The following is a 115,343-nucleotide window of genomic DNA, read 5'->3' on the forward strand; positions in this document are numbered from 1 at the left end:
GACGATCCCGGCATAAGCATCGTCGGCAAAGGGAAGCGTGCCGCCGAGCGCGAGGCAATGCAGCGCGGAATAGACACCCTTGCGGGCGGCCTGATCCAGCATGCCTTGCGAGATGTCCAGCGCCTCGACTTCAGGATAGCCTGATATATCGAGCCATTCGCCGATGAGCCCGGTGCCCGCGCCTGCATCGAGCAACGGCGTCGCGCCGCGCGGCAGATGGCGGGTCAGCAGAGCCAGACAGATCGTCGGATGACGATAACCGGCGGCCGACATGTCGGTGTCATAGGTCTGCGACCAGCGGTCATAGAGTGCGGCCACCTCCTCCGGGCGTTTGGCTGCGTAGGCCGCGCTGAGCGCGTCCAAATGTTTACCGTCCGTCATCGCTGCTGTGTCGCCTGATCGAGTTGCCTTTGATCGGATGATAGCCAAACGACGAAAATTGTGGAACCGTTGCAGAGAGAAATAACGGCGTGGGGGCGCGGGCATGGTGACAGACGAAGCGCGGGCAAAGCTGGCCGCCATTCCCATGCTTGCCGACTATACCGGGCCGCTGGAGCGACTTGGCGGCCTCACCAATCTCGTCTTCAGGGCCGGCGATCTCTGCCTGCGCATTCCAGGCAAAGGTACTGAGGAATACATCAACCGCGCCAACGAAGCGGTGGCCGCGCGCGAGGCGGCTAAAGCCGGCGTCAGCCCGCAAGTGCTGCATGCCGATGCCGATACCGGCGTGATGGTGACGCGCTTCATCGCGGGCGCGCAGACCATGTCGCCGGAGAAATTCAGGGAGAGGGCGGGCAGCCCCGCCCGGGCCGGCGAAGCCTTCCGCAAGCTGCACGCGTCCGGTGCGGTGTTCCCCTTCCGCTTCGAACTGTTTTCGATGATCGACGACTATCTCAAGGTGCTGTCGACCAAGGACGTCACCCTGCCTGCCGGCTATCACGACGTGGTGCGCGAGGCCGGCAGCGTGCGCTCGGCGCTTGCCGCCCATCCGCTCCCCCTCGTCGCTTGCCACTGCGATCCGCTGTGCGAGAACTTCCTCGATACGGGCGAGCGGATGTGGATCGTCGACTGGGAATATTCGGGGATGAACGACCCGCTCTGGGATCTCGGCGACCTCAGCGTGGAAGGCAAGTTCGATGCGGACCAGGACGAAGAGCTGATGCGCGCCTATTTCGGCGGCGAGGCGCGGCCGGCGGAGCGCGGCCGCGTCGTCATCTACAAGGCCATGTGCGATCTGCTCTGGACGCTGTGGGGGCTGATCCAGCTTGCCAACGAAAATCCCGTCGACGATTTCCGTGCCTATGCCGACGGCCGCTTCGCCCGCTGCAAGGCGTTGATGGAGACGCCGGAGTTTTCACGGCACCTGGCGGCTGTGCGTACGGGTTAAAGCAATTCCATGCGGCAGGGGCTCCAGCCTACCTGAAAACCCTCTCTATTTCAGTCAAAGTCACCGTGTCGTCAGACTTTTTGCAATACCAAATGATCAGCGCGATGGGACCGATGGGGAACAATCCAGCAAGGAGTTGATGCCAACCGCTTCTGTTGATGTCATGCAGCCGGCGAGCGGTCATGGCAAGCGTCGGCAGAAGGATGGCAAGATTCCAGATCGATGAGATGATTTCATTCTTCACGATGGCATCGACTATGACAAGAACGATGCCGACAATGAAAATGAAGAGGTAGGAATACCAGAACTCCGAGCGGCTGGCCCTGCCGGAAAAATTCACATAGTTTCGGAAGAAGCTTGAAACTGCTTCACCGAAATTCATCGAAGGCGGCATTTCTCCGAATCGGTTCGCACCGGCTGGCGCTGCTCTTAGAACAAACACTAGCGGCAAGCCGATCAGGATCAAAACGATCAGCCAATGCCATATGGAAAAACTTCCCATCATCACCCCCTCTGTCGCAGTTTTCTTGAGATGTTGATCCAGCCTCTCCCAGGCAAGAATCAATCCCGTATTGCGCCCGAAAGGCAACGTACACGGCAATGTATCGATGTAAATATCGGATTTTCTGACCGGAAACTCCAACAATTCCGGATGATAGCCTTCGGCCGCTAGATGCGGAGCTTTGAAAAGGCTGCGTGTGACGTGCCGTATGCTTTGCTTGGCCGCAATCGCGGACGGAAAGCCTTCTCACACTTTCCTGGAACCGCTTTAATTCACGCCCTTCGGCACGTTTTCGGGCGGCACCGTGGTGTCGACCACCTTCTGGCGGTGGAAAATGAACAGGCCGGCCAGAACGATGATGCCCGAGCCGATCAGGATGCGCGGACCGGGGACGTCGCCGAAGAACACCAGCCCGAACACCACGGCCCACAGGAGCAGCGTGTAGTGCAGCGGCGCCAGCGTCGAGGCCGGGGCCAGCTTGAGCGCCCGCGTGATCATCAGATGGGCACTGCAGGAAACGATGCCGAGCAGCAGCATGGCGCCGAAATCGAGCGCCGACGGCGTTTGCCAGGCGCCGATGGTCAGCACGCCGCCGACCAGCAGCGTGCCGATCGTCTGCCATGTCACCAGATTGGTGTCGCTGGTGCCGCGCAGGCGCCGGTTGAGGATGATGGCGAAGGCAAAGGCGATGCTGCCGGCGAGCGCGAAGCTCGACGACAGCGAGAACGCCGCAGAGGACGGCTTCAGCATGATCACCACGCCGCAGAAGCCGAGCAGGATCGCCACCCAGCGGCGCCAGCCGACCTTTTCGCCGAGCAACAGGTGCGAGAGCGCCGCGACATAGATCGGTCCCGCCATGTAGAAACTCATGACGTCGGCAAGCGGCAGATAGACGACCGCGGCATAGAAAAGTGCGGTGTCGAGCGTGGTCATGACGACACGCAAGATCTGCAGTTCAGGGCGTTCCATGCGAAACAGCTTGGCCGCACCCTGATGCGCAATCATCGGCCCGAGAACGAAGAAGGCGCCTATGGAGCGGATCAGCACCACCTGGCCGACGGAAAAGCTGGCGACCAGCCACTTGCCCATCGCATCGTTCAGCGCAAACAGGAAGTCGCCGGCCAGCATCAGCAGAATGCCGGCCAGAAGCACGTTCCTGATCGTGGAATTCTGCGCAACGGGTTGCGTCATGCCGATCCCGATTCCTCCCTCGCCTAAGTCGCGTCGTAGACGGAAGCGGCGGCTTTGACGAGAAGAATCCGGGAAATCGCGAGACCAGGACCGGGAATCGGCTGGGCCTACGTGGCTTTGTGCCTGCGGTTGACCAGCGCCGGCCGGCCCGGGATGGAAAGCCTTGTATCCTGCCGCGTCCGTTCCGCCACCACCTTGCCCCTGGCGATGACGCAGATGCGCTCGGCGCGCAGGCGCAGGGCCTCGATCGGATTGCCGGCGTCGAGGATGACAAGGCTGGCGCGCTTGCCGACGGCGAGGCCGAGGTGGTCGAGACCCATGATGGCGGCGTTGACGTTGGTGACCATGTCGAAGCAGCGCGCCATGTCGGCCGGGCTCGACATCTGCGCGACGTGCAGGCCCATGAAGGCGACGTCGAGCATGTCGGCGGTGCCCAGCGAATACCAGGGATCGAGCACGCAATCCTGACCCCAGCCGACACGGATGCCGATCGCCTGCATCTCCTTGACCCGGGTCAGGCCGCGGCGCTTCGGGAATGTATCGTGGCGGCCCTGCAGCATGATGTTGATCAGCGGATTGGGGATAGCCGAAACGCCGGCCTCGGCGATCAGCGGCAGCAGCTTCGAGACATAGTAATTGTCCATCGAATGCATCGAGGTGAGGTGCGAGCCGGCCACCTTGCCCTGCAGGCCAAGGCGCTGCGTTTCATAGGCCAGTTGCTCGATGTGGCGCGACAGCGGGTCGTCGGTCTCGTCGCAATGCAGGTCGACCATCAGGCCACGTTTGGCCGCGATCTCGCACAGTTCTGTCACCGAGCGCGTGCCGTCGGCCATGGTACGCTCGAAATGCGGAATGCCGCCGACGATATCGACGCCCATGTCCAGCGCACGGATTGTGTTTTCACGCGCCTTCGGCGAGCGGTAGAAACCGTCCTGCGGAAAGGCCACGAGCTGGAGGTCGATATAGGGCGCGATCGTTTTCTTGACGTCGAGCAGGGCCTCGACCGCCAGCAGCCTGTCGTCGCAGACGTCGACATGAGTGCGGATGGCCAGCAGGCCCATCGACACCGCCCAGTCGCAATAGGCGAGCGCCCGGTCGCGCACCGCCTCATGCGTCAAAAGCGGCTTCAGCTCACCCCATAGCGCAATGCCTTCCAGCAGCGTGCCCGAGGCGTTGATGCGCGGAATACCATAGGACAGCGTGGCATCCATGTGGAAATGCGGATCGACAAAGGGGGGCGAGACCAGATTCCCGCTGGCATCGACCTCGGTCCGGGCGGAACCCTGCAATTCGGGCTCGATCGCCGCGATCGTCTCGTCGCTAATGCCGATATCGGCAATCCTGCCATCCGGCAGCGTGCCACCACGAACGATAAGGTCGAAATCCATCTGTCGTCATCTCGCCTGAAGAATCACTTTGCCATGGTGTCCCAAAAGACCGCATGACGCAGCGGTTTCTTTCCAGAAGCCTCCAATGGTTCCATCCGGGGACAACTCCCTCTATAAGCCGCCTTCGTCATTCCGCCACCAAGGATCGGCCTTTGTTTCGTTTCTTCCGCTCGACGGAAAACCAGCGCCTCGTCGCAAGGCTGGTCAGGGAATCGTTCCGGGAGCATATGTTCGGATATGGCGCGGCCATTCTTTCGATGCTGGTGGTGGCCGGCATGACCGCCGCCAGCGCCTGGATCCTGCGCGAAATCACCAATGAATTCGTGATCGACAAACGGGTCGACCGCGTCAACATGATTGCCGCGGCGGTCGCCGGGATCTTCATCCTCAAGGGCCTCGCCAATTTCGTCCAGGCCTATTTCATGAGCCGCGTCGGCAATGCCATCATCGCCGACCGGCAGCGCAAGATCTACGACCGCATCCTGGCGCAAGGCATCGAATTCTACCATTCGACCTCGTCATCCGATCTGATCACCCGCATGACCAACAATGCCCAGGCGGCACGCAACGTGCTCGACCTGATCGTCACCTCCTATGTGCGCGATCTGGTGACCCTGCTTGCCTTGATTGGTGTCATGGTCTGGCAGCAGCCGGTGCTGTCGCTGATCTGCTTCGTCGCCGGGCCTGTGGCCATCTATGGCGTCAACCGCATCCTGAAGCGTGTGCGCAAGTTCGCCGCCATGGAGTTCCGCTCGGTTGGCCAGATCATTCAGGTGATGCAGGAAACCGCTATCGGCGTGCGCGTAGTCAAATCCTTCAACCTCGAAAGCTTGATGCGCAAGCGCATGTACAAGGCGGTGGCAGACGTCGAGGATCGGGCCAACAACATTGCCGCGCTGGAAGCGGTGACCAGCCCGGTGATGGAGACGCTGGCCGGGCTGGCGATCGCCGGCGCCGTCATGGTCAGCGGCTTGCTGGTTCTGCAGGGCGGCCAGATGCCTGGCAACATCATGGCGTTCATCGCGGCGCTGCTGCTCGCCTATGAACCGGCAAAGCGCCTGGCGCGCGTGCGCATCTCACTGGAAAGCGGCATTGTCGGCGTGCGCATGATGTTCCAGCTCGCCGACGAGCCGCTGACACTGGCCGAGAAGCCCGATGCAAAGCCGCTTCGGACTGGACCGGGCGAGATCCGGTTCGATGCCGTCAGCTTCGCCTATCAGAACGGTCCGCCGGTGCTCGACCGGTTCGACCTGACCCTTGAAGCGGGCAAGATGACGGCGCTGGTCGGGCCTTCCGGCGGCGGCAAGTCGACGATCCTGAACCTGATCATGCGCATGTATGACCCGAACAGCGGCAAGGTCTTGCTCGACGGCCAGGACATTTCCCATGCCACGCTCGCTTCACTGCGGGAAAAGATCGCCTATGTCAGCCAGGACACGTTCCTGTTTGCCGGCACCATCATGCACAACATCCGGCTTGGGCGGCAGGACGCGACTGATGATGAGGTGATCGCCGCGGCCAAGGCCGCCAACGCGCATGACTTCATCATGGCGCAGGCGAAGGGCTACGAGACCGATGTCGGCGAGAATGGCGGCCTCTTGTCGGGCGGTCAGCGCCAACGCATCTCGATCGCGCGCGCCATGCTGCGCAATGCCGAAATACTGCTGCTGGACGAGGCGACCAGCGCGCTCGACGCCGAATCCGAAGCGCTGTTCCGCGACGCGCTGCAGCAGCTGACCCAAGGCCGCACGACGATCGTCATCGCCCACCGCCTGTCGACCGTGCACCAGGCCGACACGATCGTCGTGCTGGAGGGCGGCAAGGTGGTGGAGAGCGGGCCGCATCGTGCTCTGCTCACGCAGGGCGGGCTTTACCAGAAGCTTTATGAATATCAGCTGATGCCATAGTGCCGCCTCTTCCTTCCCCCCTTGTGGGGGAAGGTGGATCGGCGCGCAGCGCCGAGACGGATGAGGGGTGTTCCAGCGGAGTGAGGCGTTAGCGTTCCCTGGAACACCCCTCATCCGTCGCCTTCGGCGACACCTTCTCCCACAAGGGGAGAAGGAAGAACCGCGCTACTCCGGCACGTGCCGCACCGCGCCCTTGTCGGCGCTGGTGGCGAAGGCGGCGTAGGCGCGCAATGCGGTCGTCACCTTGCGCTTGCGCTTTTCCTCGGGCTTCCAGGCCAGGACGCCCTTGGCTTCCATCGCCGCCCGGCGGCTGTCGAGTTCGGCGTCGCTGACGGCGAGGCGGATGGTGCGGTTGGGGATGTCGATCTCGATCGTGTCACCCTCCTGCACCAGTCCGATCGTGCCGCCTTCGGCGGCTTCCGGCGACGCATGGCCGATCGACAGGCCCGACGTGCCGCCGGAGAAACGGCCGTCAGTGACCAGTGCGCAGGCCTTGCCGAGGCCCTTCGACTTCAGATAGCTGGTCGGGTAGAGCATCTCCTGCATGCCGGGGCCGCCACGCGGGCCCTCATAGCGGATGACGACGACGTCGCCTGCCTTGATCTCGTTGGAAAGGATTGCCTTGACCGAAGCGTCCTGGCTTTCGAACACCCGCGCCGGGCCGGTGAATTTCAGGATCGACTCATCGACGCCGGCCGTCTTCACGATGCAGCCGTCGAGCGCCAGATTGCCTTTCAGCACCGCAAGGCCGCCATCCCTAGAGAACGGCGTTTCCGCCGAACGGATGACACCCTTTTCACGATCGAGATCGAGATCGTCCCAGCGGCGGTCCTGGCTGAAAGCGACCTGTGTCGGCACGCCGCCGGGCGCGGCAAGGAAGAAGTCGCGGACATTCTGGCTGGAGGTGCGGGAAATATCCCAATGGTCGAGCGCCTCGCCGAGGCTTGATGTGTGCACGGTCGGCAGGTCGCGGTTGATCAGCCCGGCATTGTCGAGCTGGCCGAGGATGGCCATGATGCCGCCGGCGCGATGAACGTCTTCCATGTGGACGTCGGACTTGGCCGGCGCGACCTTGCAGAGCACCGGAACCCGCCGCGACAGCCGGTCGATGTCCTCCATCGTGAAATCGACCTCGCCCTCATGGGCGGCGGCCAAAATGTGCAGCACGGTGTTGGTCGAGCCGCCCATGGCGATGTCGAGCGTCATGGCGTTTTCGAAGGCGCCCTTCGACGCGATGGTGCGCGGCAGTGCCGTCTCGTCTTCCTGCTCGTAATAGCGCTGGGCGAGATCGACGACGAGATGGCCAGCCTCGACGAACAGCCGCTTGCGGTCGGCATGCGTGGCCAATGTCGAGCCGTTGCCCGGCAGCGACAGTCCGAGCGCCTCGGTCAGGCAGTTCATGGAATTGGCGGTGAACATGCCCGAGCAGGAGCCGCAAGTCGGACAGGCCGAGCGCTCGATGACCTTGACGTCCTCGTCGGAGATCTTGTCGTCGGCGGCCGCGACCATGGCGTCGACCAGGTCGAGCGCCTGCGTCTTGCCGCCCAGCACCACCTTGCCGGCTTCCATCGGCCCGCCGGAGACGAAGACGGTCGGAATGTTGAGGCGCAGCGACGCCATCAGCATGCCGGGGGTGATCTTGTCGCAATTGGAGATGCAGACCATGGCGTCGGCGCAGTGCGCATTGACCATGTATTCGACGGAATCGGCGATCAGCTCGCGCGACGGCAGCGAATAGAGCATGCCGTCATGGCCCATGGCGATGCCGTCATCGACCGCGATGGTGTTGAATTCCTTGGCAACGCCGCCGGCCTTCTCGATCTCGCGTGCCACCAGTTGGCCGAGGTCCTTCAAATGCACATGGCCCGGCACGAATTGGGTGAAGGAATTGACCACGGCGATAATCGGCTTGCCGAAATCGGAATCCTTCATGCCGGTGGCGCGCCAAAGGCCGCGTGCGCCGGCCATGTTGCGGCCATGGGTGGTGGTGCGGGAGCGATAGGCAGGCATGTTTTTTCCTTGGTGGCTGGCCTCGGCCCGGGAATGGCGCGGCGGAGCTGAATTCGGATCGCTGGCTTTATAGACGCGCAAGTATGGTCTGGCCACATTTTTGCAATGCGCCACGAAATCCGGATGGGCGGTTGACGAGCGGAGCTCGCGTGTATATAGCCAATCAGATATATACCCTTTTGGCTATGGACATCCGATGGACCAGCTGGACGCCACTTTTGCCGCACTCGCCGATCCGACGCGCCGCGCCATTCTTGCCCGGCTCATCCAGGGCGAAGCATCCGTGATGGAACTCGCCGAGCCCTTCGCGATGAGCCAGCCCTCGATTTCCAAGCATCTAAAGGTGCTAGAAAACGCCGGGCTGATTTCACGCGGCCGCGACGCGCAGCGCCGGCCGTGCCGGTTGGAAGCAAAACCGTTGGCAGAGGCCAATGACTGGCTGGAGCGGTATCGCAAGATCTGGGAAGGCAACTTCCAGCGCCTCGACGGGTTGCTCGGCGCGATGAAGGCCGAGAAAGCCCCCGACAGTACCGACCAATAGCCAGAAAGAATCGCGGCCTGTGTCGGGTCACCGGCCTGCCGCACGTCCTTTGGCAAATAGGAGGAGGACCATCATGAGCACCACAACCTTGCCGGGTTCGACCGTCGCCACGCTGACGGTGACAACGCCTAGCGACCGCGAGGTCCAGATCACCCGCATCTTCGACGCGTCGCGGCCGATGGTCTTCGACTGCTGGACGGTACCCGAGTTGCTGAAGGGCTGGCTGCACGGCCCCGATGGCTGGAGGCTGGCGATCTGTGAAATCGACCTCAGGGTTGGCGGCGCCACGCGCTACGTCTGGCAGCACCGCGATGGCCGCAGCATGGGCATGAGCGGCGCCTATCGCGAAATCGTGCGGCCAGCCAGGATCGTCGCCACCGAACTGTTCGACGAGGACTGGACTGGCGGCGAAACCATAGGGACCGTGGTCTTCACCGAACAGGCCGGAAAAACGCTGCTGACGCAGACGGTGCTTTACGCCTCGCAAGCGGCCCGCGACGGCGCGCTCGGCACCGGCATGACTCGCGGCATGGGCGAGAGCTATGCGCAGCTCGACGCCTACCTTGCTTCCCTGCAGGACGCGGCCAAGGGCGCCGCCTGACGCTTCCTTCACCCCAAGTACCCCGAAAAGAAAACGAGGAGAAACGCATGCAGAAGATCACCACCTTCCTGTGGTTCGACGGACAGGCCGAGGAGGCGATGAACCATTACATGTCCATCTTCAAGAATTCGAAGGAGCTGAGCGTGACGCGTTGGCCCAAGGGTCACGCTGATGAGGGCAAGGTGCTGGTGGCCTCGTTCGAACTCGACGGTGTCCCGTTCCTGGCGCTCAATGGCGGACCACAATACAAGTTCACCGAAGCGATCTCACTGTCGATCGACTGCAAGACGCAGGAAGAAGTCGATCATTTCTGGACCAGGCTCACGGAGGGTGGCGGCGAACCAGGACCCTGTGGCTGGCTGAAGGACAAATTCGGCGTTTCCTGGCAGGTCGTGCCGGAGCAGCTGCCGCGCCTGCTCGGGGATGCGGACCGCGCCAAGGCCGGCCGGGCGATGAATGCGATGATGCAGATGGGCAAGATCGACATCGCCAAACTCGAAGAGGCGGCGAAGGGGTGAGAAGCGCGCGATCTTTCCTTCTCCCCCTGAGGGAGAAGGTGGATCGGCGCGCAGCGCCGAGACGGATGAGGGGTGTTCCAGCGGAGTGAGACGTTGGCGTTCCCTGGAACACCCCTCATCCGTTCGCCTTCGGCGACACCTTCTCCCACAAGGGGAGAAGGAAAGAAACACAGCTCATGCCGCCTTGTCGCGGACCTGGTAGTCCTTGATGGTGGCGAAGCGGATCGCTTTCCAGCGCTCGGCTTCGTAGTTCAGCGAGAAAGCGTGCTGGGCCAGGAACACCGGGTCGTTATCGAGGTCCCTGGCGATGTCGCCGCGATGCGCCTCGATAAAGCGAAGCGTCTCGGCCTTGTCGTCGGCCGAGATCCAGCGGCAGACGGAAAAGCGCGACATTTCGAACTCGACCGGCAGCGTGTATTCGAAGTTCAGCCGCTCCTTCAACACGTCGAGCTGCAGGGCGCCGACGACGCCGACGATGGCCGGTGAGCCGTCCTCGGGCGAGAACAACTGCACGACGCCTTCCTCGGCCATCTGGTGCAGCGCTTCCTTGAGTTTCTTCGCCTTCATGGCGTCGCCGAGGCGCACGCGGCGCAGGATTTCCGGGGCGAAGTTCGGCACGCCCCTGAAAAGAATTTCCTCGCCCTCGGTCAGCGTGTCGCCGATGCGCAGCGTGCCGTGGTTGGGAATGCCGACGACGTCGCCGGCAAAGGCTTCATCCGCCGTGACGCGGGTGCGGGCGAAGAAGAATTGCGGCGCCGACAGGCTCATCGGCTTGCCGGTGCGCACCAGCTTGGCCTTCATGCCGCGCTCGAGCTTGCCCGAGCAGACGCGCACGAAAGCGATACGGTCGCGGTGGTTGGGGTCCATGTTGGCCTGGATCTTGAAGACGAAGGAGGTCATCTTGTCCTCGGTGGCCTCGACCTTGCGGGTGTCGGCCTCCTGCGCGCGCGGCGGCGGGCCGAAGGCGCCGAGCGCCTCGATCAGGTCGCGCACGCCGTAATTGCGCAGCGCCGAGCCAAAATAGACCGGCGTCAGATGGCCCTCGCGGAAGGCATCGATGTCGAGGGGGCGGCACGCTTCCCGCGCGAGTTCCAGTTCCTCGATGAAGGCCTCGCGCTCGTTTTCCGGCAGCAGCCCGGCGACGCGGTTGGAATCGGGGCCGTTGACCGGCGTACGTTCCTTCTCGTCGTCGCCCTTGCGCACTGCGTTCAACGCCAGGTGATAGGTTCCGGAAAACGTCCTGCCGCGGCCGATCGGCCAGGTGATGGGTGCGGTGTCCAGCGCCAGCTTCTGCTCGATCTCGTCCAGAATCTCGAACGGGTCGCGGCTTTCGCGGTCCATCTTGTTGACGAAGGTGATGATCGGAATATCGCGCAGCCGGCAGACTTCGAACAGTTTCAGCGTGCGCGGCTCGATGCCCTTGGCGGCGTCGATGACCATGACGGCCGAGTCGACCGCCGACAGCGTGCGGTAGGTGTCGTCGGCGAAATCCTCGTGGCCGGGCGTGTCGAGCAGGTTGAAGACATTGTCCTCATACTCGAAGGTCATCACCGAGGTGACGACCGAAATGCCGCGCTCGCGCTCGATCTTCATCCAGTCGGACCGGGTCTGGATCTTGTCCTTCTTGGCCTTGACCTCGCCGGCAAGCTGAATGGCACCGCCGAACAGCAGCAGCTTTTCGGTGAGCGTCGTCTTGCCGGCGTCGGGGTGCGCGATGATCGCGAAGGTGCGGCGGCGCGCCACTTCCTCTGGTATTGTTTCGGGCATTCTCTGGGATTTCCGTGTGACAGGCCGGGCTTCTAGCAGCGTAGTGCCGGGCTGTCGACCGGTCCGGCGGCGCGGACGCCCCCGGATGCCATGGCTTGCCTCAGGCCAGCTCGCCCATCCGGTTCGCCAAAACGACCTCCGGAAGCCAGCTGGCGATGGCGCCGCCTATCGCGTCGGCATGATCCTCCTGCAGATAGTGCGCACCAGGCCCGAGATTGATGAAACCGCAGTTCTTCAAACCGGCCGCGAATTCGCGCGCGGCCTGCGGCCCGATCAGCGCGCCCGGATCGCCCGCGAACAGCAGTTTCGGATAGGTGGACAGCCGCAGCGCGCGATGGTCGTGCTGGCTGATGGCGGCAACGTCGGCGGGCCGGCCTTCGATGGGCATTTCCCGGGGCAGGCGCAGCACCGGCTTGCGCGATTGCAGCGTCGGGAACGGTGCCCGGTAAGCGTCCATCTCGTCGTCACTCATCGTGCGCAGCACCGAGGCCGGCAGCACTTTCTCGACGAAGACATTGTCTTCCAGGACCAGCTTTTCGCCGACGCCGGGCGTGCGGAGCGCCTTGAACATTTCGCGGGCTTGCGGGCGCTGGTGAAAATCCTCCCAGCGCTCGAAGGGCCGGATGAATTCCATGAAGGCGAGGCCGAGGATGCGCTGCGGCCGCCTTGCCGCGAGATGGAAGGCAAGGGCCGTGCCCCAATCCTGCGCGACCAGCACAACATCCCTGATGTCGAGCGCGTCGAGGAAAGCATCGAGATAGCGGACATGGTCGAAGAAGCGATAGTCGATATCGGGCTTGCCGGACTGGCCATAGCCGATCAGGTCAGGCGCGATGCAGCGGCCGAACGGGGCGACATGCGGGATGATGTTGCGCCAGATATGGGACGAGGTCGGGTTGCCGTGCAGGAACAGCACGGTCGGGCCGGACGCTCCCGCCTCGACATAGGACATGGTCGAATCGAGTGCGGGAATCTGCAAGCGTCTCGGCGCGGTGGCGACCGGCTGAGGCGGGTTGGCTTTCGAACTCATGGGGTCGGCTCCTTTGCAAACACCGTGCTGAAGATGACTTTCTTGAACCGCTCGAGCGGTTCGGGGCTGCGCTCAACCTTCATGCGCAGCATGGCGCCCTGCCAGGACGACAGCAGGAAGTCGGCGAGGTCCTCGGCCTCGAAGGTCTTGGCGATGTCGCCGGCCGCCTGGCCTTCGGCGATGCAGACGGCGAATGGCTGGCGCCAGCGCTCGAAGATGGCGACGAGCTGCAAACGCAACGGCTCGCTGTGCACGGCTGTCTCAAGGCTGAGATTGCCGATCATGCAGCCGCGCGCCCAGTCATGCGCCTCGAGCTTCGAGGTGATGACGTCGAGGTAGCGGCGCAGCCTGCCTATGGGCGGCGTGCCGTCCTGCGCCAGCGCAGCCTCGACCAGCCCGCTGACATAGGTGAAGTAGCGGTCCAGCACTTCGCCGACGAACGCCTCCTTGGAGGCGAAATGGTTGGTGAAGGATCCCGGCCGGGCGTCGGCGGCGGCAACGATGTCGCGCACGCCAGCGGCGGCATAACCTGAATTCCAGATGGTCCGGAAACCGGCGTCGAGAAGTTTTTCGCGGAGTGATTGTCTAGCCATGTTCAAACAATACGTACGTACGTATTGATGTCAAGCGCATATTTTTACCGTGTCCGATGTTGGCAAGCGACGAATGGGGTGGCACTGCAAGAGCGTCCTCGGCGGACAACAGGTAAAGGAGTGAACATGGCTGCGGTGAAACAAGTGATCGTCATAGGCGCCGGCATTATCGGCGCCTCGATCGCCTGGCATCTGACCAGGGCAGGAGCGCAGGTCACGGTCATTTCCGAAAGCGGCGCGGGTGGTGTCGCGACGCCCAATTCGTTTGCCTGGATCAACGCCAGCTGGGGTAACCCCGAAATCTATTTCCGGCTGCGCACCCGCGCCATGGCCGAGTGGAGGCGACTGGCGAACGAGTTGCCTGGGCTGCCGCTCGCCTGGTGCGGCGGGCTATGCTGGGACCTGCCGGCCGACCGGCTCGAAGCCTACGCGGCCGAACATTCTTCATGGGGCTACGGCATCGAACGCGTTGGCCGCGAGCGGGCGGCGCAAATCGAACCCAACCTCGTCGAGCCTCCTGAATTCGCTGTTTATGTCGCGGAGGAAGGCGTGGCCGAGCCGGTTGCGACGGCCAGGGCCTTGCTGGCGGATGCCGAACGGCATGGCGCGGGGGTCATTGCCAGCACGGTCTCGGCGCTGGCCCAGGCCAACGGCAGGACGACCGGCGTGGACACATCTCACGGGCTGATTGCCGCCGACGAGGTGGTGATCGCCGCTGGCGTCGGCTCTCCGGACATCGCCGCGACGGCCGGCATCAAGCTGCCGATCGAAACGCCGCCCGGCCTGATCGTCCATTCGCGACCCCACAAGAAGCTGCTCAACGGCCTGGTGCACGCCGAGAGGCTGCATGTGCGCCAGACGGCCGAGGGCCGCATCATCGCCGGCTCGGATTTCGCCGGCGGCGATCCCGGCCAGAACCCCGAAGCGACGGCGCGCGACCTGTTCGCGGTGACGAAGGCGGCGTTGCGCGGCGCCGAGGGGCTGGAACTCGATTTCCACACCATCGGCTACCGCCCCCATCCGATCGACGGCTTTCCGATCATCGGCCGCGCCGAGGGCATGGACGGGCTCTATGTCGCGGTGATGCATTCGGGCATCACGCTGGCGCCGGCCGTCGGCCTGTTTGCGGCCCGGGAAATCCTCGACGGCGAGCGCGACCCGCTGCTGGCGCCCTATGGGCTGTCGCGCTTTGCTCAATAGGCCGGCGGGCGGCGCAAGCCCCCGGTAAGCGGCTCAATGGCCGCCGCGACACCAAGAAGCCGCGCCTCCGACCAGCGTTTGCCGACCAGTTGCAGGCCGATCGGCAGGCCGTCGCGGTCTTCTCCGCATGGCATCGAAAGTGCCGGATGGCCGCCGTAGTTGAAGACGGCGCCATAGGCCGGCAGCATCCAGTAGTCCTGATCCTCGCCGTCGACCTTGAGCGGCGTGCCCGGCTCGCAATGTGGAAAGGCCGTGGTCATCGCCACCGGGCAGAGCAGCGCGTCCCAGTCGTCGAAAAACCGATCCCAGGCGAGAATGGATGTGTCGCGGCGGGCGAGCGCTTTGAACCAGCGCGAGATCGGTGTCGGGCGCTCCGGCGGCTCCGGCTGTGCGGCCTCCATCATCATGCCGATCAGCGCGCCGCCCTGTGCGAGATCGTCGTGCAGGTCGAGCCTGGGCAGTTTCGCTTCCGCGACGAGGGCGCCGGCCGATTGCAACTGACTTGCGAGTTTTTCGACCGCGACGCCGATAGCGCCGGCCACCGGCAAGCCGGGGAAGGACGGCGCGAAGGCAATGCGCAATGTCTTCAGGTCGAGCTTCGGCGTGGTCTCGACCGGCACCGGCGCCAGATCGGCGTCACGCCCATCCGGCCCGGCGATGATTTGATAGATCAGCGACAGGTCATCCACGCCGCGCGCCAGCGGGCCGATGCAGGACATCAGCCGCACGCTGCGCGCGGCATTGCCAGGATTTGGGAAGGCGCCGGCCAGCGAGACGCGGTGTTCGGTCGGCTTCAGGCCGTAGACGCCGCAGAAGGCGGCCGGCAGCCGGATTGAATCCTGCATGTCGGTGCCGACATCGAACGGCGTCATGCCGGCCGCCACCGCCGCCGCGGCGCCGCCGCTGGAGCCGCCCGCCGTACGCTCAAGGTTCCATGGATTGCTGGTGCGCCCGAACAGCGGATTGTCCGACTGCCAGTCCGACAGCATGGTGGCGACATTGGTCTTGGCCATCAGCACACCGCCGGCCGCCTTCAGTCTCGCAACGACCGGGCTGTCGTGGCTCGCGACATAGTCGGCGAAGGGCGGGAAGCCGACCGTGGTTTTCATGCCGACGGTTTCGTGCATGTCCTTCAGCGTGAAGGGAACGCCATGCAGCGGCCCGGGCGTGGCGCCGCGCGCGAGTGCCGCGTCGGCCTTCTTTGCGCGTTCGCACGCGCCCTCCCTGTCGAGCGAGATGACTGCGTTGACGCCTTCATTGTGCCGGTCGATCTGCGCCAGATGGGCATCGAGTGCTTCGACGGCGGAGATTTTGCGCCGAGCGATGGCGGCGGCGAGTTCGACGGTTGAGGAGAAGACGGGATTCATGATCAAGGCTCCGGCTTGGCCGCTTGGTTGGAAAATGGCGGACAGCGGCACGACTTCAAGCGGAGTTGAGCATTCGGAGCTTGGCTGCGTTTGATCGGAATTGCGCCGGCCGTCTGTTGAGGTCGGTACTCTACGGCGCCCCCCTCTGTCCTGCCGGACATCTACCCCACAAGTGGGAGATTAGCAGCTTCGGCGCTTCGCTCAGTCTTGCAACGTTGGAGATTGGCGAAAGCCGTCGCGACATCCGATCTCCCCCCGTGGGGAAGATGTCCGGGAGGACAGAGGGGGGCGCTGGCCCCCGGCGTAGCTGCAAGTGCGACTAGACGGCCACGGCCAGCCTGGCCGATGCGGGCGCGAAAGGACGGATGGCCATGCCATCCCCAGTCATGGTGACGAAGCTCGACGGCGGGATCGCCTGCCAGTCTCCACCCTCGCGATCGAAAGGTTCGGAGACGATGCAGCGGCCGCCGCCTTTGCGCAAGGAGGAGGTGTAGAGCGTCGGTGCATGGGCGTCGGTGGCATAGCGCACCGCGTGCAGCGCCTGCCCGTCCGAGAAGGCGGCGGTGAGTTTCAGTGCCGGTTCGAGGCCGGCGCGGCGCGAGGCGTCGAGCACACGGGCAGTGGCGCGCGAGACCGCGCCTTGCGGGTCGCCAGCCAATCCCTCGTCGATCATCAGCAGGAAGAACAGTTCGGAATCGGTGGTGCCTTCGCGCTGGTCGAAGACGGCGTCGGACAGCGAATTCTCCAGCGCGCGGCGGATCTTTTCAAAGCCGCCGATCTGGCCGTTGTGCATGAACGACCAGGGACCGGAGATGAAGGGATGGCAGTTCATGCGGCTGGTGGCGCCGCCGGTCGAGGCCCGCACATGGGCGAGGAACAGGCCGGATTTGATCTGCCGGCACAGGCTCTTCAGATTGGGATCGGACCAGGCCGGCAGGATGTCGCGGTAGAGGCCGGGCTGCGGCCGGTCGCCATACCAGGCGAGGCCGAAACCGTCGCCATTGGTCGGCGACTTGGCTTCCTGGGCGCAATGGCTCTGGGCGATCAGCGAGTGGCAGGGCGCCGTGAGAATGTCTTCAAGAAAGACCGCTTCACCGAGATAGGCCGCCCACCGGCACATCGCTTCTGTCGTCCTCTAGGCGCGATCCATGAGAGCCGCCGGCTCCTTGGTCGCGTGTGTGCCTCTGTTGTGCGTCCGTTCGTAGAGCTCGCGGACGATTCGGCTGGCGGTAGTCTCGAAGAGAAATGGCAAGAAAGCGTGAACGAGCGCGGCGCCCGCCGCCAGCAGCAGGCGCGAGGAGAACCAGGCGGCAAAGGCCATATGGCCGAAATAGGTTTCGCCGACCTTGGCCGGATGGGAAGTGAAGATGCTTGCGACCGACATTTAGATCCCCTTCAGCGCTTGCGTTCCGATATGAGTATCCTGACACGCTTCGTCGGTTCATCGGTCCCAAAATGTCCTTGTGTTTTGTCATTCCGCAGGACAAACATCCCAATATGGCGCTGGATATCGATGAAATAGATCGAAAACTGCTCGCCGAATTGCAACGCGACGGCACGTTGTCGGTCGACCAGCTGTCGGAACGGGTGGCGTTGTCGCGCAATGCCTGTTGGCGGCGCGTCAAGCGGCTGGAGGAGGATGGCGTCATCACCGGCCGCGTGGCGCTGGTCGATGCCGACAAGCTCGGGCTTGGCCTTTCGGTGTTCATTCTGGTCCGTACGTCCAACCATGATCCCGACTGGTTGCAGAAGTTTCGGGCGGCGGTGACCGGCCTTCCCGAGATCACCGGCGTCTACCGTATGTCCGGCGACCTCGACTATGTCCTGCGTGCCCGTGTTGCCGACGTGAAAGCCTATGACCGGCTCTACCAGCGGCTGATCGCCAAGGTGGCGCTGTCCGATGTGTCCGCCTCCTTCGTCATGGAGGAGATCAAAGAGACGACAATTGTTCCAATGGAAGTGCGCTAAAGCGTGCTCAGGTCATAGTGATGCCTGAAAGAAAGCCGTTGATAGCGGCGCGGGCGAATTGACCGAATCGGCAATCGCGCCGATAGGATCGATTTTATGCGCGCAGCCCTCCAAAACTCCTCCGTCATCGGTCCGACCGTCGGCTTCGTCAGATTGCCGCATGCTGAAGGACTTCCCCTCCCCGCCTACGAAAGCACCGGCGCCGCCGGCATGGATCTTCGCGCGGCGGTACCCGACGACCGGCCGCTGCTGATCCTGCCGGGAAAACGGGCTTTGGTGCCGACCGGGCTGATCCTAGAGATTCCCGAAGGCATGGAAGGCCAGGTGCGGCCGCGCTCCGGCCTTGCCTTCAAGCATGGCCTCACCGTGCTCAACTCCCCCGGCACGGTCGACAGCGACTATCGCGGCGAGGTGAAGGTGCTTTTGATCAATCTCGGCGACGAGGATTTCGCGGTGACGCGCGGTATGCGCATCGCCCAGATCGTTTTCGCTGTTGTGACGCAGGCGGCCGTCGAGGAGCGTTCGCTGGCCGGCGGCACGGCACGCGGTTCGGGCGGGTTCGGATCGACCGGCACCGCCTGATGCAAATACCCAAGCTTGTGATCTTCGACTGCGACGGGATTCTCGTCGACACGGAGAATCTCGCCAATCGACGCCTCGCTGAATGGTTGACGGCTGCCGGCTATCCGACAAGCTTCGAATATTGCCGCAAGAATTTCTCCGGCCGCAGCATGGCCTCGGTCCAGAAAGAGATCGAGGAGACGACCGAAGTCCGGCTCGGCGCCGATTTCGTCGAGCGTTGGAATGCCGGCCTGCCGGACCTGTTTTCCCATGGCGTCGAGGCAATCCCTTACGTCCGCGAGTTCGTCGAGGCGGTGCGCGCGGCCGGCATTGCCTATTGCGTCGCCACATCGGCCAGGATTTCGAAGATGCACATCACGCTTGGCCAGACCGGACTGTTGCCGCTGTTCGAACATGCGATGTTTTCGTCGACCATGGTCGGGCGCGGCAAGCCGTTCCCTGACCTGTTCCTGCATGCGGCCAAGACCATGGGCTTCGCGCCGGCCGATTGCATCGTCATCGAGGACAGCGTCGCTGGCACGCAGGCCGGGATCACCGCCGGCATGCGGGTGTTCTCCTATCATGGCGATCCCCATTCCGACCGCGATGGCCTGATCGAGGCCGGCGGCATCCTGTTCGACGACATGCGCGAACTGGCCGGACTGGTGCCGATCCACTGATCCGGTTCCAGCACGGCTGCGCGATGCTGGAACCCGTGTTAGCGTGAGTGGCCTGATCTTGGGGGGCGTCCATGCCAACGAACCTTTTCCGCTTCATCCTCGCCGTGATGTTGCTGCCGTTCTTGTGGACCGCCGCTGGCGCGCAAGCCGTCAGCTTTCCGGACCTGGGCAGCCCGCTGCCCGGCCGCAACGATGTCACCTATCTCGACCTGGCCAAATTGGTCATCCCGAGCCTCGCCGCGAACGGGGACGGTTTCTACAAGGGCGGATTGCCGATCGAGATGCGCCACATCGAGGGACCGGATGGCGGCGGTTCGCCGCCGGAGACATCCAGCTTCCCCAATGCGGCCATGCTTCCTATCAAGGCCGGCGGCAAGGACCGGCTGGCGATGCTGTTCGACCTCGGCGATTCTCCCGACAGCGCCGAGGGTTATGCGGTGCTGGCGCTCTACGACGTCACGGCCAAGCCGAAACTGCTCGATGCGGTCAATGTCGCGTTCGACCGCAGCACCTATTTCCGCGAACCGAACAAGCTTTCGATCGACGCCGGCGACGACATGCTCATCACCATGAGCACGCATTTCAATTCGAGCCAGGGCTATGTGATCACGCCGCTGATCATGGTCCGCGACGACAAATTCGAGATGATCGACATGATCTACACGTTCGACGAAAGGCTCTGCGCCTATAGCCGCAAGCAGGATATGGCTTTCCAGACCATCGCCGACGGCCAGCCCTTTGCCGCCGTCAAGGTGACGGTGACCGACAGCACCGTGCCAAGCGATGAAAGCTGCGACGACGCGCCGCCCGAAGCGTCGTCGCACGATATTTCCGTCACCTATCATTGGGACAAGAAGACATCGCGCTACGTCAAGGATTCCGACGCATTCGAGAAATTGGCAGCAGAGAACGAGAAACGCTTCTGAACCAAGCGCATTCATTTGCCCGGCCGAAGGCGGCGCGATAGCATCCACACGACACTCGTGATGGGGAGCATTCATGGACAAGGGCAAGATCTTTCGCGACCTGCATGCCTCGACTTTCGTCATGCCCAATCCCTGGGATCCGGGCACGACCAAGCTGCTCGGATCCTTCGGCTTCAAGGCGCTGGCGACGACCAGCGCCGGCTTTGCCTTTTCGCGCGGCCTGCCGGACGGCGCGGTGACCTTCGAGCAGATGATCCATCACTGCCGCGAGGTGACGGCGGCGACCGACTTGCCGGTCTCGGCCGACTTAGAGAAGGGCAAGGGCGACAGCGCCGAGCGGGCCGCCGAAACCATCTTCGCGGCAGAAGCCGCCGGCCTTGCCGGCTGCTCGATCGAGGACCACACCGGCGATCCCGACAGGCCGATCTATGATTTCTCACACGCGGTCGAGCGCGTGGCGGCGGCGGTGGAGGCGGCGCAGGCCCTGAGACGCGATTTCGTCTTCACGGCGCGGGCCGAGAATTTCCTATGGGGCAAGTCCGATCTCGACGACACCATCAAGCGGCTGCAGGCCTTCGAGAAGGCCGGCGCCGACGTGCTCTATGCGCCTGGGATCGGCGACGTCGAGATGGTGCGCACGCTGTGTTCGGCGGTCAGCAAGCCGGTCAACGTCATGGCGAAACCGGGCTTCACCATCGCCGATCTCGCAAAGGCCGGAGTGAAGCGCATTTCGCTCGGACCGTGGCTGACCAATTTCGCCTATGGCATGCTGGAGACGGCGACGCGCGAAATCCAGCAGGACGGCACGTTCGGCTTCACCCGGGCCGCCATGCCATTCGGCAAATTGCAGGCGCTGTTCGGCAAGTCCCAGGATTAAACGGGGGCCGTCGCATGACGACTGCGGTCACCGGCTACTTTCGCGGGCCGAAATGGCCTTGTGCAGATGCACCATCATGGCGGCGGCGAAGAGCGGCGTCAGCAGATTAAGCAGCGGCACGGCAAGGAAGGCCGCGATGACCAGGCCGGCGAGTAACACTGTGCCGGCATACTGCCGACGCAGAGCCCTGGCTTGGTCCTCGGGGCGAAAGCGCATGGCGGCGAATTCGAAGAATTCGCGGCCGAGCAGATAGCCGTTGACGATGAAGAAGGCGGCGATGTTGATGCCCGGCACCAGCAGGAGCATGAGCGCCAGGATGTTGCCGAGGATGACGACGCCGAGGAATTTTATCGCCAGCAGCAGCGAGCGCAGCGCCGGCATGGCGCGCCCGACCGGGTCGCGGGGATAGTCGGTGCGCTCGACCACTTCGGCGACATCGTCGAGGAACAGGCCGGCGATCACTGCCGTCACCGGCGCGACGAGCAGCGCCATACCGAAGGCAAGCGCTATCGCCGCTATGATGCCGCCCAGCCAGCCGGCCCAGGACGGTATGCCCGGCAGCAAGGTCTGGAGCCATGGCAAAGCCAGCCACTCGACAAGGCTGGTCAGGCCGAACCACAAGGCGACCAGCGCCAGCACGGTCAGGCCCAGCGTCTTGATGAACACGGCGCGAAACGGCGGCGAGAGCAGCTCGAGGGCCGCAATGCGGGCAGCGTCGAAAATCACCGTGCTTCAACCCCAGGTCAGCGAACACCGCCGACAGGCGGGACGCTCCCCGAGATAGGCAGCGCGAGGCTAGAGCACAAGTAAATCGGGGCGCCTAACGGGCGAAGGCCGGCTTACGGACCGGAATGGTCATGGCCGCGACGCCGGCCACGACGAAGGCCATGCCCAGCCATGCCGTCGGCCCCAGGCTTTCGCCGAGGAAGATGGCGCCGATGCCGACGCCGATCGGCACGCGCAGATAGGCCTGCGACGTGGTGCCGACGGAACCCAGCGTGTGGATGAGGCGGAAATAGATGACGAAGGCAAGTGCGGTCGAAAACACCGACAGGCCGAGCAAGGCCAGGATCGACGCCGTCGATGGCGCGAGCGCCCAGGGCTGGTCGACCACCAGGCTGAGCGGCACCAGCATGACCGCGCCGCACAGCATCGAGCCTGCCGCCGGCAGCATCGGATCGAGACCCTTGAAGCTGCGGCCGAAAATGGCGGCCCCGGCATAGCAGATCGTCGCCACGACGATGGCGACCTGCGCCCACAGCTCGTGGCCGAGACCACCCAGCGCCTCGGTGCCGACAATAAGGCAGATGCCGGCTATGCCGGCACCGACACCGATCAGCTTGCGCACCGTGACCGGCTCGTGGCGGGTGATGAGCGCCGTCAGCAGGAAGGTGAAGATCGGCGAGGTCGCGTTGAGGATGGTGGCGAGGCCCGCATCGACCGAGCGCTCGGCCGCGGCGATCAGCGTGAACGGTATGACGCTGTTGAGGCAGGCCTGGAAGGCGAAGCGGCGCCAGATGGCCAGGTCGTGCGGCATCGCAAGTCCGCGCCAACGGATGACGGCGAACAGGATGCCGCCGGCGATCAAGGTGCGGGCGGCGATGAAAGTCACCGGAGGGATGGTTTCGACGCCGATCTTGATGAAAGTGTAGGAAGCACCCCACAGCACAGCCAGCACACCGAGCAATGCCAGGTCGGTTGTCGTGTCGTTCTTTGCGGACATGTGCCTGCCGTCTTCCGATGTGATCGATCGGGCTGACTTGTAGGCAACGCCGCGAAGAAATGCTTCGTCCACGGTCGAATTGTCGTAGCGCCTGGCGTGTCGCGCTCCAGGGTTCGTTGCAATTCAGGTCAGGCCGGCATCACCTGAATAGCAACATGCCCTAGGCAAAGCCGCCGCGAATCGCTAAACCCGCGCCCGGCCAGCGTGGCAAGAAGCCGGCTCGGGTTTTTGGCGGAGACATTGATGCCGGATTATGACGTGCTTTGCATCGGCAATGCCATTGTCGACATCATCGCCCAGTGCGAGGAGGCATTCCTCGAAACCAACGGCATCATCAAGGGCGCGATGAACCTCATCGACACCCACCGCGCCGAACTGCTCTACAGCCGCATGGGTCCGGCGATCGAAGCCTCGGGCGGCAGCGCCGGCAACACGGCGGCCGGCGTTGCCTCTTTCGGCGGCCGCGCCGCCTTCTTCGGCAAGGTCTCCAACGATGGGCTGGGCGAAATCTACGCCCACGACATCCGCGCGCAGGGCGTCGCCTTCGACACCAAGCCGCTCACGGGCGAGCCGCCGACGGCGCGCTCGATGATCTTCGTCACACCCGACGGCGAACGCTCGATGAACACCTATCTCGGCGCCTGCGTCGAGCTTGGGCCGGAGGATGTCGAGGCCGACAAGGCATCGGGCGCCAAGGTCACCTATTTCGAAGGCTATCTGTGGGACCCGCCGCGCGCCAAGGAGGCGATCCGGCAGACGGCCAGGCTGGCGCATGCGGCAGGCCGCGAAGTCTCCATGACGCTGTCGGATTCGTTCTGCGTCGACCGCTACCGCGACGAATTCCTCGAGCTGATGCGCTCGGGCACGGTCGACATCGTCTTTGCCAACAGCCACGAGATCAAGTCGCTCTACCAGACATCGTCCTTCGACGAGGCGCTGGCCAAGATCCGCAAGGACTGCAGAATAGCCGCCGTCACCCGCTCGGAAAAAGGCTCGGTCATCGTGCGCGGCGACGAGACCGTGGTGATCCAGGCGACGGCGATCCGGGAACTGGTCGACACGACGGGCGCCGGCGATCTCTACGCCGCCGGTTTCCTGCATGGCTATACGCAAGGCCGCGACCTCAAGACCTGCGGCGACCTTGGCTCACTGGCCGCCGGCCTGGTGATCCAGCAGATCGGCCCAAGGCCAAGGCAGAACCTGCGCCGCGAGGCGGAACAGGCTGGGTTGCTGTAGAGCTCCTTTCCCTTCTCCCCCTGTGGGAGAAGGTGTCGCCGCAGGCGACGGATGAGCGACTATCTGAGGTGTCAAGTTGCATTTGCGAATTCGTTACGCGCGTCGCGTGCTTTTGCATTGAGAATGACGAGCAGCTTGCGGGCGAGCGCAATGCGGATGACCATTTTCTCCTTTCCGGCAGTCTGCAACCGTTGCTTGAAAGCTGCCAGATGCGGATCATATTTGGCAACGATGCTGGCAACGAGAAAGAGGACGCCGCGCGGCCCTGCCCGACCGCCGCGCACTGGTCTTCGACCGCTGCGCTTGCCACTGTCATTGGCGATCGGCGCCAGGCCGGCCAACTTGGCGATGGCCTTGTTGGAGAGGATGCCGATCTCCGGCAACTGCGCCATCAGCCGCGCCACGGTGCGAGAGGCAACACCCTTGAGCGAGCGGAAGGCTCGGTCGAGGCATGCCCACAGCGGATCGTCATCGATGAGCGTGGCGATCTCACCTTCGAGCCTGCGGCTCTGGCGCGCAAGCAGCGCGATCACTTCATCGAGGCTGGCGATAGTTTCGGCGTCGGCGGTGCTCTTGCGCTGCTTTTGAATGGTGAGATCTCCTCCCACCTGGGAAAGCCGCGCAACCAGCGCCTTGAGCCGCTGCTGGGCCGCGCTCGGCGGCGGCGTCGGCTTGAGCCGCTTGACGGCACCATAACGGGCAATCACGGCGGCATCGATTCTGTCGGTCTTCTCCAGGAAACCCATTGCCTCGGCGAAGTAGCGAACGCTCCTCGCGTTGGCCATGCCGCAGGGTTGGCCCATCTCCCACAAGAGCAGGAAGGCCAGCCGTTCGTAGCCGCCACTGGCCTCCATGATGACGAGTTCGACATCATGGTTCTGACACCAGGCGGCCAGATCGGCGATGCCTGCCGCATCGTTGGCGAAGCGGTTTGCCGCTCCCATCGGCTCGATATGAGCGTCGAGCCAGTCTTTCGAAATATCTATTCCACAGAGGGTCGTGTTCACGGTAACCTGCCTTGTGCGTGCGATTGGAGCCAAGCGACTATTCGGTCGTGCGTGACGAAGACGAAGATCCCAGGCTCATCCACGGTTGTAGCCGCAGGGGTGTCGGGCGACTTCGCCAAGCCTCGAATCGGATGGCCGTCCGGTTCGAGGCTCAGTCGCTTCCATCGCACAAAGTCTCCTCCGTGCAGATACAAGGGGTGGGTGACGGAGCGCGGCGGCGCCAAGCTGGAACACCCCTCATCCGTCTTGGCGCTACGCGCCAATCCACCTTCTCCCACAAGGGGAGAAGGAAAAGCGGACCGCTTCTCACCGTCGCGCAGTTGTCACATATCGCTCCTACACGAAATCGAGAGCGTCCCGTGACTGACATTTCGGGGCGCCCGCAGTCAGATGGGATGTTGAAAAGATGCAAGACAGCAAGCTGTCGGGCGGCGCGATCCGTTGCCGCCATGATTTCCGTTTTCCGCAGTAGATATTCAGCAGTCGGCCGCGGCTGAGGGAGGAGCGCACGCGGCCGGAAGACATGTGCATGAGCAGATTTCAGACAACCGGTCTTGGACAGGACGACTTCGCGGAGATGGTCGCGGAGGACGTCGAACGTGCGCTTGCCCATTATGACGAAGCGATAAACCAGTCCACCGTGGTCTCGGTCGGCAAGATCGCCGGCAGCATAGCATCCGCCGTCACCTTGCTGTCGCCAAAGCACCAGCGCGCCATCGACGCCATCCATGCCGACCTTCCCGGCCTTGCCTCGAAATTCGTGCGCGCGCTGGCGGCCGAAGCCGCGCGCCGCAGCGAAGCCGGCGTCACCGATATGCTGAGGGCGTTGCCGGCCGATGAAACGCTCGCCCCGCCGCCACGGTCCGACGACCTCGAATCGATGCTGATCGAGGACTGGGCCGGCCGCGTCGCCGGCTCGACCTATCTGGAGGAAAACCTGCGCATCGCCCGCTCGACCCTGCACCGCTGGCAGAGGCGCGGCGACGTCATCGCCTTGCGCAAGGGCGGCCGCAAGCACGTTTTCCCGCTGGCGCAGTTCGTCGACGGCAGGCCGGTCGCCGGCATAAGCAACGTGCAGTCGCTGATAGGCAATCCGAGACTTGCCTGGCTGTGGCTGACGCGCCCAGCGGCACAGCTCGACGGCCGCGTTCCGATCGACCTGCTGCGGCAGGACCAGATCGAGGAGGTCGTCGAAGCGGCACGGGCGTTCGCGCCGGGCTGAAGCCGGCGATAGCTACGCCGTCTTGCGAAGACGAGGCCTGGGCGATGGCTGTTGTGGCGCCATTTCGCTCGCGGTGACGAGCCGGTTTCGGCCGCTCTTTTTGCCGATGTACATCAGCCGGTCGGCGAGCGCGATCAGCGCTTCGGAGTCGCCGGCTTCCGCCGGATACATCGCCACGCCAACGGTGCAACCGACCTGGATGGCGCCATTGGGCGCGGGGACCTTGATTCGCAACCTTTCCAGGATGCGTTCGGCGACGCGCACGGCCTTCTGCCGTGCCAGCTCGGTGTCGGCCGAGAACAGGAAGGCGAACTCGTCGCCGCCGAGCCGGGCGACGAAATCTGCGCTGCGCAGGATCGAGCGAAGCTGGCTCGACACACGCTGCAGCAGCGCATCGCCGGCCTCGTGGCCGAGCGTGTCATTGACTTCCTTGAACCGGTCGAGGTCGATGAACAGCAGCCCGGCCGCCTCGCCGGTGGCGCCGCAGCGGGCGACCACCGATTTGAGCTCGTTGTGGAACGCACGCCGGTTGGGCAGGTCGGTCAAGGCATCGTGGTTGGCCGAATGGTCGCTCTGCTGCTTCGCCACCTCGATCTCGCGCTTTTGCGCGGAGAGTTCCTCGTTGGCGGTCTTCAGATCCAGGACCAGCTGGGCGTTGAGGTCCTCGACGACCTTGCGGTCGCTGATGTCGACGACGAAGCCCTCCAGGAATTCGAGTTCGCCGGCTTTGTCCCAGACACCGCCGCCGATCTCGCGGACCCAGAGCGGTTCGCCGGCCCTGGGCACGATACGGTAGTCGACGTTCCAGTTGCAGCGCGCCTCGAGCGCGGCGTCGACGGCGGCATAGACCGATGGCAGGTCATCCGGATGGATGGCCGAGACATAGTCGCGCACCGCATTGTGGATGAAATCGCTCGGCCGATAACCGCTGACGGTGAAGATGCCGTCGCTGATATAGAGCATTGTGTAGGACGCGTCGTTGCGGCAGCGGTAGAGATAACCGTCCATGCGGCCGGTAATGCTGAGCAAGGCGTCCAGCCGCTCGTCGTGGTAGACCCCCGGGCCGGCCGTGGGTACGGAAACTCCGTCATGCTTCATGGCCGCACCCCCATTTAGCGGTCTGAGCGCGCCGTGGATGCCGTTACGGCATGCGGCAAGAGTTTCCGTATATCAGGTGAATCTTATCAATCTGTTATGGGGAGCCGACGGCGTTTCGAGCGCCGCCGGGTTCGAAGAGCCGGATCGTTGGCTTCCGCCTTCGACGCGGACCGGCCCTCAAGTCCCCGCCGTGTACGCCGCGATCGCCGCCATGTTGACGATGTCCGAGTCCTTGGCGTTCAGCGAGACGATCTGCACCGGCTTGTTCAGGCCGACCAGCAACGGGCCGATGACCGTCGAGCCGCCGAGTTCCTGCAGCATCTTGGTCGAGATCGAGGCCGAGTGGAAGGCCGGCATGATCAGCACATTGGCCGGGCCGGTGAGGCGGATGAATGGGTATTGCGCCATGGCGCGGGCATTCAGCGCGACGTCGGCGGCCATTTCGCCGTCATATTCGAAATCGACGCGGCGCTTGTCGAGGATGCGCACGGCTTCCTGGACGCGTTCGGAGCGCTCACCCTGGGGGTGGCCGAAGGTGGAATAGGCGAGCATGGCGAGCCTCGGCTCGTAGCCCATGCGGCGGGCAAAGCCAGCCGCTTCCTCGGCGATATCGGCGATCTGCTCGGCATTCGGCATGTCGTGCACGGCGGTGTCGGCGACCAGCACGGTCTTGCCCCGCGCAAGCACGATCGAGACGCCGATGACGCGGTGGCCGGGCTTGGCGTCGATGACGCGGCGGATGTCGTCGAGCGCGGTGGAATAGTTACGGGTCACGCCGGTGACGATGCCGTCGGCGTCGCCCAGCGCCACCATGCAGGCGGCGAAATGGTTGCGGTCGTTGTTGATCAGGCGCTGGCAGTCGCGGAACAGGAAGCCTTTGCGCTGCATGCGCTGGTAGAGATAGTCGGTGTAGATGCCGTTGCGGCGCGACAGCCTTGCATTGATGATCTCGATGCCTTGCTTGTTCAGGTCGATGCCGGCGTGCTTGGCGTTTTCCTTGATGACGTCGTCGCGGCCGAGCAGGATGGCGGTGCCGAGGCGCTGGTTCACATAGGAGACGGCAGCGCGCATCACCTGCTCCTCCTCGCCCTCGGCGAAGACGATGCGCTTGGGCTGGCGGCGGACGCGGTCGTAGATGCGCTGCAGGGTCGAGGCGATCGGGTCGCGGCGAGCCGACAGTTCCTGCGCATAGCGGTCGAGGTCGAGGATCGGCTTGCGGGCGACGCCCGACTCCATAGCTGCCTTGGCAACCGCCAGCGGAATGGCGGAGATCAGCCGCGGGTCGAACGGTACCGGAATGATGTAGTTGGGCCCGAATTTCGGCCGGTTGCCCTGATAGGCGGCGGCGACGTCGTCGGGCACGTCCTGGCGCGCCAGTTCGGCCAGCGCGCGGGCCGCGGCGATCTTCATGTCGTCATTGATGGTGGTCGCCCGTACATCCAGCGCGCCGCGGAAGATGTAGGGGAAGCCGAGCACGTTGTTGACCTGGTTCGGATAGTCCGAACGGCCCGTCGCCATGATGGCGTCGGTGCGGATCTCGGCCACTTCCTCCGGCGTGATTTCCGGATCGGGATTGGCCATGGCGAAGATGATCGGGTTCTTGGCCATCGATTGCACCATGGCGGTGGTCAGCGCGCCCTTGGCCGAGAGGCCGAGGAAGACGTCTGCGCCGTCGAGCGCCTCGGCAAGGCTGCGTGCCTCGGTTTTCACCGCATGCGCCGACTTCCACTGGTTCATGCCTTCGGTGCGGCCCTGGAAGACCACGCCCTTGGTGTCGCACAGGATGATGTTTTCGGGTGCGAAGCCCATCGCCTTCATCAGCTCGATGCAGGCGATGCCGGCGGCACCCGCGCCGTTGCAGACCAGCCTGGTGGTCTTCATGTCGCGGCCGGTGATCTCCAGCGCGTTGATCAGGCCGGCGGCCGAGATGATGGCGGTGCCGTGCTGGTCGTCGTGGAAGACCGGGATGTCCATCAGCTCGCGCAGGCGCTGCTCGATGATGAAACACTCCGGCGCCTTGATATCCTCGAGGTTGATGCCGCCGAAGGACGGCCCGAGGAAGCGCACGCAGTTGATAAACTCGTCGGCATCCTCGGTGTCGACCTCGAGGTCGATGGAATCGACATCGGCGAAGCGCTTGAACAGCACCGCCTTGCCCTCCATCACCGGCTTGGAGGCCAGCGCACCGAGATTGCCGAGGCCAAGGATGGCGGTGCCGTTGGAGATGACGGCCACCATGTTGCCGCGCGTCGTATAGTCGAAGGCGCGGCTGGGATCCTCGGCGATGGCGCGCACCGGCACGGCGACGCCTGGCGAATAGGCGAGGCTCAGATCGCGCTGCGTCGTCATCGGCTTGGTGGCGACGATCTCCAGCTTGCCAGGCCGGCCCATCGCATGGAATTCGAGCGCTTCCTGCGCGCTGACGGACGGACCGTTGTTCTCGGTTTTCCTGGCCATGATGCTTTTGATTTCCTCGCCGGTGCAGCACCTCCTTGAAGCGGGTGCTTTGTTTCGGTCCGAATTAAGACCACGCGCCGCCGCGTGTAAACCGCCAGCGCGCGGGAATCGCAGGCCGAAGGACAATTGCGTGCAAACGATCGCCTCGGTCTTCCCCTGCTTTTCGAAGCTCCGGCATTAAACCCGGCCAACACATCTGCTAGCGTGCCGCGCCATGAACATGCACCTAGCGAATGAGCCCGACGCCCCCGAGGTGATGACGCCGCCGCCCGGCACGGCCGCCGTCACGCCGATGATGGAGCAGTTCATCGAGATCAAGGCGGCGAACCCGGATTCGCTCTTGTTCTACCGCATGGGCGATTTCTACGAGCTGTTCTTCGACGACGCCGAAAAGGCGAGCCGGGCGCTGGGCATCGTCCTGACCAAGCGCGGCAAGCACCAGGGCCACGATATCCCGATGTGCGGCGTGCCGGTGCATGCGGCCGACGACTATCTGCAGAAGCTGATCGGCCAGGGATTCCGCGTCGCCGTCTGCGAGCAGATCGAGGATCCGGCTGAGGCCAAGAAACGCGGTTCCAAATCGGTGGTGCGCCGCGACGTGGTGCGGCTGGTGACGCCGGGCACCATCACCGAGGACAAATTGCTGGCGCCGTCGGAATCGAGCTTCCTGATGGCGCTGGGCCGGGTGAAGGGCGGCAGCGACCAATCCTTCGCAATTGCCTGGATCGACATCTCGACCGGCGCCTTCCGCGTTGCCGAGACCACCGCCGACCGGCTGCTGGCCGACATTTTCCGTGTCGATCCGCGCGAGCTGATCGTCGCCGAGCCGGTGTTCCATGATCCCGAACTGAGGCCGGTGTTCGACGTGCTCGGCCGCGTCGCAAATCCACAGCCGCCGTCGCTGTTCGATTCTGCCTCGGCCACCGGGCGCATCGCCCGCTTCTTCGACGTGGCGACGCCGGACAGTTTCGGCACGTTCTCGCGCGCCGAACTGTCGGCGATCTCGGGCGCCATCGCCTATGTCGAGAAGACGCAGAAGGCCGAGCGGCCGCCTTTGTCGCGGCCGGAGCGCGAGGAGCAGGGCTCGACCCTGTTCATCGATCCGGCGACGCGCGGCAATCTCGAACTCTTACGCACGCTGTCCGGCAGCCGCGAGGGCTCGCTGTTCAAGGCGATCGACCGCACGGTGACCGGCGGCGGCGCAAGGCTGCTCGCCGACCGGTTGATGGCGCCGCTGACCGACCCGGCGGCGATTGGCGCACGCCTGGACTCGGTGTCGTTCTTCCGCTCCGAAACCCGGCTTTGCCAGGCGGTGCGGACGAGCCTGAAAAGCGTCGCCGACATGCCGCGTGCGCTGTCCCGGCTGGCGCTCAACCGCGGTGGCCCGCGCGACCTCGGCGCACTACGCGCCGGTTTCGAGGCGGCCGGCGCCATCGTCGAAATCTTCGCCGCAACCGCCCTGCCCCAGGAACTGGCGGACGCGATGGCCGCCATCCAGGCACTGCCGCAGGCGCTTGCCCAGCATCTGACGCAGGCGCTCGGCGAGGAATTGCCGCTGCTCAAGCGCGACGGCGGCTTCCTGCGCGGCGGCTACCACCCGGAACTCGACGAGATGCGGGCGTTGCGCGACGAATCGCGAAAAGTGATCGCCGGGCTGGAGCGCTCGCTGATCGAGGAGACCGGCATCCGTTCCCTGAAGATCCGGCACAACAATGTGCTGGGTTACTACATCGAGGTGACCGCCAACCATCATGCGATCATGACCGGCAGCGATGGCGCCAAGGCGCGCTTCATCCACCGCCAGACCATGGCCAATGCCATGCGCTTCACCACGACGGAGCTTGCCGAACTCGAGACCAAGATCGCCAACGCGGCAGACCGGGCGCTCAGCATCGAACTGGCGGCGTTCGATGCGCTGACGGCGCAAGCCGTCGGCGAGGCGGAAAAGATCCGTGCCGGCGCCGATGCGCTGGCAGCGATCGATGTCTCGGCGGCACTGGCGCTGCTTTCGGAAAGCGAAGCCTGGTGCCGGCCGGTGGTGGATTCCAGCCTTGCCTTCGAAATCTCCGGCGGCCGGCATCCGGTTGTCGAGCAGGCCTTGCGCCGTTCCGGCGACGGGCCGTTCGTCGCCAATGATTGCGACCTGTCGCCGGAGGGGAACGCCAAGAACGGCGCGATCTGGCTGCTGACCGGCCCGAACATGGGCGGTAAATCGACGTTCCTGCGGCAGAACGCGCTGATCGCCATCCTGGCCCAGACCGGCTCCTTCGTGCCGGCAACATCGGCCCATATCGGCGTCGTCGACCGGCTGTTCTCGCGAGTCGGCGCCTCGGACGATCTGGCGCGCGGCCGTTCGACCTTCATGGTCGAGATGGTCGAGACGGCGGCGATCCTCAACCAGGCCGGCGAACGGGCGCTGGTGATCCTCGACGAGATCGGCCGCGGCACCGCCACCTTCGACGGCCTGTCGATCGCCTGGGCGGCGGTGGAGTACCTGCATGAGAAGAACCGCTGCCGGGCGATCTTCGCCACCCATTTCCACGAAATGACCTCGCTCGCCGGCAAGCTGGCGCGGCTCCACAACGTCACCATGCGGGTCAAGGAATGGGAAGGCGACGTCGTCTTCCTGCACGAGGTCGGCAAGGGTGCCGCCGACCGCTCCTATGGCGTGCAGGTGGCGCGGCTCGCCGGCCTGCCGGAAGCGGTGGTCGACCGGGCCAAGCAGGTGCTGCACCAGTTGGAGGAAGGCGAGGTTTCCGGCAAGACCAACCGGCTGGTCGACGACCTGCCGCTGTTTTCCGTGGCCATGAAGCGGGAGGCGCCGAAGCCGGTGAAGAGCGACGCGCTCGGCGCCGCGCTGGGCGAGATCAACCCCGACGAGATGACGCCGAGGGAAGCGCTGGAAGCGCTTTACCGGCTGAAGGGACTGGCGGGGAAGTAATTAGATCATCTCCAGCCCACGCTTGCGCGTCGGTGGCGGGAACGCACGGTCGAGATCGGCGAGATCCCCAGCTGTGAGCTTTATGTCGAGCGCCGCAAAATTCTGGCGGACGTGCTCCTGGCTGCTGGCTTTCGGAATGGCGATGACGCCTTCCTGCTGCATCACCCAGGCCAGGGCGATTTGTGCCGCGGTCGCATTGTGGCGGGCGGCGACGGCGTCAAGCCCAGTATTGCGTGCCAGCGCGCCCTGCTCGACCGGCGAATAGGCCATCAAAGGGATGCCGCGCTTGCGGCTCCAGGGCGCCAGATCGAATTCGGGGCCACGTCGGACCAGATTGTAAAGCACCTGGTTGGTCTGGACGTTGCCACCGTCGGGCAAACCGGCCAGGTCCTCCATGTCCTCGGTGTCGAAATTGCTGACGCCCCAATGGCGGATCTTGCCGGCCCTCCTCAAGGCCTCGAAGGCTTCGACCGTCTCCGCCAAAGGCACGCTGCCCGGCCAATGCAGGAGATAGAGATCGATGCGGTCGGTGCGCAGGCGCTTCAGGCTGTTCTCGCAGGCGCGCTGCACGCCGGCGCGCGACGCGTTCGATGGCAGAACTTTCGAGACCACGAAGACCTCGGCGCGGCGCCCGGCAATGGCTTGCGCCACCACTTCCTCGGCGCCGCCGCTGGCATACATTTCGGCGGTGTCGATCAGCGTGAGGCCAAGATCGAGGCCGAGTTTGAGAGCGTTGACCTCATCGGCACGGCGACGCGAATCCTCACCCATCTTCCACGTGCCCTGGCCGAGCACTTGAATGGCTTCGCCAGAAGGCAGCGTGGTGGTTCTGATGGTGGATGGCATGGCAGGCTCCGTTTGAGGCCGAATCGCATCACAGGGCGGGCGAGAGAATCCAGAGGCGTTCTCGCCCAAATCTCCCCGTCGCGAAAGGCTCACTTCACTGGATGCGCGGCGAGCCAATCCTGCATCTGCTTGATCTCGGCTTCCTGCGCGGCGATGACGCCTTCGGCGAGCTTGCGGATTTCCGGGTCCTTACCGTTGGCAAGCTCGACCTTGGCCATGTCGATGGCGCCCTGGTGGTGCGGGATCATGCCCCTGATAAAATCGACATCGGCATTGCCGGTGTATTTGACCATCATGTCCTTGTGCATCTTGTCCATCGCCTTCTTGTAGCCAACGGTGGCAGGGCTTTGCGCACCCATCGACATGCCAGCCATGTCGTGTTTCATCTCTTCGCTCTGCGCCGGAACGCTTTCGAGGAAGACGGCGAGCAGCATTCCCGCCGCCATCAGCAAAAGCACGAGTTTCTTGGCCAAGGTCATTCATGGTCTCCTGTTGGTTGAGTTTCGTATTTGGGGGTTTGGATCAGAGTTTCAACGTTCGCAGCCGCAATGCGTTGGCGATGACCGAGACGGAAGACAGGCTCATCGCCGCTGCCGCCAGCATCGGCGACAAAAGCATGCCGGTGAGCGGATAGAGCACGCCTGCGGCGACGGGCACGCCAAGGACATTGTAGAGGAAGGCGAAGAACAGGTTCTGGCGGATGTTGCCGATCGTCGCCTGGGCCAGCGTGCGGGCGCGCACGATGCCGTTGAGGTCGCCCTTGACCAAAGTGATGCCGGCGCTTTCGACCGCGACATCGGCGCCGGTGCCCATGGCGATGCCGACATCGGCGCTGGCCAAGGCCGGCGCATCGTTGACGCCGTCGCCGGCCATGGCGACGCCGGCGCCCCTGCCGCGCAGTTCCTCGACCAGGGCTGCCTTCTGTTCCGGCAACAGGCCGGCGCGAACCTCGTCGATGCCGAGGCTTTTGGCGATTGCGTTGGCCGTGCGCTCATTGTCGCCGGTCGCCATGATGATCCTGAGTCCGCTGTCATGCAGCGCCTTGATCGCCTCGGCGGTCGTCGCCTTGATGGGATCGGCGACGGCGACGATGCCGGCCAGTCTGCCGCCGACAGCGACGAACATCGCCGTCTTGCCATCGCCCTGCAGCGCTTCTGCGCCGGCCGAAACGGCGGAAACGTCAACGCCGAGATCGCCCATCATCGCGGCATTGCCGAGCGCGACGGCCTTACCCGACACCGTGCCGGAAACACCCTTGCCGGTAACCGCCTCGAAATCGCCGGCGTCGGTGACGGTCGCACCGCGCGCCGCGGCGCCCTCGACGATGGCGTCGGCCAGCGGATGTTCCGAGCCCTTCTCCAGGCTCGCGGCGAGCCCCAGCAATTCGTCTTCGGAAAAGCCGGTTGCCACGACGACATCCGTCAGTTTCGGTCTGCCCTCGGTCAGCGTGCCGGTCTTGTCGACGATCAGCGTGTCGACGGAGGCGAAGCGTTCGAGCGCGGCGGCTTCCTTGATCAGCACGCCAGCATGCGCCCCGCGTCCGGTGGCGGTCATGATCGACATCGGCGTGGCGAGGCCAAGCGCACAGGGACAGGCGATGATCAGCACCGAGACCGCCGAGACGATGGCGAAGATCAGGCTGGGCTCGGGGCCGAAGACGGCCCAGGCGATGAAGGCCACAACGGCGACAAGGACGACGGCCGGGACAAAGTAGAAGGAAACGCGGTCTGCCAGCCCCTGGATCGGCGCGCGCGAGCGCTGTGCCTTGGCGACGAGTTCGACGATGCGCGCCAGCGTGGTCTCTGCGCCGATCCGTTCGGCACGCATGATCAGCGAACCTTGTTTGTTGAGCGTGCCGCCGGTGAGAGCGTCGCCCTCGGCCTTTTCGACCGGCAGCGGCTCGCCCGTGATCATCGATTCGTCGATGGAGGAGCGGCCTTCGAGCACCGTGCCGTCGACCGGCACGGCATCACCGGGCCGGATACGCAGGCGATCGCCAGCCTTGACGCTGTTCAGCGGCACATCGGCCTCGGAACCGTCTTCGGCCATACGGCGCGCGGTCTTCGGCGCCAGATCGAGCAAGGCGCGGATTGCCGACCCGGTCTTTTCGCGGGCACGCAATTCCAGCACCTGGCCGAGGAAAACCAGCGCGACAATAACGGCGGCGGCCTCGAAATAGACCGGCACCGCGCCGCCATGGCCGCGGAACTGATGCGGGAAGATGTCCGGAAACAGGGTGGCGACGACGCTGTAGATGTAGGCCGCGCCGACGCCTAGCGAAATCAGCGTCCACATGTTGGGGCTGCGGTTGAGGACAGACTCCCAGCCACGGTGGAAGAAGGGAAAAGCGGCCCAGAGCACCACCGGGCTTGCCAGGAGCAATTCTATCCAGACCTTTGTGCGATCATCGACCCAGCTTTCGAACGACACTCCAATCATTGGCGCCATCGCGACGATCAGAAGCGGGATCGACAGGACTGCGCTGACCCAGAACCGCCTGGTGAAATCGACCAGTTCGGGATTTGGCCCTTCATCGCCCGATGGCACGCCCATCGGCTCAAGCGCCATGCCACAGATCGGGCAGGAGCCGGGCTTGTCGCGGACGATTTCGGGATGCATCGGGCAGGTGTACTGCGTGCCCTTGGGCGCGGGCGGCGGTGCCGGCCTGTCGCCGAGATAAGTCTGCGGTGCCGCCTCGAATTTCGCCTTGCAGCCGGCGGAACAGAAATAGAAGCCCTGGCCTTCATGGCGCACGAAGTGCCTGGCTGTGGCACGGTCGACGCTCATGCCACAGACGGGGTCGGTGGCCGTGAGGTATTGTTCCGGCTCGGCCTGGAATTTCGAACGGCAGCGCTCGCTGCAGAAATGGTAGAGGCGACCGCCATGCTCCGATGTCGGCTTGCCGACGGCTGGATCCACGGTCATGCCGCAGACCGGATCGCGCAGAACGGCTGCAGTATCGGCGCCTTTCGGCGCGCAACAACTGCCGTGCGCGCCTTGTGCGTGGTGATCGCCGCGATGGTCATGGTCTGGGTGCGTCATTCCAAAATGCCTCTATGCCTCTGCCTGATCGCGGAGGTAGTGCTTCCAGTAACTGGAAGGTCAAGGGCTGTTCCGATTTTTTCGTTTCTGGCCCGGCATTGGCCGCTCACCCTGTACCAGGTGGCTACATCGTGTCGAAGCAAATGGCACGCGACGTCCTCTGTTGGCTCTGCCATTGCGGCATGATATCCACCCGAGAAAGATCAACAAACCATAGCATCACCTGTGCTTGAAGGCTCCCGCGGTGCTTGGCGGTTCCCGCCGGTTCGCTGGAAGCAAGGGTTTTGAAAAAATAGCTCGTGAAAATGAAGCGTCTGGTCATCAACCTCGATCGATCTCCCGAGCGGCTTGCCCACATGTCGAGGGAATTCGCCCGCATCGGCGTTGGGTTCGAACGGGTCGCGGGGGTCGATGGCAAGGAACATCCCGACCTGATTCTGCAGCCGCAGCACGCAATACACGCCACCCGGCCGCTCTCCGGCAGCGAAATCGCCTGCCTGCACAGTCATCGAGCCTGCTGGACGATCATTGCCCAGGATGAGGCCCCATACGGCGCCGTGTTCGAGGACGACATGGTCTTCTCCAGTAGGGCCGGGGCGTTGCTGGGCGATACGAGTTGGGTGCCGGCGGACGCCGATGTCGTGAAGCTCGAGACATTCTTCTCCACAACCGTGATCCAGAGGAGAAGGACCTCTGCCGGACATGGTTTTTCCATGGCCCGGCTCCGCAAGGGCCATCCGGGGGCCGGTGGTTATCTGCTCTCGCGGCGGACGGCGCGCGACTTTCTGGAGGCAACGGCGCAGGTCAGCATTGCTACCGATGATCTCATCTTCAACCCCGTCATGTCGGCCGGCAAGACCATCTACCAACTTGTTCCGGCGCTCTGCGCACAGGATCAATTCGTCGACGGAAGGCTGCCAAGCCTGCTTGACCACGAACGCGATGCCGCGCGGACCGCTAGCGGGCTTATGACAAGGCAGAGGAAGCCGATGACCGTGAGAATCAGCAGAGAGGCCGGGCGAACCGCACGGTGGATCGCCGATTTCTGCAGATTCCGGCAACGGATCGTCGTTCCCATCGATCCGATCGAGGCAACGGACTAGCCCGCTTGCCGGGCCATCAGAAGGCCCCATACCCAGCGCCGCGAAAACACGCTATAGACGCCGCCCAAATGGCAAGGCCGACTGATACCTATGGCGAAAATCTCCCTGAAGCTCGATGAACTGATCGACGGCGAAGCCTTGCGCCGCGAGATGACCGCGCTGACGACGGCCACGGCGGGTGACGGTTCGGGAGCCGCCGCTCGCGCCGGTGTGCTGCAGCTTCTCAAGGCCCGGCTCGCCGAAGGCCGGAGGATTGCCGAGGCCATGCTGAAGGAGGATGGCGGCGGCAATGCCTGCGCCGAGCGATTGTCGCATCTGATGGATGAGCTGATCCGGGCGCTTTACGATTTCGCGGCGACGCATGTGTACCGCGTGAAGAACCGTTCGTCGGCCGAACGCATGGCCGTCGTGGCGGTCGGCGGCTATGGCCGCGGCACGCTGGCGCCGGGATCCGACATCGATCTTCTGTTCCTCTTGCCCTACAAGCAGACACCATGGGGCGAGCAGACCGTCGAATACATGCTCTACATGCTGTGGGATCTCGGCCTAAAGGTCGGCCACGCCACCCGCAACATCGACGAGTGCCTGCGGCTGTCGCGCACCGACATCACCATCCGCACCTCGATCCTGGAAGCGCGCTTCCTGTGGGGCGAACGCAAGCTCTATGACGAGTTGATGCTGCGCTTCGACCACGAGGTGGTGCGCACGACCGGCCCGGAATATGTCCAGGCCAAGCTCGCCGAGCGCGACGAGCGCCATGCCAAGGCCGGCGAAAGCCGCTACCTGGTCGAACCCAACGTCAAGGACGGCAAGGGCGGCCTGCGCGACCTGCAGACGCTGTTCTGGATCGGCAAATACTTCTACCGGGTGCGCACCGGCGAGGAACTGGTCGAAAAGGGCGTCTTCACCGAGGCCGAGTACCGCGAGTTCCAGAAGGCCGAGGACTTCCTGTGGGCGGTGCGCTGCCACATGCATTTCCTCACCGGCAAGGCCGAAGAGCGGCTGCATTTCGACATCCAGCGCGAGATCGCCGAGCGGCTCGGCTACACCACCCATCCCGGCCTGTCGGCGGTCGAGCGCTTCATGAAACACTATTTCCTTGTCGCCAAGGATGTCGGCGACCTGACCCGCATCTTTTGCGCGGCGCTCGAGGAGGAACAGGCCAAGCACGTTCCCGGCTTCAATCGCATCTTCCTCACCTTCCAGCGCCGCAAGCGCAAGCTTGCCGGCACGTCCGATTTCATTGTCGACAACCACCGCATCAACATCGCCGACGATCAGGTGTTCGAGCGCGATCCGGTCAATCTGCTCAGGCTGTTCTGGTTCGCAGACAAGCACGGGCTGGAATTCCACCCCGATGCGCTGAAGCTGCTCACCCGCTCGCTCGGCCTGGTCAACAAATCGCTGCGGCGCGACGAAGAGGCCAACCGGCTGTTCCTCGACATATTGACCTCCGACCGCAATGCCGAACTCAATCTGCGGCGCATGAACGAGGCGGGGCTGCTGGGCAGGCTGATCCCCGATTTCGGCAAGATCGTCGCCATGATGCAGTTCTCGATGTACCACCACTACACGGTCGACGAGCACCTGATCCGCTGCATCGGCGTGTTGGCCGAGATCGAGCGCGGCGATGGCGAAAAGGTGCATCCGCTGTCGCATTCGCTGATGCCCGGCCTGAAGAAGAGCCGCGAGGCGCTTTATGTCGCCGTCTTGCTGCACGACATCGCCAAGGGCAGGCCGGAGGACCATTCCGAGGCCGGCGCCCGCATCGCACGGCGCATCTGCCCGCATATGGGGATGTCGGCGGCGGACACGGAAACCGTCGCCTGGCTGGTCGAGAACCATCTCGTCATGTCGATGACGGCGCAGACCCGCGACCTCAACGACCGCAAGACCATCGAGGATTTCGCCTCGATCGTGCAGTCGGTCGAGCGGCTGAAGCTCTTGTTGATCCTCACTGTCTGCGACATCAGGGGCGTCGGGCCGGGTGTGTGGAACGGCTGGAAGGGCCAGTTGCTGCGCACGCTCTACTACGAGACCGAACTGCTGCTGACCGGGGGTTTCTCGGAAGTGTCGCGCGCCCAGCGCACGGCGGCGGCGCGCGAACGCCTGGCCGAGGCACTCGCGGACTGGTCCGACAAGGACCGCAAGCGCTATGTCGGGCTGCACTACGAGAATTATCTGCTCACGGTCGACCTGCCGGATCAGCTGCGCCACGCCGAATTCGTCCGCGAGGCCGACGCGGCCGGCAAGAAGCTCGCCACCATGGTCAAGACCCACCAGTTCGAGGCGGTGACCGAAATCACCGTGCTGGCGCAGGACCACCCCCGCCTTCTGTCGGTCATTGCCGGGGCATGCGTCGGCGCCGGCGGCAATATCGTCGACGCGCAGATCTTCACCACCGCCGACGGCCGCGCGCTCGACACCATCCTGATTTCGAGGGAATTCGACCGTGACGAGGACGAACGCCGTCGTGCCGAGCGTGTCGGCCGGCTGATCGAGGACGTGCTGTCGGGCAAGAGCTGGCTGCCGGAGATGATCGAGAAGCGCACCAAGCCAAAGCGCGGCGCCAAGGTGTTCAAGATCCCGCCACGCGCCGAAATCCGCAACGCGCTGTCGAACCGGTTTTCGGTCATCGAGGTCGAGGGGCTCGACCGCCCGGGCCTGCTGTCTGAGATCACCGGCACGCTGTCCGACCTGTCGCTCGACATTGCCTCGGCGCACATCACCACTTTCGGCGAAAAGGTCATCGACACCTTCTATGTGACAGACCTCACCGGCCAGAAGATCGACAACCCGACCCGCATCGCCACCATCCGCAACCGGCTGATGGCAGCGCTCGAAGGCATCGCGCCCGAACGCGGCGGCAAGGCCAAGGCGGCGGCCGAGTGACAACCTCCATCACTTTGTCCCAATTCCGCAGGCAGTTCCCAAAAGCATGAGCCTCGTCAAGAAATTCGCAACGGTCGCTTCCGGCACGCTGATGAGCCGCGCGCTTGGTTTCGGCCGCGAGATGCTGATGGCGGCAGCGCTCGGCACCGGACCGGTGGCCGACGCCTTTAACGCCGCCTTCCAGTTCCCCAACACCTTTCGCCGGCTGTTTGCCGAAGGCGCGTTCAACGCCGCCTTCGTGCCGCTGTTTGCCAAGGAGATCGAAACGCACGGCACCGACGGGGCCAAGCGTTTTTCCGAGGAAGTGTTCGGCGTGCTGTTCTCGGCGCTGCTGGCGCTGACCATCGCCATGGAACTGGCGATGCCGCTGATCGTGCGCTACCTGGTGGCGCCGGGCTTTGCCGACACGCCGGGCAAATTCGAGACGACCGTCCTGCTGGCGACGATCATGTTCCCCTATCTCATCTGCATGTCGCTCGCGGCCATGATGGCCGGCATGCTGAATTCGCTGCGCCGCTATTTCGCGGCGGCGATCGCGCCCGCTTTCCTCAACATCATCCTGATCAGCGTGCTTGGCTATGCCTGGTATCACGGGCTGGATGCGCATGCCGTGGGCTTCAGCCTGTCCTGGGGCGTGCTGGCGGCGGGGCTCGTGCAGCTCGCCATCGTCTGGGTGGCGGTGCGCAATGCCGGCATCTCGATCGGCTTCCGCCGGCCGAAGATGACGCCGAACGTCAAGCGCCTGCTGATCCTGGCCCTGCCGGCGGCGATCACCGGCGGCATCACCCAGATCAACCAGCTGATCGGCACGGCGATCGCGTCGGCGCAGGACAGTGCGGTGTCCTCGCTCGCCTATGCCGACCGCGTCTATCAGCTGCCGCTCGGTGTCGTCGGCGTGGCGGTGGCGATCGTGCTGTTGCCCGAACTGTCGCGGGCGCTGAAATCGGGCAATCTCATCGAGGCCGCCAATCTGCAGAACCGCTCCGTCGAGTTCACTCTGTTCATGACCTTGCCGGCGGCGGCGGCGCTCTGGGTGATGTCGGAGCCGATCGTGCGGCTGGTCTATGAGCGCGGCGCGTTTGCCGCCAACCATTCGACCCCGACCGTGGCGGCGATCCTGGCGATCTTCGGCCTTGGCCTGCCGGCCTTCGTGCTGATCAAGGCCTTCACCCCGGGCTATTTCGCCCGCGAGGACACGCGCACGCCGATGATCTTCGCCGCCATCTCGGTGGCGGTGAACGTCGCCACCGCGCTGACGCTGTTTCCCAGGATGGGCGCACCCGGCATTGCGGTGGCCTCGGCCGTGGCCGGCTGGGTCAACGCGCTGATGCTGCTTGCGGTCTTGATCCGGCGCGGCCATTGGGGCCGCGACGTGCCCCTCCTGAAGCGCATTCCCCGGCTGGTGCTGTCGGCGGCGGTGATGGCGGTGGCGCTGTATTTCGCCGAGCACTGGCTGGCCGTCAGGCTCGGTCCCGGCTCGCCGCTGGTCGTCAAGGCGACGACGCTGCTGGCACTGGTGGCCGGCGGGGCGTTGCTCTACTTCGTCACCGCCTTTGCCACCGGCGGCGCCGATTTCGGCATGATCCGGAGAAACATCGGGCGTAAGGGATCGCCGCCTGTCGGCTGACGATCCCCGGACTCTTGATACTACCGGATGCCGTTCGACCGCCTTAATCCCCGTTGATATGCGAGAATCCCTGTGGATATGCGAGCGCTGAGGCGCCATCGCTTCCTCGTGTATTGCCTTTGGCGCCGACTGACAGCAGGACAAGCCTAGATTGCATTTGCCGCTAACGTTGGAGGGCTCGATGGACAGGCTGTCACTCGAAGATTTTGTTGATGACCAGCCTTGGGAAGACGACGTTCCGCTTCTGGAAGATACTTCCAGTGAAAATCCGATAGCGGGCGTGCGAATGCAGCGGCTGGTTACAAGGGGCGACAAGCGTGGCGAGCTTACGGTCCTCATGTCGGCACTGGTGGAGCCCATAAGCCCGCCGCCACATGTCTATCTGGTATCGGCCGAGGCGGGATCGATCAGGGCGTGGGTCTATCACAAGCGACAGTTCGACCGGCTCGCCTATACAAATGGCGACCTGAGGGTCGTGCTCTACGATCTGCGCGAGGATAGTCCGACCTACGAAAAACTGAAGGTCCTCGACGTCGGCGCGGCAAACAAGATCCTGCTGACGATTCCGCCCTATGTCGTTCACGGGATTCAGAATCGGGGCAGGAGCACCGCGACATTCATCAACATGCCGACAACCGTCTACGATCCTAAGCATCCGGACAAATCACGAATCCCCTTCGATCATCCGGGCATCCCTTACAAATTCGGATAACATGACCACGTTTTCCGTCATCATGGCCACCTACAATCGCGGCAGGCATATTCTTCCGTCGATCCAATCGGTGCTGAGCCAGACCTGTCGGGACTTCGAGCTGTTGGTGGTAGGCGATTGCTGCACTGACGATACCGCGGATGCGGTTCGGGCGCTCGCGTCTCCGCAAATCCGCTGGTTGAACCTGCCCGAGCGCGGCGGCAGCCAAGCCTTCCCCAACAATGCGGGCATAGAGATGTCGTGCGGGCGATATATTGCCTATCTCGGTCATGACGATATCTGGGCTCCGGACCATCTCCAGGCACTGGCAGATCTTTTCGGGCACAGCCCGCAGCCGGACTTTGTCGTGAGCGGCGCGATATTTCATGGCCCCAGGGCAAGCAATTTCCGGTGGGTGACCGGCATCTTCGACGAATCGGACACCGCTCTCAGGCACTTCTTCCCGCCTTCCAGTTTCGGTCACCGACGCGACGTCGCCGATCGAATTGGGAAATGGCGCCATCCCAAAGAGATCACAGCGCCCGTTGACGCGGATTTCCTTTTGCGGGCGGCAGGGTCCGGGATGAATTTTGTCTCGACACAGCGGATCACCGTCCACAAATTCGCGGCCGGCCACCGCTACCTGAGTTATACGAGCCACACTTCGGACGAGCAGGAGCGAATGGTCCGGCGAATGGCCCGGCCGGGATATAACGGCTTTCTGGCGTCCGAGCTGGCCAAGGCGAAGGCCGCCGGCGCCTACATGGTGGTCGTGCATCCGGATTACGGGCGCTATGAAAATGGTCAGGTTTCGAGTCAGAATGCGATGGCCAAGGGCGTCGTCCGCCCGGATCTGCGCAAGCTCAGACAGCGTGAGGTGATCAAGCAGGACAACTCGCCCAAAGCGCTCGATTGGTTTCCACTCCAAGCGGGCGGCGACTGGGTATTGTGGGTCGGCTGCAATCCGCGCCCAAAGCTGCTTGTGCCGTTCAAATATGCCGGCAAGGCGCGGATTCGCCTGGACATCCGGCACCCTCTACGCGAGGCGCTGACCAAGCTCAAATTGTCCGTAAACGGCCAGCTGGCTGTGGCAAGCCTTTGCAACGTGCGCCAAGAAGGCAACCTCTGGAACGCACAAGCGACGTTTGAAACGGCGCTGCGAAGGGACGATCATACGATCCTGGAGCTTCATCTCACCAGATTGCAAAGACCCGCGGCACGCAACGGCATCGGCGTTGGCGACATAGAGGTGACCCCGTTGGGGTGGCGAAGCATTGTTGCAAAAGGCGCGCGGCTGCTGGCAAAGTTCCGTCCAACCCGCTGATAGCTCTTGCCGGTTTTTCACCCTTCGTCCATAAGCGCGCCGTCGCAAGACTTTCGCCGCGTGCGGTTTCCAGCCGCATGATCGGCTCCAAAAAGTCTGCAACTTTTTGGAATCACGCTTTTACGGCCCTCCACAAGCCATGAGGAAACCTATGTCCGCCTTCAAGCCACTCGTCTTCTCCGGCGTCCAGCCGACCGGCAATCTGCATCTCGGCAACTATCTCGGCGCCATCAAAAAATTCGTCGCCCTGCAAGAAACGTCCGATTGCATCTACTGCGTCGTCGACCTGCATTCGCTGACCGCGCAGCTCGTTTATGACGACCTCGCAGACCAGACGCGCTCGATCACCGCCGCCTTCCTTGCCTCGGGCATCGACCCGAAGAAGCACATCGTCTTCAACCAGTCGCGGGTGATGCAGCATGCCGAGCTCGCCTGGATCTTCAATTGCGTCGCGCGCATCGGCTGGATGAACAAGATGACGCAGTTCAAGGACAAGGCCGGCAAGGACCGCGAAAATGCCTCGCTGGGCCTGCTCGCCTATCCCTCGCTGATGGCTGCCGACATCCTGCTCTACCGCGCCACGCATGTGCCGGTGGGCGAGGACCAGAAGCAGCATCTCGAGCTGACCCGCGACATCGCCCAGAAATTCAACAATGATTTTTCCGACCGCATCGCCAGGCTTGGCGTCGGCGTCGAGATGCAGGTCGGCGAGGAGACGGTGAACGGCTTCTTCCCGATCACCGAGCCGGTGATCGGCGGCCCGGCGGCGCGCATCATGAGCCTGCGCGACGGTTCGAAGAAGATGTCGAAGTCGGATCCGTCGGACCTGTCGCGCATCAACCTGACCGACGATGCCGACACCATCTCGAAAAAGATCCGCAAGGCCAAGACCGATCCAGAGGCTTTGCCGAGCGAAGTCGACGGGCTGGAAAGCCGGCCGGAAGCGGAAAACCTTGTCGGCATCTATGCCGGGCTGGCCGAGATGTCGAAGGCCGACGTGCTGAAGGAATTCGGCGGCCAGCAGTTTTCCGTGTTCAAGCCGGCACTCGCCGACCTTGCGGTGGAGAAGCTGGCGCCGATCGCCGGCGAGATGCGCCGCATCGAAGGCGACCGCGCCTATGTCGACGCGGTGCTCAGGGACGGCGGCGAACGCGCCGGCGTGCTCGCCCAAACGACGATGAAGACGGTGCGCGACATCATCGGGCTGCTTCAGAGCTGATCCGCATCGTCAGTGCAGCGCACCATTCCGGCACAAGACATACTGGCCTAAGGTCGGCGGCTTGCCGCCGGTCGGCGGCGGTGGCAGATTGCGGCCGAAAACGCACTCGCGTCACTGATTTTGAAATCAGCCAGGGTTGGATATCAAGGGCAATGCGAATTTCAAAATCAGGGACACGAGCAAACGATTGATTTCTAGTGTCGTTTTTGATTTCGAAGTTCGCTCGGAGCGCGATATCGAAAGCAGGCGAACTTCGAAATCACGACACTAGGTAGATAGACATGGTCTCCAAACGCCTCAGCCGCGAAGCCGGTCATCGCAGGAAATTCCTGACGATCATCGACGATACGCCCGAGTGCGAGCGCGCCGTCGCCTACGCCTCGAAGCGGGCGCAGAGCACCAGCGGCACGCTGGTGCTGCTCTATGTCATAGTACCGGACGATTTCCAGCATTGGCTGGGCGTCGAGAAGATCATGCGCGAGGAGGCGAACGCCACGGCGCGCGCGGCTCTCGATGGCTATGCCAACAAGGTACGCCAGAAGCTCGGCATCGAGCCGGAGATGGTGGTGCGTGAAGGCAAGCCGACGGAAGAGATCCACAAACTGATCGAGGAAGACCAGGACATCGCCATCCTGGTGCTGGCGGCCGGCGCCGGCAAGGAAGGCCCCGGACCGCTGGTCGGTGCCGTGGCCGGCAAGGGCGCCGCCTTCCCCATTCCGGTCACGGTGGTGCCGCAGAATCTGTCCGACGAGGAGATCGACAGCCTCGCTTGAAGCCCGCCCGGGATTCTGTCCCCCAGCCAGCAAAAACATTCCGCCAGCCAGCCGTTCGGGCGATGCGTTTCGCTTGAATGTCCAGCCGATAAGGCCTATTTAGAACTATTCCAAACTATCTGCCCGTAACGGGCACGGAGACGGCCATGTTCATCCAGACCGAATCGACGCCCAATCCGGCGACGTTGAAATTCCTGCCCGGCAAGGAAGTGCTGATGGAAGGTACCGCCGATTTCCGCGATGCCGACAGTGCGGCAACGGCCTCGCCGCTGGCCGGCCGGCTGTTCGAAATCCCCGGTGTCACCGGCGTCTTCTTCGGCTACGATTTCATCACGGTGACCAAGGACGGCCCCGACTGGCAGCACCTGAAGCCGGCGATCCTCGGCGCCATCATGGAGCACTTCATGTCCGGCGCGCCTGTCATGGCGAAAAGCGGCCCGGCCGCAGAGACCAGCCAGACCGGCGAGTTCTACGACAAGGCGGACGAGGAACTCGTCATCACCATCAAGGAACTGCTCGACACCAGGGTGCGCCCGGCGGTGGCCCAGGATGGCGGCGACATCACCTTCCGCGGCTTCGAGAACGGCACGGTGTTCCTGCATATGAAGGGCGCCTGCGCCGGCTGCCCGTCATCGACGGCGACGCTGAAGCACGGCATCCAGAACCTGCTTCGGCATTTCGTGCCGGAAGTGCAGCAGGTCGAACAGGTCGCCTGACCACCCCCGTTGCCAGCACGATTTCGGTCGTAAAAAACAAAAAACCGGGCCGAATTGCCCGGTTTTCTGTTTGGGACGTCCGTTGTTGCCTAGACGGTCCGCGTACGAACTTGCCTTCTCGTTGGCCATGATCCCGCGAGGGATCCTGGTCCTTACATCACGATGACCTTGGCGCCGACCGAGGCGCGGTCATAGAGATCGATGATGTCCTGGTTCATCAGCCTGATGCAGCCGGACGACATCGCCTTGCCGATCGAATTCCATTCCGGGCTGCCGTGCAGGCGGTAGCCCATGTCGCCGCCCTTGTTGAAGAGATACATGGCGCGCGCGCCAAGTGGGTTCTTCAGGCCCGGCTCCATGCCATTGGCGAACTTCGCCAGTTCCGGCTGGCGCCTGATCATTTCGCGGGGCGGCGTCCAGGTCGGCCATTCGCGCTTCAGCGCGATATGGGCGGTGCCGTGCCATTCGAAGCCTTCGCGACCAACGCCGATGCCGTAGCGGATCGCGAGCCCGTCACCCTCGACGAAGTAGAGATACTTGTTCTGCGTATCGACGATGATGGTGCCTGGCTTTTCCTTGGTGTCGTAGTTCACTTCCTGCCGGTGATACTGCCTCGGCACCTTTTCGATCGGGATGCGCGGCAGTTGGTAGCCAGCATCGGTCACTGCGCCGTAGTCGTTGGAGAAGATCTGCCCGCCGATGGTGCTGCAGCCGGCGATGGCCGTGGACAGCGCCAATGCGGCAATTATTGCAAGCGACTTCATGCGCATGAGATGATCCGGTGCCCTGCCCAAATGTCAGCGGCACGAGTCGGCCGCTTTCTTGCGATCATTCATGCTGGCATTTGCTTTGCTTGCCAAGCGCACGATGCCTATATGCTGGGACTTACGTGCTGGTATGCGTATCAGTATGGCATTTCAGCAACAGCCTTCACCGGATTGTGAAGGAAATTCAATGGGCCTGACTCGCAGGCCCGGCAAAATCGAGGACCACGCCATGAATGTCGGCGATGCCGCCCATCGTTCAGGCCTGCCGGCCAAGACCATTCGCTACTATGAGGAGATCGGTCTGATCGCGCCGGCGCGCGCCGCCAACGGCTACCGCGACTATTCCGGTGACGACATCCATCGGCTGACCTTCCTGCGCCGCGCGCGCAACCTCGGTTTTTCCATCGACGATTGCCGCCAGCTGATGGCGCTGTACCAGGATCGCGGCCGCGCCAGCGCCGACGTGCGCGAGATCGCCGCCGCTCATGTCACGGCCATCGAGGAGAAGGTGCGCGAGCTGCAGTCGATGCGCTCGACCCTGCAGAAACTGATCCACGCCTGCCATGGCGACGAGCGGCCGGATTGCCCGATCCTGGATGACATGGCAGGGGCTGCGGCGCCTGGCGACAAGGCCGTCCCAGCGAGACCATAGCAGACCCTAGCAAGGGATTTTGGGCAGACCACCCAGCGAGATGGCTTCCGGTCATGCGCCGCATTGGGCGCCATTGTTCGCCCTCTACCGGCCAAGACGGCGCGCCATTAAGTTAGGCAATGCTTATAGACTCCTCGCCAGAGCGGCGGCATTCTCCTCTCGGGAGTGGGAGTGGACAAGTCTCGCTACGACAATCGTTCCGACCGCTGGCGAAGGCGTGCCAGGGGTCGTCGGCATTGGCGTCCCTCGCGCAACACCATCTGGTGGACATTGATTGCCGCGGCGATCGCCATCCTGGCCAGCCTGATCGCCGTCAAGGCCGGGCCGCCTCTCGTGGGCTGCAATATCAAGGGAAATATCAGCTACAATACGGGCGAGCGCATCTATCACGTTCCCGGACAGCAATATTACAACGAGACCCGGATCAGCCTGTGGAAGGGCGAACGCTGGTTCTGTTCGGAACAAGAAGCTCGAAAGGCTGGCTGGCGAAAATCAAGATTATGAGAACGTCCGGCCAGGTCCGGTGGAACCAGGGACTTCAGTCTTATTTGCGCGATCGCTAATATACATATAGGTTAATCAGCGCGGGGACAATCACACCCAAAGCCCAAACCCGCAATGGCCGGCGCAGCCCCCTTTAGACCCAAAGCCAAACTGCGCCGGCCATTCCGCCAGGCATATTCCTTACGTCAGCCCTTATATGTCGGCTAACTAAAGTAACGGAACGTCCAATGGACATTTGAGGAACTTAAAAGGTCCCCTCAGACCTTTGTACACCGGCACGCAAGACTTTAGTCTTGCCGCCCTCTAGTGAAGAGCGCAAGTTGATCGCCACGACATAGGGCTCCACAGAGATGAATACCAGACTGCCCCCAGCCGGATATTGCGCGATCACGGAAGGCCCCTAGGGCTGGGGTTCGCCAACCCAATCGGCCGGCAGAGAGCGATTGCGTAATCGACCATTGTTCCACGAGCGATCGTGCCTTGCATGCGCCGCTTGCAACGCACCCCGTAGGAACGACCCGGCACGCTCGCAGTCGGGGGGACATGGGGTCGTGCCGGGTCGTTGCGGGTCAGGCTTTTGGGATCGTCTCCGCACTGCCTAAGCTATATGCATATTAGCCACAGCTCAATTAAGACTGAAGTCCCGCCCACGGATTACCCAGCTGCAGAGAGCAGAACCTGTTCCGTGCTGGTTCACGGGATGAATGTTTGACAGGGCCGATACACCCAAAAGAAGTCAGGATCGGTTCTTGAAGGCTTGATTTGAAGGGCATACCGTCAACCCAATGGGCTTGGTGACACAATGTTGAACGACGAAAAAGACAAGCAGTTTTGGGCTTTGGACCTGGACGCTTTGCGCAAGGCTTTCGACACGTACGTTCAAGAGCACAAAACCACGGCAGCGGAGTGGGGGGAACACGCCAAGCGGTTCCTCGAAAAACAACGCGTTCGTCAGCGCGAATCGAACTGATTCCCGGCGCAGGAGCCGCACCGGTCCTACAGTGGTAGCCATCTCCCTACGGCTGGGTAGCGCTAGATCGAATTTAACTCGTGCCCTTAGGCACGAAGAAACACGTCCATCTTAATCTGTAGTAGGCCTCGAACTTCGTATGGGGAATGATCGTTCGATAGAACGTCATTAAACGCTCACAGAGATGGTAGCGGTCATCAATGGAAACTTGGGCGCGTTCCCTGGGGATAAACCACTCCGGCTCTTGTGGCTCATTGAGATAGGCAGGGCGGGGCAAGCGGACGTAATAGCCGTCTTTGGTCTCTCTCACGGCGCGAGAGTCTATCGGATGGCAATCTTTGTTGCCGCAGCAATCATAGCGCAGAACCGGGTCTTTTTTGCCGGTATACCAATCGTGGGCATCTGCGTCGCCGGCCAAGAGAAGCCATGCCAGCGCGATCCATCCCCGTGGCTGTTTCATGATACCCCTCGCTTTTGAGGGCCAGCATATATTAGCTAAGCCTAATTGTCAGCGGGGATACGCCGGCCCGTCGAGGACCCGGCCAGGTTTGTCAAATATATAATCGCCATCACAAGGCGGGTTCAAACCGTGAACAACATCTGGCATGGTGCCTGCCATGCCGATCATTTCCCCCATCGCAATCAACCCCCTCATCGACGGTCGCCAGTCGGAACGCGCCATGCTGGTGCGGCGCGGCGTGCAGCGGCTGCTCATGGCGATGGGCGCGCATGTGCTGCCTGAACTGTCGCTGGCCACCGGCCGTCGCGCCGACCTCGTGGCGCTGACCCGCCAGGGCGACATCTGGATCATCGAAATCAAATCCTCGATCGAGGATTTCCGGGTCGACCGCAAATGGCCCGACTACCGGCTGCACTCCGACCGCTTCTTCTTCGCCACCCACCCCGGCGTGCCGGCGGAGATCTTTCCGGAGGAGTGCGGCTTCATCCTCTCCGACGGCTATGGCGCCGAAATCCTGCGCGAGGCGCCGGAGCACCGCATGGCGGCGGCAACACGCAAGGCACTGATGCTGCGGATCGCGCGCGCCGGCGCGGCGCGGCTGCTGGCGGCGGAGCTGGCCGGCGTCTCGGTGCCGGCACTCGAGGGGGAGAGCGAGTAGTTCGCGGAACCGCGCCCCTACTCCGTCTCTTCTTCCGCTCCACCCGCGGCCGGCGCCATCAGCAGCACGGCAGCGCCGATGATGGCGGCGATGAAGGAGCCGGCAAGGATGCCGACCTTGACCGCGTCCTGCAGAGCCACATCGCTGGCGAAGGCGAGCAGGCCGATGAACAGGCTCATGGTGAAGCCGATGCCGCAGAGCAGCGAGATGCCGATCATATGCGACCAGCCGGCATGGGCCGGCAGGTCGGCCAGGCCGAGCCTTATGGCAAGTGCCGAGGAGCCGAACACGCCGACCAGCTTGCCGACCACCAGGCCGGCGGCGACGCCCAGCGTCAGCGGCTCTATCAGCGCGCCAAAACTCAGGCCGGCGAGCGAAACGCCGGCATTGGCGAAGCCGAAGATCGGGATGACGAAAAAGGGGACGATTTTGTGCAGGCCGTGCTCGAGCCGGTGCAGCGGCGAATGGTCGAGATCGTGACCGATCCCGGCGGAACGCTCGAGCGGAATGGTCAGCGCGAGCGCAACGCCGGCAAGCGTGGCGTGGACGCCCGATTTCAGCACCAATACCCACAGGATTGCGCCGAGCACGAGATAGGCCACCAGCGTCATCACCCGCATGCGGTTGAGCACGACAAGCACCGCAATGACGGCGAAGGCGGCGCCGAGATAGATGAGCGACAGGCCGCTCGTATAGAAGATGGCGATGATGATGACGGCGCCGAGGTCGTCGATGATGGCGAGCGCGGTCAGGAAGACCTTCAGCGAAGCCGGCACGCGGCTGCCGAGCAGCGACAGCACGCCAAGCGCGAAGGCGATGTCGGTGGCGGTCGGGATCGCCCAGCCGGAGAGTGCCGCCGAATTGTTGCGATTGATGGCGACATAGACCAGCGCCGGAACCACCATGCCGCCGGCCGCCGCGATGCCGGGCAGGACGCGGCGTGGCCAGGTCGACAGCTGGCCGTCCAGCATCTCGCGCTTGATCTCCAGCCCGACGAGCAGGAAGAACACCGCCATCAGCCCGTCATTGACCCAATGCGACACGCTGAGCGGGCCGAGATAGGCATGGAGAACGGAGAAATAGGTTTCGGCAAGCGGTGAGTTGGCGACGATCAAGGCCAGTGCCGCCGCCACCATCAGGATGATGCCGCCGGCCGCCTCGCTGTCGAGGAATTCGCGGAAGACGGAAATCGGCCGCTGCTTCAAATCCTGCATGTCGCCTCCGTTAAACCGCGTCACTTGCGATGATGCTCAAACTCCGGCCTCGGGACAGTATCCGACCGTGCTTGGGCGTCTCAGAGACTGTTTCGAAATTCGCTCTGGCGAGTCATATGGTGGTGGTTTCGAGAACCGGAGCGGAGCGGACGTTCGGGTCCGTGAGCACCGGAAGCGCAGAAAACGCCATCAGATGGCCGCCAGAGTAGAATTTCCAAACAGTCTCATCGCGGGGCGCGCTTGGCCAGTATCCGCTGAAGCGTGCGGCGGTGCATGTTGAGCCGGCGCGCTGTTTCGGAAACGTTGCGCTCGCACATTTCGTAGACGCGCTGGATATGCTCCCAACGCACGCGGTCGGCCGACATCGGGTTTTCCGGCGGTGCGGCGCGCTCGCCGGAGGTGCGGGTGAGGGCGGCGAAGATGTCGTCGGCATCGGCAGGCTTCGACAGATAATCGACGGCGCCGAGCTTCACCGCCGTCACCGCGGTGGCGATGTTGCCGTAGCCGGTCAGGATGATGGTGCGGGAATCCTCGCGCTTCTCGCGGATGGCGGCGACGACATCGAGGCCGTTGCCGTCGCCGAGCCGCATGTCGACCACAGCGTAGGCCGGCGGATTGGCGCGGGCCTTGCCCACCGCCTCCTCGACGCTCTCGGCGGTCTCGACCATAAAACCCCTGGTTTCCATGGCGCGGGCGAGACGCGTGAGGAACGGCTTGTCGTCATCGACGATCAGAAGCGAGGTGTCCTCGCCTTCAACCATTGCGCCAATATTTTCATCGCCTGTCATCGTCGTAAGAATTCCTGCTGCCTTAATTTTACGCAGATATAGTTTTGCGCCGCTATTGTCCAATTTACGCAGTGTCAAACATGGTGGCCGGGGCCGTTTCCGGGTTCAGGAAGACCGATCTCGGCCACGAAATCTGCACCACGGCGCCCTCGCCCAGGCCGCTCGAATTGCGGAAATCGAGCGTGGCGCCCGAGCGTTCGAGCAGCGTCTTGGCGATGAACAGGCCGAGTCCCAGGCCTCCGCCGGCCTCGGTGCCTTGACGCGTCGACATATAGGGCTCGCCGATGCGGTCGATGATTTCAGGTGGGAAACCAGGCCCGTCATCGATGATCGAGAAGGTGACGGCCGCCTCGTCCCAGCTCCAGCGCACGGTGACGCTCTTGCGGGCGAAGTCGACGGCGTTCTCGACCAGATTGCCGAGGCCGTAGATGACGCCCGGATTGCGGCGCCCGACCGGCTCCGGCCCGCTGCGTTCGCCCGGACGAAGTTTGATCGAGATGCCGAAGTCGCGATGCGGTGCGGTGACCTCCTCGACCAGCGAGGTCAGCGGCAAGCGGGACAGATGCGCCTCGCCCTCGGACGACAGGCTGGTCAGGCGCTTGAGGATTTCGCGGCAGCGTTCGCTTTGCGAGCGCAGCAGCTTCACGTCCTCCCCGTATTTCGGGTCGCTGCCGAGCGCCTTTTCCATCTCCTTGGCGACGAGCGTGATGGTGGCGAGCGGCGTGCCGAGCTCATGCGCGGCCGCCGCCGCCAGGCCGTCGAGCGCCGAAAGGTGCTGTTCGCGCTGCAGCACCAGTTCGGTGGCGGCAAGCGCATTGGCCAAAAGCCGCGCTTCGGCGGCCACCCGGAAGGCATACATGGCGGTGAAGGCGATCGAGGACAGCACCGCCATCCACATGCCGGCGACATAGATGAAAGGCATGGCCAGCGGCGCGCCTTCATACCAGGGCAACGGCAGATGGAAGAACACCAGCAAGGTCGCCGCCAGCATCACCAACCCGCCGAGGATGGCGGTGAGGCGCAGGGGCAGCGACGTCGCCGAAATGACGACAGGCACGGTCATCAGCAGCGAGAACGGATTGGTCAGGCCGCCGGTCATATAGAGCAGGCCGGCAAGCTGCAGGCTGTCGAAGATCAGGATGCCGAAGGCGGCGAACGGCGTGAGCCTGTGCGCCGCCGGAAACCTGAAGGCCAGGAACAGGTTCATCCAGGCCGAACAGGCGATCAGCGCAAAACACAGGCTGACCGGGAGCGGAAATTTCAACCCATAGGCGACGACGAGCACCGCAACGCTCTGGCCGACAATGGCCAGCCAGCGCAGCCGGATCAGCGTGTTGAGGCGCAACCGCTGGCTCTGCTGGAAATCGGGCGCGTTCAGGATGTTGATCATGGCCATGGATTACAGCCGCTTGAGGGCAAGCGCTAGGTGCCGCGCGGTTTCGCGCGGGCGGTAGCCGCCGCCAGCAGCGGATTCTCCGGCCAGACATGTTTGGGATAGCGCCCGCGCATGTCGGCGCGCACGTCGGCCCAGGAGCCACGCCAGAAGCCGGGCAGGTCGCGCGTCGTCTGGATTGGCCGGTGCGCCGGCGACAAGAGTTCGAGCGTCAGCGGCACGGTGCCGTTGGCAATCGAGGGGTGGCGGTCCAGGCCGAACAGTTCCTGCACGCGCACCGCAAGCACAGGCCATTCGCCGTCATATCGGATCGGCACATGGCTGCCGGACGGGGCGTCGAAATGCGTCGGCGCCAGCGCATCGACCTTGCGCTGCAGCTCGTGCGGCACGAGCGAGGCGAGGCCAGCCGAGACGACACCGGGATCGATGGCGGCCAGGGAAGCCGCCCCAGACAGGAAGGGCAGCAGCCAGTCGTCGAGGCGCTCGATCAGCGCTTCGTCCGACATATCGGGCCAGGGGGACGCAAGGCCACGATGCAGCCAGGACAGCCGCTGGCGCAGCGTCTCGGCCTCCTTGCTCCAGCTCAGCAGTGACAGGCCGTGCTCGCGCAACGCATCTGTTATGGCGCGGTCGGCATCGGCGCCTGAAGGAGCCGGCAGCATGCGTTCGGCGAGCGTGATGGCGCCGAGGCGCACCGTCTCACGCACACGCACGGCGCGGCGCTCTCGGTCGAAGCTGGTTTGCCGACGCGTTTCAATCCGGTCGGCCAGCGTGGCGCGGATGTCGTCCTCGCTTATTGCCGCAGCGGCCGCGATGCGGGCGTTCTGCGCCTTGCCCTGCAGGTCGGCGACGACCAGAAACGGCTCGCCCGCCAGCGGGTCGGCGGCATCGAGCATGGCGCCAGAGCCATTGGCCAACACGAAACGGCCGCGCTCGCCGCGCGCCTTGGCGACGCGGTCCGGACAGGCGTTGATGAGAAGAGAACCGGCCGGTGCTGCTTCGCTGTTTTTCGTCCCACCCACCTGCCTGGCCAGCCTCTCCGCGAGTTGCCGCGCGGCGGTGGCGCGGGGCGATCTTTCCCCCCGAAAGCGCATCAGCCGCCGCTCCAGATCGGCGCCGTCGCCACCAAGGCCGCGTTCGGTGAGCAGCACCGCCAGCATGGCCGCCTCGCCCGCATGGCCGCTCCGCGCAGCTTCGGCGACCATATGTGCAAGCCGCACCGGCAGAGCGAGCTTGCGCATCGAAGCGCCCGCTTCCGTCAGGCGCCCCGCCTCGTCGATGGCATGGAGCGCGCGCAGCAGCACCCTTGCCTCGTTGAGCGCCGGCGCCGGCGGCGGATCGAGGAAAGCGAGGCCGGTCGGATCGGCCACACCGAAGGCGGCACAGTCGAGCAGCAGGCCTGAAAGGTCCGCTTCGAGGATTTCGGGCGGCGTGAAGGCGGGCAGTGCCGCCGTCTGTTCGGCGCGCCATAGCCGGATGGCGACGCCGGCTTGCGTGCGCCCGGCGCGGCCGGCGCGCTGGTCGGCGGATGCCTTGCTGACGCGCACCGTCTCCAGCCGCGTCAGGCCGCTTGCCGGCTCATAGCGCGGCAGCCGCGACAGGCCGGAATCGATGACGACGCGCACGCCGTCGATGGTGATGGAGGTCTCGGCAATCGACGTCGCCAGCACCACCTTGCGGCGGCCCGCCGGCGCCGGCTTGATCGCGGCGTCCTGCGCCTTGCCGTCGAGCTGGCCATAGAGCGGCACGATGTCGGTGTCGGCGCCGACCTTGCCGGCCAGCCGTTCGGCGGTGCGCTCGATCTCGCGCTGGCCGGGCAGGAAGGCGAGCACGCTGCCGCTCTCATCGGCAAGGGCGGCGCGGATCGCCTTGGCCATCGCATCCTCGATCGGGACGCCGGCCGGCCGTTCGTCGTAGCCTATGTCGACGGGGAAGGCGCGGCCCTCGCTTTCGATCACTGGCGCGCCCGACAGGAGCTTTGCCACGCGCGCGCCATCCAGTGTCGCCGACATCACCAGCAGCCTGAGATCCGGCCGCAACGCACCTTGCACGTCGAGCGCCAGCGCGAGGCCAAAATCGCCGTCGAGCGAACGCTCGTGGAATTCGTCGAAGATCACCGCCGAGACGCCGGGCAGTTCGGGATCGTCGAGGATCATGCGCGCCAGAACGCCCTCGGTGACGACCAATATGCGGGTCTTGGCCGAGCTGCGGTTTTCCATGCGCATGGCATAGCCGACGGTCGCGCCCGGCTCCTCGTCAAGCAATTGCGCCATGCGGCGGGCCGCGGCGCGGGCGGCGAGCCGGCGCGGTTCGAGCAGGATGATCTTGCCTGTGCCCATCCACGGCGCATCGAGCAGCGCCAGCGGCACCAGCGTCGTCTTGCCGGCGCCGGGCGGCGCCACCAGCACGGCGCTGTTGCCGGCACCGAGCGCTTCGCTGAGCGCCGGGAGCACGGCGGATACCGGAAGCTCCGGCAGGGATCTTGTCGTCATCGCGTCCGCATATCAGCGGTCACGGTCACCGTGCAACCGGCGCCGGTTCAAAGCCGGGTGCGCGCAAACGGGTTCCAGCGCACGGTGCCGAGCCGCACCTCCTCGCGCACCATGGTCAGCAGGCCGGAGCCGCCGACGATCGCGAGGCCGACCAGCGTCAGCCAGTCCGGGTATTCCTGGAAGAACAGCGCGCCAAGGATCACCGCCCAGACGATCTGCGAATAATGCGTCGGCGCGATCCGGTTGGCGGGGGCGTATTTGGCGGCGAGCAGCTGCATGAATTGCCCGCCCGCGGTGAAGGCGCCGGCCATCGCCAGCCAGACGAGTTGTACGGCATTCGGCAAGGCAAATGAGGTGGCGGCGGCGCCGGCCCCGTTGAACAGCAGGCCGTAGCCGACAAGTACACCGAGCATCGAGGTGCGCTTTTCCTGCTGCGCGAGCGAGCGCAGCAGGATGACGCTGGTCGCGGCGAGGAAGGCGTTCACGAAAGCGGCAAGGTGGCCGAGGTTCAATTCACGAAAACCCGGCCGCACCACCAGCATCACCCCGGCAAAGCCGGCGACCACGGCCAGCCATCGCCAGGGGCCGACCTTTTCCTTCAGGATGACGGTGGACAGGATGGTGACCAGCAAAGGCGCCAGGAAGATCAGCGCGTAGACTTCGGCAAGCGGAATGTGCGTGAAGGCATAGACGCTGAGCACGCCCGACGCGATGCCGGCCCAGGCGCGCGCCTGCACCGCCCATGGCCGCTTCATGCGCCAGAAATCCAGCCAGCGCTCGCCCGCCGGGCGGGTGAAGAACAGGAAAAAGCCGGCAAACAAAGTGACGAAGAAGCCGATCTCGAAGACGGTAAACTGTCCTCCCAGGCTCTTGATAACGGCATCGCTGCCCGAATAGCTTGCATAGGCGATCAGGGCGAGCAGGATTCCGTTCGGCACGTTTTTCCATTTCCGGGAGAGAGTAGCTTGAAAATATTGGCGCTCGGTGCGCATCCGGACGACATCGAGATCTTCATGTTCGGTACGCTGGCCGCCTATGCGGCGCAAGGCGCAGAATTGACTTTTGCCGTGGCCACGGATGGGGCCAAGGGCGGCAAGAGTGATCCCGCCGTTCTCGCCCGCGTCCGTCGCGAGGAAGCCACGGCGGCGGCAGCGCTGCTTGGTGCTGCGCCACGCTTTCTCGACTTTCCCGATGGCGAGCTGGTGGCCGATGCCGCGCTGATCGGCGTGCTGAAAACGCTGATCCGCGAGACCGGGCCGGAGCTGGTGATCACGCATGCGCCCAACGACTATCACGCCTACCACCGCGCGCTGTCGGACGGCGTGCGCATAGCGGCTTCCTTCGCGGTTCCTGTGCTGCATGCCGACACGATGGGCGGTACCGGATTTGCGCCGACGCACTATGTCGATATATCGGCCTACCGGGATATCAAGTCACAGGGGATCCGCATGCACCGGTCACAGCGGCCGGAGCAATATGTCGAGAGGGCGCGCATCCAGAATGAATTTCGCGCCGGCCAATGCAACGCTGTCCCCGGTTCCCTGGCCGAAGCTTTTCGCTTCGAGCCTACATTTCCCTTCGCCGACATACGCGCCTTACTGCCGCCCGCGCCGCCGGTTCGGCCGGTGACGCCACAGACGAACCTCATCGGCGAGGCCGGCTGAGCGGCTGCCAGAGAAACATCCGGCGATCATTTCCCAACGATTTCAATCATCCGTTTCGTCATGTTGCGACGCAGCAACGAATTCGCTTGCGTTGTTTAGTAAAAATTGCATCACTAAACAAATTACTAAACATCTGCCGCGCTCCGGCGCCGCCATGTTTAGGCCTCTGAGGAGAGAGGTTGAGGGCTCTTGAAACCGTCATCCGGGCGCGTTTCGTAAATGGGAGGAAGGCATGAAATCGAGCTTGAAACTGGCGTTGGGACTGGCCTCGGCGATTGCAGCGTCGACAGCCGTCTCGAACGCCGCACACGCTGAAGACCTGACGCTCTGCTGGGCCGCCTGGGACCCGGCCAACGCACTTGTCGAATTGTCCAAGGACTTTACCAAGGAAACCGGCATCGGCATGAAATTCGAGTTCGTGCCGTGGACCAACTATGCCGACCGCTTCCTCAACGAACTGAACTCGCACGGCAAACTGTGCGACCTGATCATCGGCGACAGCCAGTGGATCGGCGGCGCGGCCGAGAACGGCCACTACGTCAAGCTGAACGACTTCTTCGACAAGGAGAAGATCAGCATGGACGACTTCGTGCCGGCGACCGTCGTCGGTTACTCGGAATGGCCGAAGAACACGCCGAACTACTGGGCGCTGCCGGCCATGGGCGACGTCGTCGGCTGGACCTATCGCAAGGACTGGTTCTCCAAGCCGGAGCTGCAGAAGGAATTCAAGGAAAAGTATGGCTGGGATCTCGGCCCGCCGGCAACCTTCGACCAGTTGAAGCAGATCGCCGAATTCTTCCAGAAGCGGCAGATCGACGGCAAGACCGTCTATGGCGCCTCGATCTACACCGAGCGTGGCTCGGAAGGCATCACCATGGGCGCCATGGACGTGCTCTACAGCTACGGCTTCCAGTATGAGAACCCGAAGAAGCCCTACGAGATGGAAGGCTTCGTCAATTCAGCCGACTCGGTCAAGGGACTGGAATTCTACAAGGCTCTCTATGATTGCTGCACCCCTCCGGGCGCATCGAACAGCTACATGGGCGAAGGCGTCGATGCCTTCAAATCCGGTCAGGTGGCGATGCACATGAACTTCGCCTTCACCTGGCCCGGCCTGCAGAAGGACGAGAATGTCGGTGGCGACAAGATCGGCTACTTCGTCAATCCCAAGGGTCCTGGCGGCGCCCAGTTCGCGCAGCTCGGCGGCCAGGGCATTTCGGTGGTTTCCTACTCCGACAAGCAGGAATCGGCGCTGAAATACATCAAGTGGTTCGCCAACAAGGACGTGCAGGCCAAGTGGTGGTCGCTCGGCGGCTATTCCTGCCTGAACTCCGTGGTCAAGGACCCGAAGTTCCCGTCCAGCCAGCCCTACGCCCAGGCCTTCCTCGACTCGATGGCGATCGTGAAGGACTTCTGGGCCGAGCCGAGCTACGCACCGCTGTTGCAGGCCTCGCAGAAGCGCTTCCATGACTATGTCGTGGCCGGCCAGGGCTCAGCCAAGGACGCGCTCGACGGTCTGGTCAAGGACTGGACCCAGGTGTTCCAGGACGATGGCAAGATGTAACCGGCTCCTCCCGAGCTAGGCCCAGGCGTCCCGTGCCACCCTTGGCACGGGACGCAGTTCAGATAAATTCCATCACAGAGACGACCCAAGTGACCGAAGCAGGACTGACCATGCTCAATCGGACCGTGGAGAACGTTGCCCGGGCGACCCCGGAACCGTTGGCCCGCAAGGTCCGGGGCATCAGCGACAAGGGCCTCGCCTGGCTGTTCATCTCGCCGACGATCCTGTTGCTGCTCGCCATCAACATCTTCCCGCTGTTCTGGGCGATCTATCTGTCCTTCACCAACTACCGGGCCAACCGGCCGAACGAAGTGGTGAAGAATCTCGGCTTTGCCAACTACCAGCGCATCCTCGGCGACCAGGACATCTGGATCGCCATGCAGACGACGGCGCATTTCGTGTTCTGGACCATCCTGTTGCAAACGCTGATCGGCTTCACGCTGGCCTGGCTGATCGACCGGAAATTCCGCGGCCACGCCTTCTGGACGACGCTGATCCTGGTGCCGATGATGCTGTCGCCGGCGGTGGTCGGCAATTTCTGGCGCTTCCTCTACGAGCCGCAGATCGGCCTGTTCTCCTATGTGATCTCGTTCGTCAGCGGCATTCCACCGACAAGCATCCAGATGCTCTCCAACGTGTCGCTGGCGCCATGGTCGATCATCATCGTCGATACCTGGATGTGGACGCCCTACGTCATGCTGATCTGCCTCGCCGGACTGCGCTCCATCCCCGAATATATCTATGAGGCGGCCGAGGTCGACCGCGCTTCCAACTGGCGGCAATTCTGGTCGATCACGCTGCCGATGGCGCTGCCCTTCATCATGCTGGCGGTGCTGTTTCGCGGCATCGAGAACTTCAAGATGTTCGACATGGTCAATCTCTTGACCGGCGGCGGGCCCGGCTCGACCACCGAGGTCGCCTCGATCACACTGAAGCGGCAGGCTTTCGAGAGCTGGCGCACCGGCTATTCCTCGGCCTTCGCCATCATCCTGTTCGTGGCGGTGTTCGGTCTTGCCAACATCTACGTCAAGGCGCTCAACAAGGTGAAGCAGAGATGAGCCTGACCACTGCCCATTCGGTCGTCGCACCGTCAGCGAATTCGAAGCGCGTCGCCGGCGCGATCATCATCGCCTACGCGCTGATCTCGATCGTGCCGCTCCTGTGGATCTTCGCCACCAGCTTCAAGACGCCGCCGGATTCGATCGCATATCCGCCGAAAATCGTGTTCCAGCCGAGCATCGAGGGCTATTGCAACCTGTTCACGACGCGGACGCGGCAGACGCCGGAATACATCAACTCGCTGGGTCCGGCGACCGGCTTCTGCGACGAGACCGTGCGCAAGCGCAACATGGTGATCGCCGGCCCGTCCAACTTCCTGCCGCGCTTCCTCAACTCGCTGATCATCGCTTTCGGCTCGACGTTCTGCGCCGTCTTTCTCGGCACGCTGTCGGCCTATGGTTTCTCGCGCTTCAAGGTGCCGCTCGCCGACGACCTCCTGTTCTTCATCCTGTCGACGCGCTTCATGCCGCCTATCGCGGTCGCCATTCCGATCTACCTGATGTACCGCGAGCTTGGCCTGTCGGACACCGCGCTCGGCATGATCCTGCTCTACACGGCGGTCAACGTGTCGCTGGCGGTGTGGCTCTTGAAAGGCTTCATTGACGAGATCCCGCGCGAATATGAAGAAGCGGCGATGATCGACGGCTATACGCGGCTGCAGGCATTCTGGCGCACCGTGCTGCCGCAAGCGACCACCGGCATCGCCGCGACCGCGATCTTCTGCCTGATCTTCGCCTGGAACGAATATGCCTTCGCGGCCCTTTTGACCTCGGGCACGGCGCAGACCGCGCCGCCCTTCATCCCGACCATCATCGGCGAAGGCGGCCAGGACTGGCCGGCTGTCGCCGCCGGCACGACAATCTTCCTGGTGCCGATCCTGGTTTTCACCATCTTGCTTCGCAAGCAATTGCTGCGCGGCATCACCTTCGGTGCGGTGCGCAAATGAGCATGACCAATCCCCTCAAACGCAAGTCGCGCTGGCCGATCTGGGCGCGGCGCGGCCTGATGGAAAACATCGCCACAGTGCTGATCGCCATCGGCTTCCTGATGCTGTTCCAGCCTTTCGCGCTGTCGCTCTACACCTATTCCTTCATCACCATGCTCGCCGGCACCGTGATGTTCATCATCGTCTCGAAGTTCCCGGAATAATCATGGCCGAGATCCGTGTTCAGCACCTGAGAAAGGCCTTCGGCGATTTCGTCGCCGTGCAGGATTCCAACTTCGTCGTCGAGGATGGCGAGTTCTTCGTCATGCTCGGCCCGTCGGGCTGCGGCAAGACGACGACACTGCGCATGATCGCCGGGCTCGAACTGCCCACCGGCGGCCAGATCCTGCTCGGCGGCGAGGACGTCACCATGCTGCGGGCGCGAGAGCGCGACATCGCCTTCGTCTTCCAGCTGTTCGCGCTCTATCCGCACATGAATGTGCGCAGGAACATCGGCTTTCCGCTCTTGGCGCAAGGCATGCCGTCGGCCGAAATCCGCGCACGTGTCGAGGAGACGGCAAAGCTCCTGCGCATCGACCATCTGCTCAACAAATCCGTCTCCGGCCTCGCCGGCGGCGACCGCCAGCGCGTGGCACTCGGCCGCGCCATCGTGCGGCGGCCGAAATGCTTCCTGATGGACGAGCCGCTCGGCACGCTGGACACCGAGTTCCGCGACCTCATGGTCCACGAGCTGCGCGAGCTGCACAACCGCATCCACGCCACCACAGTCTATGTCACCCACGACCAGATGGAGGCGATGTCGATGGCCGACAAGATCGCTGTGATGAACCACGGCGTCATCGAACAGTTCGGCACGCCGCGCGAAATCTACGACCGCCCGGCGACCATGTTCGTCGCCGACTTCATCGGCTCGCCGCCGATGAATTTTCTGGGCTTCGGCGGCGGGCTTACCAAGGGCGCCAAGGAGATCGTCGTCCAGGGCGCGAAGGTCGCGGTGCCAGAGGTGCGCGAGGATATCGCGCCGGCCGACATGGCGCTCGGCATCCGCCCGGAACACATTCGTTTCGACGATGCCTCGAAGCTGCGCGGCGCCATCTACGGCACCGAATATCTCGGCACCACGCAGATCGTCGCGGTGGAAACGGCCGACGGCATCATCAAGGCGCGGGTTCCGGCCGAGATCCGGCTCAACGCCGGCGATCATGTCGGCCTGGCGCTGAACAGCGCACGGCTGTCGCTGTTCGACAAGGGATCGGGCCGCGCGGTGAGAACCGCGGTCCACGACACCGCCTCTCAGGGGAGAGCGCAGCATGGCTGACGTGCATATCAAGAATGTGACCAAGAGCTTTGGCGAGCATGTCGCCGTCAACGGTCTCGACCTGCACATAGCAGACGGCGAATTCGTCGTGCTGCTCGGGCCGACCGGGGCCGGCAAGACGACGACGCTGCGACTGATCGCCGGGCTGGAACAGCCGGATGCCGGCATCATCGAAATCGGCGGCCATAATGCGACGACGCTGTCGCCGGCCGAGCGCGACACGGCCTTCGTGTTCCAGCAGTACTCGCTCTATCCGCATCTGTCGGTCTACGACAATCTCGCCTTCCCGCTGCGCTCGCCGGCGAGGAAGATCCCGGAGGACCAGATCCGCCGGCGGATCGAGGAGGTGGCGAAGATGGTGCGCATCCACCACAAGCTCGCCAACCGCTCGACCAAGCTTTCGGGCGGCGAAATGCAGCGCGTCGCTATCGGCCGCGCTTTGGTGCGCAAGCCCGCCATCTATCTGATGGACGAGCCGCTGTCGTCGCTCGACGCCAAGCTGCGCGCGGATCTGCGGCTGGAGCTGAAGCGCATCCAGTCCGAACTCGGCGCCACCATGCTCTATGTCACGCACGACCAGATCGAGGCGATGACCATGGCCGACCGCATCGGCATCCTCGCCGATGGCGTGCTGGTGCAGATCGGCTCGCCGCGAACCATCTATTCGGAGCCGGCAAACCTGCATGTCGCGGCAAGGCTCGGCCAGCCGGCGATCAATCTTCTGCCAACCGGCCTGCTGCCCGATGGCAGCGCGCCGGTGGGCACCAGGACGATCGGCGCGCGCACCGAACATCTGACGATCGAAAAGGCCAGGAATGGTCATGCCGACGGCGTCGTCGACTGGGTCGAGCATCTCGGCGACCAGAACCACCTGCATGTGACCGTGGGGCCGAAGAAACTGGTGACGCTGACCGACCCCGACACCGATCTGGCGCAAGGCGACAAAGTGGTGATCCGCTACCGCTCGCCGCTCTATTTCGGCGCCGATGGACAAAGATTGATGTGAACGGCTTTCGGTGTTCCCAGCCGGGGCAACGCAGCTTCTGATTGACGATCGCGAATACGGGACGAATTCGATGAAGCACTTTTTCAACCGCAGGGAAACGATCGTCACCGAGGCGCTGGACGGCCTGTTGCGCACCAGCGGCTCGGACGACCTCGCGCGCCTCGACGGCTATCCCGAGATCAAGGTCGTGCTGCGCGCCGACTGGGACAAGTCGAAGGTCAGCGTCGTCTCCGGCGGCGGCGCCGGGCATGAGCCTTCGCATGCCGGCTTTGTCGGCAAGGGCATGCTGACGGCGGCGGTCTCCGGCGAGATATTCGCCTCGCCGAGTGTCGAAGCGGTACTGGCGGCCATCCGCGCGGTCACCGGGCCGGCCGGCTGCCTGCTGATCGTCAAGAACTACACCGGCGACCGGCTCAATTTCGGCCTGGCCGCCGAGAAGGCGCGCGCCGAGGGCTTTCGCGTCGAGATGGTGATCGTTGCCGACGACATCGCTTTGCCTGACATCAACCAGCCGCGTGGCGTCGCCGGCACATTGTTCGTGCACAAGATTTCGGGCCATTTGTCGGAGGCCGGCCATCATCTTGCCGACATCGCGGCAGCGGCGCGGGCGGCAGCAAAGGATATCGTTTCGCTCGGCATGTCGCTGTCGTCCTGCTCGATCCCCGGGCAGCCGCATGAAGACAGGTTTGGCGCGGACGACGGCGAACTTGGCCTGGGCATTCATGGCGAGCCGGGCGTCGAGCGGATTGCCTTGCAAAGCGTCGACAGGCTGGTCGCGATCATGGCGGAGCGCCTCGCGGCAGGGCTCGACCCGAAGGCAAGCCATGCCTTGCTGATCAACAATCTCGGCGCGGTGCCGCCGCTCGAGATGTCGCTGGTTGCCAATGCGGTTCTGGCCTCGCCGCTGGCCAAGACCCTCAAGCTGGCGATCGGCCCCGGCCCGCTGATGACGGCGCTCAACATGAACGGCTTCTCGCTGTCGCTGATCCGGCTCGATGCGGCGCGCGAGGCCGCCCTGCTGGCGCCGGTCGGCCCGCATGCCTGGATGCCGGCCAAGCCAGTCGCGGCGCCAGTCATCGTGCCGATGGCGAAAGCAGCCGGGCAAAGTGCGGTACACAAGGCCAGCCAGGATGCCGGTGCCAGGCGCCTGATCGTGACCGTCTGCGAAAAACTGATTTCACTTGAAGCGTCATTGAACGGGCTCGACGCCAGGGCGGGCGACGGCGACACCGGCTCGACGGTGGCGACCGGCGCGCGCAGCATTCTCGAGCGGCTCGACATGCTGCCTCTGGCGAACCCGGCGGCGACGCTCGGCGCGATTGGCGACATATTGAGCGCGTCGATGGGCGGCTCGAGCGGCGTGCTGCTGTCGATCTTCTTCACGGCGGCGGCACAGGCCCTCGGCGGCGGCGGCAGCTTGTCCAAGGCACTGCTTGCCGGCCTCGAGCGGATGACTTTCTACGGCGGCGCCAAACCGGGTGATCGCACCATGGTCGATGCGCTGGAGCCCGCGCTGAAAGCGCTCGACGCCAACGGGCTGGAAGAGGCGGCGGCCGCCGCCCGGCGCGGCGCCGAGGAGACGGCCGTCATGGAGAAGGCGAAGGCTGGACGGTCCGCCTATGTCGGCACCAAATTGCAAGGTGTGGTCGACCCCGGCGCCCATGCGGTGGCCGAGGTGTTTTCGGCCGCCGCCGCGCTGCTCGTCACGGCCTGACGCATGCAGCAGTTGTCGAATGACCGTTCTTTCGTTACTGCCGGCACAGTGGAAACCGGGATTTTGGGCGACATGGCGGCATTGAACCTTGCCAGGCTGATCGCGGTGGCCGCCGAGACGATTGCCGCTCACGCCGAGGAATTGACGGCGCTCGACCAGGCGATCGGCGACGGCGACCATGGGCTGAACATGAAGCGCGGCTTCGAGGCCGTGCGGGCCGAGGCTGATGCGTTCGCTGCCAAACCCTTGCCCGACGCGCTGAAGGCGATCGGCACCAAGCTGGTGATGACGGTGGGCGGCGCTTCGGGTCCCTTGTTCGGTACGCTGTTCATGGCGCTGGGCAAGGAGATTGCGGCGGATCCCGATCGCAACAATCTGGCCGCCGCCTTCGGCAAGGCGGTCGACGCGGTGGCCGCGCGCGGCAAGTCGCAGATCGGACAAAAAACCATGCTCGATGTGCTACAGCCGGTGCATGATGCCTTGGCCGGGGGAAAGACGGCGGCGGAAATCGCCGACATCGCCGACGCCGCCGCCGAAGCGACGGTGCCGATGAAGGCGCTGCGCGGCCGCGCCTCGTTCCTCGGCGAGCGCTCGATCGGCCATATGGATGCCGGCGCGCGCTCGACCGCGCTGTTGGTGCGCTCGGTGGGGCAAGCGATCGGGGAAAGCGCATGAGCAATGTCGGGATCGTGATCGTGTCGCATTCGCCGCTGGTCGCGGAGGGCACGGCCGACATGGTACGCCAGATGGCGGGCGAAGAAGTGCCGCTTGCATGGTGCGGCGGAAACGGCCATGGCGGGCTTGGCACCAACGTCGAGGCGATCATGGGCGCCATCGACAAGGCCTGGTCGGAAGCCGGTGTCGCCATCCTCGTCGATCTCGGCGGCGCCGAGACCAACTCGGAAATGGCGGTGGAGATGATCGGCGAGCCGCGTGCGCAGAAGATCATCGTGTGCAACGCGCCGATCGTGGAGGGCGCGGTGATGGCCGCGACCGAATCCTCCGGCGGCGCCTCGCTGAAGGAAGTGGTGGCGACGGCGCATGAATTGTCGCCGTCGTGAATGAACGGGATTTCTGAAAAATGTCCGCAGCCGCCGAAGCGACCGTCCTGATCACCCACGATGTGGGGCTGCACGCGCGTCCGTCGGTGAAGTTCACCAAACTGGCCAAGACGTTTGCCGCCGACGTGGAAATCGCGCTTGCCGCCAACGGGCCGTGGTTCGATGCCAAGAGCATCGTCAAGGTGATGGCCGCCAAGGCGCCGAAGGGCACGGTGCTGCACATCAGGGCCAGCGGCAGCGGCGCCGATGATGCGGTGCGCGCGCTGATCGACCTAGTGCAGCGCGATTTCGACGAGGACGCCGGTCATGTCCGCTCGGCGTGAGGCTGGGGCGCTTCTTCGCCAGCCCGCAGGGAATGCGGGCCATGCGGATTGAGGGCGTTCCGGCCTCGGCCGGCTATGCCGAGGGGCCGCTGTTCGACCTGGACCGGCCGCCCGCCGTCTACGCAGGCAAAGCCACCGCTACGGAAGAGAAGACGTCGCTGGAAGCCGCGATCGGCACGGCAGTGAGCCGGCTTGCCGCCATGGCGGAGGCCGCCGACAGCGACGCCGCCGGCATACTCGAATTCCACATTGCCATGCTGGAAGACGACGCCTTGAGCGGCCCGGCCTTCGCATCGATCGCTTCCGGACAGACCGCCGACGTGGCATGGCGAGAGGCGCTTGATGCCGAGATCGGCGGTTACGAGGCCTCCGACCAGGACTATTTCCGTGCCCGCGCCACGGATTTGCGCGATATCAGGGACCAGGTGCTGCGGGCCCTGACCGAGGACGGCGACAGCACAGCGCCTACCGGTGCCATCCTCTGCGGCGAGGACATCGCGCCGACGCGCTTTCTCGAAACCGACTGGAGCCATGGCGGCGGCATCGCGCTGAAGGCGGGCAGCACGGCCAGCCATGTCGCCATGCTGGCGCGCTCGCGTGGCGTGCCGATGGTCGTGGGGCTGCGCGAAACACTTGCCAGTCTCGCCGGCACGGCACTGCTCGACGCCGAGCATGGCAGCATCGTGCTGGCGCCCTCGCCGGCTGAGATCGGCGCGTTCCGGCAGTCGTCCGCTTCCTTCGTCGCCCGCCAGGGCGTGGTCCGGCGTTTTCTGGCGCGGCCGGCGGTGACCAAGACCGGCACAGCGGTGCGCGTGCAGGTCAACATCGCCGATCCGTCCGATGTCGACGGCATCGACATCGCGACCTGCGACGGTGTCGGGCTGATGCGAACAGAGTTCCTGTTCGGCAAGAATTTGCCGGATGAGGAGACGCAATACCGCGCCTATCGCAAGGTGCTGGAATGGGCAGGCGAAAAACCGGTGACGATCCGCACCGTCGACGCCGGCGGCGACAAGCCGGTGCCGGGCTTCACCGTCGAGGAAGGCAATCCGTTCCTTGGCTTGCGCGGCATCAGGCTGTCGCTGGCACGGCTCGACATTTTTCGCGTACAGATCAGGGCATTGCTGCGCGCCGCGCCGCACGGCAATCTCAGGGTGATGTTTCCGATGATCGCCATGGCCGATGAATATGAACGCGCAGCCGCTCTGTTCGGCGAAGAGCAGGCAGTCCTTGCCGCGCGTGGCGTCACCCAAAAGATGCCGCCGCTGGGCATCATGGTCGAGGTGCCGTCGGTGGCCATCGCGCCGGAGGCGTTCGCCGGCGTCGCCTTCTTCTCGATCGGCTCCAACGATTTGACGCAATATGTGATGGCTGCCGCGCGGGATAACGCTGCTGTGGCCCATCTCAATTCGGTCCGTCATCCCGCTGTGCTGCGGTTGATCGGCTCAGTCACGGCCTTCGGACGGGAAAACGGCATTCCCGTCAGCCTGTGCGGCGATGCCGGCGGCGATCCGGCCGCGATCCCGTCGCTGCTCGAAGCCGGTCTGCGCGATCTGTCCGTCGCGCCGGCGCAACTCGCCATGGCCAAGGCGGCCATCGCGGATGTATCGGTCTAGTCGCGGCCGGCATGGTTGACATCAAACCCGAACCCGGTTCCGAAGAGGCGATCCGCGCCTACAAGACGATCCTGTCGCAGGTCATAGACCAGCGCCCGTCCGGCACGCGCCAGCGCCTTGCCGACGCGCTCGGCAAGCACCGCAGCTTCGTGACGCAGATTTCAAGCCCGGCCTATACAGTGCCCATTCCATCCAAGCATTTGCCGGCTATTTTCTCCGTCTGCCATTTCAGTCCGGCCGAGCGGGATCAGTTTCTCGCCGCCTACCATCAGGCGCATCCGGGAAAAATGTCGATCGCCGCGGGCATGCGCAAGACGCGGCATGTGTCGCTTGTCGTGCCGGATTTCGGCGACGACAAGCAGAATGCGGCGCTCGACCGGGCGATCAACGAATTCATCCAGAAGATTACCAGCATCGCCGGCAAGGGTGGCAGCTAACCGTTTCTTGCCGGGCTGTTTGGGAGGACGCCATGAAGAAATTTATGAACGCGGTGGACACGGTTTTGACCGAGAGCCTCGACGGTTTCGTGGCCGCCCACACCGATATCCTCGTGCTTGGCGAGGAGCACAAGTTCGTCCGCCGCAGGACGTTGCGGCCGGGCAAGGTGGCGCTGATCTCCGGCGGCGGCTCGGGCCACGAGCCGCTGCATGGCGGCTTTGTCGGCCATGGCATGCTGGACGCCGCCTGCCCCGGCCAGGTGTTCACCTCGCCGACGCCGGACCAGATGCTGGCAGCGGCGCAGGCCGTCGACAGCGGCGCCGGCTGCCTGTTCATCGTCAAGAACTACGAGGGCGACGTGATGAATTTCGACATGGCGGCTGAAATGTCTGATGGCGTCCTGCAGGTGGTGACCAATGACGATGTCGCCGTCGAGAATTCGTCCTACACGACCGGCAGGCGCGGCGTCGCCGGCACGCTGGTGGTGGAAAAGATCGTCGGCGCGGCTGCCGAGCATGGCCTGGCACTGCCGGTGCTGAAGACGCTGGGCGAGCGCGTCAATGCCGCGACCCGCTCGATGGGCGTGGCGCTGACCAGCGGCACCGTGCCGGCGGCGGGCAAGCCGACCTTCGACATCGGCGACGGCGAGATGGAATTCGGCGTCGGCATCCATGGCGAGCCCGGCCGCCGGCGCGACACCTTGAAGAGCGCCGACGCGATCGCCGAGGAGATCTGTACCGCGATCCTGGGCGATCTCGGCGACAAAGCGAAAGGACCGGCGCTGCTGTTCGTCAACGGCTTCGGCGGCACGCCGCTGATGGAGCTCTATTTGATGTACAACAGCGCGCGCAAAATTTTCGAGAAGCGCGGCGTGACGATAATCCGTTCGCTGGTCGGCAGCTACGTCACCTCGCTCGACATGGCCGGCTGCTCGATCACGCTCACCATGCTCGATGACGAGATGACCGGCTGGTGGGACGCGCCTGTCCACACGGCGGCGCTGCGTTGGGGCATGTAGAAATTCGAATGCGCGGCGATTCTCCCGGGAAAGAGCCATAGCGCTTCCGTTGGGAATGGCGATCTATACGCCATCACCTGCCCTCAGCGGGAATCACCCCAGAAATAGTCGTCACCACGAAGCCTGCGTCGACTCGCCGGACCGTTGCTTTTCTTCCCCTAAGTAAGGTAAGGACTCCCCGGGGTTTTGGGGAGATAGCGTATGCGTTACAACTGGGAGCGGGCTCCGACGACTTTCGAACGTCATCGGAAAGCGCTGGCGGCAGCCATTTTGATCTTCGGCGGCGTAGGCCTCATGCTTGTGGCCCTGCCGATCTAGTGCGGCCGGCATTTCGTCCCCTGAATACCGTTTGTTAGAGCAATTCCAGGAAAAGTGGGAACCGGTTTTCCGTACGGAATTGCGTAAAAAAACAAAGAGTTAGAAAGTGTCGCCGTTTCCGTGAAACGGTGAACCTCTCTAGACGGCTATCGGCCGGCTTCTCAACGAGGCTGCCCGGTCACGGCGATGAAGCGGTGGTCGCGCCCTTCGAAGCCCTGGCTGAAGCGTTGCAGCAGCACGACGATCACCGCCGGTTTGCCGGAAGGCGAAAAGCCGATGATGCGCCTAGCCGCGGCATCTCCGGCCAGGGCGGTTGCGGTGGAGATCGCGAGCACCGCGCCGATCGTCAGCGCAAACACCGGTTTTGCCACGATCGATGCTGGATGGCGCATCGCTCAGATCCCTCTCCCGAGAAGACTTCACTTCACGATACGGCGCGCAAGGGGCCAAGCCGGGATCGGTTCATACGAAAATCAGGGAAGACAGCGCCGGAAAACAGCATAGGCTGTTGGCAAAGACGGCAAATGGTTTCCTGGGGAGGTACGGATGGCTTCACGCTATCATGAGGTCTATGACGGATGGAAACGCGACCCGGAACAATTCTGGGCGGATGCGGCCGGCGCCATCGACTGGTATTCGCCCTGGGACAAGGTGTTCGACGCCACCGCCGGCGTCTATGGCCGCTGGTTCACCGGCGCGACCTGCAACACCTGCTACAACGCCATCGACCGGCATGTCGCCGGCGGACGCGCCGACCAGATCGCACTGATCCATGACAGCGCCATCACCGGAACGGTGAAAAAATTCACCTACGCCGAACTCAAGCGCGAGGTGGTGGCGCTGACCTCGGTGCTGAAGAACCGGGGCATCGGCAGGGGCGACCGCGTCATCATCTACATGCCGATGGTGGCGGAGGCGGCCATCGCCATGCTCGCCTGCGCCCGCATCGGCGCCGTGCATTCGGTCGTGTTCGGCGGCTTTGCCTCGCATGAACTGGCCACGCGCATCGACGATGCCAAGCCGAAGGTAATCATCTCGGCCTCCTGCGGCCTGGAACCGGGCCGGATCGTCGCCTACAAGCCGCTGCTCGACAAGGCGATCGAGATGTCCCGCCACAAGCCGGACGCCTGCCTGATCCTGCAGCGCGACCAGCTGCGCTGCGAGCTGAAGGAGAATTTCGACATCGACTATGCCGACGCCGTCGCGCGCGAACGGGCGGCCGGCGCCAATGTCGACTGCGTGCCGGTGCTGGCCACCGACCCGCTCTACATCATCTACACATCAGGCACGACCGGCCAGCCCAAGGGCATCGTGCGCGACAATGGCGGCCACATGGTCGCGCTGAAATGGACGATGGAAAACGAGTTCGGCGTCAAGCCGGGCGAAGTGTTCTGGGCAGCGTCCGATGTCGGCTGGGTCGTCGGCCATTCCTACATCGTCTACGGACCGCTGCTGCATGGCAGCACCAGCGTCCTGTTCGAAGGCAAGCCGATCGGCACACCTGATGCCGGCACCTACTGGCGGGTCATCTCGGACCATGGCGTGGTCGCGCTGTTCACCGCGCCGACGGCGTTCCGGGCGATCAAGGGCCAGGATCCCCGGGGTGAGTTCGTTGCCAGATACGATCTGTCGAAATTCCGCACGCTGTTCCTCGCCGGCGAACGCGCCGATCCCGAAACCATCAAATGGGCGGAGCAGAAGCTCAACGTGCCGGTGATCGACCATTGGTGGCAGACCGAGACCGGTTCGCCGATGACCATCAACCCTGCGGGGCTCGGCCTGCTGCCGGTGAAATACGGTTCGCCCGGCGTGCCGATGCCGGGCTACGACATCTGCGTGCTCGACGATGCCGGCCATGAAGTGCCGCGCGGCACGCTCGGCAATGTCGTGGTCAAGCTGCCGCTGCCGGCCGGCTGCCTGCCGACGCTATGGAACGCCGACGCCCGCTTCCGCCAGGCCTATCTCGATGAGTTTCCCGGCTACTACAAGACCGCCGATGCCGGCATGATCGACGAGGACGGCTATCTCTACGTGATGGCCCGCACCGACGACATCATCAATGTTGCCGGCCACCGGCTGTCGACCGGCGCCATGGAAGAGGTACTGGCCGCCCATCCCGATGTCGCCGAATGCGCCGTCGTCGGCATCGCCGATGCGATGAAGGGGCAAATTCCGCTCGGCTTCGTGGTGCTGAACGCCGGTGTCGCTCGCGACGGCGGCACCATCGAGAAGGAGGTCGTGGCGCTGGTGCGCGAGCGAATCGGGCCGGTCGCCGCTTTCAAGACCGTGGTGACGATCAAACGCCTGCCCAAGACGCGGTCGGGAAAGATCCTGCGCGGCACCATGCAGAAGATCGCCGACAAGGAAGAATGGACGATGCCGGCGACCATCGACGACCCGACCATCCTCGACGAGATCACCGCTGCGATGAAGGCGCGCGGGATCGGGATTTGAGGCTGATGCGGCGAGTGGTTTCGCACAGTCTGTCCTTGCCGGTTGGTCAATCCTGATCGGAAAGCAATACTTTTGTTGTGCAATGCAGCAAGCCACCCTACAGTGTCTCGCGGGGGGCCATCCGACGGTGCGGTATGGCTCAGCAAAAAATCACGTTTGGCGGCGTCGACATCCTGCGGTTTCTCGCCGCCGTTCTGGTCATGGTCTACCACTATGGCTTCTGGGTGTGGGCTTATCCCGATGGCATTTCGGCACAAGCCACGGGCGGCATGCCGGCACAGCCTGGCATAGGCGCCTGGGTCGGATCCGGATGGGTCGGCGTCGAGATCTTCTTCGTCATCAGCGGTTTCGTCATCGCCTTCAGCGCCGAGAAGTCGACGCCGCTGCGGTTCTTCGAGGCCAGGGTGAAGCGACTGGCGCCGGCGGTCTGGATCTGCGCACCGGTCACCGCCGTGCTGCTTCTCGCCATCGGCCTGAGCTGGCCGACCGATGCTGTGGTCAGGCTGGTCCGCACCGGCCTGTTCGCGCCCTATGGTCCCTGGGTGGACAGCGTCTACTGGACACTCGGCATCGAGATCGCCTTCTACGCCATCGTCTGGATCCTGCTGCGGCTTGGTCGCTTCGATCTGATGGAGCCGGTCGCCATCGTCATCGGCCTGGTCAGCACGCTGTTCTGGTGCCTCTATTATCCGCTCGGCTGGGCCGACTTCGCCGAGACGCGGCTGCTGCAGCTCACTTTGGTGCATCACGGCTGCTTCTTCGCCGTCGGCGTGCTGCTGTGGCTGATCCGGTTCAAGGCGCCGACGGTGCCTCGCCTCGGCTTCTGCCTGCTGTTCCTCGGCGGGGGCGTGCTGCAGATCGCCAGTTCAGTCGACGTCCACAGCATCAAGGTCAATGCCGTGATGCCCTATGCACCGCCGATCCTGATCTTCCTCGTCGCGATCGCGCTTATGGCGTGGTCGCTGCGGCTCGACCTCAGCTGGAGCGGCTGGCGCCGGATCGGCCTGATGACCTATCCGCTCTACCTGATCCACGACGTCGTCGGCGCGGCGATGCTCGGGGCGATGGTCCGTGCCGGAGTGCCTTATCTCCTGTCGATGGCAGTGGTCGGTGCGACGATGATCGCGGCAAGCTGGCTTGTGGCAACGGAAGCCGAACCGCGCATAAGGCTGCTGCTCGACCACACCGTCTTCCGTTACCGGCTCAAGGCCGCGTAGCCAAGGCCGTCACCAGCCGTGATGACACGGCTGGCCTCACCAGAGACGGTGGACCGATATCAGACCGTCGCCTTGCTGCGCACTTCGGACTTGTCGAGATAGTAGCTCGAATATTTGTCGAAGAATTTTTCCGACGCGCCGAACGATCCGTATTTGGCGAGCTTCTTCAGGTCGACCTTGTTCAGCACCGCGCCGACGATCTTGTTGGCGACATAGGGTTCGGATTCCAGCATCGACCTGACCATGGCGCGCGGCGTGCGGCCCCATTCGGTGACCAGCACGAAGCCGTCGACCAGCGGCGCGAAGGCCTTGGCATCGACCACCGGCCCGAGCGGCGGCAGGTCGACGACGATGTATTCGAACGTCTCCTTGGCGTTCTCGATGAAGCGCCGCATTCCGGCCGAGGACAACAGCTCGCTGGTGTGCGAGAAGTTGCCGCGCAGCACGGCGGGGATGATGGCGAGCTTGGTCTGCCGGTCGATCTTGCCGACCGATTGCCAGGTCTGGCCGTTGACCACGGCTTCCATGAGACCCTGCTCGGCCTCCATGCCGAGGCTGCGGCTGAGGCCCGGATTGCGCAGGTCACCGTCGATGAGCAGCGTCCTGGCGCCGTTGGCGGCGAGCAGCCCGGCGAGATTGGCCGCGACCGTCGACTTTCCTTCACCGGGAAGCACCGAGATGACGCCGACGACTCGGCTGCCCTGTCCTTCCATCACGACATCGAAGGCGATCTTGGCGCTGCGCAGCGTTTCGGAGAACATCGATGCCGGCGCGTCGATGCTCACCCGCATGCGCGCCCGCCTTTCGATGGCCGCCGGCGACCTCGCTGTCTTGGCATCCGGTAGAGCGTCGGTCTGCTTGTCGTCCTTGGCGGGCCTGCTGCCTATGGTCGGCAGATAGCCGAGGAATTTGAGGCCGACACGGTCGCGCACTTCTTCGCCGGTCCGGAAGAACCGCTCGTTGAACTCGTTGAGGCCGCCGAAGCCGGCGCCCATCAGCACGCCGAGCACGAGCGAAAGTCCGAGCACGACGACGGTGCGCGGGCTCGAGGCCGAGAGCGGCGTCGAGGCGTCCGAGATGATGCGGATCTTGCCGACCGGGAAGGATTGCTGCTGCGCGGCTTCCTCATAGCGGCCGAGGAACGTCTGATAGAGCGTGGTGAGCGCCGTCGCCTTCTGGTCGAGGTCGCGCAACTGGACCTGCGACTGGTTGTCGATGGAGCTCTTGCCTTGAGCGGCGGCAACATTGGCCCTGAGCGCGGTCTCGCGCGCCAGCGCCACCTCATACTCGTTGCGATAGCTTTCGGTGAGCTGCTTGAGCTCGCCGAAAATCTGCTTCGATATGTCGGCCTTTTCCTTGGCTAGCGCCACGGCCTGCGGATGGTCGGGACCAAAATTCGCCTCGACATCCTGCTGGCGCTTGGCGACGGTGAGGTAGCGGGTCTTGAGCGCTGAAATGACCGAGCTGCTCGGCTGATCGCTCGAAATGGCGGCATCCTTGAAGGCATTGTCCGAGCCGCTGTCGACGATCGACTTGTACTGCTGGTAGCGGGCGCTGGCGCGCGCCGTGTCGGCCTGCGCCACGATGAGCTGGGCGTTGAGGTCGGCAAGCTGCTTGTCGCTCATCAGCTGACCATCGCTGTTGGCGGACAAGCCGTGTTCTGCCCTGAACTTCTCGACAGCCAGCGATGCCTGCTGCGAGCTTTCGCGCAGTTCCGTCAGCCGGCCCTGCAGCCAGACCGCCGCGCGCTCGGTCGCGTCGAAGCTGGCATCGAGCTGATCGGCAAGATAGGCGTCGGCATAGGCCTTGGTGATCGCTTTCGCCAGGCCCGGATCGGTCGCCTGATAGCCAAGCGCGATGACGTAGCTTCGTCCGACACGATCCGCCTGGATCTCGTTCTGCAACTTGAGGATCGCATAGTCGCGGCTCGACGTGGCGATCAGCGCATCGCGGGTGGCGGGGTCGAGCTTGCTGATGTCACCCATGCCCGGGATAGGCGGGCTAGGGCGGACATACTGGATCAGGCCGCGGATCAGGCCGACGCCTTGGGCAAGCGCGGACTGCGGCGGGTTCATGAAAGCATCGTTCTGGGCGAGCTTGAGCTTGTCGACGACCACCGCCGCGAGCCGCGTCGAGGTCAGGATCTCGATCTGGCTCAGAATGGCGGAATCGGTCTGCATGGTCGTCGACGCCGCCGAAATATCGTCGACGATCTTGTTCAGGCCCTCGTCGATCAAGACGCTCGAAACCGACACATATTTAGGCGGCGTTGTCTGCAGATAGAGCATGCCCAGGAAAAGACCGATGGCGGCGCACACGGCAACCACCTTGGCCTGCCGCGCAGCCATGCCAAGCAGCCGCTCGATATCGATGAAGTCTTCGCCGTTTCCTGCGTCCGAATTCGGCAATGGCATCCTCTTGTCGAGAGGAAAATTGGCATAATTCATCGTCGGTCCAATCCCAGAGCCCGTTGCGTTCCCGACCATCGGGTTGAGGCTCTATCTCTTTGTTTGGGCATGATCTTTTCCGAAAACTTCCGGGATCACGACCTGTCTCAGTTCTAAGCATGACCTTTCCGGAAACCGGGAGCCACTTTCCGGGATCATGCTTGGGCTTGCAGCGCCTCAACGATCGGGAGCATTGCCAAAAGCAACGCAAGCTTCATGCCAGACGACGGGGCCTGTCGGCCTCTCGCCGCCGGCCATCCGGCAATACTCCCGAAAGATGGGCATTATGCGGCTTCTTCCTGGCGTTCATGCGACCGGACGAACTCCTGAAGCATCTCGAAAACCGGGCCCTTCATGTCGTTGCGCGCCAGCGCGAAGGCGATGTTGGCCTGGATGAAGCCTTCCTTGGATCCGCAGTCGAACATGCGGCCCAGGAAAGGCTGAGCAAAGAACGGCTGATCCTTCGACAGCCGGACCATTGCGTCCGTCAGCTGGATCTCGTTGCCGGCGCCACGCTGCTGATTGCCCAGCAGCGCAAAGATCTCGGGCTGCAGGATGTAGCGGCCGTTGATGTAGAAGTTCGACGGCGCGTTGGCCGGGGCAGGCTTCTCGACCATGGCCGTGACCTCGAAACCGCCGCCGATTTCGGCGCCGCGGCCGACAATGCCGTATTTGTTGGTCTCGCTCGGATCGCAGCGTTCGACGGCGATGACGTTGCCGCCGGTGCGCTCATAGAGGTCGACGGTTTCGGCCAGACAGCCGCGCCCGCCGAAGGAGACCATGTCTGGCAAAAGCAAAGCGAAGGGCTCATTGCCGATCACCTCGCGGGCGCACCAGACGGCGTGGCCGAGGCCTTGCGGGGATTGCTGGCGGATGAAGGAGGTGGCGCCGGCCACCGGCAGCATGCTTTCGAGCGCCTCCAGCTGGGTCTTCTTGCCGGTCTGCTCCAGGGTTCCGATCAATTCCGGATGCAGGTCGAAATAGTCCTCGATGACCGCCTTGTTGCGGCCGGTCACGAACACGATGTGCTCGATGCCGGCTTCGAAGGCCTCGTCCACCGCATATTGCACGACAGGCCTGTCGACCACCGGAAGCATTTCCTTCGGCATCGATTTGGTCGCCGGCAGGAACCGTGTTCCAAGCCCCGCCACCGGTATCACGGCCTTCCTGATTTTCTTCATCGCAAATTCCTTCTGAGGAGATCGACTTCAGTCCATTCACAGGCCACGAAAAATCCCTCCATGTGCCTGCATCTTCACCTCCCCGCCCCCACGGCAAATTGTGCCGCTACTCGTCGCAACCGCACGGCGATCGGCATGCCCATATGCCTGACCGCCGCCGGGTCGCTGAGCGCCGTCCGGATCGCCTTGAGCGGGGACCGCGCCTTGATGTGCTGGACCATTGCCAGGAAGGAGGCTGCCTTGCGCAGGCTGCGGCCGCGCCGGGCAAAGGCCGCCTGGGCCGCCTTGTCCATCCGATGGGTTTGAGCGAATACGGCATCCGCCTTGCGCATCGCTTCTACATGGTGAAGCTCGAGCACACGCGAGATGGAACCGCTGCGAATATGGTAGGCGTAGCCGATCTCAGGCTCGACCACGCATCTGCCGCCCTTGGCGAGCGCCTCGGCAAACAGGATGTAATCCTCGCCGATCCTCAGTTTCTCGTCATAGCGAAGCCGGTTTTCGTCCAGGAACCGGCGCTGGAAGATCGGCTTGAGGTAGCCGAGGTTGAACTTCGATTCGAAGACCACGTTGCCGGCGATGTAGGTGGCCAGCGAAATCTCGCTCAGGCCTTCCAGATACCGCCTTGGGAACATCGCATCCTCCACGACACCGTCCTCGCGGATGACCTGGAGATTGTCGACGGCGATCTGGGCACCCGCTTTTTCGGCGCGGCCGATCATGGCGGCGATGCGACCGGGGAAGACGGCATCGTCGGAATCGAGAACCGCGACCCATCTGCCGCGGGCGACGTCGAGCCCGGCATTCCGGGCGCCGCCGGGACCGCGATTCCTGGCGAGCGCGACGACGCGCACAATGTCCTGCGGGTAGGCCCGCGCCACATCGAGCGTGGCGTCGCGCGACTGGTCGTCGACGACGATGATCTCGACGCTGACGCCCTTCTGCGCGATGGCGCTGGCAATCGCGCGGTCGAGCGTCGCCTCGGCATTGTAGGCGGCGATGACAAAGGAAACATCGGGGACTGAAACATCGGAGGTTGGGGAAACGTCAGGCTGCACGCTTGCCTCCTTCCCCAGGTGACGACTGACCGTAGAGGCGCAGTTCGCGGACGCCGACAAGGCCGCTGACGACGCCGACATGCATGATGCCGCGCAGCACGCTGCGGTTCCTGCGCACCGGGCTGGCGACCACGGGAAGGGCCGCGGCGAAACAATAGGCCGCCTTTGCCGCGGCAAGGCCGACATGCTTGATCAACCCGATGCCGCGCGCATTGCTGCCCAACAGGTGACCATGCGTCTGACCGACACGGAAGCGACGGCGGCCGAGCCAGTCGAACGCGGCCCTTGAGCGCGGCACCACCTCGTCCACCCAGGCCTCTTGAGCGAAGGCGATGCGGCCGCCGGCCTTGACCATCTGATCGAAGAGTTCGGTGTCCTCGCCTCCGGTCTGGCCGCGCGCCAGGCTGAAGCGACGGCCGCGCAGGCTGTCCGACCGCATGCGCAGCAGGACGTTGCAGGTGTAGCCGGTGCGGATCTCGCCGCGCACCCAGACCGGCAAGGTCGAGTGGAAGTCGCCGCGCCGCATCCATTCGGGCGCATCAGGGCGGTAGAGCGCCCGCACCGGGCCGAGCACCGCCGTTGCACCACTCTCCTCGGCCGTCGCCACCAGCTCGGCCAGCCAACGGGCGGAGGCAGTCTCATCGTCGTCGATGAAGGCGAGGAAATCCGCCTCGCTGGCATCGAGGCAAGCGTTGCGGGCGACCGAGATGTTGCGCGCCGGGGCATGCCGGTAGCGGATCGGCAGCGCCAATTCCTGCGACAGCGCCGTCACCAATGCCTGCGCGCTCGGCGTGTCGTCATTGTCGGCGACAATGACGCTGATATCGAAGCCCTCAGGCATGTCCATGGCGGCGAGCGAGCGCAGCGTGTCGGCCAGTTCCGGCCGGCGGAACGTGCACACGCCGATGTCGATGCTGCGGTTCTTGGCCTGAGCCACCATCACGCCACCCCGCGTCGCGCGCCGAGGCCGAGAAGCTGCAGCCAGAAGCCGACGGACCAGCCGAAATGCATGACCATGGCCGAGACGCCCGCCAGCGCGATGTCGGCATTGCGCTGGCGAATGGCCGTCACCAGGCCGTAGCCGAGGCAGACCGAAGCCCAGACCAGCAGCGGCACAGCCGCGATCCAGTGCACGAAAGAGAAGGCCGCCAGAAGAACCACCGGAAGGACCGCCAGCGGCACCATCTGCCGGACCTTCGGGATGACGCGGTGCTTCAGCACATTCTTGGCGCGGCCGCGGCCATAGCCGAGATACTGGAAATAGAGACCTTTGAGCGAGGCGCGCGGATAGTAGACCATCTGCGTCTTGCCGCTCATCCAGATGCTGTAGCCGGCCTGCCGCAGCCGGTAGTCGAGCTCGGCATCCTCATTGTGGCTGAAGGTCTCGTCATAGCCGCCGACAGCACCGAAGGCCGATATCCGCATCAGCGCGTGATGGCCGTGGTCGACCCATTCTCCAGCGGAGAGGTGACGATGCTTGGAACCACCGGTGCCGAGTTTCGAATTCTGCGCCGCCGCGACCGATTTCTGCACGGCGCCGCTGCCGCTGGTCAGCATCGAAACCACGACCGAATCGGCTGATGTGGCCAGCGCCTCCTCGAGCAGCCGGTCGCAATAATCGTCGGGATAGCCGCCATGCGCGTCGATGCGGATGAGATATTCCGCACCTTCGCCAAAAGTGCCGACGGCGAGATTGATCGCCGCGCTCTGGATGCGCCGCTTGTTGTGAAGCAGGACAACGCGCGGGTCCTTGGCGGCGATCTGCTCGACAATGGCCAGCGTGCCGTCCGTGCTGCCGCCATCGGCAACGACGATCCGGGCGCCAAGCCTTGCCGCCGCCGGGCAAAGCTGGCCGAGAAGCGCACTGATATGGGCTGCCTCGTTCAGGCAAGGGATCACGATCAGGCTGGAGGGAAGCGCTTGCGTCATCGGGCGATGTTCATCCTATGCCAGGGCTTCAGTCGCGAGGGGCTCGCGCACGGTGGTCAGGCGGCGCAGCTTTTCGACCAGCGCGCTGCAGTCGCTGCGATCGTAGCTCCACGTCCTCGGATTGCGGGCAAGCACGCGCGCCTTCAGTCTGCCGAAGCGCTGCTCCTCCATCGTGCCGAGCGCAGTTTCGAGCGCCTCGGGCGTCGCCTTGGGCAACAGGATGCCGATGTCCTGCTGGCTGAGGAACCGTCCGGTTTCCGTATGGCCCATAGCGATCGGCACCGCCCCGAAACGGCAGCCTTCATAGAGACGGTTGGGCAGCAGCCACTCCGAATTCTGCCCCTCCTCGAAGAAATCGATCGCCCAGGAGAAATGCACGTCCTGGTAGATCGCCGCCATGTCCTCCGGATTGCGGTAAGGTCCACGAAACGACAGATAAGGCTCGGCATCGACGAAGGCGTGGAAATCCGGGAATTCGGAGAGCGCCGGACGGCCGCGCAGCACGATTTCGAAACGTCCGTCCATGCGGTGGGTGAAATCAGCCAGAAGCTTGAGCGAGCGCCGGCAGCGCAGTGCTCCGAACCAGCCGATTCGCCAGGGCGGGGCGGCAGGCGCTTCGACTGTTTCACGCTCGCCGGGCAGGATCGCCGCTGCCTCGAAATATTTGTTCTCGATCAGCTCGACGGGGGCGGCAACCTGGCGGAAGGGCTTGAAATAATTGGCGATGAAGGCGGGCGAACTGGTCACCAGCAACTTCACGTCGCGCGCCAGATGGCGCTCGGTGGCGCGCAGCGCCTTGCCGAAGATGTCGTCGCGAAGCACCAGGCGGTGGATGTCGAGGCATTCATAGACAATCGGCACCGTGGCGCCGAAGGCCGACCTGGCGCGGCGCGCCAGCGCCAGCATTTCCAGATTGCGCGCGATGATGAGATCGGGCCGCGGCGCGCCCTTCAGCTTCGCGCCTATCGAAACCGTCGCTTTCGCGACCGCCGCCAGGCGCTGGGCGAATCGGCCGTCGCGCGTCGCCCCAAGGTCGACCGGCTGCAATCCTTCGATATCGGCAATCGGGGTTGCGGTGCGGCGAAAGCCCGCCAGAGTGACCCGGGCGCCGCCTGTCCTGAGCATTGTGATCCGTCGGCGAACCGCCGGATCGGAAACATCGTGCACCAGGTACAAGACATGCAGCATGAAAACTCGACCGCTGTTTGACCCCACCCAAAGGGATGCTAGTACAGCTCTTGCTGCATCGCAACATTTTTGGCGCGGTAATGGACATTTTCTGTTGCACTGCAAAATTATTGCCGTAGTTTGGGGATGGCGGCGGTCGTGGATTTTCAGGGTTCGGAAATCCGCGCAAAAATCAGGAATCCTGAATTTGGAAGCCAACCCATTCGATCCGCCGGAAGGCTCGCTGCGTAAATCGGTCGGGCGCGGCGCGGTGGTGACCGCCATGTCGCAATCGGTGCGGGTCGCGACACAGATCATATCCGTCATCGTGCTGTCGCGGCTCTTGTCGCCGCAGGATTTCGGCGTCGTGGCGATGTGCGCGCCCGTGCTGGCCTTCATCGCGCTGTTCCAGGATTTCGGCCTGACCCAGGCGACGATCCAGAAATCGGGCATCCGCCATGAGGAGGTGAACTACCTCTTCTGGATCAATGTCGCGGTCAGCGCCATCCTGGCCTGCGTGCTCGCGGGTGCGGCACCGTTGGTCGCGGCCTTCTATGGCGAGCCGCGCGTGGCCGGGCTGGTCGCCGCGTTCGGGCTGCAAATCATGGCTTATGGGCTCGGCGCCCAGCATCTGGCGCTTTTGACACGACGCATGCAGTTCGGGCGCCTGGCGATCATCGACGTCGCCAGCGCGGTTGCCGGGCTGATTGTGTCGATTGCCTGGACCTTCATCGACCGCTCCTACTGGGCGCTGTTTGCCGGCACGCTGACCGGCGCGGTGCTGCCGACGCTGTGCTACTGGGCAAGCTCGCGCTGGCGGCCCGGCCTGCCGCGCAAGGTCGCCGGCATCGGCGAGCTGATACATTTCGGCGCCGGCATCACCGGCTTCAACTTCGCCAATTTCTTTGCCCGCAACCTCGACAATGTGCTGATCGGCAAATACTGGGGCGAGCAGCAACTCGGCCTCTACGACCGCGCCTACAAGCTGCTTCTGTTCCCGCTCAGCCAGATCACCAATCCGCTGTCGAAGGTCATGGTGCCGGCGCTGTCCAGGCTGAAGGATGAGCCGGACCGCTACCGCAGCGCCTATCTGCGCGTCATGCCGCTGATCCTTTTGGTGGCGCTGCCCGGCGTCGCCTTCGCCACCGCGATGTCGGATGTGCTGATCCCCTTCGTGCTCGGCGAACAGTGGCGCGCAAGCGCCTCGATCTTCCTGGCGCTCGGCTTTGCCGGGCTGCTGCAGCCGCTCAACAACCCGGCGGGCTGGCTTTTCGTCAGCCAGGGCCGCTCCGGCGACTTCATGCGCTGGGGCATCATCACCGCCGTGACCTCGGTGCTCGCCTTCGCGCTCGGCCTGCCCTATGGCGCGCTCGGCGTGGCGATCGCCTATGCGGTCAGCGAATATCTGCGCACGCCGTTCCTGTGGCTCTATGTCGGCAAGAGCGGACCGCTGCGGGCCAGCCATGTGCTGCGCGCGGCAACGCCGTTCGTGCTCGGCGCGCATCTGGCACTGGCGGCGGTCTGGCTGATCAAGCCGATGCTGCCGCAGCAGCATGTCGTCGCCCTGGCCAGCGGTGCCATGCTTGCCTACCTCATCACCGTTGTCGTCGCGCTGGCCTTCGCATCCGGCCGCGAGGCCTTGCGCGAGGCCCTGAAAATGCTGCCGGCAAGACGGCCGGCGGCAATGCCGCGCGAGGCGCAATAATTTCGGCACCTTTGCCGGCTACCCAATATCCACACGAACATCAGGTCTGATCCATGCACTACCGATCGATCTCCGACATGAACGACACGATTGTCGGCAACCTTCACCGGCTGCCGCGCGACATCGACCTTGTGGTCGGCGTGCCCAGAAGCGGCGTGCTGGCGGGGACGCTGGTCAGCCTTGCGGCGAACATTCCGATGACCGATCTGGATTCCTTCCTGGAAGGCCGGGTCTATACGTCAGGCATCACCAAGCGGCGCGCCGCACTCGACCGCAAGGTCTCGGACATGCGCAAGGTGCTTGTGATCGACGACAGCATCGCCGGCGGCAACGCCATGCGCGATGCCCGTGCCCGTATCGAGGCTGCCGGCATCGAGGGTGATTTCATCTATGCCGCAGTATTCGGCCTGGAGCCGAAGCATCGGGAAACCGACGTCGTCTTCGAAGTGGTGCCGCATCCGCGCATGTTCCAGTGGAATTTCATGCATCACAAATTCCTAGCGCAATGCTGCGTCGACATAGACGGCGTGCTGTGCCTCGATCCGACCGAGGCGGAAAACGACGATGGTCCGGCCTATGAGAAATTCCTCAGCGAAGCGCGGCCGCTGCATGCCCCGACCCACAGGATCGGCTGGCTGGTCACCAGCCGGCTGGAGAAATACCGCGCGCTGACCGAGGCGTGGCTGGCCAAGAACGGGATCCTGTACGACCAGCTGATCATGCTCGACCTGCCGAGCAAGGCGGAGCGTCAGCGGCTCGGCGCGCATGGCAGTTTCAAGGCCGATTTCTACCGCAAGTCCAACGCCATCCTGTTCATCGAAAGCGAACATGCGCAGGCGCTGAAGATCACGGAGCTGTCAGGCAAGCCGGTGCTGTGTGTCGAGACCCATATGGTGAGCTTTCCCGACGCACTGTCGCTGCCGGCGCTCGGCCAGGCGGCGCGCAACCTGCCGGCCAGGTTGCGGCAGATCAACTCGCAGCAAAGCCGCAAGGGCGCCGCCAAGGCCCTGGCCCGCGCCCTGCTTGGCGCCCGCGGCTATGAAACGCTGAAAAGCCGGGTCAAGCGCCCGGCCTGATCGGCTGGCTTGCTGAGTGCTGGCTAGAGCGTTTAACCGTTTCACAGAAACGGCGAACCGCTCTATCCTATTGTTTTAACGCAATTCCGGACGGAAAACACTTTTCCTGGAATTGCTCTAAGCGGCCTGCAGCGCGCGCTGCCGCACCGCCCTGTCCAGTATCGAGAAGAAGGTGACGAACTGCCGATCGGGATCGAGCTCCGGACGCGCCGCGAAGCCGCGCGCGAGGTTTGAAACCCGCTCATATTCCTTGTTGTCGTTCCACAGCTGCCTGACGGCCGCGACCCAGTCGATGAGCGGAGCGTCATAGTCGAGCACCGTGCCGCCGGGGCCGATGGCTTCGGGCAGACCGCCGCGCCGGGAACCGACGACGGGGATGCCGCTGCAATGGGCTTCGGACGCGACGCGGCCCCAGGCCTCCTCCCATTTCGAGGGCGCGAGCAGGATCCTGGTGCGGCCATAGATCGTCTTCATGTCGTTGGTGCGGCTCTCCAGCGTGACATTGCCGAGCGGCGCGATCGTCTCCTCGATGCGCGCGCGATGGTCGTCCTCCAGCTTCCAGCTTTCAACGAACAGGAACGGGATTTCCGGGCAGGCGCCGGCAATGCGCACCGCCAGCTCGAAGCCCTTCTCCTCATAGGGATTGATCAGGGTGACGAACTGGCCCGTGGTCGGCGTGCTGTACTGCGTCGGGTTGATGGTCGGCGGAATGACCGTCGCCTCGATGCCGAATTCCCTCTTGTAGCTGCGCGCGGTGAACTCCGAATTGGCGATGTAGAGCGCGGAACCCAACTCGCGCAAATCGCCGCCCAGCTCATGGAACTCGACATTTCTGAGATAGACCACCAGCGGCACGCCCTCGGCCTGCAGGGCTTTGCCGAGCGGAACCGATTTGTGGCACTGGACCACCGTCACATCCGGCTTCAGTTTCTTGACGGCAAACCCTGCCGCCTCCCAGGGAAACCATGTCCTTATCACCGGGTAACCGGGAAAGCTGTCGACGACCGCCGGTTGCCGCATGAGCTTCATCTTGGCGCGCGCCTTGAAGCCGAACATGCCGTCGCCGAACAGGGCGCAGAGCACCGACGCTTCATGGCCATGTTCGATCAGCTGCTGCACCAGATGATGCGTGCTGGATTGGACGCCGCCACCGAACTCGGGCGGATAGCCGTTGCCGCTGGCAAAGAGGACTTTCATGATCCTGGCTCCTGGTCTTTCGCGTTTCAGTCATGCGGCCGATCAACGGCCGCGTCGAAGGCGCCTCAAGCGCTCTGTGGCGGATCAAGCGTCGCGAACGGATTGGTGCATGAGTTCCATCCGGTGAACCGGATCGGATCGTCAGGCGAACTGCGCCAGGCGTAGTCCGTCAGCATATGGAATTCGGCGATGACCCAGCGGTCGAAATGTATCAGATCTTCCCGCTTCTCCTGGGGCAGCAGACGGCGGGCGGCGCCCAGTTTGAGCTCCTCGACCAGAGTGACTGCGTCGCTAAGTTTCTCGCTCGGAAAGATCCAGGGGTTGCGGTTGCGGAACTCCAGCACGAACTGCTGCAGATGCTCGATGCGCATATTCAGCCTGCCGAGGTATTTTTCCAGCGTGACGCGAACCAGATCCTCGTCCGAAAACGAGGAGACGGCGGCATAGGCAACGCCCGTCGAGGCAACGCCACCCGCCAGGATGGCCAGTGCGGAGCGCCGTGTGACTTCGATCATCGGCCCGCTCCTCTCACGCGATCCGGCTCGCCGCCCGCAGGGACAAAGCCGCCGCGGTCAGGCTTGGATTGGCGCAGGAGCAGCTCGGATAGGTGCTGGTGCCGACGACAACCAGGTTTCTCAACCGGTGATGGATCATGTTGCTGTCGATCACCGAATCAGCGGGGCCGGTACCCATCCTCAGTGTGCCCTGGACATGCGATTCCGTTGGCCGGATGCCGCGGTCGAAGAGCCGTTCGACCGGCAGCGGGGCAAGCAGTGCCGGTAATTTGTCCAGCGCCCGGGCCATGCCCTTGACCGCATAGTCCGACGGCGCCTTGAAGGAGACGAAGGCATTGTCGTCCTCGTCGAGGGTGACGAAATTCTCGTGATCGAGCAGGTTTTCCGTGACCACGACCAACGGCAGCGCCTGCCGCAGACGTCCCTTCTCGGCGCGCATCCCGTGCTGCCAGCGGTTCTCGAAATAGACCAGCGCCGCCGCGTGCTCGGACCGGTGCGGACCGTCATAGAGGCCGAAATTCAGTCCGGTGGTGATGGTGCTGCCGTCGAAATTGTCGACGCCGTCGAGATAGACCTCGAAATTCCAGCCATAGGATTCATGCAGGCCGCGCCCGACGAATTCGTCTCCCAGCCCCGAGCGCAGCATGATCGCCGCGCTCTGGATGGCGTTGGCGCCGAGAATGAAGAGGTCGCCGCTGACCTGATACTCCTTGCCGTCATGAACGAAGGTGACCGAACGGACCGTGCCGCCGACCTGATCAAGCCGCCGCACTTCCGCGCCGAGGCAGACCGAAACGTCAGGATGCTCGAAGACATGCATCAGGCCATTGTTGGCGGTGAATTTCGCGTCGACCGGGCACAGCCAGCAGCGCAGATTGGCGCAGCACGAGGTGCGCTGCGCGGTCGGCACTCGGGCGCGGGCGGTCGGCATAACGAAATGCTGGTCGGGCTGGGCCGCCTTCATCATCTTGTCCGGCGTCGACATGCGATGCGGCGGTTGCGGAAACGGTTTCGATCGCGGCAGCATCGCCGCCATGTCGGGATCGCCGGAGATCGACATGATCTCTTCGGCATCGCAGTAGAACGGCTCGACATCGTCATAGCTGATCGGCCAGTCATTGCCGATGCCATAGGTGCTTTTCAGCCTGAAGTCATTGGGATGGAACCTCGGCGTCTGGGCGAACCAGCAGTTGGTCCCGCCACCCAGTCCGATCGTGTAGTTCCACGGCTTGTCGGAGTTGGTCTTGTAGGTCGTCTCGTCGTCGATGTCGGTGTTGGCGTTCTGGCCGAGCTGCCATTCATGCGTGTTGTGCCGACCCCATTCCAGGATCAGGATGCGCGCCTTACGCCGCTTGGCGAATTCGTGCAGGAAGAAGGCCGAACCGAAACCGGAACCGATCGCGATGAGATCGAAATGATCCTTGGTGATTTGCTCTGGCTTTACGTCCAGCACCATCAGCCGCAACTCCTTTCCGCGCCGTGCGCGTGTGCGAAATTCCGCTTGCTTCCCACGCTCGCCCTCATGCCGCCATTCTGCCGATCGAGTGATATTCGATGCCGTGGCGCGCCACGACCTTGGGGTCATAGAGGTTGCGGCCGTCGAAGATGACCGGCGTGGTCAGCGCGTCCTTCAACGCATCGAAGGACGGGGCGCGAAAGCTCTTCCATTCAGTGGCGATGAGCAGCGCATCGGCGCCGCGCAGGGCCGCTTCCTTGGTGCCGCAGAGCAGCAGGTCGTCGCGCAGGCCGTAAATGGCCTGGCATTCCTGCATCGCCTCGGGATCGTAAGCCTGTACGGTCGCGCCGGCCTTCCACAGCGCTTCCATCAGGACTCGCGCCGGCGCCTCGCGCATATCGTCGGTGTTGGGTTTGAAAGCCAGGCCCCACAGCGCAAAGGTCTTGCCCTTGAGATTGCCCTTGAAATAGCGGTTCACCTTGTCGAACAGCACGGATTTCTGGTCATTGTTGCGCTCCTCGACGGCGCGCAGCAGCTTGGCATCGAACTTGACGCCCTCGGCGGTCTTGATCAGGGCGCGGACGTCCTTGGGAAAGCATGAGCCGCCATAGCCGAGACCGGGATAGATGAAGTGGTAGCCGATGCGCGGATCGCTGCCGATGCCCTTGCGCACCTCCTCGATGTCGGCGCCGAGCTGCTCGGCCAGATTGGCCATCTCGTTCATGAAGCTGATCTTGGTGGCCAGCATGCAGTTGGCGGCGTATTTCGTGAATTCGGCGCTGCGCACATCCATCACGATCATCTTTTCGTGGTTGCGGTTGAAGGGCGCGTAGAGCTCGCGCATCACCGCCTCGGTCCCCTCGCTCGAGGTGCCGACGATGATGCGGTCGGGCTTCATGCAGTCGGCGACGGCCGAGCCTTCCTTGAGGAACTCGGGATTGGAGGCGACGTCGAAGGCAAGATCCTCACGCCCTCTCTTCTTCAGCGTTTCGGCGATCCTGGCTTTCACCTTTTCACAGGTGCCGACCGGCACGGTCGACTTGCCGACGACGATCTTGGCGCTATCCATCTCGCGGCCGATGGTCTCGGCGACGGCCAGAACATATTTGAGGTCGGCCGAGCCGTCCTCGCCGGGCGGCGTTCCGACCGCGATCATCTGGATTTCACCGTGCCGGACGGCGGCGGCGGCATCGGTGGTGAATTTGATGCGGCCGGCGGCATGATTCTCCCTGACGATGGTTTCGAGGCCTGGCTCGAAGATCGGCACGAAGCCCTGGTTGAGGCGCTCCACCTTGCCTTCGTCGATGTCGACGCAAACCACCTGGTGGCCAACCTCGGCAAGCACCGCCGCCTGCACGAGGCCGACATAGCCAATTCCAAACACCGTCAAGTTCATTCGGTTTCATTCCCATCCATGGCCGCGACCCGTTCTCGGTCCGGCCGGTTCAATTCGTCTTTCCCAACTCTTTTACGCTGCATACGAGCGATTCCGGAAACTGGCATGGCTGGCCGAGCGCGGTGAAGGCAACGCGTTCGACCTGCAGCGAAAGCTTGCGGCCCGGATCCGCGAAGGCGCCCATCCAACCCTTCATGGTGTCGCTGCCCCAAAGGCTGAAGAAGATCTTCTGCGCATGGCTGGGCAGCTTCGCCGGGTCGGTGATGGTGTTCACCAGCTGGCCGTTGACGTACCAGCGCAAACTGTCCTTCTCCCAGACGAAGGCGTAGTCGTTGAAGCCCTTGTCCGTGCCGCCCGGCACCTCGACCAGCTTCTCGTTCTTGCCCTTGCCGTCGATATAGGCGTTGACCTGCACCTTGGAGGTGTCCTTGGTCAGGATCTCGAAGTCGATCTCGTCCCAGGGCTGCTTGTCCGACGGGCCGATATAGGTGAAGAAGGCCGCGTTGAGGCCGGAGCCGGTGTCGGTCTTCAGCCGTGCCTCATAGGTGCCGTAGCCGAAGCGCTGCTTGGTCTGGATCTCGCCGCAGGCGAACTCGCGATCCTTCAGCTTCTGTTTTTCGAAGCCAAGCGACAGCACACCGTCTGAAAGCTCCACCAGCCCCTTCGACCAGGTGCAATTCTGATGACTGCCATTGCTCCAGCCATCGGACACATACCAGCGCGACTTGTCGAAGCTCTTGAAATCATCGACGAAAGAGGGAGCGGACTGGATATCCTGCGCATGGGAGGGAGCCGCAAAGAGGCTGCCGAGAGCAGCCAGCAGCAACCCGCCGATCAAGCCCAACCGCCGCAGGTCGGCTTGCCGGGTCTGATGCGCGACGGAGGTTGCGTCAATTGCTGACGTGGACGTGGTTTTCGGATCCAAATTCATACCAAACTCACCTTTGTGCTGTGCGTCCCCAACCCAAAGTCGACGTTTGAACCGCTTCCAAACGGGCCAACCTTGGCCTCCTCTTCGGCCCTCCCGAAATCCTCTCCTGTCTGCATCATACCTTCGAAGCTTGCATCATGCCTTTGAAGTAGTCTCACGCCCGGCCGGCGCCCGCGGGCCTGGCGAAATCGGCCGCGTCGGCCGAATCGGACTCCCCAGCCGCGTCGAAGACCATATTCAGCGAATGACGCAGCTCTTTCATCAGGCCGTCCTGGCGCGACAAGGCGGCGATGCGGCGCTCGCAATTCAGGATCGATTGCGTCAGCGCGCTGACTTCGGATGAGCGCCTCTGCGAAGCGGAGCCGTTTTCCATGGCTTCGACAAGAAAGGCCGCATTGGTCGCCGTCTTGCGGTAGCGGCTCTCCAGGCCGGTTTTCTCGGCCTCGATCTCGGCGGCGATCTGCTCGAACAGTTTCGCCAGCCGGTCGTGGCGCGCTATGTCGGCCTGCCGGTCGCGGGCAGGATCCCTTGATCTGAAGCCAAATATCGAGGCCATGGGCTTAAATTCCTGTTATCGCCGGCTTGCCTGCCGACCACTGGCCGATCCCCGCAAGCGGGGCTGAAAAGCTCGTACCGCATTGTCCAGCTCCTTTTGACCGGAGAGACGTCGGACCAATCCGATCGGGGGCCAGTTCGGTTGGTCATTCAATTTGCTGCACCGCAACATAGACTGCCATCGTCGGAGCCGTGAGGCAACCACCCAATTCGTAAACTCTTAAATCCAGTGGAAATGGTTTGCGCCGTGCGAATGCTGTTTGACGGATGAAGCGAGCATTCCCGCCCCTTACCGCTCCTTGCCCGCACTGGTCCCGGCCATCAGGAAACGCAGCGGCGGCACGCGCTTTTGCCCGGACACAAGGCCAACGCGCCGAAACAGTGCCTCCAGCTTGTCGGAGGCCACGCCCTGGACGATGGGGACCAGGTTGGATTGACTTGCAAAGGCGTAGGCCGCGGCCGAAGCCAGCCCGCGCTCGGCCTTCACGTCGAGGAAATTGCGCAGCCGGTATTTGTCGCGCACATGCCGCTCGTGCCGCCGCAGCACCGCCTTGGAGCCTTCCGGCAGGCTGTCTATCGCCAGCAGCGCCAGATCGGCGTCGGCCAACCGCTTCAGGTCCTGCGTCTTGTGGCGGCCGCTGAGCGAATCAGCGCGTACGATGGCGCCGTAGCCGCAGGAACGGATGACCTTGAACCGCGCGCCGTGGGCGACCGCGCGGGCGTAGAGCTCGTAATCCTCGCCCAGCCGCAGGCTTTCGTCGTAGCGCAATCGGTGCCGGTCGAGGAAGGCGCGGCTGATCACCGGCTTCAAGAAGCCAAGCTCGCCTCTCTGCACGCGGCGCCTGGAGATGTTGCCTTCGACGAAGCGCTCGAAGTCGAGGAATTCCGGATCGGCGGCAAAATCCGGGGCGACGATCTTGGTCGCGTCGCTCGTCGCATCATCCCTGATGAGCATGATGTTGTCGGCCGCGAAATCCCAGTCGGCGGCGGCAAACAGGTTGCGGAACCGGCCCTCGAGGAAGAAGTCGTCGGCATCCAGAATGCTGATGAACGGCGCTTTCGAGCCGGCGATCGCGGCATTGCGAGCGAAGGAGGGGCCACGATTGACGTCGAGGCGCATGACCCTGAGCCGGCCGCTGCCGTCGTCGGCGGCGCGGGCGACCTCGGTCGTGTTGTCGGTGGAGCCGTCGTCAACGACGACGACCTCCGCCACCTCGGATTCGCGCAATGCGGACGCGATGGCGACCGCGATCGTGCGTGCCGCATTTTTGGCCGCGATGATCACGCAGACCTCTGATTTCGTCATCGACATGGGTTAGCCTCTTGCACAGGTTCCGATTTGCCCTCGCCCTGTACGTATTGCGACGCCACCGCCATCACGGGCTGGCCGGCCGCTCGAAGATGCGGCGACTGAGATCCGCCGACGCTGCCCAGCCGGCCTCGGCCAGGTAGCGCACGGGAGCCCTGCCGCACAATTCCCACAACACCGTTCGCCGCTGCGGCCACCGCAAGGACGACAGCCATGGCGCGATGACCATGTTGAGCAGGTCATCATTGCCGATGCGCGACAAGATCGGCTTGGCCCGCTCCGACAGAAGCGTGCCGGTGGCGCCCAGCAGTACATCGGCGGCGCGCAGGCCGAGCAGCAACGTGTCGTCCAGCCCCTGGCTTACCGCTGCATCCAGCACACGCTGCTGATCGGCCTCGCCAAGACGGTTGGCGCTGGCCCTGATATCGCAGACATAGCCGGCACAGGGTTCGTGGTTGAACAGGGCCTTGGCGACGCTGATGCAGGACAGCATCAGCGTGTCGGCGGCCGACGTGAAGGGCACTTCGGTGCCGGTGATCTCGACCAGCCGCTTGCGCCGCAGGAAGCCGTCGGCATCGCGCGGGCTGGGCGAACCGGGCTGCTGGAGGCGATAATGAAGGTCGACCGTGGACGGCCCGTTGCCACGGATCATGTGCTGTTCGCCAAGGAAGCGAACCCACCAGACGGAGCGTGACTTGCCTGAGACCTCATAGCCGATCGAGCGCAGCGCATCGCGTGCTTTCGAGAATCCGGCCGGGGAAACCAGGATGTCGACATCGCCCGAAGGCTTCATGAAATGGTCGTCATAGAGCAGATGCTGCTGGAAGGGACCTTTGAGAAAGACGAAATCGATCTGCCTGTCGCGCAGCGCCGTATGGATCGTCATCGAATCCATGAGACAGGCGGCGTTCATCGAAACCGTCCGCCTACGATAGGCGTCGAGCCATTGGAAAAGCTCGGCGGGCCTTTCGCTGGCCGGGGCGCGCGACAGCGCTTTCAAAACGAAGGTGGCGACCTTGTTCAGCCTGGCGATATCGGCGACGGCGGTGGCGGAAAGGCTCGGCGTCGACACATCGCCGGCCGCAGCCGCCGCGCCTGAGAAATACAACCGCAGGCAGGCCTGCACATAGCCAATCTCGTCGGCACAGTCGGCTGCGCGCAGTCGTTCATAGGAACTTTCCGGCAAGGCCATTGAGCGCATAGTCTCCAAAATGCGGTTTGCACGACGTTTATGCTGCAGGTGCGAAACAAAGCATCCTCAAAAAGCTCGACGCCGTAAAGTCTTTCCTTTCACGGCGCGAAATTTTGCAACCAGAGCGTTTGCCGCCGTTTCTCGAGCAGCGCAACATACGGCTGAAATCCCGACCCAATCGAGGCGGCTTCAGCTGATCATCGACACCGGCTGGCTAACAAGAATTCATCTTTTTAGCCATGCCTAAAAAAGCGCCACCGCCATGAACTTTTTATGCAAGCAAATTCAATTGCTTAAATAATAGCCCGTGCTGAAGGCAGACTGCACCGAGCTTCAGCTCGACAGCGGCCGAATCTTGAGCATTCCGCACACGCATGGTGACGCCCGCAACCCGTAATTGATTAACCAGAAGTAAATCAGGCTTGACTCATAAATGTTGCTATGCAGCTATTGCATCGCAGCATGAAAGTGCTGACGGCACTCGACAGGCCGTTTCCAGTCCTCATTGGAGAGTAAAATGGAACAGAATGTTGAAAAGCATGAGTACGAAACGCCAAGCCTGACGGTACATGGTTCGATCGAAACCATTACCCAGGGCGGTGGCGGCAGCACGGCAATCGACGCGTCGTTTCCGGCGCACACCCCGATTGGCGATCTGACGTTCTCCTGAGACCAGCTTGGTTCTGGAGGAGTGACGTTGGGCCTCCAGGATTGAAGACCGTAAATGGAGCCGGGGATGAAAATCCCCGACTTTCCGCTTTTGAACTGACGACGCGTAGACCGTGTGTTGCTAACGAGGTTTTGGCATGAACTGGAACCCATCCGAGCACGATTGCGTAAGTGCCACCGGGGATGCGGTGGCCTGTGAATTCGGCGATGGCCTCGCGCTTCTCAACCTGAAATCCAATATCTATTACAGCCTCAACAGCGTCGGCGCGTTCATCTGGGAGCAAATCCAGGAGCCGAAGTCGATCGCCGATATCCGCAGCGCCGTGCTTGCGCGCTACAATGTCGACGCCGAGCGCTGCAAGGCTGACGTCGACGCCTTGCTTAGGGGCTTCGCCGAAAACGGACTTGCGAGGCTGCACAATGAGGCACTTGTCTAGGCAGGTTCCGCAAAAGGCCATGATCTCGCGGCGGAGACCTGCGACGGACCAGAGACCGAGGCCTGCCAACCGCCGGCCCGGCCGGGGATCGGCCAGGGTCCTGTCCCTGAGTGGCCCGGAAGCACTTTTCCTCTGCCATTGCCTGCTGGTGGTCGCGACCGTCCGGCTGGGGCTGACCTTGTTCTCCTACAACCGTGTTCGCGGCATGGTGACCCGACTCAACGCGCGCCAGTGCGCCAGCATGGGCGAGTTGCGGCTCGTCGCCTGGGGGGTTGCCGCTGCCGCACGGTTCGTTCCGCGCGCTACCTGCCTTACCCAGGCGCTTTCGGGCCAATACATTCTCGCGCGCCAGGGCAATGCCTCCAACATCCGCATCGGCATCGAACGCGGCACGGGCGAGCAGTTGAAGGCGCATGCCTGGCTGGTCAGCGACAACCATGTCGTGCTTGGCGGCTCCGTCGATGGTTTCGCGCATCTGGTCGACCACGGCAGCCGATGAGCGGCGTCGCCGGAATCCTGCTGCGACAGGACCCCGCGCCGGTGGACGCGGCAAGCGACATCCAGCGGATGCTGGCCCGCATGCGCCATCGCGGGCCCGACGGAAACTCCTGGTGGCTGGACAGCGGCATCGCGCTCGGCCACGCCTGGCTCAACACCACGGATGAAGCCGGTCCCGGCCCGCTGACGATGGCAGGCGGCAAGCTCGCCATCACCGCCGATTGCCGGCTGGACAATCGCGACGAGCTGATGGCGAGGCTTGGCATACGCGACAGGTCGGTTGCGGACGCCGTATTGCTGATGCGGGCCTATCTGCGCTGGGGCGAAGCCAGCCCCGCGCACCTGCAGGGCGATTTCGCCTTTGCCATCTGGGATGCCGAGCGGCAGCTTTTGTTCTGCGCGCGCGACCATTTCGGGGTCAAGCCATTCTACTATCACGCCGCGGACCGGCGCTTTGCCTTTGCCTCGGAGATCGGGCCTATGCTTGGGCTTGACGGGGTCGGCGTGCGCATCAGCGAGCACCGCATTTCGGGATTTCTGGCCGGGCTTCCGGACGACCCGCAATCCACCCCCTACAGCGATATCTTCAGCCTGCCGGCGCGCCACAGCCTAACTGTCACCGCGCAGCAGGTGGTGCTGCACCGATACTGGCAGATCGAGCCGTCGGCACGACCGCCGCGGTCGGATGCGGCGGAGGAATTCGCGCATCTGTTTTCGCAATCGGTGCGCAACCGCATGCGCGGAAGCCGGTCGGTCGGCGCGATGCTGAGCGGCGGTCTCGATTCCTCCTCGATCGCCTGTGTCGCCGGCCTGCAGAACGCCGCCGAGCGGAAACCCAGGCTGCCGACCTTTTCGCTGGTTTTCGAGAAGGGCTCTTCGATGGACGAACGGGTCTTCATCGATGCCGTGCTCGATCAGCAGAAGACCGATCCGACACTGATCCCTGTCGGCAATTATGCGCCCTTCGCCGAGTTCGAGCGGGTGCTGGAGGAACAGGAGGGCACCTTCCTGGCGCCGGGCCTGACGCTGACCCGCGGCATTTACCGGACGGCGGGCGCAAAAGGCATCAAGGTGCTGCTCGACGGCCATGGCGGCGACGAGGTTGTCTCACAGGGACACGGCCATCTGCACGAGCTTGCCAATGGCGGAAGGTGGCTGGACCTTTGGCGCGAGGTTCGCAGCGCCTCCGACACTTATGGCGACAGCACGCTCGGCCTCTATTTCCAGTTCCTGACCCTTTACGGACCGGCCTGGCGCATCGCCAAGGCGAGACAGCTGGCGAACCGTGCCCTGAACAGGATACGCAAGCCCACGCAAATGCAGCGCGGCCGCAGCTGGCGCGACCTGATCAATCCGGACCTGGCCAGGCGGACCGAACTCATCGACCGCTTCCATCGGGCCGGCTACATGCCGCCCGGCGTCCAGGCCAGCGACGCGCTCAGCCATCGCTGGATCCTGTCCAACGGCTATGTGCCGCACTCTTTCGAAGTGCTCGACAAGGCCGCGGCCAATTTCGGCGTCGAGCCGCGCTATCCGTTCTGGGACAAGCCGCTGGTCGAATTCTGCCTGGCGCTGCCAGGCGAGGAGAAACTCAGCCACGGCTTTGGCCGCTACGTGTTGCGACGGGCCATGGAGGGCATCCTGCCGGCGGCGGTGCAGTGGCGGCGCGACAAGATCGATTTCACCGCCAATCTCGTCAACGGCATGGTGCGCAACCACCGCGACCTCCTGGAACAGCTGCTGGTTTCGGATGCCGGCCGTATCGCGCCCTATGTCAACCTGCCGCAGGTGAGCGCCGCCTATGCGCGGCTGCTGCGCCAGCCCGATCAGGCAGCGCCGCTGGATGTCCAGTATGTCTGGCGTTCGGCCTCGCTGTCGCTGTGGCTGCGGCAGGTCCAGCACAGCGGGAGACACGCATGACGCCTCCCAACCAGCCGCTCGCCACATATCTTGACGATCCTCCTTCCGATGGCCAGACGATGCGGGAGCGGCGCTACTACCGGGCCTATGGCCTGACCGTGGCGTCCGACGTGGCGCTGCCCGAGCTGGAGCCGGCCGAGCCGGCTGCGGCGGATATACTGATCGCCATCGGCACGATCGACATGCCGAAGCCTTCGTCCGAGGCCGCGACGATCTTCCGCTTCGAGCCGGACCGGCAATATCTGGCTTGGCATGCCGTCGGCTCCTTCCTGATCAGCAATGCCAGCCGCATTGATATCGAGCCGGCGCCCGGCGTCGATGACGCCCTGCTTGCCTTTCCACTGCTCGGGCCGGTGATGGCGCTGCTGCTGCACCAGCGTGGCCTGCTCGTCCTGCATGCCAGCGCCATCGCGGTGGCCGGCAGGGGCGCCATCTTCATGGGCGACAAGGGTGCCGGCAAATCGACCACGGCAAGCGCGCTGATCCGGGCCGGTCATCATCTGCTTACCGACGATGTCGTGGCGCTGCATCTCGCCAGACCGGACGCGCCGATGATCGTTCCGGGCTTTCCCCAGATCAAGCTTGCCGCCGACGCGGCGGCCGCGATCTCGCTTGGCCAGGCGGAGGTGCGGCCGCAAGTGCATCCGGCGATCGAGAAGATGCAGCATCGCCTGCATGGCGCTTTCGCCGGTGGCATGGTCCCGGCAACCAGGATCTATGTCCTCGAGCGCGGCGCGAAGGCCGCGATTATGCCCTTGCCTGGCATTGCTGCCCTGCCGGCGATCATCAAGTTCTCCTATGTGACGCGGTTCGGCCGCGCGGCGCTCTCCGGCGATTTCGCGGCACTTCATCTTCGCCAATGTTCAGCAATGGCTAACCATGTCGGCGTGTTTCGGCTGGAAGTTCCGACCGGCCTCGACAGGATTGGCGAGGCCGTCGAGCTGATTGAAACCGACTTGGCGGCCCAGGGTTTGGCGGCCGTCCGTCGGCAGCGGTGAGCGCAATCATGTCGAAGTCCCCGATCCTTCGTCTGTCGCTGTTTCGCGATGTCGCCGCGTTCGGCGCCGTCATCGCCCAGATCGGCGGGCGGCGGACCTGGACGGCGCTGCTGTTCCTGATCCTCGGCAGCCTGACGGAAGGCATTTCGATCCTGCTGCTTGTGCCGCTGCTGCATCTGGTCGGCCGCGCCGACCAGGATTTCGCGGTGAGGCTGCCGAACAATGATTTCGTGCGCTGGCTGGTGCCGGACGGAACGCTGCAGCTGACCACCGTGCTGTGCGCGCTGGTCGGGCTCGTTGCCGTGCAGGCCGCGTTCAACCGCTTCAAGTCGGTCTACATGGCCAGGCTTCTCTTCGATTTCATCAACCGTTTGCGCATGAACCTGTTCGAGAGCATCGGCAAGGCGCGCTGGGGCGTGTTCTCGCGCATGCGCAGCTCCGATCTCGATCATGCCCTGACCGGCGATATCGATCGCGTCCAGGGCGCCGCCTTCTCGCTGCTGATGCTGGTGCAGATATCAGTGCTTTTGGTGGGCTATCTCGTGATCTCGATGTTCATTTCACCGGTGATGACGGCGTTTGCGATCGTCATCGGCATCGTGATGTTCATAGCACTGCAGCCGTTTCGCGCGCGCGCCACCGCTTTCGGGCGTGTCCTGACCAGCAATCGCCAGGATCAGTACCGCACGGTCTCGGAGTTCCTCGGCGGTATCAAGGTGGCCAAGAGCCTGAATGTCGAGGCCAGCTATTTCGCGCAGTTGCAGTCGACCCTGGAAAAGATGAAGGCCGACAACATCGACTATGTGCGCAACAGCTCGATCGGCACCGCGGTGTTCCAGGTGGCGAGCGTCGTGGGCCTCAGCCTGTTCATCTATGTGGCGCTGGTCCGCTTCAACCTGTCGCTGGCCGAGATTGTCGTGCTGCTTCTCGTCTTCATGCGCATCGCGCCGCGCTTCATGGACATGCAGACGCAGGCCCAGCAGGTGCTGATCAACCTGCCCGCCTATACGGCCATGCGCAGCCTGCAGGCCCGTTTCGACGCCGAGCGCGAGCCTGGCCATGCCGAATCCGAGAATGCGCAAAAGCTGTCGCTCGATACCGGGCTGAATATTCGCGGCGTCTCCTTCGGCTACGATGACGGCTCCGGCAAGGCAGTGGTGAGCGACATCACCTTCGGCCTGCCGGCCGGCAAGGTCACGGCCCTGATCGGCCCCTCGGGGTCGGGCAAGAGCACGATCGCCGACATGCTGCTCGGCCTTCTCGAGCCGACCGCCGGCAAGATCCTGGTCGACGGCGTCGAGATCGATGCCGGCAATCGCCGGCGCTGGCGCGATCAGGTGGCCTATGTGCCGCAGGACGTGTTCCTGCTGCATGACACGATCGCGGCGAACCTGCGCCTTGCAGCGCCGCAGGCCAGCGACGGCGATCTGTGGACCGCGCTGCGCGCCGCGCATGCCGGTGACTTCGTCGAACGGCTCGACCAGCGGCTCGAGACCGTGGTCGGCGACCGCGGCGTGCGGCTCTCGGGCGGCGAGCGCCAACGCATTGCGCTGGCGCGTGCGCTGCTGCGCAAGCCGTCGCTGCTCATCCTCGACGAGGCGACCAGCGCGCTCGACTGGCAGAACCAGTCGCTGATCGCCCGGTCGATCGACGGATTGCGGGGCGCGATGACCATCCTGACCATCGCGCACCGGCCATCGATGATCGCCTTCGCCGACTGGGTGGTGGCGATGGAAGACGGCCGCGTCGTGGAGGTCGGCCAGTATCAGCGGCTGAAGGCGAAGCCGGCGAGCCGGCTGTCGAGGATGCTGTCGGGGGAGCAGTCGGAAACCGAACCCGCCAATGTGGCCTGAGGTCGCGGATATCCTTTGCAGGAACTAGTGCAGGCTGCGCCGGGCGTTGCCCAGCTTCTCGCCTTCGGTCACGTCTGGCGAACTCAGCTTTCTCTCGGCTTCACGCAGCCTGTCGGCAGGCGTCGGCGCGCTCCGGGCGATCATGGCATAGACGAGGACGAAATAGCCGGCCTGGATGATCACGGCGCAGATGATGACGCGTAGCAGCGTCATGCCTAGCGACGCGCCACCAAGCCATGACCAGGCGACGACGATTGCAAGAGCGAAAATCATCCCAACGATGAATTTTGGAAGCGACATACCCAACAGCCCATAAACCGGCCCGGGTTTTATCAAACGATAGCCCCACCCGAGCGCCGTCCCTTTGTCATGCGGGCTTGTAAAGGTGCCCGCTATCGACCGGTTGCTTCCGGCCTTTCAACCTGTCGCCACTCTGACAGGTATAATTTGCAATTCTATTAAGGCGAGCAGGAGGCGGCAAGGGCAACCGCACATATTTTTGATTGAGCTCGCAGGATCGACTCGGGCATGCTGCAACGCACACCACCGCAATTCACTCAACCTGCAGGAGCCGACCCGTTTCAGTACAATTCCGAATATTATGTAGTATTTTATGTTAATAGTTGGGAACTTAGCGCCTTCCTAAAGCTCTAGTATGTACCATTCAGGGCCTGCGAGAACGCCTTGCCCCAGATTCGCCCCAAAAAGGTCCGCATTTTTTTAAGCTTGCCCATTTATTGTCACAAATGTGCTAAACATCCCGAAAAATGTGCATCGCTAGCTTATTATTTAGTCAATTCATGACGTGACTATTTCAATGGGCCAGGAAATTGTGTGTTGCGCTGCAACATTTTTTTGGTATCGTGTGGTGAACCATTCGTTCAACGCATGGAGTTTCCGCATGAGGGATATTGCCAAGTCGGCCACGGCGGACTTTTCGCAGGCTGACACCGATTTTCCGCCGCCGATCGGCGGCCTCATCAAGCGCAGCTTCGACATTTTCGGTTCACTGGTTGGTCTGATCGCTCTCAGCCCGCTGTTCATCATGGTAGCGCTGCTGGTCAAATTTTCCGACGGTGGATCGATTTTCTACGGCCATCGGCGAATCGGGCGCGGCGGACGGATTTTTCCGTGCCTGAAATTCCGCACCATGGTTCCGGACGGCGACAAGGTGCTGGCCGCCTATCTCGCCACCAATCCAGAGGCCAATGCGGAATGGATAGCGACCCGCAAGCTGAAGAACGATCCGCGCGTCACTCGTGTCGGCGCGGTGCTGCGCAAGCTCAGCCTCGACGAATTGCCGCAGATCATCAACATCCTGCAGGGCGATATGAGCCTTGTCGGTCCTCGCCCGGTGGTGCGCGACGAGTTGGAAATCTACGGCAGCGCCGCCGTCTACTATCTGAAGTCGCGGCCCGGCCTGACCGGCCTGTGGCAGGTCAGCGGCCGCAACGATGTCTCCTACGACAGCCGCGTCGCCTTCGACCGCCACTATGTCGAGAACTGGTCGCTGTTCGGCGACGTGCGCATCATCATCAAGACCGTGCCGGCCGTCTGGATGTCACGCGGCTCTTACTGACCGGTCGCCGGCACCAGGCATCCGGCGGCAAGCTCATCGGGCGATGGGGCTAAAACGGATCGGAACGTTCAGTTGAAAAAAGATATGTTCGAAGCCTTTGGCAGCGGCCGCTTTTCCGGCCGCTCTCGGCTTATGGCCACCTGCCTTGCGATGTCGCTGGCTTTTCTTCCCCAGGTCGCCATCTCAGGTGAATACCAGCTCGGCTCGCAGGACAAGCTCAACATCCGCATCGCCGAATGGCAGACCGTCGAAGGCACGTTCCGCGACTGGACGGCGGTGAACGGCGAATACACGGTCGGCCCGGCCGGTACGCTGTCGGTGCCTTTCGTCGGCGAGTTGCCGGCGGCCGGCAAGACCACGGCTGAAGTCGCGGCGGCAATCGCCGAGGCGCTGCAGCACAAGCTCGCTCTGTCGGACAAGCCCGAGGCCTCGGTCGAGATGGCGCAGTTCCGGCCCTTCTATATTTCGGGCGAAGTGCAGAATCCCGGCCAGTTTCCCTTTGTACCCGAACTGACGGTGCTGAAAGCGATCAGTGTCGCCGGCGGCATCAGGCGCAGCGCCGATTACGGCCCCCAGCTCGGCAAGGACCTGGTCACCGCCAAGGGCAATTTCGATATCTCCGACGACCAGCGCGTCCGGCTGCTCGTCAGGCGCGCCCGCATCGATGCCGATCTGGCCGGCAAGGCAAGTTTCGAAGCGCCGAAAGAGGTCGAGGGCGATCCGCGGCTGCCGACCATCGTCGCCGACGAAATGACGATTCTCACGGCGGACCAGAAGGCGCTGAAGTTGAAGCTCGAGGCGCTCGACGATCTCAAGAGTGTCCTTCAGGCCGAAATCGAATCGCTGCAAAAGAAGATCGTCAACCAGCAGAAGCAGGTCGACTTGGCGCAGCAGCAACTCACCAGCATCGGTCCGTTGGCGCAGAAGGGCCTGGTCGCCAATGCCAGGCTCCTGGACTCGCAGCAGTCCGTCACCGACCTGCAGGGCAAGATCCTCGACTACGAGACGGCCATCCTCACCGCCAAGCAGTCGATCAGCAAGGCGACGCAGGACGCCATCGACGCCCAGAACACGTTGAGCTCGAGCCTCGCCGCCGACCGGCAGCAGACCGAAGCCGACCTGAACGAGGCCGCGCTGAAGGTGAACATGCAGAAAGGCCTGATCGCCCAGGCCAGCGACCCCGCAACGACTGCCGCCATCACCAACGACCAGCAGCCTACGCTGCTCTATTCGCTGGTGCGCAATGTCGACGGCAAGACCAGCGAAATCGCGGCGAAGGAAGAGACACCGGTGCTGCCCGGCGACGTGATCAAGGTCAAGCTGGCGCCACTCGCCAGCCAGTAGGTCACGCGTCCCTCTGAGCGGTTCATCGTTTCACGGAAAGCAGAGCCGCTCCGCGATTTGTTGCGTGGCGATGCCAAGCGGAAACCGGAAGCCCTCGCTTCCGGACCTCGGATTATGACTTGGCCCGCGTTGACTCTCATGGACGGTCCAGGCAGCAGCGCCTCTGACAGTGGGCAGTAAATCCGTTACTGCTCCTTCTTGAACAGGTCCTGGAAGATCAGTTGGCCCCAAGTGCGGCCTCGTGCGTGGACCAGCGCGCCACCCTCGTTGAGTTTTCCCAGCTTGACGGCTGCGAATCCGAGTTGTTTGGCCAAATCCGCCACGGGAGCGGTCGCGTCCTCGTCGTCGCTCGACAGAAAGACCACCCGGTGGCCACCCTCGACGACCGGATCGGCAGCCAGGGTGGCCGCAGCCAGGTGATTGAAACCTTTCACGAACTTGGCGCCGGCGAACGCCTTCACGACGAAGGCGGAGGACGGGAGGCCGTCCAGCTCTTCAGGGACGGGAAACGCGTTCATCGCGTCGATGACCGTCTTGCCTTCCCAGCTCGGCAGGGCCTTGGCGACCTCGCGGTGCTCCGCAAACGGGACCGCCAGGATGATCGTGTCGGCCTCGAGCGCATCCCGCAGCGACTTGGCAACGACCGTGGGTCCAATCGCCCGAGCCTGCGGCGCCAACGCCTCGGGCGGCCGGCGGCTCGCGACGGTCACCTCGATGTTTTTACGGGCGAAGGCGTGGGCGAGAGCCTGGCCTATCTTACCGAATCCTATAATTGCGTAGCTCATAGTGCTTCTCCGATCCGTGTTGATATTGATTGCCCGGCCTTCAACGGCGCCGGGTTATTCGTTCCACTGTGTAGCGACCTTTGCGTAGACGTCCCGGCGTGAACGACTTCGGCGCGGCCGGACGGTCAGCCACTTCCGACGATCCGGCGCGAATTCAGATGGCCGAGAAGCCGCCGTCGACAGACAACTCCACCCCATTCACGAAGCTCGAATCGTCTGAAGCAAGAAACACCGCGACAGCCGCGATTTCCTCAGGACGCCCCATCTTTCCCCGCGGGATCAGGGATTCGAACATCTGCTTCGCCTCCTCGGTGAGAACCTGGTCCTGCATCGGTGTGGCGATCGGCCCCGGGCTCAGCACGTTCACGCGGATATTCCTGTCCTTCAGTTCGTTGAGCCAAGTGCGTGCGAATGAACGCAACGCCGCCTTGCTCGCCGCATACACGCCGTAACCAGGAAAACCTTTCACCGAAGCAACTGACCCGGTCATGAGGATCGATCCGCCATCGTTGAACAGCGGCAACGCCTTCTGGACCGTAAACAGCGTGCCGCGCGCATTCAGGTTGAAGGCCGCATCGAAATGCTGCTCGGTAATCTCGCCCAGTGGGACGGCTTCGCCCGTGCCGGCGCTCGCGTACAGGACGTCGATCTTGCCCTTTTCCCGCCTGACCGCGTCGAACAGACGGTCGAGGTCGTCGAGATTGGCCGCGTCGCCGCGCACGCCGGTCACGTTCCGTCCGAGCAGCTTGATGGCCTCGTCCAGCGCCTCCTGTCTCCGGCCCGTGATGAAAACATAGGCGCCTTCTTCAACGAACCGCTTGGCGCTCGCCAGCGCCATGCCGCTCGATCCTCCAGTGACGACCGCAACCTTACCGTCTAGCTTTCCCATGACTTTTCCTTTCGTGGTGTCAGGACAGCATCTGCCTCCGAGAACCTCGAAATGGGGCCGCCCTCGTCAGTTGTTGAGTACGGAAGCGCGCACATCGGTGGTGCGAAATCGATCCGGCTGGACCAGCCGCGACGATCGGTGTCCGCCGTTCGGAACCGGCCTGCTTGTCGGCATGGGCTGTGATGGCCGCCCCGCGCCACCCACATACGATTGCCGTACGATGTGTTAGACACCGGCTTTGAAAGGCGCACCTAGCGGTGCCGGATTGCACCATGATCGACTGGGATGACGTTCGCTACTTTCTTGCCGTCGCGCGCGGAGGCTCGGTGCGGGCTGCCGCCGGGCGCCTCGGGGTGAATCACTCGACCGTGCTGCGACGCATCGCCCAGCTCGAGGAACGCCTCGGGACGCACATGTTCGAAAAGCTGCCCTCGGGCTACCGCCTGACGGCTGCGGGCGAGGAGGTCCTCGAGCTCGCAAACCAGATGGAAGCGTCGTCGCACCAGCTGGAGACGCGCGTCTTCGGGCGCGACCAGAGCGTGCGCGGGCTTCTGCGGGTAACGCTGGCACCGCACCTCGCGACACACCTGCTCATGCCGGACTTCGCCGATTTCGCGCGTCTGCATCGCGACATCGAGATGGAAGTCTTGTCATCCGGCGAGCTGGCAAATCTGACCAACCGAGAGGCCGACGTCGCGATCCGCGTCGTCTACGACCGCAAAACCCTGCCGCTCAATCTTCACGGCCTGAAGGGACCGGAGCTGTTTGGAGGCGTCTATATGTCCCGCGATCGACTGGCCGCGTGGCGTGCGGGCGCGCCTGATCCCATCCGGTGGATCGTCATAAGCAGCCATGGAATCCCGGATTGGGCCAGCGAGGGTGAGGTTCACACCACAGGGGTTCCGTTCAGGATCACGGACGGCGAGGCGCAGATCGTCGCTGTACGGCAAGGGCTTGGGATGACGACACTGCCGTGCTTCGTCGGAGATGCCGACCCCCTGCTGGCGAGGGTGCCGGGCACCGACCTGCATATGTATGGAACGGTTTGGCTTCTCACACAGGGCGAGACGCGCAAGACGAAGCGCGTGCGGCTCTTCACCGAGTTCGTATCCCGCAGGCTCGCCGCGCATGCGCCGCTTCTGGCGGGACTGTCCGTATCGCGCGACTGACGCGCGGCAGGTCGACGGCGACGCTTGCAGTGGACAAGTGCCTGCAAGCGAACATTCCTAGCGTCCGACATGAGGTCGAACCCGGTCGCGGGACCGTAGTTCACATCTGATCGGCGGCGGCCGGACGGCCGACATGCCGGGGCCAGGCCGGCTCGCCCCTTGCCGCATCCGCCGGCTCGAAGGCCGGCGACCAGCGGGTGCGGGTGACCGGCAGCCGCGCCAGCTTGAAGTAGCTGAAATACATCAGGAAGGAGCCCATAATGTAGGGGTTGAGGACCTCGACCTCGACGAAGGAGCGGATGAGCAGCAACACCATCACGCCGAACAGCACCACCGATTCGGCCTGCCATGCCTTGAAAATCACCGTCGAGACATGGCCGTAGAGCGTGCGCAGCATGATCAGCGAGATCATCACCGCTCCGGTGAAGCCGAGTTCGACAAGCGCCTCGACATAGGTGTTGTGGAAATGGAAGCCGGTGCGGGTGGTGATGTAGAATTCGTTCCACAGCCGCTCGGCCTCGGCAAAGCCCTGCACCCAATAGGCGGCATAGCCGACGCCGAGGATCGGCGAGCGCTGCGCGGCGTTCCAGCCCTGCTCCCACAGATAGGTCCGCCCGGTGAGCGTCGAATCCTTGCCGAAGAGGCCAAGCACGAAGTCCATGAGCCCGAGATTGAGGGCGACAAAGGCCACCACGACGATCAGGCCAGCGCCGACCACGAAGATCACCCGGCGATAGCGCCGTGACAAAAGCTTGGTCATGGCAAGAAGCGCGATCAGCGCCAGAACCGCCGGTATCGAGGCCATCGAGGTGGCGGAATGCGAAATGACCAGCAGGTAGGCCGACAGCAGCACGACAGGCACGGTCAGCATGAAACTCAGCCGGCCACGGCGCAGGAAAGCAAGGAACACCACGGAGAAATAGATGCCGAGCGAGCCGACGAAGCCGATCTGGTTCTTGGACGCAAATGCGCCAACGAAATTGTAGGTGCCGTCAAGGACGTCCTCGGAATAGGCCCCGACCTTGAGCGAATAGAGCATGACGAAGAAGATCCCGATCAGGGCGCCGAGCGTCAGGGTCCGCACGCTGACGGTGCGCGCCGCGACATAGGCACAGGCGATGTGGGACAGGTACTGGACCGCCGTTCTGGCGGTGACGCCGGGCGCCTGCGACCAGAAGATGGAAAAACAAATATAGGCCGCGAACAGCAGCGGCAGCCAGGCGCTGGAGAGCTGCCGCAGGAAGCGCCGATAGTCGACCAGGATGAGTGGAAGCCAGACGGCATAGTAGGCCAGGATCAGCACCTGGCCGAAAATGACGGAATAGGAGAACGCCCAGATCGAGACGGCAACGGCAAAAGCGCCATAGACCGAGTTCTTCTCGGGATCGACCAGCAGGGACTTTGGAATTTTCATCTCAGAGTCCCGTCGGCGCGGCCCAAGACCAGCAAACCCGGCAGGCCGCAAGCCGGCCGGCATATCCGCAAAGAGGGGCGTGCAATAAACGGCATATCCATTGTGCAGTGCAATATAACCTATCGCACCGCATGCTCAATGGCAAATCCGGTCACCTTGTCTTACATCAGAGCCGTTCACCGTTTCGCGGAAACGGCGAACCACTCTAACTCTTTGTTTTGAAGCAATTCCTGTGGGAAGACCGTTCACACTTTTCCTGGAATTGCTCCAGCGAACGCAGAGAGATCAGCCGGTGGCCCGCCCCGCGACAGCCGCCTGGATCAGCGACGAGGACGCTACCAGAGTGCTCCGCCGGTGACCTGGATGTTTTCCATGGTGATGCCCTTGGCCAGGTCCGAGCACAGGAACACGGCCAGTGCCGCGATTTCCTGCGGCTGCAGCATGCGCTGCTGCGGGTTGCCCCTGGCGATCTCGGCCATCGCTTCTTCCGCCGTGCGCCCCTTGCCCTCGCGCTCGACGACCTGGGCCACGTTGCGGCGCATCAGTTCGGTCTCGACCCAGGTCGGGCTGATCATGACGCAGGTGACGCCATGCGCCGCCCCCTCCAGCGCCACGCAACGGGTCAAGCCAAGCAGGCCGGCCTTGGAGGCGCAGTAGGCGGGATTGTCCTTCCAGCCGACGGAAGCCGCGGTCGAGCCGATGTTGACGATGCGGCCCCAGCCGCGCTCGATCATGCCGGGAAGCACGGCACGGGTGGCGCGGAAGGCGCCGGTCAGGTTGGTGTCGACGATCTTGTCCCACAGCGCGTCGGAATGTCCGCAGACCGGTTGCTCGGCGGTCGTGCCGGCCGCGTTGACCAGGATGTCGGCAGGACCGATGGCGGCCTCGGCTTGCGCCACGAAACGGTTGGTGACCTCGCTGTCGCGGACATCGAGGTGAGCAGCATGCACCCTGGTGCCATGGGCCGACAGGGCCGAGCGCACGCGCTCGATTTCGTCGACGCCGGGATAGTAGGCGGCGTCGGATCTGTCGGCGCCCGCAGACGCGATGTAGGAGCCGACGGCGACATTGGCACCGGCTTCAGCCAAGGCCGTGGCAATGGCGAAGCCCATCCCGGAAAAGCCGCCGGTGACGATTGCACCGCGCCCAGCAAGGTTTGTCATCGCGTGCTTCTCCAATGGTTGCGGCAGGCAATCAGGTTCCGGGGTATTTGTCGACGCGGTCCGCCTTTCTCTAGAGCGGCTTGCCCAGCCATTCGCGATAGAAGCCTTCGAGATCGGGCTGAAAATCGTGCACGATGGGATAGCCGGGGGCAGCCGCTTCCACCTCGTGCATGGTGCCGCATTCCGGGCAGATGAATTCGCGGATCTCCATCCATTGCGGATCGGGGATATCGCTGTTGGGATAGATTTCGCGCAGCGTCTCCTCGGTGTTGCGCACGATGATCGAAGCCTTGAGCTTCCAGTTCTTGCGATAGTCGCCGAAGGAGTGACCGCATTCGCAGCGTGTCACACGCTCGTCGCCGCTCTGGCAGATGAAGAGGTGATCCGAGACCGGCAGCAGGATCGGGTCCTTCCAGCCGACACGGTCCTGCAGCACCGCGACGTATTTGAAGAAGCGGTCGTCATCCTTGTAGGCGCTCATGACGCGGCGCGTCTGCGGCCAGGGCAGCGTGCCCGCGACCAGATCGGCGATGACTTCCTTGCTGTACGAGGTCATGGCTTTGCTCCCGGCATGAAGATCGATTTGGCGTCGACGTTCCAGAAATCGCTGAATTCCCTGGTGAAGCGCGACGATAGCTTGATCGCGCTGGCGTACATCTTCTTCACCTCGGGCGCGAAGTCGGCCTTCTCGACACGGCAGCGTTCGGTAGCGATCCACTCCGAGACCGGCTTCGCCTGCGCAAGCCGCCTGGCGCGCATTTCGGCGCGGTGGCGCTTGGTGGCCTCGAGGTTGGCGACGGGATAGCCGTCCTCGTCCTCGTCGAGCATGATGCCGAAGATGCCTGTAGCCGCTTCCTTGGTGAGATAGCCGTTCTCGACATCCGTCGCCGTCTTGAGCGGGTCGCGCTCCAGCACGTCGCCATAACCACCGCCGCCATTATAGGAATGGGTGAAGACGTCGCCGGTCTTGTGCGGGGCGGTGATGTAAGGGCCTTCCATCGTCACATGCTCGCCCTGCAGCCGCAGTTCAAGTTCCGAGCGATGCGGGTTGGTGCCGGTGTGATGCGCCAGCGGCGCCCGCTTTTCGGCGAGTTCGAAGATGTTGCTATCGCGCACCGCGCGGTGCTTCTGGCAGGTCGGCGCCGGGTAGCCGCCGCACATGCCGCCATTGTCGAACACGCGGGAGGAATGTTCAGATGTAACCAGCCTGAGATGGTCGGTCTTGCTGACCAGCCAGGTCGAGATGAAGGAGCAGCCGCCGCGATATTTGCCGGCGCCGCCGGAATTGGGAACGATCGAGCGGCCGATATAGACCATCGGCATGTTCTGTTCCCAGATCTCGATATTGCCCATGTCGGATTCGGGGTTCCAGCCGACATAGGCGGTGTCCAGCCCATCCTTGATGGCCAGCGCGCCGGAACCAGCGGCGGCGCATTCGAAATGCGCCATGCCGAACAGCTTGCCGTACTGGCTGGTGCCGCCCATCTCGATCATCGGGCTGTTGACCTGGCCGACGAAAGCTTCCTCGACAAAGCCGCGCCCGATGAAGGAGCGCGACAACAGCCGCTGGAACACGCCGTAGGCCGGTAGCAGCAAGGCCCATGAGGTGGCGGTCGCCACCATCTCATTGTCCGGGTTGGTCCAGGTGCCGTGCGGCAGCTTCAGCTCGGTCGCCATCCAGGCGCCGTCATTGACCAGGCCCTCGAAATTCATGTGCTGGGTGAGCGTCACGAACATGCCGCCATCCATGCCGGCCGGCGTGCAGTTCATCGAATGGTAGCCCCAGGGCTGCGTGCCCTCGAAGTCCATGATGATCTTGCCGTCGGTGGTGATCTCCATTTCGATCGGCATGTTGTAGAGCCAGTCGGGATCGCCGAGCGGCTGATAGCCAGGCTTGCCCGCGGTGACATGGCCGTAGAATGTATGACCGCGATAGATGCCGGGAACCGTGAGCTGGCGCGTGCGGGCGAGCTGGGCACGGCGGCCTTCCTCGATGAATTCCTTCGACACCTGCATCCAATAATCCAGGCCGATCTCGTCGATCAGCGCCTTGACGCTTTCGCGCATGTCGATGCAGGAGGCGACCTTGGCCTTCTCGTCGAGCACCCAATAGATCGGCATGCGCAAATTGCGCTCGCAGCGGATGACATAGTCGCGACGGATCTCGTCGTTCTCGCCGACCTTTTCGGCGCAGACGAAAAGGCCCTCGGTGAAGCGCTCCTGCGCCAGCGCCACATCGCCGCCGGGGGTGATGCCGCCGGCCTCGAGTTCGTGGCAGACCGCGCCCGCCCAGCCGACCAGCTTGCCGGAGTGGAAGATCGGCACCACGTCCATCACATCGGGCACCTGAACGGTGCCGATGAAGGCGTCGTTGTTGGCGAAGATGTCGCCGTCGCGGATGCAAGGGTTTTCCTCGTAGCCGTTGCGGATCATCCATTTGATGAAGCGGCTCATCGTGTGCACATGCACCATGATGCCGTTGGAGAGCGCGATCGCATCGCCTTCCGGCGTGTAGATGGCGACGACCATCTCGCCGACTTCGCGCACGCCCGGCGAAGCCGAGATGCGGCGGGCCATTTCGCGTGCCGAGACGCAATAGGCGCGCAGCTTGGTGTGCAGCGTCTCGAATTTCAGCGGATCCTGGTTGCGCAGCTGCAATTCGGTGATGCCGTCATAGCAGCCGGTCTCTTCCATGAGCCGTTCGGATTCGATCAGCCGTTCGCGGATGCGCAGGGCGGAGGCGGGTTTGTCCAGCATGGCGTTCGCCCTTCTCAAGCGTGGGTGTAGTGCAGCAGCGTCCACTCATCGACATGGACACGGTCCTGCGGATGAACGACGAGCGTGGTGGCGGGATGTTCGATGATGGCCGGGCCGATCACCTCATGACCGGGCTGCAGAAGGTCCATCTCGTAGAGATTGGCCTTGTGCCAGCGGCCGCCAATATAGGCCTCGCGCACGCCCTTATGGGCGGACGACGGGTCCGACTTGCCGAGCGGGCGCTTCAAGAGCACCGGCTTGACCTTGTCGGCGGTGGCGATCAGGCCAAGCTCGGTGATGGAGAAGCCGGCCTCGCCATAGCGCGAGACCCGATGGTTGACCTTGGCGTAAACCGCCTCGAACTCGTCGATGACCCTGCGCAAGTCGTCGGCCGATTGGAGGGCCGACAGCGGCGCCATCACCTCGACGTCCTCGAGCTGGCCGGTGTAGCGCATCATCAGGAACGGCACGGTCTTGATCTTTTCGCGCGCATGGCCGTCCACGATCATCTCGTCGACCGCCGCCTTGGTCAGGTCGTCCCAGACGGCGGTGACCTTCTTGCCGAAGGCGAGCAGCTCGTCGTCGCTGGCCCGCGAACCGATGTCGTGCTGCGTCGACACGGAGTGGCGGCGCATGAAATCGGCGGTGGTGCAGCCGAAGGCCGAGAAGGCGGCGGCGAACTGGAAGGTGATGATGTCCTTGAAGCCGATGCCCCTGGAGCAGCCGGCCAGATGCAGCGGACCCGATCCACCATAGGAGAGCAGCGTGAACTCGGAGGGGTGGATGCCCTGGCCGGAGATGACGCGGCGCAGCGCGTTGTTGGCGTCGGCCTCCAGCATGTCGATCATGCCTTCGGCGGCTTCCTCGACACCGACGCCAAGCAGGCGCGAGCATTTTTCCTCGAAGGCTATCCTCGCCTTCTCGACCTGCAGCACGACCTTGCCGCCAAGGAAATAGTGCGGATTGAGACGGCCGAGGATGGCGTCGCAATCGGCGATGGTCGGTTCGGTACCGCCCTTGTCGAAGCAGATCGGACCGGGATCGGAGCCGGCACTTTCCGGCCCGAGCGAGACTTTCTTGGTCAGCGGATCGACTTTTAGGATCATGCCTGCGCCGGCGCCGATCGTGTCGAGATGCAGCGTCGGCACGTTGAGCTTGAAGCGGTCCATCAATGGCTCGTTCTCGATCCGCGTCTGGCCGCGGGTGATGACGCCCATGTCGAAGGAGGTGCCGCCCATGTCCGAGCAGATCAGCGAGTCGTTGCCGATCAGCTTGCCGACATAGGCCGCACCCAGAATCCCGCCGATCGGGCCGGAGATCATGGTCTCATGCAGGCGCGGATGGTTGATCGAGGTCAGGCCGCCGAAGGAGAGCAGCGTCTGCACACCATATTTGAAGCCGTATTTCTTCGAGACGTCCTCGATGCCCTTGAGCTGCTTGCGGCCGCGCGAGGTGGCATAGGCCTCGATCAGCACCGAGTTCAGCCGCGACTGCTCACGGATGACCGGGCGCACCTCGTGGCTGGTGTAGACGAGGATGTCGGCCCCGGCCTTGGCGATCTCCTCACGGCAGATCTCGGCAATGCGCTTCTCGTGCACGGGATTGACATGCGAGAAGATGGTCATGATGCAGATCGCCTCGACCTTGTCGGCGATCAGCTTCCTGGCGGCGGTCGCGACCTCATGTTCGTAGAGCGGCAGGATGATGTCGCCGAACTGGTCGATGCGCTCGGTGACGCCATGGGTGCGGCGGCGCGGCACCAGCGGATCGGGATGCTGGTGTGTCACCGCATGCAGCCGGTCGGCATAGGAATAGTCCGCCCAGGCCTGCAGGCCGCGGCCCATCAGGATCATGTCCTCCAGGCCTTTGGTGGTGATGAGGCCCAGCCGGCGCCCCGTGCGCGACAACAGCGTGTTGAGCATGCCGGTGCCGGAATAGAGCACGACGTTGACGCCGGAGAACAGCTGCTCCAGCGAGATGCCCCAGGCATCGGCCGCGTCCTCGGCCGAGGCGAGGAAACCCTCGGCCTCGTTCTTCGGCGTGGTCGCCGACTTGCCGATCTTGAAGTGGCCGTCCTGATCGACAAGGATCGTGTCGGTCATGGTGCCGCCGGCGTCGATGCCGATGACGATGGGGTTGGTGGTGATCTGGTCCACGGGTCGCCTTCCCTCTTCGAGAATGACCGCAGGCTAGATTCGATCGTGCGGATCGCGCCATATGCCTAAAGACACAATGACTGCGCGGCGCGGTTCGCCGAGAAAAGGGCATGCGCATGGGCAACATCTGGGCGCCGCTGGCCAAGGCGATCGCCGCCACCGGCACCGACCTGCATGTCGACTGCCTGATCGACCTGATCGGGGCCGACATTGCGCACGATTTGGTGACGGTCACCCGCTACTCGGCGACCAAGACGCCGGAATTCGTCAAGCACCGTCGCTTCTCGGACCAGATGGTGCGGCGCTATCTCGACAATTACTACGTCTTCGACCCGTTCTATGCCTCGTGGCGACGCGAGCGTCGTCTCGGCATCCTGCCACTCAAGGGATTGGCCGACGAAGAAGCCAGGCGCGGCCAGTACATAGCCGGCTTCCTGGCACAGTCCGAAATCTGCGACGAGGTCGGCATCATGCTGGCCGATGGCGGCGACTGGTGCCTGGGCATCTTCCTCGACCGCTCGACCAGTTCGTTCAAGGATAGCGAGATTGCCCTCTTGGACGAGCGACTGCCGGTGTTCGAGGCGCTGCATGCGCTCGACATCAAGGCGCGCGGCAGCAACTTTTCGCGCACCTCTGCCCCGACCGGCCCCGGCGCTTCGCCGCAACAGAAGCCGACCATCCCGACAAGCCTGTGGCCGGAACTGTCGCTGCGCGAGCGGGAGCTGGTGCAGCTGATCCTCGCCGGTCATCCGACAGCCAACATCGCCGAGCGTCTCGGCATCACCGTCGGCACCGTCAAGAACCATCGCCGGCGCATCTACGAGAAGCTCGACATCACCACCGAGCGGGAGCTGTTCTTGCAGTTCTTTCAGAACCGATAGCGCTCCTGCTGGCCTACCAATATCCCGTCCGGCAAGCCCGATCCCGCCTTGAACTTGGTTGCGGTTGACTTCACATTCGCCATCGATTGGGAGGAAGACCATATGCCGAACTTCGCGGGACGCTTCGCTGGCCGGTCAGCCGTCATCACCGGCGGAGCCTCGGGCATCGGCCTGGCAGTCGCGCAAAGGATCGTCGAGGAAGGTGGACGCGTCTGCGTCTGGGACCGTGATCCGGCCCAGATCGAACAGGCGAAAACTCTCATCCCTGGCCTGCATGGTGTTGCCATTGACGTCGCCGATGCCGCCGGCGTCGAAGGCGCCGCCGCACGGACGATCGAAGCGCTTGGCGGCGTCGACATCCTGGTGACCAGCGCGGCCATCACCGGACCGAACATGACGACCTGGGCCTATTCGACCGAGGACTGGCAGAAGGTCATCGACATCAACATCAACGGCGTCTTCTACTGCAACAGGGCGCTGGTGCCGCATATGCTCGAGCGCAATTATGGCCGCATCGTCAACATCGCCTCGATCGCCGGCAAGGAAGGCAATCCCAACGCTTCCGCCTACAGCACGTCCAAAGCCGCCGTGATCGGACTGACCAAGTCGCTCGGCAAGGAACTGGCCAAGACCAAGGTAACGGTGAATTGCGTGACGCCGGCGGCCGTTCGAACAGCGATCTTCAAGCAGATGAGCCAGGAGCACATCGACTTCATGCTGTCCAAGATTCCGATGAGGCGCTTTGGCGAGGTCGAGGAAGTGGCGGCGCTGATCTGCTGGATCGCCTCGGAAGAATGCTCGTTCACGACCGCCGCCGTCTTCGACGTCTCCGGCGGCCGCGCCACTTATTGACCCGGGCCGTAACATCCCAACATTGGCCGGTGCGACTACAATTCCGCGTGACGAGGCAACGATCGGAACTGGACAGGCGTATATAGTCGGCGACGGGCGGCGACAGAACAGGGTTTGCGGGGAGGCCATGACACGACGAGACAGTTTGGCGATGACCCACGGCCGCCGTGCCGGCGCCGTGCTATCGACAGGGGTCGCGGCCATAAGGCTGGAGATTGCATCGCTTGCCTGAAGCAGATCCTGCAGCACTATCCGATGACGACCTCCTGGACCGCTATCAGCGCGCGGCCTTCGGCTATTTCCTGGAGAATGTGAACCCC

At 63.6% G+C, this 115,343-nt stretch carries 105 protein-coding genes (2 of these 105 cut by a window edge); 56 read left to right on the forward strand and 49 right to left on the reverse strand.

Annotated elements, in window-relative coordinates:
• Positions 1–381 carry the 5' portion of a class I SAM-dependent DNA methyltransferase gene (locus tag JG747_RS00805; protein WP_019862933.1) on the reverse strand. Its footprint begins 252 nt before the window's first position, so the window shows 381 of its 633 coding nt (coding positions 1–381); it begins with the start codon at positions 379–381; its stop codon lies beyond the left edge, outside the window.
• Between the two features lie 103 nt (positions 382–484).
• Here JG747_RS00805 and JG747_RS00810 point away from each other — a divergent pair, with 103 nt between their 5' ends.
• Complete coding sequence (locus JG747_RS00810) at positions 485–1,387, forward strand: phosphotransferase family protein (RefSeq protein ID WP_019862932.1); 903 nt, start codon at positions 485–487, stop codon at positions 1,385–1,387.
• A gap of 28 nt (positions 1,388–1,415) precedes the next feature.
• Here JG747_RS00810 and JG747_RS00815 read toward each other — a convergent pair whose 3' ends face one another.
• The 3 genes from JG747_RS00815 to JG747_RS00825 form a co-directional block, all read right to left on the reverse strand.
• Positions 1,416–1,889, reverse strand: coding sequence for a DUF805 domain-containing protein (locus JG747_RS00815; protein ID WP_051112936.1), 474 nt, complete (start codon positions 1,887–1,889; stop codon positions 1,416–1,418).
• A gap of 267 nt (positions 1,890–2,156) precedes the next feature.
• On the reverse strand, positions 2,157–3,080 hold the full coding sequence (locus JG747_RS00820; protein WP_019862930.1) for a DMT family transporter: 924 nt from the start codon (positions 3,078–3,080) through the stop codon (positions 2,157–2,159).
• 107 nt (positions 3,081–3,187) lie between these two features.
• Entirely contained in the window at positions 3,188–4,468 is a 1,281-nt protein-coding gene (locus JG747_RS00825) for an amidohydrolase family protein (protein ID WP_019862929.1), read from the reverse strand.
• A 152-nt stretch (positions 4,469–4,620) separates the two neighbouring features.
• On the opposite strand from JG747_RS00825, the gene JG747_RS00830 reads away from it, so the two are divergent.
• The gene (locus tag JG747_RS00830) at positions 4,621–6,375 is read left to right on the forward strand and encodes an ABC transporter ATP-binding protein (RefSeq protein ID WP_027047696.1); all 1,755 of its coding nucleotides are present in this window, start codon (positions 4,621–4,623) and stop codon (positions 6,373–6,375) included.
• A gap of 165 nt (positions 6,376–6,540) precedes the next feature.
• Here JG747_RS00830 and ilvD read toward each other — a convergent pair whose 3' ends face one another.
• On the reverse strand, positions 6,541–8,385 hold the full coding sequence (gene ilvD, locus JG747_RS00835) for a dihydroxy-acid dehydratase (RefSeq protein WP_038653783.1): 1,845 nt from the start codon (positions 8,383–8,385) through the stop codon (positions 6,541–6,543).
• 196 nt (positions 8,386–8,581) lie between these two features.
• On the opposite strand from ilvD, the gene JG747_RS00840 reads away from it, so the two are divergent.
• The 3 genes from JG747_RS00840 (at position 8,582) to JG747_RS00850 (ending at position 10,045) form a co-directional block, all read left to right on the forward strand.
• Complete coding sequence (locus JG747_RS00840) at positions 8,582–8,926, forward strand: ArsR/SmtB family transcription factor (protein ID WP_202360964.1); 345 nt, start codon at positions 8,582–8,584, stop codon at positions 8,924–8,926.
• Positions 8,927–8,999: 73 nt separating this feature from the next.
• Positions 9,000–9,527, forward strand: coding sequence for an SRPBCC family protein (locus JG747_RS00845; RefSeq protein WP_051112854.1), 528 nt, complete (start codon positions 9,000–9,002; stop codon positions 9,525–9,527).
• Positions 9,528–9,574: 47 nt separating this feature from the next.
• Entirely contained in the window at positions 9,575–10,045 is a 471-nt protein-coding gene (locus JG747_RS00850) for a VOC family protein (protein ID WP_019862924.1), read from the forward strand.
• A gap of 174 nt (positions 10,046–10,219) precedes the next feature.
• Here the strand turns inward: JG747_RS00850 and JG747_RS00855 are convergent, their stop codons facing one another.
• From JG747_RS00855 to JG747_RS00865, 3 genes are all read right to left on the reverse strand, one after another.
• A complete protein-coding gene (locus JG747_RS00855; RefSeq protein ID WP_019862922.1) occupies positions 10,220–11,812 on the reverse strand; it encodes a peptide chain release factor 3 in 1,593 nt (530 codons plus the stop codon).
• Positions 11,813–11,912: 100 nt separating this feature from the next.
• Positions 11,913–12,842, reverse strand: coding sequence for a haloalkane dehalogenase (locus JG747_RS00860; protein ID WP_081296118.1), 930 nt, complete (start codon positions 12,840–12,842; stop codon positions 11,913–11,915).
• Positions 12,839–13,435, reverse strand: coding sequence for a TetR/AcrR family transcriptional regulator (locus tag JG747_RS00865; RefSeq protein WP_019862920.1), 597 nt, complete (start codon positions 13,433–13,435; stop codon positions 12,839–12,841). The genes JG747_RS00860 and JG747_RS00865 overlap by 4 nt, the downstream gene beginning before the upstream one ends.
• Positions 13,436–13,561: 126 nt before the next feature.
• Here JG747_RS00865 and JG747_RS00870 point away from each other — a divergent pair, with 126 nt between their 5' ends.
• Positions 13,562–14,635, forward strand: a complete 1,074-nt coding sequence (locus tag JG747_RS00870; protein ID WP_019862919.1) for an NAD(P)/FAD-dependent oxidoreductase — start codon at positions 13,562–13,564, stop codon at positions 14,633–14,635.
• Here JG747_RS00870 and JG747_RS00875 read toward each other — a convergent pair.
• From JG747_RS00875 to JG747_RS00885, 3 genes are all read right to left on the reverse strand, one after another.
• Positions 14,629–16,002, reverse strand: coding sequence for an amidase (locus JG747_RS00875; RefSeq protein WP_027047694.1), 1,374 nt, complete (start codon positions 16,000–16,002; stop codon positions 14,629–14,631). The two genes, JG747_RS00870 and JG747_RS00875, sit on opposite strands and share 7 nt — an antisense overlap.
• Before the next feature lie 319 nt (positions 16,003–16,321).
• Positions 16,322–17,122: a class II glutamine amidotransferase gene (locus tag JG747_RS00880; RefSeq protein WP_019862917.1), complete on the reverse strand. Its 801-nt coding sequence runs from the start codon at positions 17,120–17,122 to the stop codon at positions 16,322–16,324.
• 15 nt (positions 17,123–17,137) lie between these two features.
• Positions 17,138–17,386 (reverse strand): DUF6356 family protein, encoded by a 249-nt coding sequence (locus JG747_RS00885; RefSeq protein WP_019862916.1) that lies wholly within the window; start codon positions 17,384–17,386, stop codon positions 17,138–17,140.
• A 113-nt stretch (positions 17,387–17,499) separates the two neighbouring features.
• Between JG747_RS00885 and JG747_RS00890 the strand changes: the two genes are divergently transcribed.
• The 5 genes from JG747_RS00890 (at position 17,500) to JG747_RS00910 (ending at position 21,014) form a co-directional block, all read left to right on the forward strand.
• Positions 17,500–17,970: an Lrp/AsnC family transcriptional regulator gene (locus JG747_RS00890; protein ID WP_202360965.1), complete on the forward strand. Its 471-nt coding sequence runs from the start codon at positions 17,500–17,502 to the stop codon at positions 17,968–17,970.
• 96 nt (positions 17,971–18,066) lie between these two features.
• Positions 18,067–18,552 carry a dUTP diphosphatase gene (gene dut, locus JG747_RS00895; protein ID WP_123168781.1) on the forward strand — a complete coding sequence of 162 codons (486 nt, stop codon included), beginning with the start codon at positions 18,067–18,069 and terminating at the stop codon, positions 18,550–18,552.
• Positions 18,552–19,211: an HAD family hydrolase gene (locus JG747_RS00900; protein WP_010913149.1), complete on the forward strand. Its 660-nt coding sequence runs from the start codon at positions 18,552–18,554 to the stop codon at positions 19,209–19,211. The genes dut and JG747_RS00900 overlap by 1 nt, the downstream gene beginning before the upstream one ends.
• Before the next feature lie 71 nt (positions 19,212–19,282).
• Positions 19,283–20,137 carry a hypothetical protein gene (locus tag JG747_RS00905; protein WP_202360966.1) on the forward strand — a complete coding sequence of 285 codons (855 nt, stop codon included), beginning with the start codon at positions 19,283–19,285 and terminating at the stop codon, positions 20,135–20,137.
• Positions 20,138–20,210: 73 nt separating this feature from the next.
• Complete coding sequence (locus JG747_RS00910; protein ID WP_202360967.1) at positions 20,211–21,014, forward strand: isocitrate lyase/PEP mutase family protein; 804 nt, start codon at positions 20,211–20,213, stop codon at positions 21,012–21,014.
• Positions 21,015–21,041: 27 nt separating this feature from the next.
• On the opposite strand, the gene JG747_RS00915 is transcribed toward JG747_RS00910, so the two are convergent.
• Entirely contained in the window at positions 21,042–21,740 is a 699-nt protein-coding gene (locus tag JG747_RS00915; RefSeq protein WP_202360968.1) for a sulfate transporter family protein, read from the reverse strand.
• 94 nt (positions 21,741–21,834) lie between these two features.
• Positions 21,835–22,737 (reverse strand): DMT family transporter, encoded by a 903-nt coding sequence (locus JG747_RS00920; RefSeq protein ID WP_202360969.1) that lies wholly within the window; start codon positions 22,735–22,737, stop codon positions 21,835–21,837.
• A gap of 243 nt (positions 22,738–22,980) precedes the next feature.
• On the opposite strand from JG747_RS00920, the gene JG747_RS00925 reads away from it, so the two are divergent.
• Positions 22,981–23,973 carry an adenosine kinase gene (locus JG747_RS00925; protein ID WP_027047691.1) on the forward strand — a complete coding sequence of 331 codons (993 nt, stop codon included), beginning with the start codon at positions 22,981–22,983 and terminating at the stop codon, positions 23,971–23,973.
• A gap of 71 nt (positions 23,974–24,044) precedes the next feature.
• Here the strand turns inward: JG747_RS00925 and JG747_RS00930 are convergent, their stop codons facing one another.
• Positions 24,045–24,980: an IS110 family transposase gene (locus tag JG747_RS00930; protein ID WP_010910050.1), complete on the reverse strand. Its 936-nt coding sequence runs from the start codon at positions 24,978–24,980 to the stop codon at positions 24,045–24,047.
• Positions 24,981–25,509: 529 nt separating this feature from the next.
• Between JG747_RS00930 and JG747_RS00935 the strand changes: the two genes are divergently transcribed.
• Entirely contained in the window at positions 25,510–26,202 is a 693-nt protein-coding gene (locus JG747_RS00935; RefSeq protein ID WP_202360970.1) for an antitoxin Xre/MbcA/ParS-like domain-containing protein, read from the forward strand.
• A 12-nt stretch (positions 26,203–26,214) separates the two neighbouring features.
• On the opposite strand, the gene JG747_RS00940 is transcribed toward JG747_RS00935, so the two are convergent.
• On the reverse strand, positions 26,215–27,300 hold the full coding sequence (locus JG747_RS00940; RefSeq protein WP_019862901.1) for a sensor domain-containing diguanylate cyclase: 1,086 nt from the start codon (positions 27,298–27,300) through the stop codon (positions 26,215–26,217).
• Between the two features lie 177 nt (positions 27,301–27,477).
• Positions 27,478–29,757 carry an NADP-dependent malic enzyme gene (locus JG747_RS00945; protein ID WP_202360971.1) on the reverse strand — a complete coding sequence of 760 codons (2,280 nt, stop codon included), beginning with the start codon at positions 29,755–29,757 and terminating at the stop codon, positions 27,478–27,480.
• A gap of 214 nt (positions 29,758–29,971) precedes the next feature.
• Between JG747_RS00945 and mutS the strand changes: the two genes are divergently transcribed.
• Positions 29,972–32,698 carry a DNA mismatch repair protein MutS gene (gene mutS, locus JG747_RS00950; RefSeq protein ID WP_202360972.1) on the forward strand — a complete coding sequence of 909 codons (2,727 nt, stop codon included), beginning with the start codon at positions 29,972–29,974 and terminating at the stop codon, positions 32,696–32,698.
• Here the strand turns inward: mutS and JG747_RS00955 are convergent, their stop codons facing one another.
• The 3 genes from JG747_RS00955 to JG747_RS00965 form a co-directional block, all read right to left on the reverse strand.
• A complete protein-coding gene (locus JG747_RS00955) occupies positions 32,699–33,544 on the reverse strand; it encodes an aldo/keto reductase (RefSeq protein WP_019862898.1) in 846 nt (281 codons plus the stop codon).
• Positions 33,545–33,633: 89 nt separating this feature from the next.
• Complete coding sequence (gene copM / locus JG747_RS00960) at positions 33,634–34,023, reverse strand: CopM family metallochaperone (protein ID WP_038651818.1); 390 nt, start codon at positions 34,021–34,023, stop codon at positions 33,634–33,636.
• Between the two features lie 43 nt (positions 34,024–34,066).
• Positions 34,067–36,586, reverse strand: coding sequence for a heavy metal translocating P-type ATPase (locus tag JG747_RS00965; RefSeq protein ID WP_202360973.1), 2,520 nt, complete (start codon positions 36,584–36,586; stop codon positions 34,067–34,069).
• A 305-nt stretch (positions 36,587–36,891) separates the two neighbouring features.
• On the opposite strand from JG747_RS00965, the gene JG747_RS00970 reads away from it, so the two are divergent.
• The 8 genes from JG747_RS00970 to JG747_RS01005 all read left to right on the forward strand — a co-directional run bounded on the left by JG747_RS00970 (position 36,892) and on the right by JG747_RS01005 (position 46,931).
• Positions 36,892–37,689, forward strand: a complete 798-nt coding sequence (locus JG747_RS00970; protein ID WP_064984498.1) for a glycosyltransferase family 25 protein — start codon at positions 36,892–36,894, stop codon at positions 37,687–37,689.
• Positions 37,690–37,779: 90 nt separating this feature from the next.
• Positions 37,780–40,581 carry a [protein-PII] uridylyltransferase gene (locus JG747_RS00975; RefSeq protein WP_019862894.1) on the forward strand — a complete coding sequence of 934 codons (2,802 nt, stop codon included), beginning with the start codon at positions 37,780–37,782 and terminating at the stop codon, positions 40,579–40,581.
• Between the two features lie 46 nt (positions 40,582–40,627).
• Positions 40,628–42,208: a murein biosynthesis integral membrane protein MurJ gene (gene murJ / locus JG747_RS00980; RefSeq protein ID WP_019862893.1), complete on the forward strand. Its 1,581-nt coding sequence runs from the start codon at positions 40,628–40,630 to the stop codon at positions 42,206–42,208.
• Positions 42,209–42,389: 181 nt separating this feature from the next.
• Entirely contained in the window at positions 42,390–42,920 is a 531-nt protein-coding gene (locus JG747_RS00985; RefSeq protein WP_202360974.1) for a dTDP-4-dehydrorhamnose 3,5-epimerase family protein, read from the forward strand.
• A gap of 1 nt (position 42,921) precedes the next feature.
• Positions 42,922–44,223, forward strand: a complete 1,302-nt coding sequence (locus JG747_RS00990) for a glycosyltransferase family 2 protein (RefSeq protein ID WP_202360975.1) — start codon at positions 42,922–42,924, stop codon at positions 44,221–44,223.
• A 151-nt stretch (positions 44,224–44,374) separates the two neighbouring features.
• Positions 44,375–45,442 (forward strand): tryptophan--tRNA ligase, encoded by a 1,068-nt coding sequence (trpS, locus tag JG747_RS00995; protein WP_202360976.1) that lies wholly within the window; start codon positions 44,375–44,377, stop codon positions 45,440–45,442.
• A gap of 281 nt (positions 45,443–45,723) precedes the next feature.
• Complete coding sequence (locus JG747_RS01000; protein WP_010913128.1) at positions 45,724–46,215, forward strand: universal stress protein; 492 nt, start codon at positions 45,724–45,726, stop codon at positions 46,213–46,215.
• A gap of 146 nt (positions 46,216–46,361) precedes the next feature.
• Positions 46,362–46,931, forward strand: a complete 570-nt coding sequence (locus tag JG747_RS01005; RefSeq protein ID WP_019862888.1) for a NifU family protein — start codon at positions 46,362–46,364, stop codon at positions 46,929–46,931.
• A gap of 152 nt (positions 46,932–47,083) precedes the next feature.
• On the opposite strand, the gene JG747_RS01010 is transcribed toward JG747_RS01005, so the two are convergent.
• On the reverse strand, positions 47,084–47,701 hold the full coding sequence (locus tag JG747_RS01010) for a L,D-transpeptidase (RefSeq protein ID WP_019862886.1): 618 nt from the start codon (positions 47,699–47,701) through the stop codon (positions 47,084–47,086).
• Positions 47,702–47,927: 226 nt separating this feature from the next.
• Between JG747_RS01010 and cueR the strand changes: the two genes are divergently transcribed.
• From cueR to JG747_RS01025, 3 genes are all read left to right on the forward strand, one after another.
• Positions 47,928–48,350 (forward strand): Cu(I)-responsive transcriptional regulator, encoded by a 423-nt coding sequence (cueR, locus tag JG747_RS01015; protein ID WP_202362213.1) that lies wholly within the window; start codon positions 47,928–47,930, stop codon positions 48,348–48,350.
• Between the two features lie 171 nt (positions 48,351–48,521).
• Complete coding sequence (locus tag JG747_RS01020) at positions 48,522–48,854, forward strand: sunset domain-containing protein (protein WP_202360977.1); 333 nt, start codon at positions 48,522–48,524, stop codon at positions 48,852–48,854.
• Positions 48,855–49,656: 802 nt separating this feature from the next.
• A complete protein-coding gene (locus JG747_RS01025) occupies positions 49,657–49,824 on the forward strand; it encodes a hypothetical protein (RefSeq protein WP_019862884.1) in 168 nt (55 codons plus the stop codon).
• A 73-nt stretch (positions 49,825–49,897) separates the two neighbouring features.
• Here the strand turns inward: JG747_RS01025 and JG747_RS01030 are convergent, their stop codons facing one another.
• Positions 49,898–50,284 (reverse strand): hypothetical protein, encoded by a 387-nt coding sequence (locus tag JG747_RS01030; protein ID WP_202360978.1) that lies wholly within the window; start codon positions 50,282–50,284, stop codon positions 49,898–49,900.
• A gap of 157 nt (positions 50,285–50,441) precedes the next feature.
• Between JG747_RS01030 and JG747_RS01035 the strand changes: the two genes are divergently transcribed.
• Positions 50,442–50,942, forward strand: a complete 501-nt coding sequence (locus tag JG747_RS01035; protein ID WP_167470424.1) for an MmcB family DNA repair protein — start codon at positions 50,442–50,444, stop codon at positions 50,940–50,942.
• 17 nt (positions 50,943–50,959) lie between these two features.
• On the opposite strand, the gene nhaA is transcribed toward JG747_RS01035, so the two are convergent.
• The 5 genes from nhaA to JG747_RS01060 all read right to left on the reverse strand — a co-directional run bounded on the left by nhaA (position 50,960) and on the right by JG747_RS01060 (position 57,767).
• Positions 50,960–52,156: a Na+/H+ antiporter NhaA gene (gene nhaA / locus JG747_RS01040; protein ID WP_202360979.1), complete on the reverse strand. Its 1,197-nt coding sequence runs from the start codon at positions 52,154–52,156 to the stop codon at positions 50,960–50,962.
• A 224-nt stretch (positions 52,157–52,380) separates the two neighbouring features.
• On the reverse strand, positions 52,381–52,944 hold the full coding sequence (locus JG747_RS01045; RefSeq protein WP_019862880.1) for an ActR/PrrA/RegA family redox response regulator transcription factor: 564 nt from the start codon (positions 52,942–52,944) through the stop codon (positions 52,381–52,383).
• 64 nt (positions 52,945–53,008) lie between these two features.
• A complete protein-coding gene (locus JG747_RS01050) occupies positions 53,009–54,340 on the reverse strand; it encodes an ActS/PrrB/RegB family redox-sensitive histidine kinase (RefSeq protein WP_038651796.1) in 1,332 nt (443 codons plus the stop codon).
• Positions 54,341–54,366: 26 nt separating this feature from the next.
• The gene (hrpB, locus tag JG747_RS01055; protein ID WP_202360980.1) at positions 54,367–56,829 is read right to left on the reverse strand and encodes an ATP-dependent helicase HrpB; all 2,463 of its coding nucleotides are present in this window, start codon (positions 56,827–56,829) and stop codon (positions 54,367–54,369) included.
• Positions 56,830–56,876: 47 nt separating this feature from the next.
• Positions 56,877–57,767, reverse strand: a complete 891-nt coding sequence (locus tag JG747_RS01060) for a DMT family transporter (protein ID WP_027047686.1) — start codon at positions 57,765–57,767, stop codon at positions 56,877–56,879.
• A gap of 27 nt (positions 57,768–57,794) precedes the next feature.
• Here JG747_RS01060 and JG747_RS01065 point away from each other — a divergent pair, with 27 nt between their 5' ends.
• From JG747_RS01065 to dhaK, 14 genes are all read left to right on the forward strand, one after another.
• Positions 57,795–58,493 (forward strand): PIG-L deacetylase family protein, encoded by a 699-nt coding sequence (locus JG747_RS01065; protein WP_202360981.1) that lies wholly within the window; start codon positions 57,795–57,797, stop codon positions 58,491–58,493.
• Positions 58,494–58,725: 232 nt separating this feature from the next.
• Entirely contained in the window at positions 58,726–60,057 is a 1,332-nt protein-coding gene (locus JG747_RS01070) for an ABC transporter substrate-binding protein (protein ID WP_038651785.1), read from the forward strand.
• A 110-nt stretch (positions 60,058–60,167) separates the two neighbouring features.
• Complete coding sequence (locus JG747_RS01075) at positions 60,168–61,115, forward strand: carbohydrate ABC transporter permease (RefSeq protein ID WP_064984712.1); 948 nt, start codon at positions 60,168–60,170, stop codon at positions 61,113–61,115.
• Positions 61,112–62,062 (forward strand): carbohydrate ABC transporter permease, encoded by a 951-nt coding sequence (locus JG747_RS01080; protein ID WP_019862873.1) that lies wholly within the window; start codon positions 61,112–61,114, stop codon positions 62,060–62,062. Before JG747_RS01075 ends, JG747_RS01080 begins: the two co-directional genes overlap by 4 nt.
• The gene (locus JG747_RS01085; protein ID WP_441937699.1) at positions 62,059–62,265 is read left to right on the forward strand and encodes a hypothetical protein; all 207 of its coding nucleotides are present in this window, start codon (positions 62,059–62,061) and stop codon (positions 62,263–62,265) included. The genes JG747_RS01080 and JG747_RS01085 overlap by 4 nt, the downstream gene beginning before the upstream one ends.
• A 2-nt stretch (positions 62,266–62,267) precedes the next feature.
• Positions 62,268–63,380, forward strand: coding sequence for an ABC transporter ATP-binding protein (locus tag JG747_RS01090; RefSeq protein ID WP_202360983.1), 1,113 nt, complete (start codon positions 62,268–62,270; stop codon positions 63,378–63,380).
• Positions 63,373–64,386 (forward strand): ABC transporter ATP-binding protein, encoded by a 1,014-nt coding sequence (locus JG747_RS01095; protein WP_202360984.1) that lies wholly within the window; start codon positions 63,373–63,375, stop codon positions 64,384–64,386. The genes JG747_RS01090 and JG747_RS01095 overlap by 8 nt, the downstream gene beginning before the upstream one ends.
• Positions 64,387–64,456: 70 nt before the next feature.
• On the forward strand, positions 64,457–66,100 hold the full coding sequence (locus JG747_RS01100) for a dihydroxyacetone kinase subunit DhaK (protein WP_202360985.1): 1,644 nt from the start codon (positions 64,457–64,459) through the stop codon (positions 66,098–66,100).
• 72 nt (positions 66,101–66,172) lie between these two features.
• A complete protein-coding gene (gene dhaL, locus JG747_RS01105; protein ID WP_019862867.1) occupies positions 66,173–66,775 on the forward strand; it encodes a dihydroxyacetone kinase subunit DhaL in 603 nt (200 codons plus the stop codon).
• Positions 66,772–67,161 (forward strand): dihydroxyacetone kinase phosphoryl donor subunit DhaM, encoded by a 390-nt coding sequence (dhaM, locus tag JG747_RS01110; RefSeq protein ID WP_202360986.1) that lies wholly within the window; start codon positions 66,772–66,774, stop codon positions 67,159–67,161. Before dhaL ends, dhaM begins: the two co-directional genes overlap by 4 nt.
• 20 nt (positions 67,162–67,181) lie before the next feature.
• The gene (locus JG747_RS01115) at positions 67,182–67,484 is read left to right on the forward strand and encodes an HPr family phosphocarrier protein (RefSeq protein WP_019862865.1); all 303 of its coding nucleotides are present in this window, start codon (positions 67,182–67,184) and stop codon (positions 67,482–67,484) included.
• Positions 67,485–67,525: 41 nt separating this feature from the next.
• On the forward strand, positions 67,526–69,100 hold the full coding sequence (gene ptsP / locus JG747_RS01120; protein WP_202360987.1) for a phosphoenolpyruvate--protein phosphotransferase: 1,575 nt from the start codon (positions 67,526–67,528) through the stop codon (positions 69,098–69,100).
• 11 nt (positions 69,101–69,111) lie between these two features.
• Complete coding sequence (locus tag JG747_RS01125) at positions 69,112–69,537, forward strand: hypothetical protein (RefSeq protein ID WP_202360988.1); 426 nt, start codon at positions 69,112–69,114, stop codon at positions 69,535–69,537.
• 32 nt (positions 69,538–69,569) lie between these two features.
• On the forward strand, positions 69,570–70,556 hold the full coding sequence (dhaK, locus tag JG747_RS01130) for a dihydroxyacetone kinase subunit DhaK (protein ID WP_202360989.1): 987 nt from the start codon (positions 69,570–69,572) through the stop codon (positions 70,554–70,556).
• A gap of 479 nt (positions 70,557–71,035) precedes the next feature.
• Here dhaK and JG747_RS01135 read toward each other — a convergent pair whose 3' ends face one another.
• Positions 71,036–71,266, reverse strand: coding sequence for a hypothetical protein (locus JG747_RS01135; protein ID WP_038651769.1), 231 nt, complete (start codon positions 71,264–71,266; stop codon positions 71,036–71,038).
• A gap of 154 nt (positions 71,267–71,420) precedes the next feature.
• On the opposite strand from JG747_RS01135, the gene JG747_RS01140 reads away from it, so the two are divergent.
• Positions 71,421–73,328, forward strand: coding sequence for a propionyl-CoA synthetase (locus JG747_RS01140; RefSeq protein WP_202360990.1), 1,908 nt, complete (start codon positions 71,421–71,423; stop codon positions 73,326–73,328).
• 134 nt (positions 73,329–73,462) lie between these two features.
• Positions 73,463–74,545 carry an acyltransferase family protein gene (locus JG747_RS01145; RefSeq protein WP_202360991.1) on the forward strand — a complete coding sequence of 361 codons (1,083 nt, stop codon included), beginning with the start codon at positions 73,463–73,465 and terminating at the stop codon, positions 74,543–74,545.
• 59 nt (positions 74,546–74,604) lie between these two features.
• On the opposite strand, the gene JG747_RS01150 is transcribed toward JG747_RS01145, so the two are convergent.
• The 6 genes from JG747_RS01150 to JG747_RS01175 all read right to left on the reverse strand — a co-directional run bounded on the left by JG747_RS01150 (position 74,605) and on the right by JG747_RS01175 (position 82,348).
• The gene (locus tag JG747_RS01150; RefSeq protein ID WP_019862856.1) at positions 74,605–76,992 is read right to left on the reverse strand and encodes a polysaccharide biosynthesis tyrosine autokinase; all 2,388 of its coding nucleotides are present in this window, start codon (positions 76,990–76,992) and stop codon (positions 74,605–74,607) included.
• 284 nt (positions 76,993–77,276) lie between these two features.
• Positions 77,277–78,173, reverse strand: a complete 897-nt coding sequence (locus JG747_RS01155; protein ID WP_019862855.1) for a UTP--glucose-1-phosphate uridylyltransferase — start codon at positions 78,171–78,173, stop codon at positions 77,277–77,279.
• A 74-nt stretch (positions 78,174–78,247) separates the two neighbouring features.
• Positions 78,248–79,231, reverse strand: a complete 984-nt coding sequence (locus JG747_RS01160; protein ID WP_064984466.1) for a glycosyltransferase family 2 protein — start codon at positions 79,229–79,231, stop codon at positions 78,248–78,250.
• The gene (locus JG747_RS01165) at positions 79,221–80,171 is read right to left on the reverse strand and encodes a glycosyltransferase (RefSeq protein WP_064984464.1); all 951 of its coding nucleotides are present in this window, start codon (positions 80,169–80,171) and stop codon (positions 79,221–79,223) included. Before JG747_RS01165 ends, JG747_RS01160 begins: the two co-directional genes overlap by 11 nt.
• Complete coding sequence (locus JG747_RS01170) at positions 80,171–81,160, reverse strand: glycosyltransferase family 2 protein (protein WP_064984463.1); 990 nt, start codon at positions 81,158–81,160, stop codon at positions 80,171–80,173. Before JG747_RS01170 ends, JG747_RS01165 begins: the two co-directional genes overlap by 1 nt.
• A gap of 15 nt (positions 81,161–81,175) precedes the next feature.
• Complete coding sequence (locus JG747_RS01175) at positions 81,176–82,348, reverse strand: glycosyl transferase family 1 (protein ID WP_019862851.1); 1,173 nt, start codon at positions 82,346–82,348, stop codon at positions 81,176–81,178.
• Between the two features lie 187 nt (positions 82,349–82,535).
• Between JG747_RS01175 and JG747_RS01180 the strand changes: the two genes are divergently transcribed.
• Complete coding sequence (locus JG747_RS01180; RefSeq protein WP_202360992.1) at positions 82,536–84,032, forward strand: lipopolysaccharide biosynthesis protein; 1,497 nt, start codon at positions 82,536–82,538, stop codon at positions 84,030–84,032.
• Positions 84,033–84,085: 53 nt separating this feature from the next.
• Positions 84,086–85,108, forward strand: a complete 1,023-nt coding sequence (locus JG747_RS01185; RefSeq protein ID WP_202360993.1) for a phosphoribosyltransferase family protein — start codon at positions 84,086–84,088, stop codon at positions 85,106–85,108.
• A gap of 117 nt (positions 85,109–85,225) precedes the next feature.
• On the opposite strand, the gene JG747_RS01190 is transcribed toward JG747_RS01185, so the two are convergent.
• The 8 genes from JG747_RS01190 to JG747_RS01225 form a co-directional block, all read right to left on the reverse strand.
• On the reverse strand, positions 85,226–86,305 hold the full coding sequence (locus JG747_RS01190) for a glycosyltransferase (RefSeq protein ID WP_019862848.1): 1,080 nt from the start codon (positions 86,303–86,305) through the stop codon (positions 85,226–85,228).
• Positions 86,306–86,370: 65 nt separating this feature from the next.
• On the reverse strand, positions 86,371–86,820 hold the full coding sequence (locus tag JG747_RS01195) for a hypothetical protein (RefSeq protein ID WP_038651740.1): 450 nt from the start codon (positions 86,818–86,820) through the stop codon (positions 86,371–86,373).
• 13 nt (positions 86,821–86,833) lie between these two features.
• Positions 86,834–88,276 carry a GMC oxidoreductase gene (locus tag JG747_RS01200; protein WP_069090855.1) on the reverse strand — a complete coding sequence of 481 codons (1,443 nt, stop codon included), beginning with the start codon at positions 88,274–88,276 and terminating at the stop codon, positions 86,834–86,836.
• Positions 88,277–88,340: 64 nt separating this feature from the next.
• Positions 88,341–89,672, reverse strand: coding sequence for a UDP-glucose dehydrogenase family protein (locus JG747_RS01205; protein WP_019862845.1), 1,332 nt, complete (start codon positions 89,670–89,672; stop codon positions 88,341–88,343).
• 49 nt (positions 89,673–89,721) lie between these two features.
• Positions 89,722–90,603 (reverse strand): endo-1,3-1,4-beta-glycanase ExoK, encoded by an 882-nt coding sequence (gene exoK, locus JG747_RS01210; protein WP_202360994.1) that lies wholly within the window; start codon positions 90,601–90,603, stop codon positions 89,722–89,724.
• Between the two features lie 154 nt (positions 90,604–90,757).
• Entirely contained in the window at positions 90,758–91,159 is a 402-nt protein-coding gene (locus tag JG747_RS01215) for a hypothetical protein (protein ID WP_019862842.1), read from the reverse strand.
• A 288-nt stretch (positions 91,160–91,447) separates the two neighbouring features.
• Positions 91,448–92,470 (reverse strand): glycosyltransferase family 2 protein, encoded by a 1,023-nt coding sequence (locus JG747_RS01220; RefSeq protein ID WP_202360995.1) that lies wholly within the window; start codon positions 92,468–92,470, stop codon positions 91,448–91,450.
• A gap of 64 nt (positions 92,471–92,534) precedes the next feature.
• A complete protein-coding gene (locus JG747_RS01225) occupies positions 92,535–93,659 on the reverse strand; it encodes a nucleotidyltransferase family protein (protein WP_202360996.1) in 1,125 nt (374 codons plus the stop codon).
• Positions 93,660–94,176: 517 nt separating this feature from the next.
• On the opposite strand from JG747_RS01225, the gene JG747_RS01230 reads away from it, so the two are divergent.
• From JG747_RS01230 to JG747_RS01255, 6 genes are all read left to right on the forward strand, one after another.
• Positions 94,177–94,329 (forward strand): lasso peptide, encoded by a 153-nt coding sequence (locus tag JG747_RS01230; protein ID WP_010913078.1) that lies wholly within the window; start codon positions 94,177–94,179, stop codon positions 94,327–94,329.
• A 136-nt stretch (positions 94,330–94,465) separates the two neighbouring features.
• The gene (locus JG747_RS01235) at positions 94,466–94,765 is read left to right on the forward strand and encodes a PqqD family protein (protein WP_019862839.1); all 300 of its coding nucleotides are present in this window, start codon (positions 94,466–94,468) and stop codon (positions 94,763–94,765) included.
• Between the two features lie 148 nt (positions 94,766–94,913).
• Complete coding sequence (locus tag JG747_RS01240) at positions 94,914–95,264, forward strand: lasso peptide biosynthesis B2 protein (RefSeq protein WP_244748313.1); 351 nt, start codon at positions 94,914–94,916, stop codon at positions 95,262–95,264.
• Complete coding sequence (locus JG747_RS01245) at positions 95,261–97,183, forward strand: lasso peptide isopeptide bond-forming cyclase (protein WP_202360998.1); 1,923 nt, start codon at positions 95,261–95,263, stop codon at positions 97,181–97,183. Before JG747_RS01240 ends, JG747_RS01245 begins: the two co-directional genes overlap by 4 nt.
• Complete coding sequence (locus JG747_RS01250) at positions 97,180–98,181, forward strand: serine kinase (RefSeq protein ID WP_202360999.1); 1,002 nt, start codon at positions 97,180–97,182, stop codon at positions 98,179–98,181. The genes JG747_RS01245 and JG747_RS01250 overlap by 4 nt, the downstream gene beginning before the upstream one ends.
• A gap of 8 nt (positions 98,182–98,189) precedes the next feature.
• A complete protein-coding gene (locus JG747_RS01255) occupies positions 98,190–100,034 on the forward strand; it encodes an ABC transporter ATP-binding protein (RefSeq protein WP_202361000.1) in 1,845 nt (614 codons plus the stop codon).
• A gap of 24 nt (positions 100,035–100,058) precedes the next feature.
• On the opposite strand, the gene JG747_RS01260 is transcribed toward JG747_RS01255, so the two are convergent.
• A complete protein-coding gene (locus tag JG747_RS01260) occupies positions 100,059–100,334 on the reverse strand; it encodes a hypothetical protein (protein ID WP_010913072.1) in 276 nt (91 codons plus the stop codon).
• 601 nt (positions 100,335–100,935) lie between these two features.
• Here JG747_RS01260 and JG747_RS01265 point away from each other — a divergent pair.
• Positions 100,936–101,613 (forward strand): sugar transferase, encoded by a 678-nt coding sequence (locus tag JG747_RS01265; RefSeq protein WP_027047680.1) that lies wholly within the window; start codon positions 100,936–100,938, stop codon positions 101,611–101,613.
• Between the two features lie 84 nt (positions 101,614–101,697).
• Complete coding sequence (locus JG747_RS01270) at positions 101,698–102,957, forward strand: polysaccharide biosynthesis/export family protein (protein ID WP_202361001.1); 1,260 nt, start codon at positions 101,698–101,700, stop codon at positions 102,955–102,957.
• Positions 102,958–103,142: 185 nt separating this feature from the next.
• On the opposite strand, the gene JG747_RS01275 is transcribed toward JG747_RS01270, so the two are convergent.
• Positions 103,143–103,742 (reverse strand): NADPH-dependent F420 reductase, encoded by a 600-nt coding sequence (locus tag JG747_RS01275; RefSeq protein WP_202361002.1) that lies wholly within the window; start codon positions 103,740–103,742, stop codon positions 103,143–103,145.
• A gap of 154 nt (positions 103,743–103,896) precedes the next feature.
• Positions 103,897–104,631 carry an SDR family NAD(P)-dependent oxidoreductase gene (locus JG747_RS01280; RefSeq protein WP_202361003.1) on the reverse strand — a complete coding sequence of 245 codons (735 nt, stop codon included), beginning with the start codon at positions 104,629–104,631 and terminating at the stop codon, positions 103,897–103,899.
• A 272-nt stretch (positions 104,632–104,903) separates the two neighbouring features.
• Between JG747_RS01280 and JG747_RS01285 the strand changes: the two genes are divergently transcribed.
• A complete protein-coding gene (locus JG747_RS01285; protein WP_202361004.1) occupies positions 104,904–105,800 on the forward strand; it encodes a LysR family transcriptional regulator in 897 nt (298 codons plus the stop codon).
• 100 nt (positions 105,801–105,900) lie between these two features.
• Here the strand turns inward: JG747_RS01285 and JG747_RS01290 are convergent, their stop codons facing one another.
• The 5 genes from JG747_RS01290 to JG747_RS01310 all read right to left on the reverse strand — a co-directional run bounded on the left by JG747_RS01290 (position 105,901) and on the right by JG747_RS01310 (position 113,236).
• Positions 105,901–107,214: an O-antigen ligase family protein gene (locus tag JG747_RS01290; RefSeq protein ID WP_038651709.1), complete on the reverse strand. Its 1,314-nt coding sequence runs from the start codon at positions 107,212–107,214 to the stop codon at positions 105,901–105,903.
• A 335-nt stretch (positions 107,215–107,549) separates the two neighbouring features.
• A complete protein-coding gene (locus JG747_RS01295; RefSeq protein ID WP_064984446.1) occupies positions 107,550–108,377 on the reverse strand; it encodes an SDR family NAD(P)-dependent oxidoreductase in 828 nt (275 codons plus the stop codon).
• 70 nt (positions 108,378–108,447) lie between these two features.
• Complete coding sequence (locus JG747_RS01300) at positions 108,448–108,933, reverse strand: acetone carboxylase subunit gamma (RefSeq protein WP_019862825.1); 486 nt, start codon at positions 108,931–108,933, stop codon at positions 108,448–108,450.
• Positions 108,930–111,134 carry a hydantoinase B/oxoprolinase family protein gene (locus JG747_RS01305; protein WP_202361005.1) on the reverse strand — a complete coding sequence of 735 codons (2,205 nt, stop codon included), beginning with the start codon at positions 111,132–111,134 and terminating at the stop codon, positions 108,930–108,932. The genes JG747_RS01300 and JG747_RS01305 overlap by 4 nt, the downstream gene beginning before the upstream one ends.
• Positions 111,135–111,148: 14 nt before the next feature.
• On the reverse strand, positions 111,149–113,236 hold the full coding sequence (locus JG747_RS01310) for a hydantoinase/oxoprolinase family protein (protein ID WP_244748414.1): 2,088 nt from the start codon (positions 113,234–113,236) through the stop codon (positions 111,149–111,151).
• 164 nt (positions 113,237–113,400) lie between these two features.
• On the opposite strand from JG747_RS01310, the gene JG747_RS01315 reads away from it, so the two are divergent.
• The 3 genes from JG747_RS01315 to JG747_RS01325 form a co-directional block, all read left to right on the forward strand.
• Positions 113,401–114,171: a helix-turn-helix transcriptional regulator gene (locus tag JG747_RS01315; RefSeq protein ID WP_202361007.1), complete on the forward strand. Its 771-nt coding sequence runs from the start codon at positions 113,401–113,403 to the stop codon at positions 114,169–114,171.
• Positions 114,172–114,273: 102 nt separating this feature from the next.
• Entirely contained in the window at positions 114,274–115,023 is a 750-nt protein-coding gene (locus JG747_RS01320) for an SDR family NAD(P)-dependent oxidoreductase (RefSeq protein ID WP_038653761.1), read from the forward strand.
• Between the two features lie 224 nt (positions 115,024–115,247).
• Positions 115,248–115,343, forward strand: partial view of a glucoamylase family protein gene (locus tag JG747_RS01325; protein ID WP_038653758.1) — the beginning only. It continues 1,254 nt past the right edge of the window; only the first 96 of its 1,350 coding nucleotides appear in the window; its start codon is at positions 115,248–115,250; the stop codon falls past the right edge of the window.

The organism is Mesorhizobium sp. 131-3-5 (assembly GCF_016756575.1).
Classification (GTDB): Bacteria; Pseudomonadota; Alphaproteobacteria; order Rhizobiales; family Rhizobiaceae; genus Mesorhizobium; species Mesorhizobium jarvisii.

Coding starts and splice junctions, on each gene's coding strand:
- JG747_RS01185 (WP_202360993.1), top strand. CDS start 84,086: ATGCACTACCGATCGATCTCCGACATGAACGACACGATTGTCGGCAAC.
- JG747_RS01070 (WP_038651785.1), top strand. CDS start 58,726: ATGAAATCGAGCTTGAAACTGGCGTTGGGACTGGCCTCGGCGATTGCA.
- JG747_RS00815 (WP_051112936.1), bottom strand. CDS start 1,889: ATGGGAAGTTTTTCCATATGGCATTGGCTGATCGTTTTGATCCTGATC.
- JG747_RS01100 (WP_202360985.1), top strand. CDS start 64,457: ATGAAGCACTTTTTCAACCGCAGGGAAACGATCGTCACCGAGGCGCTG.
- JG747_RS01090 (WP_202360983.1), top strand. CDS start 62,268: ATGGCCGAGATCCGTGTTCAGCACCTGAGAAAGGCCTTCGGCGATTTC.
- JG747_RS01250 (WP_202360999.1), top strand. CDS start 97,180: ATGACGCCTCCCAACCAGCCGCTCGCCACATATCTTGACGATCCTCCT.
- JG747_RS01150 (WP_019862856.1), bottom strand. CDS start 76,992: ATGAATTATGCCAATTTTCCTCTCGACAAGAGGATGCCATTGCCGAAT.
- JG747_RS01165 (WP_064984464.1), bottom strand. CDS start 80,171: ATGGTGGCTCAGGCCAAGAACCGCAGCATCGACATCGGCGTGTGCACG.
- JG747_RS01145 (WP_202360991.1), top strand. CDS start 73,463: ATGGCTCAGCAAAAAATCACGTTTGGCGGCGTCGACATCCTGCGGTTT.
- JG747_RS01220 (WP_202360995.1), bottom strand. CDS start 92,470: ATGTCGATGACGAAATCAGAGGTCTGCGTGATCATCGCGGCCAAAAAT.
- JG747_RS00890 (WP_202360965.1), top strand. CDS start 17,500: ATGGCGCTGGATATCGATGAAATAGATCGAAAACTGCTCGCCGAATTG.
- JG747_RS01075 (WP_064984712.1), top strand. CDS start 60,168: ATGCTCAATCGGACCGTGGAGAACGTTGCCCGGGCGACCCCGGAACCG.
- JG747_RS00925 (WP_027047691.1), top strand. CDS start 22,981: ATGCCGGATTATGACGTGCTTTGCATCGGCAATGCCATTGTCGACATC.
- JG747_RS00855 (WP_019862922.1), bottom strand. CDS start 11,812: ATGCCCGAAACAATACCAGAGGAAGTGGCGCGCCGCCGCACCTTCGCG.
- JG747_RS00850 (WP_019862924.1), top strand. CDS start 9,575: ATGCAGAAGATCACCACCTTCCTGTGGTTCGACGGACAGGCCGAGGAG.
- JG747_RS01255 (WP_202361000.1), top strand. CDS start 98,190: ATGTCGAAGTCCCCGATCCTTCGTCTGTCGCTGTTTCGCGATGTCGCC.
- murJ (WP_019862893.1), top strand. CDS start 40,628: ATGAGCCTCGTCAAGAAATTCGCAACGGTCGCTTCCGGCACGCTGATG.
- JG747_RS01285 (WP_202361004.1), top strand. CDS start 104,904: ATGATCGACTGGGATGACGTTCGCTACTTTCTTGCCGTCGCGCGCGGA.
- trpS (WP_202360976.1), top strand. CDS start 44,375: ATGTCCGCCTTCAAGCCACTCGTCTTCTCCGGCGTCCAGCCGACCGGC.
- ilvD (WP_038653783.1), bottom strand. CDS start 8,385: ATGCCTGCCTATCGCTCCCGCACCACCACCCATGGCCGCAACATGGCC.
- JG747_RS01125 (WP_202360988.1), top strand. CDS start 69,112: ATGGTTGACATCAAACCCGAACCCGGTTCCGAAGAGGCGATCCGCGCC.
- JG747_RS01280 (WP_202361003.1), bottom strand. CDS start 104,631: ATGGGAAAGCTAGACGGTAAGGTTGCGGTCGTCACTGGAGGATCGAGC.
- JG747_RS00920 (WP_202360969.1), bottom strand. CDS start 22,737: ATGTCCGCAAAGAACGACACGACAACCGACCTGGCATTGCTCGGTGTG.
- JG747_RS00825 (WP_019862929.1), bottom strand. CDS start 4,468: ATGGATTTCGACCTTATCGTTCGTGGTGGCACGCTGCCGGATGGCAGG.
- dhaM (WP_202360986.1), top strand. CDS start 66,772: ATGAGCAATGTCGGGATCGTGATCGTGTCGCATTCGCCGCTGGTCGCG.
- JG747_RS01080 (WP_019862873.1), top strand. CDS start 61,112: ATGAGCCTGACCACTGCCCATTCGGTCGTCGCACCGTCAGCGAATTCG.
- JG747_RS01320 (WP_038653761.1), top strand. CDS start 114,274: ATGCCGAACTTCGCGGGACGCTTCGCTGGCCGGTCAGCCGTCATCACC.
- JG747_RS00905 (WP_202360966.1), top strand. CDS start 19,283: ATGCCAACGAACCTTTTCCGCTTCATCCTCGCCGTGATGTTGCTGCCG.
- JG747_RS00985 (WP_202360974.1), top strand. CDS start 42,390: ATGGACAGGCTGTCACTCGAAGATTTTGTTGATGACCAGCCTTGGGAA.
- dut (WP_123168781.1), top strand. CDS start 18,067: ATGCGCGCAGCCCTCCAAAACTCCTCCGTCATCGGTCCGACCGTCGGC.
- JG747_RS00840 (WP_202360964.1), top strand. CDS start 8,582: ATGGACCAGCTGGACGCCACTTTTGCCGCACTCGCCGATCCGACGCGC.
- JG747_RS01115 (WP_019862865.1), top strand. CDS start 67,182: ATGTCCGCAGCCGCCGAAGCGACCGTCCTGATCACCCACGATGTGGGG.
- JG747_RS01045 (WP_019862880.1), bottom strand. CDS start 52,944: ATGACAGGCGATGAAAATATTGGCGCAATGGTTGAAGGCGAGGACACC.
- JG747_RS00975 (WP_019862894.1), top strand. CDS start 37,780: ATGGCGAAAATCTCCCTGAAGCTCGATGAACTGATCGACGGCGAAGCC.
- JG747_RS00935 (WP_202360970.1), top strand. CDS start 25,510: ATGAGCAGATTTCAGACAACCGGTCTTGGACAGGACGACTTCGCGGAG.
- JG747_RS01095 (WP_202360984.1), top strand. CDS start 63,373: ATGGCTGACGTGCATATCAAGAATGTGACCAAGAGCTTTGGCGAGCAT.
- JG747_RS01270 (WP_202361001.1), top strand. CDS start 101,698: ATGTTCGAAGCCTTTGGCAGCGGCCGCTTTTCCGGCCGCTCTCGGCTT.
- exoK (WP_202360994.1), bottom strand. CDS start 90,603: ATGAATTTGGATCCGAAAACCACGTCCACGTCAGCAATTGACGCAACC.
- JG747_RS01310 (WP_244748414.1), bottom strand. CDS start 113,236: ATGACCGACACGATCCTTGTCGATCAGGACGGCCACTTCAAGATCGGC.
- JG747_RS01200 (WP_069090855.1), bottom strand. CDS start 88,276: ATGGTGCTGGACGTAAAGCCAGAGCAAATCACCAAGGATCATTTCGAT.
- dhaL (WP_019862867.1), top strand. CDS start 66,173: ATGGCGGCATTGAACCTTGCCAGGCTGATCGCGGTGGCCGCCGAGACG.
- JG747_RS01260 (WP_010913072.1), bottom strand. CDS start 100,334: ATGTCGCTTCCAAAATTCATCGTTGGGATGATTTTCGCTCTTGCAATC.
- JG747_RS00955 (WP_019862898.1), bottom strand. CDS start 33,544: ATGCCATCCACCATCAGAACCACCACGCTGCCTTCTGGCGAAGCCATT.
- JG747_RS01195 (WP_038651740.1), bottom strand. CDS start 86,820: ATGATCGAAGTCACACGGCGCTCCGCACTGGCCATCCTGGCGGGTGGC.
- JG747_RS01315 (WP_202361007.1), top strand. CDS start 113,401: ATGCGCATGGGCAACATCTGGGCGCCGCTGGCCAAGGCGATCGCCGCC.
- JG747_RS00885 (WP_019862916.1), bottom strand. CDS start 17,386: ATGTCGGTCGCAAGCATCTTCACTTCCCATCCGGCCAAGGTCGGCGAA.
- ptsP (WP_202360987.1), top strand. CDS start 67,526: ATGCGGATTGAGGGCGTTCCGGCCTCGGCCGGCTATGCCGAGGGGCCG.
- JG747_RS01005 (WP_019862888.1), top strand. CDS start 46,362: ATGTTCATCCAGACCGAATCGACGCCCAATCCGGCGACGTTGAAATTC.
- JG747_RS01175 (WP_019862851.1), bottom strand. CDS start 82,348: ATGCTGCATGTCTTGTACCTGGTGCACGATGTTTCCGATCCGGCGGTT.
- JG747_RS01265 (WP_027047680.1), top strand. CDS start 100,936: ATGAGGGATATTGCCAAGTCGGCCACGGCGGACTTTTCGCAGGCTGAC.
- JG747_RS01140 (WP_202360990.1), top strand. CDS start 71,421: ATGGCTTCACGCTATCATGAGGTCTATGACGGATGGAAACGCGACCCG.
- JG747_RS01190 (WP_019862848.1), bottom strand. CDS start 86,305: ATGAAAGTCCTCTTTGCCAGCGGCAACGGCTATCCGCCCGAGTTCGGT.
- JG747_RS01205 (WP_019862845.1), bottom strand. CDS start 89,672: ATGAACTTGACGGTGTTTGGAATTGGCTATGTCGGCCTCGTGCAGGCG.
- JG747_RS00865 (WP_019862920.1), bottom strand. CDS start 13,435: ATGGCTAGACAATCACTCCGCGAAAAACTTCTCGACGCCGGTTTCCGG.
- JG747_RS01225 (WP_202360996.1), bottom strand. CDS start 93,659: ATGGCCTTGCCGGAAAGTTCCTATGAACGACTGCGCGCAGCCGACTGT.
- JG747_RS01230 (WP_010913078.1), top strand. CDS start 94,177: ATGGAACAGAATGTTGAAAAGCATGAGTACGAAACGCCAAGCCTGACG.
- JG747_RS01300 (WP_019862825.1), bottom strand. CDS start 108,933: ATGACCTCGTACAGCAAGGAAGTCATCGCCGATCTGGTCGCGGGCACG.
- JG747_RS01035 (WP_167470424.1), top strand. CDS start 50,442: ATGCCGATCATTTCCCCCATCGCAATCAACCCCCTCATCGACGGTCGC.
- JG747_RS01215 (WP_019862842.1), bottom strand. CDS start 91,159: ATGGCCTCGATATTTGGCTTCAGATCAAGGGATCCTGCCCGCGACCGG.
- JG747_RS01030 (WP_202360978.1), bottom strand. CDS start 50,284: ATGAAACAGCCACGGGGATGGATCGCGCTGGCATGGCTTCTCTTGGCC.
- JG747_RS01295 (WP_064984446.1), bottom strand. CDS start 108,377: ATGACAAACCTTGCTGGGCGCGGTGCAATCGTCACCGGCGGCTTTTCC.
- JG747_RS00880 (WP_019862917.1), bottom strand. CDS start 17,122: ATGTGCCGGTGGGCGGCCTATCTCGGTGAAGCGGTCTTTCTTGAAGAC.
- JG747_RS01155 (WP_019862855.1), bottom strand. CDS start 78,173: ATGAAGAAAATCAGGAAGGCCGTGATACCGGTGGCGGGGCTTGGAACA.
- JG747_RS01010 (WP_019862886.1), bottom strand. CDS start 47,701: ATGCGCATGAAGTCGCTTGCAATAATTGCCGCATTGGCGCTGTCCACG.
- JG747_RS01235 (WP_019862839.1), top strand. CDS start 94,466: ATGAACTGGAACCCATCCGAGCACGATTGCGTAAGTGCCACCGGGGAT.
- JG747_RS01050 (WP_038651796.1), bottom strand. CDS start 54,340: ATGGCCATGATCAACATCCTGAACGCGCCCGATTTCCAGCAGAGCCAG.
- JG747_RS00820 (WP_019862930.1), bottom strand. CDS start 3,080: ATGACGCAACCCGTTGCGCAGAATTCCACGATCAGGAACGTGCTTCTG.
- JG747_RS00810 (WP_019862932.1), top strand. CDS start 485: ATGGTGACAGACGAAGCGCGGGCAAAGCTGGCCGCCATTCCCATGCTT.
- JG747_RS01290 (WP_038651709.1), bottom strand. CDS start 107,214: ATGAAAATTCCAAAGTCCCTGCTGGTCGATCCCGAGAAGAACTCGGTC.
- JG747_RS00860 (WP_081296118.1), bottom strand. CDS start 12,842: ATGAGTTCGAAAGCCAACCCGCCTCAGCCGGTCGCCACCGCGCCGAGA.
- cueR (WP_202362213.1), top strand. CDS start 47,928: ATGAATGTCGGCGATGCCGCCCATCGTTCAGGCCTGCCGGCCAAGACC.
- JG747_RS00965 (WP_202360973.1), bottom strand. CDS start 36,586: ATGACGCACCCAGACCATGACCATCGCGGCGATCACCACGCACAAGGC.
- JG747_RS00870 (WP_019862919.1), top strand. CDS start 13,562: ATGGCTGCGGTGAAACAAGTGATCGTCATAGGCGCCGGCATTATCGGC.
- JG747_RS01170 (WP_064984463.1), bottom strand. CDS start 81,160: ATGACGCAAGCGCTTCCCTCCAGCCTGATCGTGATCCCTTGCCTGAAC.
- JG747_RS00970 (WP_064984498.1), top strand. CDS start 36,892: ATGAAGCGTCTGGTCATCAACCTCGATCGATCTCCCGAGCGGCTTGCC.
- JG747_RS00900 (WP_010913149.1), top strand. CDS start 18,552: ATGCAAATACCCAAGCTTGTGATCTTCGACTGCGACGGGATTCTCGTC.
- copM (WP_038651818.1), bottom strand. CDS start 34,023: ATGACCTTGGCCAAGAAACTCGTGCTTTTGCTGATGGCGGCGGGAATG.
- JG747_RS00990 (WP_202360975.1), top strand. CDS start 42,922: ATGACCACGTTTTCCGTCATCATGGCCACCTACAATCGCGGCAGGCAT.
- JG747_RS00940 (WP_019862901.1), bottom strand. CDS start 27,300: ATGAAGCATGACGGAGTTTCCGTACCCACGGCCGGCCCGGGGGTCTAC.
- JG747_RS01305 (WP_202361005.1), bottom strand. CDS start 111,134: ATGCTGGACAAACCCGCCTCCGCCCTGCGCATCCGCGAACGGCTGATC.
- JG747_RS00910 (WP_202360967.1), top strand. CDS start 20,211: ATGGACAAGGGCAAGATCTTTCGCGACCTGCATGCCTCGACTTTCGTC.
- JG747_RS00945 (WP_202360971.1), bottom strand. CDS start 29,757: ATGGCCAGGAAAACCGAGAACAACGGTCCGTCCGTCAGCGCGCAGGAA.
- hrpB (WP_202360980.1), bottom strand. CDS start 56,829: ATGACGACAAGATCCCTGCCGGAGCTTCCGGTATCCGCCGTGCTCCCG.
- JG747_RS01245 (WP_202360998.1), top strand. CDS start 95,261: ATGAGCGGCGTCGCCGGAATCCTGCTGCGACAGGACCCCGCGCCGGTG.
- JG747_RS01135 (WP_038651769.1), bottom strand. CDS start 71,266: ATGCGCCATCCAGCATCGATCGTGGCAAAACCGGTGTTTGCGCTGACG.
- JG747_RS00845 (WP_051112854.1), top strand. CDS start 9,000: ATGAGCACCACAACCTTGCCGGGTTCGACCGTCGCCACGCTGACGGTG.
- JG747_RS00875 (WP_027047694.1), bottom strand. CDS start 16,002: ATGAATCCCGTCTTCTCCTCAACCGTCGAACTCGCCGCCGCCATCGCT.
- JG747_RS01000 (WP_010913128.1), top strand. CDS start 45,724: ATGGTCTCCAAACGCCTCAGCCGCGAAGCCGGTCATCGCAGGAAATTC.
- nhaA (WP_202360979.1), bottom strand. CDS start 52,156: ATGCAGGATTTGAAGCAGCGGCCGATTTCCGTCTTCCGCGAATTCCTC.
- JG747_RS01275 (WP_202361002.1), bottom strand. CDS start 103,742: ATGAGCTACGCAATTATAGGATTCGGTAAGATAGGCCAGGCTCTCGCC.
- JG747_RS01025 (WP_019862884.1), top strand. CDS start 49,657: ATGTTGAACGACGAAAAAGACAAGCAGTTTTGGGCTTTGGACCTGGAC.
- mutS (WP_202360972.1), top strand. CDS start 29,972: ATGAACATGCACCTAGCGAATGAGCCCGACGCCCCCGAGGTGATGACG.
- dhaK (WP_202360989.1), top strand. CDS start 69,570: ATGAAGAAATTTATGAACGCGGTGGACACGGTTTTGACCGAGAGCCTC.
- JG747_RS01085 (WP_441937699.1), top strand. CDS start 62,059: ATGAGCATGACCAATCCCCTCAAACGCAAGTCGCGCTGGCCGATCTGG.